Origin of the sequence: Pseudomonas sp. o96-267 (assembly GCF_003935465.1) — a bacterium.
In the GTDB taxonomy this organism is placed as follows: Bacteria; Pseudomonadota; Gammaproteobacteria; order Pseudomonadales; family Pseudomonadaceae; genus Aquipseudomonas; species Aquipseudomonas sediminis.
The window spans coordinates 1-96068 of sequence record NZ_RHQP01000013.1; the positions used below are offsets into that span (position 1 = coordinate 1).

The 96068-nt window shown below is 62.0% G+C and carries 78 protein-coding genes, 2 tRNA genes and 5 pseudogenes; 33 read left to right on the forward strand and 52 right to left on the reverse strand.

Going from position 1 to position 96068, the window contains the following annotated elements:
* Nucleotides 1-133 precede the first annotated feature (133 nt).
* From EGJ86_RS10835 to EGJ86_RS25095, 3 genes are read left to right on the forward strand one after another with little or no spacing between them, the layout of a single operon-like run.
* Nucleotides 134-985 carry a hypothetical protein gene (locus EGJ86_RS10835; RefSeq protein WP_125835114.1) on the forward strand — a complete coding sequence of 284 codons (852 nt, stop codon included), beginning with the start codon at nucleotides 134-136 and terminating at the stop codon, nucleotides 983-985.
* A gap of 10 nt (nucleotides 986-995) precedes the next feature.
* Nucleotides 996-1250, forward strand: coding sequence for a hypothetical protein (locus EGJ86_RS10840; protein ID WP_125835115.1), 255 nt, complete (start codon nucleotides 996-998; stop codon nucleotides 1248-1250).
* Nucleotides 1216-1635, forward strand: a complete 420-nt coding sequence (locus tag EGJ86_RS25095) for a hypothetical protein (protein ID WP_162531552.1) — start codon at nucleotides 1216-1218, stop codon at nucleotides 1633-1635. Before EGJ86_RS10840 ends, EGJ86_RS25095 begins: the two co-directional genes overlap by 35 nt.
* Before the next feature lie 64 nt (nucleotides 1636-1699).
* Here EGJ86_RS25095 and EGJ86_RS10845 read toward each other — a convergent pair.
* The 7 genes and pseudogenes from EGJ86_RS10845 to EGJ86_RS10875 all read right to left on the reverse strand — a co-directional run.
* A pseudogene (locus tag EGJ86_RS10845) lies at nucleotides 1700-2347 on the reverse strand (DDE-type integrase/transposase/recombinase); the annotation flags it as partial.
* 114 nt (nucleotides 2348-2461) lie between these two features.
* Nucleotides 2462-2869 carry a nuclear transport factor 2 family protein gene (locus tag EGJ86_RS10850; protein WP_125835116.1) on the reverse strand — a complete coding sequence of 136 codons (408 nt, stop codon included), beginning with the start codon at nucleotides 2867-2869 and terminating at the stop codon, nucleotides 2462-2464.
* Between the two features lie 61 nt (nucleotides 2870-2930).
* Nucleotides 2931-3815 (reverse strand): ChaN family lipoprotein, encoded by an 885-nt coding sequence (locus EGJ86_RS10855; RefSeq protein ID WP_125835117.1) that lies wholly within the window; start codon nucleotides 3813-3815, stop codon nucleotides 2931-2933.
* A 15-nt stretch (nucleotides 3816-3830) separates the two neighbouring features.
* A complete protein-coding gene (locus EGJ86_RS10860) occupies nucleotides 3831-4598 on the reverse strand; it encodes a heme ABC transporter ATP-binding protein (protein WP_125835118.1) in 768 nt (255 codons plus the stop codon).
* Entirely contained in the window at nucleotides 4598-5584 is a 987-nt protein-coding gene (locus EGJ86_RS10865; protein WP_177429705.1) for an iron ABC transporter permease, read from the reverse strand. The genes EGJ86_RS10860 and EGJ86_RS10865 overlap by 1 nt, the downstream gene beginning before the upstream one ends.
* A 50-nt stretch (nucleotides 5585-5634) precedes the next feature.
* Complete coding sequence (locus EGJ86_RS10870; protein ID WP_125835120.1) at nucleotides 5635-6531, reverse strand: hemin ABC transporter substrate-binding protein; 897 nt, start codon at nucleotides 6529-6531, stop codon at nucleotides 5635-5637.
* Nucleotides 6532-6586: 55 nt separating this feature from the next.
* A complete protein-coding gene (locus EGJ86_RS10875; RefSeq protein ID WP_125835121.1) occupies nucleotides 6587-7651 on the reverse strand; it encodes a hemin-degrading factor in 1065 nt (354 codons plus the stop codon).
* A 192-nt stretch (nucleotides 7652-7843) separates the two neighbouring features.
* Between EGJ86_RS10875 and EGJ86_RS10880 the strand changes: the two genes are divergently transcribed.
* Nucleotides 7844-10054 carry a TonB-dependent hemoglobin/transferrin/lactoferrin family receptor gene (locus EGJ86_RS10880; RefSeq protein ID WP_125835122.1) on the forward strand — a complete coding sequence of 737 codons (2211 nt, stop codon included), beginning with the start codon at nucleotides 7844-7846 and terminating at the stop codon, nucleotides 10052-10054.
* 137 nt (nucleotides 10055-10191) lie between these two features.
* Nucleotides 10192-10509 (forward strand): Rieske (2Fe-2S) protein, encoded by a 318-nt coding sequence (locus EGJ86_RS10885; protein WP_041980719.1) that lies wholly within the window; start codon nucleotides 10192-10194, stop codon nucleotides 10507-10509.
* Between the two features lie 24 nt (nucleotides 10510-10533).
* Here EGJ86_RS10885 and sfsA read toward each other — a convergent pair whose 3' ends face one another.
* Both sfsA and EGJ86_RS10895 read right to left on the reverse strand, forming a co-directional pair.
* Nucleotides 10534-11241 carry a DNA/RNA nuclease SfsA gene (gene sfsA, locus EGJ86_RS10890; RefSeq protein WP_125835123.1) on the reverse strand — a complete coding sequence of 236 codons (708 nt, stop codon included), beginning with the start codon at nucleotides 11239-11241 and terminating at the stop codon, nucleotides 10534-10536.
* Nucleotides 11231-12412 (reverse strand): pyridoxal phosphate-dependent aminotransferase, encoded by a 1182-nt coding sequence (locus tag EGJ86_RS10895; protein WP_125835124.1) that lies wholly within the window; start codon nucleotides 12410-12412, stop codon nucleotides 11231-11233. Before EGJ86_RS10895 ends, sfsA begins: the two co-directional genes overlap by 11 nt.
* A 258-nt stretch (nucleotides 12413-12670) precedes the next feature.
* Between EGJ86_RS10895 and dksA the strand changes: the two genes are divergently transcribed.
* The 16 genes from dksA to EGJ86_RS10975 all read left to right on the forward strand — a co-directional run bounded on the left by dksA (nucleotide 12671) and on the right by EGJ86_RS10975 (nucleotide 32834).
* A complete protein-coding gene (gene dksA / locus EGJ86_RS10900) occupies nucleotides 12671-13117 on the forward strand; it encodes an RNA polymerase-binding protein DksA (protein WP_099526079.1) in 447 nt (148 codons plus the stop codon).
* A gap of 50 nt (nucleotides 13118-13167) precedes the next feature.
* Nucleotides 13168-14052, forward strand: a complete 885-nt coding sequence (gluQRS, locus tag EGJ86_RS10905; protein WP_125835125.1) for a tRNA glutamyl-Q(34) synthetase GluQRS — start codon at nucleotides 13168-13170, stop codon at nucleotides 14050-14052.
* Nucleotides 14053-14194: 142 nt separating this feature from the next.
* Nucleotides 14195-14371, forward strand: coding sequence for a hypothetical protein (locus tag EGJ86_RS10910; protein ID WP_003244646.1), 177 nt, complete (start codon nucleotides 14195-14197; stop codon nucleotides 14369-14371).
* Entirely contained in the window at nucleotides 14355-17309 is a 2955-nt protein-coding gene (locus EGJ86_RS10915) for a sensor histidine kinase (RefSeq protein ID WP_125835126.1), read from the forward strand. Before EGJ86_RS10910 ends, EGJ86_RS10915 begins: the two co-directional genes overlap by 17 nt.
* A 53-nt stretch (nucleotides 17310-17362) precedes the next feature.
* Entirely contained in the window at nucleotides 17363-18796 is a 1434-nt protein-coding gene (locus EGJ86_RS10920) for a sigma-54 dependent transcriptional regulator (protein ID WP_125835127.1), read from the forward strand.
* A 769-nt stretch (nucleotides 18797-19565) separates the two neighbouring features.
* Nucleotides 19566-20960: a polynucleotide adenylyltransferase PcnB gene (locus tag EGJ86_RS10925; RefSeq protein WP_106735403.1), complete on the forward strand. Its 1395-nt coding sequence runs from the start codon at nucleotides 19566-19568 to the stop codon at nucleotides 20958-20960.
* Entirely contained in the window at nucleotides 20957-21445 is a 489-nt protein-coding gene (gene folK / locus EGJ86_RS10930; RefSeq protein WP_106735402.1) for a 2-amino-4-hydroxy-6-hydroxymethyldihydropteridine diphosphokinase, read from the forward strand. The genes EGJ86_RS10925 and folK overlap by 4 nt, the downstream gene beginning before the upstream one ends.
* A 264-nt stretch (nucleotides 21446-21709) precedes the next feature.
* Nucleotides 21710-22510: a 3-methyl-2-oxobutanoate hydroxymethyltransferase gene (gene panB / locus EGJ86_RS10935; protein ID WP_125835128.1), complete on the forward strand. Its 801-nt coding sequence runs from the start codon at nucleotides 21710-21712 to the stop codon at nucleotides 22508-22510.
* Nucleotides 22507-23364: a pantoate--beta-alanine ligase gene (panC, locus tag EGJ86_RS10940; RefSeq protein WP_099526086.1), complete on the forward strand. Its 858-nt coding sequence runs from the start codon at nucleotides 22507-22509 to the stop codon at nucleotides 23362-23364. The genes panB and panC overlap by 4 nt, the downstream gene beginning before the upstream one ends.
* An 80-nt stretch (nucleotides 23365-23444) precedes the next feature.
* Complete coding sequence (gene pgi, locus EGJ86_RS10945) at nucleotides 23445-25109, forward strand: glucose-6-phosphate isomerase (protein ID WP_125835129.1); 1665 nt, start codon at nucleotides 23445-23447, stop codon at nucleotides 25107-25109.
* A 149-nt stretch (nucleotides 25110-25258) separates the two neighbouring features.
* Nucleotides 25259-27196 carry an acetate--CoA ligase gene (gene acs / locus EGJ86_RS10950; protein ID WP_125835130.1) on the forward strand — a complete coding sequence of 646 codons (1938 nt, stop codon included), beginning with the start codon at nucleotides 25259-25261 and terminating at the stop codon, nucleotides 27194-27196.
* Nucleotides 27197-27266: 70 nt separating this feature from the next.
* Nucleotides 27267-28139, forward strand: coding sequence for an oxygenase MpaB family protein (locus tag EGJ86_RS10955; RefSeq protein ID WP_125835192.1), 873 nt, complete (start codon nucleotides 27267-27269; stop codon nucleotides 28137-28139).
* Between the two features lie 72 nt (nucleotides 28140-28211).
* On the forward strand, nucleotides 28212-29228 hold the full coding sequence (locus EGJ86_RS10960) for a class I SAM-dependent rRNA methyltransferase (protein ID WP_125835131.1): 1017 nt from the start codon (nucleotides 28212-28214) through the stop codon (nucleotides 29226-29228).
* Between the two features lie 102 nt (nucleotides 29229-29330).
* Entirely contained in the window at nucleotides 29331-32213 is a 2883-nt protein-coding gene (locus EGJ86_RS10965) for a DUF748 domain-containing protein (RefSeq protein ID WP_125835132.1), read from the forward strand.
* Nucleotides 32210-32518: a DUF2845 domain-containing protein gene (locus EGJ86_RS10970; RefSeq protein ID WP_074679487.1), complete on the forward strand. Its 309-nt coding sequence runs from the start codon at nucleotides 32210-32212 to the stop codon at nucleotides 32516-32518. The genes EGJ86_RS10965 and EGJ86_RS10970 overlap by 4 nt, the downstream gene beginning before the upstream one ends.
* 13 nt (nucleotides 32519-32531) lie before the next feature.
* Nucleotides 32532-32834: a DUF2845 domain-containing protein gene (locus tag EGJ86_RS10975; RefSeq protein WP_125835133.1), complete on the forward strand. Its 303-nt coding sequence runs from the start codon at nucleotides 32532-32534 to the stop codon at nucleotides 32832-32834.
* Between the two features lie 216 nt (nucleotides 32835-33050).
* Here EGJ86_RS10975 and EGJ86_RS10980 read toward each other — a convergent pair whose 3' ends face one another.
* The 17 genes from EGJ86_RS10980 to rlmE all read right to left on the reverse strand — a co-directional run bounded on the left by EGJ86_RS10980 (nucleotide 33051) and on the right by rlmE (nucleotide 50135).
* Nucleotides 33051-33248: a CsbD family protein gene (locus EGJ86_RS10980; protein WP_013716987.1), complete on the reverse strand. Its 198-nt coding sequence runs from the start codon at nucleotides 33246-33248 to the stop codon at nucleotides 33051-33053.
* A gap of 57 nt (nucleotides 33249-33305) precedes the next feature.
* Nucleotides 33306-33659, reverse strand: coding sequence for a BON domain-containing protein (locus EGJ86_RS10985; protein WP_106735392.1), 354 nt, complete (start codon nucleotides 33657-33659; stop codon nucleotides 33306-33308).
* A 1200-nt stretch (nucleotides 33660-34859) separates the two neighbouring features.
* Nucleotides 34860-36965 (reverse strand): polyribonucleotide nucleotidyltransferase, encoded by a 2106-nt coding sequence (pnp, locus tag EGJ86_RS10990; protein WP_125835134.1) that lies wholly within the window; start codon nucleotides 36963-36965, stop codon nucleotides 34860-34862.
* Between the two features lie 171 nt (nucleotides 36966-37136).
* Nucleotides 37137-37406, reverse strand: coding sequence for a 30S ribosomal protein S15 (gene rpsO, locus EGJ86_RS10995; RefSeq protein ID WP_004424394.1), 270 nt, complete (start codon nucleotides 37404-37406; stop codon nucleotides 37137-37139).
* 170 nt (nucleotides 37407-37576) lie between these two features.
* Entirely contained in the window at nucleotides 37577-38497 is a 921-nt protein-coding gene (gene truB, locus EGJ86_RS11000) for a tRNA pseudouridine(55) synthase TruB (RefSeq protein WP_125835135.1), read from the reverse strand.
* Nucleotides 38498-38500: 3 nt separating this feature from the next.
* The gene (rbfA, locus tag EGJ86_RS11005; protein WP_004424397.1) at nucleotides 38501-38893 is read right to left on the reverse strand and encodes a 30S ribosome-binding factor RbfA; all 393 of its coding nucleotides are present in this window, start codon (nucleotides 38891-38893) and stop codon (nucleotides 38501-38503) included.
* Between the two features lie 109 nt (nucleotides 38894-39002).
* Nucleotides 39003-41489: a translation initiation factor IF-2 gene (gene infB, locus EGJ86_RS11010; protein WP_125835136.1), complete on the reverse strand. Its 2487-nt coding sequence runs from the start codon at nucleotides 41487-41489 to the stop codon at nucleotides 39003-39005.
* Between the two features lie 27 nt (nucleotides 41490-41516).
* A complete protein-coding gene (gene nusA, locus EGJ86_RS11015) occupies nucleotides 41517-42998 on the reverse strand; it encodes a transcription termination factor NusA (RefSeq protein ID WP_099526097.1) in 1482 nt (493 codons plus the stop codon).
* 160 nt (nucleotides 42999-43158) lie between these two features.
* On the reverse strand, nucleotides 43159-43617 hold the full coding sequence (rimP, locus tag EGJ86_RS11020; protein WP_099526098.1) for a ribosome maturation factor RimP: 459 nt from the start codon (nucleotides 43615-43617) through the stop codon (nucleotides 43159-43161).
* 129 nt (nucleotides 43618-43746) lie between these two features.
* Nucleotides 43747-43823 (reverse strand) — tRNA-Met (locus EGJ86_RS11025).
* A 97-nt stretch (nucleotides 43824-43920) separates the two neighbouring features.
* A tRNA-Leu gene (locus tag EGJ86_RS11030) sits at nucleotides 43921-44006 on the reverse strand.
* A gap of 7 nt (nucleotides 44007-44013) precedes the next feature.
* On the reverse strand, nucleotides 44014-44391 hold the full coding sequence (gene secG, locus EGJ86_RS11035) for a preprotein translocase subunit SecG (RefSeq protein ID WP_125835137.1): 378 nt from the start codon (nucleotides 44389-44391) through the stop codon (nucleotides 44014-44016).
* A gap of 3 nt (nucleotides 44392-44394) precedes the next feature.
* A complete protein-coding gene (tpiA, locus tag EGJ86_RS11040) occupies nucleotides 44395-45150 on the reverse strand; it encodes a triose-phosphate isomerase (RefSeq protein ID WP_099526100.1) in 756 nt (251 codons plus the stop codon).
* Between the two features lie 65 nt (nucleotides 45151-45215).
* Complete coding sequence (gene glmM, locus EGJ86_RS11045) at nucleotides 45216-46553, reverse strand: phosphoglucosamine mutase (RefSeq protein ID WP_125835138.1); 1338 nt, start codon at nucleotides 46551-46553, stop codon at nucleotides 45216-45218.
* A gap of 13 nt (nucleotides 46554-46566) precedes the next feature.
* The gene (gene folP / locus EGJ86_RS11050) at nucleotides 46567-47418 is read right to left on the reverse strand and encodes a dihydropteroate synthase (protein ID WP_125835139.1); all 852 of its coding nucleotides are present in this window, start codon (nucleotides 47416-47418) and stop codon (nucleotides 46567-46569) included.
* Between the two features lie 8 nt (nucleotides 47419-47426).
* A complete protein-coding gene (gene ftsH, locus EGJ86_RS11055) occupies nucleotides 47427-49340 on the reverse strand; it encodes an ATP-dependent zinc metalloprotease FtsH (RefSeq protein WP_125835140.1) in 1914 nt (637 codons plus the stop codon).
* A gap of 171 nt (nucleotides 49341-49511) precedes the next feature.
* Nucleotides 49512-50135 carry a 23S rRNA (uridine(2552)-2'-O)-methyltransferase RlmE gene (rlmE, locus tag EGJ86_RS11060; RefSeq protein ID WP_099526104.1) on the reverse strand — a complete coding sequence of 208 codons (624 nt, stop codon included), beginning with the start codon at nucleotides 50133-50135 and terminating at the stop codon, nucleotides 49512-49514.
* A 90-nt stretch (nucleotides 50136-50225) separates the two neighbouring features.
* On the opposite strand from rlmE, the gene yhbY reads away from it, so the two are divergent.
* Nucleotides 50226-50537: a ribosome assembly RNA-binding protein YhbY gene (gene yhbY, locus EGJ86_RS11065; RefSeq protein ID WP_017675336.1), complete on the forward strand. Its 312-nt coding sequence runs from the start codon at nucleotides 50226-50228 to the stop codon at nucleotides 50535-50537.
* A gap of 72 nt (nucleotides 50538-50609) precedes the next feature.
* Here yhbY and EGJ86_RS11070 read toward each other — a convergent pair whose 3' ends face one another.
* From EGJ86_RS11070 to grpE, 8 genes are all read right to left on the reverse strand, one after another.
* Nucleotides 50610-51050 (reverse strand): DUF4149 domain-containing protein, encoded by a 441-nt coding sequence (locus EGJ86_RS11070; protein WP_099526105.1) that lies wholly within the window; start codon nucleotides 51048-51050, stop codon nucleotides 50610-50612.
* Nucleotides 51028-51504: a transcription elongation factor GreA gene (greA, locus tag EGJ86_RS11075; RefSeq protein WP_099526106.1), complete on the reverse strand. Its 477-nt coding sequence runs from the start codon at nucleotides 51502-51504 to the stop codon at nucleotides 51028-51030. The genes EGJ86_RS11070 and greA overlap by 23 nt, the downstream gene beginning before the upstream one ends.
* Nucleotides 51501-54722: a carbamoyl-phosphate synthase large subunit gene (gene carB / locus EGJ86_RS11080; RefSeq protein ID WP_125835141.1), complete on the reverse strand. Its 3222-nt coding sequence runs from the start codon at nucleotides 54720-54722 to the stop codon at nucleotides 51501-51503. The genes greA and carB overlap by 4 nt, the downstream gene beginning before the upstream one ends.
* Nucleotides 54723-54758: 36 nt before the next feature.
* Nucleotides 54759-55907: a glutamine-hydrolyzing carbamoyl-phosphate synthase small subunit gene (gene carA / locus EGJ86_RS11085; protein WP_125835142.1), complete on the reverse strand. Its 1149-nt coding sequence runs from the start codon at nucleotides 55905-55907 to the stop codon at nucleotides 54759-54761.
* A gap of 190 nt (nucleotides 55908-56097) precedes the next feature.
* The gene (dapB, locus tag EGJ86_RS11090; protein WP_125835143.1) at nucleotides 56098-56901 is read right to left on the reverse strand and encodes a 4-hydroxy-tetrahydrodipicolinate reductase; all 804 of its coding nucleotides are present in this window, start codon (nucleotides 56899-56901) and stop codon (nucleotides 56098-56100) included.
* A 48-nt stretch (nucleotides 56902-56949) separates the two neighbouring features.
* Nucleotides 56950-58077, reverse strand: a complete 1128-nt coding sequence (dnaJ, locus tag EGJ86_RS11095) for a molecular chaperone DnaJ (protein WP_092377437.1) — start codon at nucleotides 58075-58077, stop codon at nucleotides 56950-56952.
* Between the two features lie 135 nt (nucleotides 58078-58212).
* Nucleotides 58213-60129, reverse strand: coding sequence for a molecular chaperone DnaK (gene dnaK, locus EGJ86_RS11100; protein WP_099526110.1), 1917 nt, complete (start codon nucleotides 60127-60129; stop codon nucleotides 58213-58215).
* A 99-nt stretch (nucleotides 60130-60228) separates the two neighbouring features.
* The gene (gene grpE, locus EGJ86_RS11105) at nucleotides 60229-60918 is read right to left on the reverse strand and encodes a nucleotide exchange factor GrpE (RefSeq protein WP_305965126.1); all 690 of its coding nucleotides are present in this window, start codon (nucleotides 60916-60918) and stop codon (nucleotides 60229-60231) included.
* A 38-nt stretch (nucleotides 60919-60956) separates the two neighbouring features.
* Here grpE and recN point away from each other — a divergent pair, with 38 nt between their 5' ends.
* Nucleotides 60957-62633, forward strand: a complete 1677-nt coding sequence (recN, locus tag EGJ86_RS11110) for a DNA repair protein RecN (RefSeq protein WP_125835145.1) — start codon at nucleotides 60957-60959, stop codon at nucleotides 62631-62633.
* Nucleotides 62634-62738: 105 nt separating this feature from the next.
* Here recN and fur read toward each other — a convergent pair whose 3' ends face one another.
* The gene (gene fur, locus EGJ86_RS11115; RefSeq protein WP_003240531.1) at nucleotides 62739-63143 is read right to left on the reverse strand and encodes a ferric iron uptake transcriptional regulator; all 405 of its coding nucleotides are present in this window, start codon (nucleotides 63141-63143) and stop codon (nucleotides 62739-62741) included.
* 94 nt (nucleotides 63144-63237) lie between these two features.
* Between fur and EGJ86_RS11120 the strand changes: the two genes are divergently transcribed.
* Nucleotides 63238-63756 (forward strand): outer membrane protein assembly factor BamE, encoded by a 519-nt coding sequence (locus tag EGJ86_RS11120; protein WP_099526113.1) that lies wholly within the window; start codon nucleotides 63238-63240, stop codon nucleotides 63754-63756.
* A gap of 79 nt (nucleotides 63757-63835) precedes the next feature.
* On the opposite strand, the gene EGJ86_RS11125 is transcribed toward EGJ86_RS11120, so the two are convergent.
* Genes EGJ86_RS11125 through EGJ86_RS11135 form a run of 3 tightly spaced genes read right to left on the reverse strand, consistent with a single transcriptional unit; the run spans nucleotide 63836 to nucleotide 65987 of the window.
* Nucleotides 63836-64156 carry an RnfH family protein gene (locus EGJ86_RS11125; RefSeq protein WP_125835146.1) on the reverse strand — a complete coding sequence of 107 codons (321 nt, stop codon included), beginning with the start codon at nucleotides 64154-64156 and terminating at the stop codon, nucleotides 63836-63838.
* Nucleotides 64149-64583 (reverse strand): type II toxin-antitoxin system RatA family toxin, encoded by a 435-nt coding sequence (locus EGJ86_RS11130; protein WP_055987035.1) that lies wholly within the window; start codon nucleotides 64581-64583, stop codon nucleotides 64149-64151. Before EGJ86_RS11130 ends, EGJ86_RS11125 begins: the two co-directional genes overlap by 8 nt.
* Entirely contained in the window at nucleotides 64584-65987 is a 1404-nt protein-coding gene (locus EGJ86_RS11135; RefSeq protein ID WP_099526115.1) for a sodium-dependent transporter, read from the reverse strand.
* A 127-nt stretch (nucleotides 65988-66114) separates the two neighbouring features.
* Between EGJ86_RS11135 and smpB the strand changes: the two genes are divergently transcribed.
* The gene (gene smpB, locus EGJ86_RS11140; protein WP_125835147.1) at nucleotides 66115-66597 is read left to right on the forward strand and encodes an SsrA-binding protein SmpB; all 483 of its coding nucleotides are present in this window, start codon (nucleotides 66115-66117) and stop codon (nucleotides 66595-66597) included.
* A 56-nt stretch (nucleotides 66598-66653) separates the two neighbouring features.
* Here smpB and EGJ86_RS11145 read toward each other — a convergent pair whose 3' ends face one another.
* Nucleotides 66654-67421: an FCD domain-containing protein gene (locus EGJ86_RS11145; RefSeq protein WP_106735373.1), complete on the reverse strand. Its 768-nt coding sequence runs from the start codon at nucleotides 67419-67421 to the stop codon at nucleotides 66654-66656.
* Nucleotides 67422-67716: 295 nt separating this feature from the next.
* On the opposite strand from EGJ86_RS11145, the gene EGJ86_RS11150 reads away from it, so the two are divergent.
* The 3 genes from EGJ86_RS11150 to dld all read left to right on the forward strand — a co-directional run bounded on the left by EGJ86_RS11150 (nucleotide 67717) and on the right by dld (nucleotide 72357).
* The gene (locus EGJ86_RS11150) at nucleotides 67717-69411 is read left to right on the forward strand and encodes an L-lactate permease (protein ID WP_125835148.1); all 1695 of its coding nucleotides are present in this window, start codon (nucleotides 67717-67719) and stop codon (nucleotides 69409-69411) included.
* A gap of 83 nt (nucleotides 69412-69494) precedes the next feature.
* Nucleotides 69495-70634 (forward strand): FMN-dependent L-lactate dehydrogenase LldD, encoded by a 1140-nt coding sequence (lldD, locus tag EGJ86_RS11155; protein ID WP_099526119.1) that lies wholly within the window; start codon nucleotides 69495-69497, stop codon nucleotides 70632-70634.
* Nucleotides 70635-70638: 4 nt separating this feature from the next.
* Nucleotides 70639-72357 carry a D-lactate dehydrogenase gene (dld, locus tag EGJ86_RS11160; RefSeq protein ID WP_125835149.1) on the forward strand — a complete coding sequence of 573 codons (1719 nt, stop codon included), beginning with the start codon at nucleotides 70639-70641 and terminating at the stop codon, nucleotides 72355-72357.
* 301 nt (nucleotides 72358-72658) lie between these two features.
* Here dld and clpB read toward each other — a convergent pair whose 3' ends face one another.
* The 4 genes from clpB to EGJ86_RS11180 all read right to left on the reverse strand — a co-directional run bounded on the left by clpB (nucleotide 72659) and on the right by EGJ86_RS11180 (nucleotide 77381).
* A complete protein-coding gene (gene clpB, locus EGJ86_RS11165; protein ID WP_125835150.1) occupies nucleotides 72659-75223 on the reverse strand; it encodes an ATP-dependent chaperone ClpB in 2565 nt (854 codons plus the stop codon).
* 129 nt (nucleotides 75224-75352) lie between these two features.
* A complete protein-coding gene (locus EGJ86_RS11170; protein ID WP_125835151.1) occupies nucleotides 75353-76090 on the reverse strand; it encodes a nitroreductase family protein in 738 nt (245 codons plus the stop codon).
* A 134-nt stretch (nucleotides 76091-76224) separates the two neighbouring features.
* A complete protein-coding gene (locus tag EGJ86_RS11175) occupies nucleotides 76225-76710 on the reverse strand; it encodes a glutathione peroxidase (protein ID WP_125835152.1) in 486 nt (161 codons plus the stop codon).
* A gap of 185 nt (nucleotides 76711-76895) precedes the next feature.
* Complete coding sequence (locus EGJ86_RS11180) at nucleotides 76896-77381, reverse strand: peptidylprolyl isomerase (protein WP_125835153.1); 486 nt, start codon at nucleotides 77379-77381, stop codon at nucleotides 76896-76898.
* An 11-nt stretch (nucleotides 77382-77392) separates the two neighbouring features.
* Between EGJ86_RS11180 and EGJ86_RS11185 the strand changes: the two genes are divergently transcribed.
* The 4 genes from EGJ86_RS11185 to EGJ86_RS11200 all read left to right on the forward strand — a co-directional run bounded on the left by EGJ86_RS11185 (nucleotide 77393) and on the right by EGJ86_RS11200 (nucleotide 82097).
* Nucleotides 77393-77677 carry a DUF3565 domain-containing protein gene (locus EGJ86_RS11185; RefSeq protein ID WP_125835154.1) on the forward strand — a complete coding sequence of 95 codons (285 nt, stop codon included), beginning with the start codon at nucleotides 77393-77395 and terminating at the stop codon, nucleotides 77675-77677.
* The gene (locus tag EGJ86_RS11190; protein WP_125835155.1) at nucleotides 77678-78862 is read left to right on the forward strand and encodes an acetate kinase; all 1185 of its coding nucleotides are present in this window, start codon (nucleotides 77678-77680) and stop codon (nucleotides 78860-78862) included.
* A 9-nt stretch (nucleotides 78863-78871) separates the two neighbouring features.
* Nucleotides 78872-80965: a phosphate acetyltransferase gene (pta, locus tag EGJ86_RS11195; RefSeq protein WP_125835156.1), complete on the forward strand. Its 2094-nt coding sequence runs from the start codon at nucleotides 78872-78874 to the stop codon at nucleotides 80963-80965.
* A gap of 235 nt (nucleotides 80966-81200) precedes the next feature.
* The gene (locus tag EGJ86_RS11200) at nucleotides 81201-82097 is read left to right on the forward strand and encodes an acyltransferase (RefSeq protein WP_125835157.1); all 897 of its coding nucleotides are present in this window, start codon (nucleotides 81201-81203) and stop codon (nucleotides 82095-82097) included.
* A 70-nt stretch (nucleotides 82098-82167) separates the two neighbouring features.
* On the opposite strand, the gene EGJ86_RS11205 is transcribed toward EGJ86_RS11200, so the two are convergent.
* The 7 genes and pseudogenes from EGJ86_RS11205 to EGJ86_RS11235 form a co-directional block, all read right to left on the reverse strand.
* The gene (locus EGJ86_RS11205; RefSeq protein ID WP_125835193.1) at nucleotides 82168-84312 is read right to left on the reverse strand and encodes a bifunctional diguanylate cyclase/phosphodiesterase; all 2145 of its coding nucleotides are present in this window, start codon (nucleotides 84310-84312) and stop codon (nucleotides 82168-82170) included.
* 45 nt (nucleotides 84313-84357) lie between these two features.
* On the reverse strand, nucleotides 84358-88074 hold the full coding sequence (locus EGJ86_RS11210) for a response regulator (RefSeq protein ID WP_125835158.1): 3717 nt from the start codon (nucleotides 88072-88074) through the stop codon (nucleotides 84358-84360).
* 246 nt (nucleotides 88075-88320) lie between these two features.
* Nucleotides 88321-88977 carry an OmpA family protein gene (locus EGJ86_RS11215; protein ID WP_125835159.1) on the reverse strand — a complete coding sequence of 219 codons (657 nt, stop codon included), beginning with the start codon at nucleotides 88975-88977 and terminating at the stop codon, nucleotides 88321-88323.
* Between the two features lie 144 nt (nucleotides 88978-89121).
* On the reverse strand, nucleotides 89122-89790 hold the full coding sequence (locus EGJ86_RS11220; protein WP_106735362.1) for an OmpA family protein: 669 nt from the start codon (nucleotides 89788-89790) through the stop codon (nucleotides 89122-89124).
* A gap of 64 nt (nucleotides 89791-89854) precedes the next feature.
* On the reverse strand, nucleotides 89855-90502 hold the full coding sequence (locus EGJ86_RS11225; protein WP_004424486.1) for an MBL fold metallo-hydrolase: 648 nt from the start codon (nucleotides 90500-90502) through the stop codon (nucleotides 89855-89857).
* Nucleotides 90502-90738 (reverse strand): annotated as a pseudogene (locus tag EGJ86_RS11230) (helix-turn-helix transcriptional regulator); the annotation flags it as partial. The gene EGJ86_RS11225 and the pseudogene EGJ86_RS11230, both read right to left, overlap by 1 nt.
* 173 nt (nucleotides 90739-90911) lie before the next feature.
* Nucleotides 90912-91691, reverse strand: a pseudogene (locus EGJ86_RS11235) (AraC family transcriptional regulator); the annotation flags it as partial.
* A 213-nt stretch (nucleotides 91692-91904) separates the two neighbouring features.
* On the opposite strand from EGJ86_RS11235, the pseudogene EGJ86_RS11240 reads away from it, so the two are divergent.
* Nucleotides 91905-92673: pseudogene (locus EGJ86_RS11240) on the forward strand (metal-dependent hydrolase).
* Nucleotides 92674-92763: 90 nt separating this feature from the next.
* Here the strand turns inward: EGJ86_RS11240 and EGJ86_RS11245 are convergent.
* Nucleotides 92764-92938: pseudogene (locus tag EGJ86_RS11245) on the reverse strand (alpha/beta fold hydrolase); the annotation flags it as partial.
* Nucleotides 92939-93076: 138 nt separating this feature from the next.
* The gene (locus EGJ86_RS11250) at nucleotides 93077-95818 is read right to left on the reverse strand and encodes a LuxR C-terminal-related transcriptional regulator (RefSeq protein ID WP_125835160.1); all 2742 of its coding nucleotides are present in this window, start codon (nucleotides 95816-95818) and stop codon (nucleotides 93077-93079) included.
* Nucleotides 95819-96068: the final 250 nt, after the last annotated feature.

Genomic DNA, 96068 nt, shown 5'->3' on the forward strand with positions numbered 1-96068 from the left:
TTGAAATCCGTCATCGTTCCGTCCGTCCAATCTCCGCCAAGCATGCTCAAGCTTCACGATTTTTGCAACAGAGCCCAAGGAAGCATTTTCCATTTCTTATGACGACAAAGAGGGCGATCTGAGCCGTCATGTGATGGACGCCAAGACCCTCGGCCAGGCGATTCTCGCCGTGCATGACCTGCTGAACGCTGCGCACAGCCAACTCGGCAAGGGTTCGAAGATCGAGGTTTCGGTAGCTGCAGCGCCGAAGGAAGGCTCGCTGGTCGTTGAGTTCATCCTGATGGCTGCCAGCCTGGAGCCACTGACGCTCCTGAAAACGCTCGGCTTCGTTGCGGGTGGCGCTACAGCCGGTGGCGGCCTGATGGAAGTAGTGCGTCAGATGAGGTCGCGGAAGGTGACTCAGGTTGACATCGATGAGGCGACAGGAACCGCAAAGATCTCGGTACAGTCTGAGCAAGGGCAGCAAGTCGAAGTTATCGAGTGCTCCAAGGCTGTTGCTCGGCTGGCCACTGACAAGAAAACCCGGGATGCACTGCATGCCGTCATTCAGGTGCCGATCAGCGGTGCTGAGGGTGGGGTGTTCAAGGTTCTGAAGACTGACCCAGTGGACGAGACGAAGACCGAGGTTTTGGTTGCGGTCAAGGAAGAGGATGCTCATCAGTACAGCACTGTACCCGCTGCAAGCCTGAAGGAAGTGGAGAGCAAGACCGAGAAGGCGACTGTGTGTTTCACCCAGGTGAACTTCGATAGCCCCAAAGGGTGGCGTGCGGTCATTGGAGCTGGGGACGATGATTACGCTGTCGAGATGGCAGATGACACCTTTCTCAAGAAGGTACAGGGCAAGCAGCAGGCGTTTTTGAAAGGTGACCTGTTTGAGGTGACGCTGGAAGAGATCAAGAGTTCCAGTGCGAGCCGCTCTGATTACAAGCGTGTAATCAAGTCCGTTGATCGCCACTTTGCCGGCAAGGATCGCCGCCTGACTTGAGGTGATGGTTATGCTGCAGACGGAACAGATTCTGAACCTGCTGATCATCGGGTCATTCCTGTTTCTGCTGCCTGGCTTCTGGAAGCTGGGTAGCCTAATCGTGCGCTGGCTGATGGCCCGCTACGTCCGCACAGGAACGATTGTCATCCGAGTCAAGGGTGCTGATGGGCAGGTGCGTGAGACCACCGTCACGGCGACGGACTCACTCATTGAGAAGCTGATGGCGATTGATGATCGACGTGCTGCAGAGGGAAGTCATGGCTGAGAAAGGGAAGTCGGCTGCTCAGATCGGTACGATGGCGTTTTGGTATGGTGGTTTGGGCACCTTCAGTAATGCCTGCATCGCGAAGCTGGTGGACGGTGAGTGGCAGGGCATTTGGTTCTCAGCAAGCAGCGTGGTTGTGGCACTGGTTGCAAGTGGGATCGTATGGCTGTTCTCCCGGTATGGCCACTCGCTGGAGTACGTCAAGTATGACGCCATGCTTGGGCGGGAGATCGCGCACATCACTAAGGCGATGAGCCACAATGGCATCTCCGATGAGGCCAGAAAGCGCTGGCAGAACCAACTGGAGGTGGCCCTTGAAAAGCGTGCGAGCGCCGAGCGGGACATTGCGAATGGAACGGTGGATCTGAATAAGTTGGGCGGTTGACCCAGAAAAGCCCCGGCCATGAGCTGGGGCTTTTCTGGGAACAGGGCTGAGGTGGCGCAGTGGATTCCTGCTCCCGTTCGGGGTTGAATGCCACCGCCCCCGTGGGTGTCCAATTTCGTGTCGCACCTGACCAGCGCTCCGGCATTCGGTTACGGGCCTCTTGGTACAGCCCATAACGGCGAGCCAGCACAGCATGATTCTCGCCCCGGTGACGCTCTGCTGGTGTCACGAAGCCGATGCGGCTGTGCCGGTGCTCGTGGTTGTACCAGCGGATGAAGTCCCTGACCCTCGGACGGCTGTGCGAGGGTGTGACGCCCAGGTCGTACATCTTCTGCAGCATGGTCGCCGACTGCAGCGGCGCACCATTGTCCGAGTTCAGTACCGACGGCCTGAGCAGGCACTGCTCGCTGAGCACGCTGCGCAGCAGCTGGGCGCCCAGCTCGCCGCTTTCCTGTTCATGGACCTCCCTGCCCACGGCCTTGCGGCTGTAGATGCCCTCAATCAGGTACAGGTAGAAATACTGGCCGCGTACCGCCGTCGGCAGATAGATGACACCCCACGACCAGACCTGGTAGCGGTGCGAGCCAGTGGTGGGTGCCTTCACCGTGCGCGATGGCTGGCTGCGAGCACGGCGACGCTACTGATCGGTCGCATGCAGGGCACGATAGAACGTCGACTCCAAAGCCAAGTCACGCCCGGCCTCAGCCACCCTCGCATGCAAAAGCACTAGCAATAGTTCACCCTTCCTCAAGCGATAGTTCACCTATCCGGTTTTGCATGGACGAAAGTCCGTCCTGCTGTCTCCAGCCGATGCCCCTAGCCGGATTTAATCGTCGACCTGCGCCAGCCAGTCCGGCAGGTTGAAATGCAGACTGATGCGCGTGATCAGCCCATTGCCGATTTCGAAGAACGCGCCCACCCGTATCTCGTAACGCTGCCCGCAGGCCTCCGGCAGCCCATCGTCGGTCGCCAGGTACTCGCCAATGACGCGGTATTCGCAGGCAGCGTGCCGCCCCTGTGGTTCGGCCAGAATCACCAATGCATCGATCGTCTCGCGATAGCAATGCAGTTGCCGCTCGAGAAAAGCAGCGAAGGCGTCGCGCCCGTGCTCGGCGAACCCCTGATTGGGCTCCAGAATCAGCTCGTCACTGACCCGTGCCAGGCAGGCGCGAATATCCCGATCAGTGAGGGCGTTGAAATAACCTTGCAGCAGGTCGCGGACGTCAGTGGACATAGGGCAGGCTCCAGAGCGGCAAAGCGCCGAGGATACCTTGCGGCCTGCCAGAGAAAGGCGGCTAGGGTCGCAGTTTGGCGCAGTGATCCTGCGCAGGCTGCGCGGCGGTGAACCAGACGTAGTCAGCCATGGACGCGTCCACCGCACGACCGACCTCGGCCAGTATCAGCACCACATTGCCGGTCTGCGCATCGAGATCACCCAGGTGCAGCGGCACGCCGAGGTCCTTGCGCACGTGGAAGGCGCCAGCCAGTAGCAGGCTTGGCTGCGGTGCGGCCAACAGCGCCTCGGCCATGCGCCGGTCGCGCTGCTGCTGCACGGCGAGCATCGCCGGCAACTGGCTGTCCGGCAGCAAGCCGCAGTGCGATTCGCGGATGTCCGCCAGCAAACGCGCCTGCACCTCGCCTGCGCTGGAGCGCTCGCCCTGCAAGGTCGGGCGCTGGCGGTAGATCTGCATGATCTCGGCGCGGTCCAGATTGGCCGCGAGCAGGGGATAAGGTTGACGCAACTGATGCAGCACCAGCGGCCCGTACAGCGACCAGTCCCATCCCGACTGCCAGGCCAGCGCGTCGAACGGATCTGCAGGCACCTGCCCTGTGCGTGCAGCGGCCTGGGCCTGATCGACCCTGCTCTGCTGATCGGGATTGAGCATCTCCATCAACATACTGCCCTGCGGGCGTTGCCGGGATAGCTCACGCGACAGCCAGAGCTGCACGGCATGGTGATCGGGATTGTCATGCTGTTCGCCGACCAACACCCGCTGGGCCGGCGCCAGGCGACTCAGCAGCTGCTCAGGACTGATGGTTTGCCCACTGGCAAGATCGACGATACGACCCAGGTCGGCGTGCTCGCGGCCCAGTGGGGCGAGGGGCGCCGGGGGCGGTAGCACATATCGACTCTGGCAGGCGGCCAGCAGCATCAGACAACTCAGCAGAACCACTCGCATCGACCTCTCCAAAGCTCAGCGTGCGACGATCAGGGGATGGCCGCGCTCAGGGTGAATCTGCACCAGCACCTCCAGGCCGAAAACGGTCTGCAGTGGCTCGGCCCGCAATACCTCGGCAGGCGTGCCCAGCGCATGCGCCCTGCCCTGTTCCAGCAACAACAGCCGGTCACAGTAACGCGCAGCCAGATTGAGGTCATGGAGAATCACCAGCACGGCCGCACCGGATTCAGCCAAACGACGAACCGCTTGCAGGCAGGTGTGCTGATGCAGGGGGTCGAGCATCGAGGTTGGCTCGTCGAGCAGCAGAATCTGCCCCTCGCCGCCCGGCCACAGCTGCGCCAGCACTCGCGCCAGGTGCACGCGCTGACGCTCACCACCGGACAGGGCCAGGTAGCTGCGCCCGGCCAAGTGCGCCGCATCAGCTGCGTGCAGCGCCTCCTGGACGATCTGCGCATCGCGCACGCGACCGCTGTCGTGAGGCAGACGGCCCATGGCGACCACCTCCTCGACGCGGAAGGCGAAATTCAGGCTCGAACTCTGCGGTAGCACGGCAAGCCGCCGGGCACGCTCCGGCCCCGACCAGTCATCGAGTGCGCGCTGCTCCAGCGTCACCTGCCCGGCACTGGCCGGCAACTCGCCGGTCAGCGCTGCCAACAAGGTGCTCTTGCCCGCACCATTCGGCCCCAGCACACCCAGCACTTCGCCTGGACGCAGCTGCAGATCGATGCCACTGAGCACCACGCAGGGCCCGCGGCGGACTTCCAGCTGTTCGACCTGTAGCATCAGCTTCGCCCCCGCACCAACAGATAAAGAAAGAACGGTGCGCCGATCAGCGCCGTGACGATGCCGATCGGCAACTCGGCAGGTGCCAACGCCAGACGTGCAACCAGATCAGCCAGCAGCAGCAGGCTGGCACCGGCCAGTGCGGATGCCGGTAAAAGCAGGCGATGATCGGGGCCGACCAACAGACGCATCAGGTGCGGAACCACCAGCCCGATAAAGCCGATCAGGCCCGCGGCGGCTACTGCTGCGCCGACACCCAGCGCCGTGCAGAACACCAGCTCGCGCTTGAGGCGCTCCACATCGAAACCGAGGTGGCGCGCTTCCGACTCGCCCAGCAGCAGCGCGTTCAGCGCCCGTGCCCGTCGCGGCAACCACAGCGCCACGGCCAGCGTTGCCAGCAACAACGGCCAGAGCCGTGCGTAACTGGCGCCATTGAGACTGCCCAGGTTCCAGAACGTCAGGGTACGCAACGTCGCATCGTCCGCCAGGTAGGTGAACAGGCCGATGGCCGCGCCAGCGAGTGCGGTCAAGGCAATGCCGGCCAGCAACATGGTCGCCACGTGGGTCTGCCCGTCACGCCGGCCCAGGCGGTAGACCAGCGCTGTCACCAGCAAGCCACCGACGAAGGCACAGGCCGACAGTAGATAAGGCGCGAAGGCTTCGGGCAAACCGCCGAACGCGGCGCCGCCAACGATGGCCACCGCAGCGCCGAGCGCGGCACCGCTGGAGACGCCGACCAAACCGGGGTCCGCCAGAGGGTTGCGAAACAGCCCCTGCATCGCCACACCACAGAGCGCCAGCACCATGCCCACGGCGAGCCCGAGCAGCGTGCGCGGCATACGGATCTGCGCCAGGATCAGTTCCGCCTGCTGCACCGACGCATCTGCTGCAAGCGGCACGCCCAGCAGGCGCAGCGCGGCACGCAGCGTGTCGCCCAGCGGCAGGCTGACCGGGCCAAGCGCCAGCGAGAGCCACAGCGCGAGCATGAGCAGCAGACCCAGTGCGATGAACAATGGGCGCGTCGAGAGAGGTGAGATCATGGCGCGCGTTTGGCTTCAGCTGTCAGAGAGTGGCTGGCAGGATAAAAGCCTGCGCCGAGCATCGCCAGCCCATCCGGCACACGCGGTCCAAGACCGCCGACCAGCAGGGTCGGGTCGAGCGCCAGCAAACGCCCCTCGCGCGCCGCACGCGTACCGGCCAGGGCCGGGTTCTGCTGCAGCAGGGCCTGCCTCGCGGCATCGCCTTCAAGGGCGCGATCAGCAACCACCACGACCTGTGGGTCTAGCGCCAGCAGTGCTTCACTGGACAGCGCCTTGTAGCCATTGTGACCGGCCAGGTTGCGCCCACCGGCGCGACTGATCAGCCAGTCGGCTGCCGTATCGACGCCGCCCACCAACGGGCTGCCACCGGCGTGCCCGAGCAACAGCAACACACCGGGCGCTTCCTGGCTGCGCTGGGCCTGCTCGACCCACTGCTGCTGAGTCTGCAGACGCGCCTGGTAATCGGCGAAGGCGCGTTGCGCTGCCGCTTCATCCCCGAGCAACTGGCCCAGACGTTTCAGGTTGGCCTGCAGGCTGTCCAGCTCCGCGCGCGCCGTCAGACGCTCGATACGCACGCCGGCTGCAGCCAGTTGCTCGAGTACCGGCGGCGGGCCCACCTCCTCGCTACCCAGCAGCAGGTCCGGGCGCAGGGCGAGAATGCCCTCGGCAGCCAGTTGCCGTTGATAACCGACGCTGGGCAGCTTGGTCAGCGACGCCGGATGACGACTGGTGGTATCGACACCCACCAGTTTGCTCTCGCCGCCCAGCAACACCACCCACTCACTCAGGGCACCGCCGGAACTCACCCAGCGCTGCGGCAATGGCTCGGCAAACGCCATATTGGGAAACAGCAGGACAGCCGCCAGGCCGCCCAGAATATTCGCAAGACGCATGGTCTCGACTCCTCGAACGTGACATCGACCGGCCCCCGCTGGGAGCCGGCACGGATCAGGCCAGCACCGGCAGCGACTCGGCCAGCTCGCGCCAGTCATCACGCTCGGCCATGCCAGGCTTGCGCGCGCCGAACAACTGGACGACCAGCTCGCCGTCGGCATCGAAGGCTTCCAGACTGGTGATCACGCCATCGACGCTGGGCTTGCGTACGCGCCACAGCTCGGCCACACCACGGGTCTGCAGGTGCAGGTTGAAGTCGGGGTCGAGTACGTTGAACCAGCTGTCCATCCAGCGCAGGTTGTGCACCGGGCCGGTGTGAATCTGGATGCAGTGACGGTTACCGACGAACACCATGATCGGCACTTCACGGGCAGCGGCCTGCTCCATCAGCACTGTCAGCTCGGAGGTCGCCAGCGGCTGCGCCCATTGCTCACCCGCCAGGCGCAACGCCTGGGTACGCGCGACCTCATGCTTTTTCAGCAGGGCGAAAAAATGGTGGGTGTCCTGCAGTGTCGCCCAGCCCTCACGCAGCGCCTGGCTGTCGACCTCCGCATCGGCTTTACGCACCGGAGCGACTGGCGGTGGCAGCAATTGCAGCTCGACATTCTGCTCGCCGGCGAAACGTTCGACCAGCGGCTGCCAGGCTTCCAGTTCGCTGCGCTCGGTCAGGTAGACCTTGTGCACGGCGACGCCCTGCTGGTCGAACACCTGGATGCTGCGTTGGGTGCCCTTGGCGGTTTCCTCGGCGATGGCGAATACGCTGGCCCAACCACCGAGGAACAGGCGCAGGTCGATGTCGGCAGACACCACCAGGCCCATCTGCCCGGATGCGGCAACGCTCACTTCACGGTACAGCCCCTTGCGCTCATGGACGCAATGCTCGTTACGCGTCAGCACCATGACCCGACCGAGCTCGCCAAGCGCCGGCAGCAGCGCGGCCCAATCCGGGCGCAGGCGCTGTGCATCGATACCTAGACGGCTTGCGATCAACTCAGCCTCGCTGACACCTAGCTGCGCCGCTGCTTCCCGGGCGCGCAGGCGGGGTTGCTGATCACGCAGCGCTTGCCAGGCCTGGTAAAGACCGGCAGCCGGGGCTGCCAAGTTATTTGCGGTACTCATCGGGATTTCCTCTCTCACGGGCAGTTACCACCACCGTCGGCGACGCGAACGCGTACCGACACGGCAGCGCAATTTGAGAGAACGATAATCTACCTGAGAATTATTTGCATCAAATAAGTAATCTGGTTAACGTCTTGCGCCGTCGCCAACCAGGCAGTCGCAGAGCTGCCACGCATGCACCGGAGTATCACCATGCACGTTCGCCCGCCCTTCGCTAGCCGCTCCTGGCTCGCGCTGCTGTTGCTGTGCCCTTCGCTGGCTCTGGCTGAAACGCCAGCCGAGCTACCCGCTGTCGAGGTCACTGGAGTGGCGGCCAAGCAACCGCTGCCGACCACGACCCAGACCGACGCCCAGACGCTGGAACGCCGACAGATTCGCAGCTTCGATGACCTGTCGCGCCGCGCCGAGCCGGGACTGAACTACAACCGCAGCAACAACAGCATCAACATCCGTGGTCTGGACCGCGACCGTGTGCTCACCACCATCGACGGTATTCGTATGCCCTGGCTGAACGACGCCGTGCGTGAGGTGAACGGCGGTCTGGACAGCATCGACTTCCAAAGCCTGTCGTCAATCGATGTGGTGCGCGGCGCCAACTCCAGCCAGGTTGGCTCAGGCGCCCTTGGCGGAGCGCTGCAATTGCGCACGCTGAACCCGGACGACCTGCTGGGCGACAAGGACGAGTTCGCCGGCATGATCAAGAACGACTACGACAGCGCCGACCGCAGCTGGGGGCTCAATACCGCGCTGGCCGGTCGTTTCAACGACACCTCCTGGTTGCTCCAGGCTGGCGGCCGCAAGGGGCACGAGCTCGATAACCAGGGAAACCGTGATGTTCTGGGCAGCCAGCGCACCGAGGCCAACCCCAGTGACACCGATCAGCACAGCCTGCTGCTCAAGGTTCAGCAGAGACTTGCCGGCGGTCACCGCGTCGGTGTGACCGCCGAACTGTTCGAGCGCACCGAGGACATGGACAGCCGCATCAACCAGGGCACCGCCAACTATCCACGGCACTATGAAACCCGCGAGAGCAACGAGCGCAAGCGCCTGTCCTTCGACCACCAGTACCGTGCCGAGAGCAGCGACAGCCTGCTGGATTGGGCCGACACCATCCTCTACTGGCAGAAGCTGCGTCGCGAAGACGAGGTGGACGCCACTCGCGCCGGGACCCTCGCCGGCCCGTTCGGCCGTAACAACGAGATAGAGAAAACCCAATACGGCATCAACGGCAGCCTGGGCAAGCAACTGGGGCAGCACAACCTGACCCTGGGTGCGGAGTGGAGCCGCATCGAGGCCGAGCAGTACAGCGGCGGCTACGATGCCTGCCCCAGCGTACTGGTACCGCCCTTCCCGCCGCGCCCGGACAGCACGCCCGCCGGCATCTACTTTTCCTGCATCAACCTGCACACCAATCAGGCCGAAATGCCGAAGACGCCGGGCAACCTTTACGGCCTCTACCTGAAAGACGACATCGCCCTCAGCGACACACTGACCCTGACGCCGGGCGTGCGCTATGACCGCTACGAGTACAAACCCAAGAGCGGCACCAGCGGTTACGTGCTAGCCGGCGACAGTGTGATGCTCACCGAAAACAAGGATTCCAAGTGGTCCGGCAGCCTGCTGCTGACCTGGCAGGCGCACGAGCTGGCGACCCTCTACGCGCAGTGGGCGCAGGGCTTCAAGGCACCGGACGTCAACGAGCTGTACAGCACCTTCACCAACTCCGGCATGGGCTACGCGCGCGTCGGCAATCCCAACCTCAAGCCCGAAGAAAGCACCGGCTACGAAGTCGGCGCGCGCCTGGGCGACAAGCATCTGGGCGGCTCCGTCAGCCTGTTCGACAACCGTTACAAGAACTTCATCGACAGCATCACCGCCAACGAAGAGGACTACGGCTTCCAGGCTGGAGAATTCCCGACCTTCTTCGAGGTGATGGAGAACCGCGACAAGGTGCGTATCTACGGCGCCGAAGGCACCGCGCACTGGCAGTTCGCACCCTCCTGGCAAGCCTGGAGCTCGGTCGCCTGGGCCGTGGGCAAGGACCGCGAAACCAAACAGCACCTGAACTCGGTCGCCCCGCTGACTGGCACCCTCGGTCTCAGCTACACCCAGCAGCACTATGGTGCGGACCTGATGCTGACCGCCGCCCGGCGTCGCGACAAGGTCGAGAACGACAGCGACTTCAAGGCCCCCGGCTATGGCGTGGTCGACCTCACCGGTTACTGGCAACCGGCAGCGCTGGATGGCGTCCGGCTGCAGGCCGGTCTGTTCAACCTGTTCGACAAGAAGTACTGGAACGCCCTCAATGTGCCCAGCATTGGCGGCCGCACCACACCTCAACCGGTCGACTACTACAGCGAGCCGGGTCGCACCTTCCGCGTGTCGGCCTCCTGGCAGTTCTGAGTTCCACTTGGCGCAAGGATGCGCCCTCCTTCTTCTTGCGGGATAATCCGCCCGTCTTGCGGCGCTATGCGCCACCTTCTTCCTGCCGGAGGAAGGTCATCCGAGGTCGTCGACCTTCACGCTAACGGGAAACCGCGATGATTCGCTTGTGCGCCCCACAGGAACTGGCCGAGGGTCAGAGCCGGGGCTTCGTGCTCGACCAGTTGAACCTGCTTGCGGTACGCAGGGACGGTCAGGTGCACGCCTATATCAACCGCTGCCCACATCGCGGCATTGCCCTGGAGTGGCGGCCAGACGACTTTCTCGATGACAGCGGCAGCCTGATCCGCTGCGCGACTCACGGCGCGCTGTTTCTGATCGAGAGCGGTGAATGCGTGGCCGGCCCGTGCGAGGGCCAGGCGCTGCAGAGGCTGGCGTGCAAGGAAGACGCGAACGGAATCTGGATTGCGCCGTAGGATGCGCTGTGCGCACGGCGCACCCTACGCAAGGACTTCCAGCCGGCGAACCAGGGTAATCCCTTCGGGGCTGAGCTCGGCGCCATAGGCCAGCACTTCCACCCCCGCAGCCTTGGCATCACGCAATCCCGCCGCGTAGGCAGGATCGATCTCCTCCGCCGCCCTTACGGCGCGGATGTCGGAGAGGTTCACGCAATACAGCTGCACCGTGCGCACACCGGCACGCGCCAGCGCGGCCAGCTCGCGCAGGTGCTTGGCACCGCGCTGCGTCACTGCATCAGGAAAGGCCGCCACATCGCTGCCATCGAAGCCCAGCGTCACGCTCTTGACCTCCACATAGGCCGGCCCGTCCGGGTAATCCAGACGAAAATCGGCGCGGCTGTTCTCCACCCCGTAAGCCACCTCGCGCTTGAGCGCGGTAAAGCCAGCCAGTTCGCGGATTACGCCGGCACGCAGCGCTTCTTCCACCAGCGCGTTGGCCCGTGCGGTGTTGATGCAGGCCAGGCGCCCCTGCGGCGTTTCGCTGATTTCCCAACTGCCCGGCAACTTGCGCTTGGGATCGTTACTGCGGCTGAACCACACCCGACAGCCTTCGCTCATGCAGTTGAGCATCGAGCCGGTGTTGGCGCAGTGGATGGTCATCTGCTCGCCGCTGGCCGTCTCGATATCGGCGAGAAAACGCTTGTAGCGGCGCAACAGCCGCCCTTCCTCCAGCGGCGGATCAAAGCGCATCGGGCTTCCAGCTCTTCAGGCCGCGCGCGATACGCTCGACCGCCTGCTGCAGGCGCTCGACGTTCTGCGTATAGGCGAAGCGCACGTGGTGCCCAGCCTGGTAACGGCCGAAATCCAGACCCGGAGTGAAGGCCACATGCTCGGTTTCGATGAAGTGACGGCAGAAAGCGAAGGCGTCGCCGCCAAAGGCGCTGATGTCGGCATATAGATAGAAGGCGCCTTCAGGCGTGGCGGCGATACCGAAACCCAACTCACGCAATGCCGGCAGCAGGTAGTCACGGCGACGCTGAAATTCATGGCGCCGCTCTTCGAAGATCGCCAGCGTGGCCGGTTCAAAGCAGGCCAGCGCGGCATGCTGGGCCATGCTCGGCGCACTGATATAGAGATTCTGCGCCAGCTTCTCCAACTCAGGCACCGCCGCCTCAGGCGCCACCAACCAACCCAGGCGCCAGCCGGTCATACCGAAATATTTGGAGAAACTATTGAGGACGAAGGCATCGTCGTCCACTTCCAGCACGCTCGGTGCATCGCAACCGTAGGTCAGGCCGTGGTAGATCTCGTCCACCACCAGGTGGCCGCCACGCTGTTTGAGGCAGGTCGACAGGGCCGCCAGCTCATCCTTGTGCAGCAAGGTGCCGGTCGGGTTGGCCGGCGACGCGACCAGGGCGCCGACGCTGCCAGCGTCCCAGTGCCGCTCAACCAGTTGCGGGGTGAGCTGGTAACGCACCTCCGGGCCGACGGGCACCAGCTGCGCGGCGCCTTCGACCAAACGCAGAAAATGGCGATTGCAAGGGTAGCCCGGGTCGGCCAGCAACCAGTGCTTGCCCGGGTCGACCAACAGGCTGGCGGCGAGCAGCAGTGCACCGGAGCCGCCCGGTGTCACCAGAATACGCTGCGGATCGATGCTCAGCCGGTAGCGCTCGGCGTAGAAGCCGGCAATGGCTTCGCGCAGCTGCGGCAGGCCGCGGGCCGCAGTGTAGCGCGTGTGCCCGGCGGCCAATGCGGCCTGGCCGGCACGGATGATCGGCTCGGCAGTGGTGAAGTCCGGCTCGCCGATCTCCAGATGAATCACGTCGTGGCCAGCAGCCTGCAGCTCGTTGGCACGCGCCAGCAAGGCCATCACGTGGAAGGGTTCGATGGCGCGACTGCGCGCGCTATAGAGCTGAGCCATGGGTCTGTCTTCAGGGTTGCGAGGCGCGGATTCTAGCAGGGCAGCTCAAGGCCACGGCAAGGGCGCCAAAGCGCCGCTACGCTTGCAGAGCAGTCCCTTGCGGATTTCGCTCACACCCCGGACAAGGCATAGACAACCGGGAGTAGCGCGCCCCGATTTGATCTGGTAAGTTCGCCGGCTTGCAGTCGCAGGGCCGGACAAACGCCTGGCAATGGAATAACCTGCGCGATGGATTTGAAAGAGTGAGAGGCGTCATCCATGCCCACAAAAGAAAAAGCCAAAAGCACCAGCCAGCTGATTCGTGGTTTCGAGCCTTATCCAGAGAAGAAGGGCGAGGAATACATGAGCGAGCCGATGCGCGCTCACTTCACCGGCATCCTCAATAAGTGGAAGCTGGAGCTGATGCAGGAAGTCGACCGTACCGTGCACCACATGCAGGACGAAGCGGCCAACTTCCCGGATCCGGCCGACCGCGCCAGCCAGGAAGAAGAATTCAGCCTGGAACTGCGTGCCCGTGACCGCGAGCGCAAGCTGATCAAGAAGATCGACGAAACCCTGCAGCTGATCGAAGACAACGATTACGGCTGGTGCGACTCCTGCGGCGTAGAGATCGGCATTCGCCGCCTCGAAGCCCGCCCGACCGCCACGCTGTGCATCGACTGCAAGACGCTGGCGGAAATCAAGGAAAAGCAGGTCGGTTCCTGATCTGACAACGGGGCGCTTAGGCGCCCCGCTCTGTTTCTGGCCCTAGCTCCATGAACACAGCCTATATCGGGCGCTTCGCCCCCACGCCCAGCGGCTATCTGCACTTCGGCTCGCTGGTCGCCGCTCTCGCCTCCTACCTCGATGCCCGCGCCGTTGGCGGTCGCTGGCTGCTACGCATGGAGGACCTCGACCCGCCACGGGAAGTGCCTGGCGCCCAAGATGCGATTCTGCGCACGCTGGAAACCTACGGTTTCGAGTGGGACGGCGAGTTGGTACGCCAGAGCGAGCGCCACGCCGAGTACACAGCGGTGATCGCCCGGCTATTCAGCCAGGGCCTGGCCTACGCTTGCATCTGCTCGCGCAAGCAGCTCGAAGGCCACGCCGGCATTTACCCGGGGTTCTGCCGTAATGCCTGCCACCCTGACCACGACGCGGCCATCCGCCTGCGCGTGCCAGAGCTGGACTATCACTTCATCGACCGGGTGCAGGGCGAATTTCGCCAGCAGTTGGGCCGTGAAGTCGGCGACTTCGTGATTCGCCGGCGCGACGGCTTGTTCGCCTATCAGCTCGCCGTGGTGCTGGACGATGCCTGGCAAGGTGTTACCGATGTGGTGCGCGGCGCCGACCTGCTCGACTCCACCCCGCGCCAACTCTATCTGCAGGAACTGCTGGGGCTGTCGCAACCGCGTTACCTGCACGTGCCGCTGATCATTCAGCCGGACGGGCACAAGCTGGGCAAGAGCTACCGCTCGCCACCACTACCCGCCGATCAGGCCGGGCCTCTGCTACTACGCGCCCTGCGCGCGCTGGGGCAACAACCACCCGCCGAATTGCAAGGCGCGGCATCTGCCGAGCTGCTGGCCTGGGGCATCGCCAATTGGGACGCCACACGCATTCCGCGCAGCCGCACCCTGGCCGAAACGCAATTGAGGTAGGGTGCGCCGCGCGCACCGTTGACCACCAAGTGAACCCTGTACGCTCTCGGTGCGCACAGCGCACCCTACGGCAGGCCTCAAGTTTGTGGCTTGAAGCGCGCAGCTTCCTTTACCATCGCGGCATCTTTCGACGAGATGTCACATGTATATCTACCGACTGGTTCTGATCCTGGTAGTGGGGATCTACCTGTTCTCACCGGCCATCATGGACTGGTGGATCGACCCCAATGGAGCCTGGTATCGGCCTTATCTACTGTGGCTGATCCTGATCGTCGTTACCTTCATCCTTCAGAGCCAACGCGATGCTGACGAGCTTTAGCCTGAGCGAACTGATCCTGATCAGCGCCGGCTATCTGCTGGTGCTGTTCGGCGTCGCCTGGGTCAGTGAACACGGTCTTATCCCCCGCTGGATCATCCGCCATCCACTGACCTACACCCTGTCACTTGGCGTCTACGCCAGCGCCTGGGCCTTCTATGGCACGGTGGGTCTGGCCTACCAGTACGGTTACGGTTTCCTGGCCAGTTACCTCGGCGTCTCCGGAGCCTTCCTGCTGGCGCCAGTGCTGCTCTACCCGATCTTGCGCATCACCCGCACCTACCAGTTATCATCACTGGCCGACCTGTTCGCCTTCCGCTTTCGCAGCACCTGGGCCGGCGCGCTGACCACCTTGTTCATGCTGATTGGCGTACTGCCGCTACTGGCCCTGCAGATCCAGGCGGTGGCCGACTCCATCGGCATCCTCAGCCGCGAGCCGCTGCAGGAAAAGGTCGCGCTGAGCTACTGCGGCCTGATCATCCTGTTCACCATTTTGTTCGGCGCCCGCCATATCGCCACCCGCGAGAAGCACGAGGGCCTGGTGTTCGCCATCGCCTTCGAGTCGCTGGTCAAGCTGGTGGCGCTGGGCGTCATTGGCTGGTACGCGCTGTATCAGGTATTCGGCGGTCCACGTGAGCTGGAGCTGTGGCTGGTGCAGAACCAGGCCGCGCTGTCGACTCTGCACACACCGCTGCAGGAAGGCCCGTGGCGCACCCTGCTGCTGGTGTTCTTCGCCTCGGCCATCGTCATGCCGCACATGTACCACATGACCTTCACCGAGAACCTCAACCCACGCGCCATGGTCAGCGCCAGCTGGGGCCTGCCGCTGTTCCTGTTGCTGATGAGCCTGGCGGTACCACTGATTCTCTGGGCTGGCCTGAAACTTGGCGCCACCACCAACCCCGAATACTTCACCCTGGGCCTGGGGATCGCGGTCAACAGTGAAACCCTGGCGTTATTGGCTTATGTCGGTGGGCTGTCGGCCTCCAGCGGCCTGATCATCGTCTCGACCCTGGCGCTGTCCGGCATGGCGCTGAATCACCTGGTGCTGCCGCTGTACCAGCCCCCAGCCGAAGGCAACATCTACCGCTGGCTGAAGTGGACGCGCCGCGCGCTGATCGCCTTCATCATCATGGCCGGCTACGGCTTCTACCTGCTGCTCGGTGCGCAGCAGGATCTGGCCAACCTGGGTATCGTCGCCTTCGTCGCCACCCTGCAGTTTCTGCCCGGCGTGCTCTCGGTGCTGTATTGGCAGACGGCCAATCGCCGCGGCTTCCTCGCCGGCCTGCTGGCCGGCATCAGCGTCTGGGCGCTGACCATGCTATTGCCGCTGCTGGGCAATCTGGAAGGCTTCTACCTGCCGCTGTTCAACGTCATCTATGTGCTCGACGATGCCAGCTGGCACCTGGCGGCCATCGCTTCGCTCGCCGCCAACGTGCTGGTGTTCACCCTGGTATCGCTGTTCACCGAAGCCAGCCCCGAGGAGAAGAGCGCCGCCGAAGCCTGCGCAGTCGACAACGTACGTCGCCCGCAACGGCGTGAGCTGGTCGCCGACTCGCCGCAGGACTTCGCCGCGCAACTGGCCAAGCCGCTTGGCGCCAAGACCGCACAGCGCGAGGTGGAACAGGCTCTGCGCGACCTGCACCTGCCCTTCGACGAAAGCCGTCCCTATGCCCTGCGCCGCCTGCGCGACCGCATCGAGGCCAACCTCTCCGGTCTGATGGGCCCGAGCGTGGCGCAGGACATCGTGGAAACCTTCCTGCCCTACAAGTCCGGCACAGAGGGCTATGTCACCGAGGACATCCACTTCATCGAAAGCCGCCTGGAAGATTACCAGTCGCGCCTCACCGGCCTGGCCGCTGAACTCGATGCATTGCGCCGTTACCACCGCCAGACCCTGCAGGAGCTGCCGATGGGGGTGTGCTCGCTGGCCAAGGATCAGGAGATCCTGATGTGGAACCGGGCCATGGAAGAACTCACCGACATCCCTGCACAGCGCATCGTCGGCTCGCGTCTGAGCACTCTGAGCGAACCCTGGCAGAGCCTGCTGCAGGACTTCATCGAACGCCCCGACCAGCACCTGCATAAACAGCACCTGGCGCTCGATGGCCAGATCCGCTGGCTCAACCTGCACAAAGCGGCCATCAACGAGCCACTGGCACCCGGTAACAGCGGCCTGGTGCTGCTGGTCGAGGACCAGACCGAAACGCAGATGCTCGAAGACAAACTGGTGCACTCCGAGCGCCTGGCCAGCATCGGCCGTCTCGCTGCGGGCGTCGCCCACGAGATCGGCAACCCGATCACCGGTATCGCCTGCCTGGCGCAGAACCTGCGTGAGGAACGTGAGACCGACGCCGAGCTGACCGAAATCAGCGGGCAGATTCTCGAACAGACCAAGCGCGTGTCACGCATCGTCCAGTCGCTGATGAGCTTCGCCCACTCCGGCAGCCACCAGCGCAGCGACGAGCCGGTGTGCCTGGCCGATGTGGCGCAGGACGCCATCGGTCTGCTGTCGCTGAACAAGCGCAACTTCGATATCCAGTTCTACAACCTGTGCGATCCGCAGCACTGGGCCTGCGGCGATCCGCAGCGCCTGGCCCAGGTGCTGATCAACCTGCTGTCCAACGCCCGTGACGCCTCGCCTCCCGGCGGCGCCATCCGCGTACGCAGCGAAGCCAGCGAGCACACCGTAGACCTGATCGTCGAGGACGAGGGCAGCGGTATTCCCAAGGCGATCATCGACCGCCTGTTCGAGCCCTTCTTCACCACCAAGGACCCTGGCGAAGGGACCGGCCTGGGCCTCGCGCTGGTCTATTCGATCGTGGAAGAGCATTATGGACAGATAACAATCGACAGCCCGGCTGACCCCGAGCGCCAATTGGGCACTCGAATTCGGGTCACCCTACCGAAGCATGTCGAGGCGACGTCCGTAGCGATGTAAACAGCGAGAGAGGCTGCCCATGGCACCTCCGTGACCGTCGAGAGACCGAATTGATGCCACATATTCTTATCGTCGAAGACGAAACCATTATCCGCTCTGCCTTGCGCCGCCTGCTCGAACGCAATCAGTACCAGGTCAGCGAAGCTGGCTCGGTACAGGAAGCCCAGGAGCGCTACAGCATTCCCACCTTCGACCTGATCGTCAGTGACCTGCGCCTGCCTGGCGCACCGGGCACCGAACTGATCAAGCTGGCCGAAGGCACGCCGGTGCTGATCATGACCAGCTACGCCAGCCTGCGCTCGGCGGTGGACTCGATGAAGATGGGCGCAGTCGATTACATCGCCAAGCCCTTCGACCACGACGAGATGCTGCAAGCAGTCGCTCGCATCCTGCGCGACCGCCAGGAAGCCAAGAGCGCACCCGCGCCAGCTGCCACCAGCAACGCACGCAGTGGCAATACCGAGAAAATCGTCGACAACGCCAATGGCGAGATCGGCATCATCGGCTCCTGCGCCGCCATGCAGGAGCTCTACAGCAAGATTCGCAAGGTCGCCCCCACCGACTCCAATGTGCTGGTGCAGGGTGAGTCCGGCACCGGCAAAGAGCTGGTCGCGCGCGCCCTGCACAACCTGTCCAAGCGCGCCAAGGCACCGCTGATTTCGGTGAACTGCGCCGCCATTCCGGAAACACTGATCGAGTCAGAGCTGTTCGGCCACGAAAAAGGCGCCTTCACCGGCGCCAGCGCCGGGCGCGCAGGTCTGGTGGAAGCGGCCGACGGAGGCACGCTGTTCCTCGACGAGATTGGCGAACTGCCACTGGAAGCCCAGGCGCGCCTGCTGCGCGTGCTGCAGGAAGGCGAGATTCGCCGGGTCGGCTCGGTGCAATCACAGAAAGTGGACGTGCGCCTGATTGCCGCCACTCACCGCGACCTGAAGACCCTGGCCAAGACCGGCCAATTCCGTGAAGACCTCTATTACCGCCTGCACGTCATCGCCCTCAAGCTGCCAGCGCTGCGCGAGCGCGGTAGCGACGTGATCGAGATCGCCCAGGCCTTCCTGGTGCGCCAGTACACCCGCATGGGCCGCGAGCCGTTGCGTTTCGCCCATGATGCCGAGCAAGCGATCCGCCACTACCCATGGCCGGGTAACGTGCGCGAACTGGAAAACGCCATCGAGCGCGCAGTGATTCTCTGCGAGGGTGCGGAAATTTCTGCCGACCTGCTGGGCATAGACATTGAGCTGGACGATCTGGATGACGAGGACTTCGGCCTGCCGGCTGTGGCCGGGCAAAGCAATGGCAACAGCCACGAGCCGACCGAGGACCTGTCACTGGAAGATTACTTCCAGCACTTCGTCCTCGAGCACCAGGATCACATGACCGAGACCGAGCTGGCGCGCAAGCTGGGCATCAGTCGCAAATGTCTGTGGGAACGTCGCCAGCGCCTGGGCATTCCGCGACGCAAATCCGGTGTGACCAGCGGCCCTTGACGGCACGGCGACGGTGACAACCTGCCCGCACAGGGGTTCCACAGGTTGTTACCGTTTCAATATCTCGTAACAAAGGCCGGGTCTATCGGTAACGAAAACCCGGCCTTTTTATCCCCCACCGAACACCCACAAATGCCGCAAGCCCTTGATTTACAAGGAATCACAAAAACTGGCACGGCATCTGCTTTATCTCTGGCACAACAACAATAACAAGCAATGCCCTACACAATAAGAACAAGACGTAACGACTCCAGAACAACAAAAACAACAAGGTACGGAGGCGCAGCTAACTGATTCTTTTGGAGAGGAGTTGCCGTGAGGGGTTCGCCCCAGCGACCAGGCTGAGAACAATAAAACTGCTTCAAGGCAGCGCCAGAACTGGTTGATTAAGGCAGCATCAGCGTCCAAAGAAATCCGTTTGCTATTGGCTCCCCTCTCTGGGGAGCACCCGGTAAGCCACGGCAAGCCGGGAAGGGCCAAACAACAAAAACAACAGGCCCTCAATAACAATAAAAACAGAGCACGCACCAACTTGGGGGGGAGCTTCGGCTTCCCCAGTAGCTTCCGGTCCTCAGATCCCCGCCTGCCGCCCCTCTACACACCTTCTCCCTACACGATGCTAGAATCCGCAGCAATCATGCGGTCATCGTTTCGCATGCAGTTGAAAAACCTTGCCAAAGCAAACTGCTTTTAACGCCGTGATGCCCACGCAATTCGATTTTCAAGCGCATGCGCAGCAGGCCGACCACTACTCCAAACAGTGCATCCCATGCTGAAAAAGCTGTTCAAATCTTTCCACTCACCTCTGCGCCGTGCCCCACGCCCACGCAGCACTCCCGAAGTGCTGAGCAGCAGCCAACATCCGCTCAAGCGCAACGAGATCAGCCGTCACGCCATCAGCGTGGTCGAGCGCCTGCAGAAGGCCGGCTACCAGGCCTATCTGGTCGGTGGTTGCGTTCGCGACCTGCTGCTGGATATCGACCCCAAGGATTTCGACGTCGCAACCAGCGCCACGCCCGAGCAGGTGCGTGCCGAATTCCGTAACGCCCGGGTGATCGGCCGCCGCTTCAAGCTGGTTCACGTGCATTTCGGCCGCGAGATCATCGAAGTCGCTACCTTCCGCGCCAACCACCCACAAGGCGAGGAAGAGGAAAACAGCAACCAGGCGGCACGCAACGAAAGCGGCCGCATCCTGCGCGACAACGTCTACGGCACTCTGGAAGACGATGCACAGCGCCGCGACTTCACCATCAACGCGCTGTACTACGATCCAACCCAGGAGCACATCCTCGACTACGCCCGCGGCATGCACGATGTGCGCAACCATCAGGTACGCCTGATTGGCGACCCTGAGCAGCGTTACCTGGAAGACCCGGTGCGCATGCTGCGTGCGGTACGTTTCGCCGCCAAGCTGGATTTCGATATCGAGAAGCACAGCGCCGCGCCGATTCGCCGTCTGGCGCCGATGCTGCGCGACATTCCCTCGGCACGCCTGTTCGACGAAGTGCTCAAGCTGTTCCTCGCCGGTTACGCCGAATACACCTTTGACCTGCTGCTCGAGCACGACCTGTTCGCTCAACTTTTCCCGGCCAGCGGCGCAGCGCTCAAGCAGAACCCGCAGTACACCGAGAAACTGATTCGCCAGGCGCTGATCAACACCGACGACCGCATCCACGATGGCAAGTCGGTTACGCCTGCCTTCCTCTTCGCCGCACTGTTGTGGCCTGCCCTGCCCGCCCGTGTACTGCAGTTGCAAAGCAAAGGCATGCCGCCGATTCCGGCCATGCAGGAAGCCGCCCACGAACTGATCGCCGAGCAATGCCAGCGCATTGCCGTGCCCAAGCGCTTCACCATCCCGATTCGCGAAATCTGGGACATGCAGGAGCGCCTGCCGCGACGCAGCGGCAAGCGTGCCGATCTGCTGCTGGAGAACCCTCGCTTCCGCGCCGGCTATGACTTCCTCCTGCTGCGCGAACTGGCTGGGGAAGACACCGGTGGCCTGGGCGAATGGTGGACGGACTATCAAGACGCCAACGACAGTGAGCGCCGGCAGATGATTCGCGACCTCGCTGGCAAAGGCGAAAGCACCGGCGCCGCGCCACGCAAACGTCGCCGCAGCAACAACAATCGGCGTAAGCGCAGCGACGAAAGCGGCGGCGAATGATGGAGCGGGTTTACATCGGCCTCGGCAGCAACCTGGCCGAGCCGCTGCAACAGCTACGCGCGGCCTTGCATGCTATCGCCCAGTTGCCGCACAGCCGCTTGCAGGCGCATTCGTCGTTCTACATCAGCGACCCCCTGGGCCCGGCGGATCAACCGCGTTACGTCAACGCCGTGGCAGCGCTGGATACCGCGCTGGAACCCTGGCAGTTGCTCGACGCGCTGCAACGCATCGAGCAGGAGCAAGGTCGCGTGCGCAAGGCCGAACGCTGGGGACCACGCACACTGGACCTGGATATCCTGCTGTTCGGTGAGCGCCTGATCGACGACGAGCGCCTGACCGTGCCGCACTACCACATGCACGCGCGGCCCTTCGTGCTCTACCCGCTGGCCGAGCTGGCCGCAGAGCTGCAGTTGCCAGACGGCCGCAGCCTCAATGCATTGCTCGAAGCCTGCCCCTTCACCGGCCTGGAGCGCCTGCCGGAGTGACGCCCGAGCAAGCGCCAGCCACCTTCACCTTGTTCTGCGCCTGCTACCCGCCGCAAGCCCGCGCCAGCTCTAGCTCGGCCGTTCGCCACGGGCATTGGCGGTAACGCCAGTAACAGAGCGGTAACACCTGCAATTGACTTCACGCCCCCCCATCAGGACTATAGGCGTCCCGTCGCCCAGCGCCGGGCGCACCTTTGATGCCAATCCAGGCCGGATTGCAGCCAGATAGAAGCGGTATACCGAGCCTGAGCGAGGACCTTTGAAATGCCTGACGTTACCCTGACCACCCTGCAGAGCCTCAAGCAGAACGGTGAAAAGATCGCCATGCTGACCTGCTATGACGCCACCTACGCCCATGCGGCCTGCCAGGCGGGTGTCGACGTGTTGCTGGTCGGCGACTCCCTGGGCATGGTCCTGCAGGGCCACGACAGCACCCTGCCGGTCAGCGTCGAGGAAATGGCCTACCACACCGCCTGCGTCAAACGCGGCAACCAGGGCGCACTGATCGTCACCGATCTGCCATTCATGGCCTATGCCACCACCGAGCAGGCTCTGCACAACAGCGCCAAGCTGATGCAGGCCGGCGCGCACATGGTCAAACTGGAAGGTGCTGGCTGGCTGGCCGAGCCAATCCGTCTGCTGGCCGAGCGCGGCGTACCGGTGTGCGCGCATCTGGGCCTGACCCCACAAGCAGTGAACATTCTCGGCGGCTACAAGGTTCAGGGCCGCCAGGAAGCGCAGGCACGGCAGATGCGTGCCGACGCCATGGCATTGGAGCAGGCCGGTGCGGCCATGCTGCTGCTCGAATGCGTACCGAGCGAACTGGCTGCGGAAATCACCCAGGCGGTGAAGGTTCCGGTGATCGGCATTGGCGCAGGCAGCGCCACCGATGGCCAGGTGCTGGTCAAGCACGACATGCTCGGGCTGTCGCTGTCCGGTCGTTCGCCGAAGTTCGTGCGTAACTTCATGGAGGGCCAGAGCAGCATTCAGGGCGCCTTCAGCGCTTACGTACAGGCCGTCAAAGACGGCAGCTTCCCGGCTGCCGAACATGGGTTTTCCGCATGACCACGGTGAAGACCCTGCGCGAGCTGCGCGCAGCCATCGCTCAGGCACGGGCCGAGGGCAAGCAAATCGGTTTCGTGCCGACCATGGGCAATCTGCACGCGGGCCACGTTTCGCTGGTACAGATCGCCGCCCAACGTGCCGACTTCGTGGTTGCCAGCATCTTCGTCAACCCACTGCAGTTCGGCGCCGGTGAAGATCTGGACACCTATCCGCGCACCCTCGCCGCCGACCAGGAGAAACTGCTGGCGGCCGGCTGCCACCTGCTGTTTCACCCCGATGTCGCGGAAATCTACCCGCACGGCATGGGTGACCAGGCCCGCGTCATCGTTCCCGGTGTTTCCGAAGGCCTCTGCGGCGCCAGTCGTCCGGGGCATTTCGAGGGCGTCGCGACGGTGGTGACCAAGCTGTTCAACATGGTCCAGCCTGATCTGGCCGTGTTCGGCGAGAAGGACTATCAGCAACTGGCAGTGATCCGCGCACTGGTGCAGGACCTGAACATGCCGATCCAGATTATCGGAGCGCCAACTCAACGCGCCGAGGATGGCCTTGCCCTGTCCTCACGCAACGGCTACCTCAGCGAGGAGCAACGCGCCGCCGCTCCAGCACTGTATCGAGGCCTGCAAGCGATCGCCGAAGAACTGCAGCGTGGCGCTCGCGATTACGCACGGCTTATCGACAGTACCCAGGCGCAGCAACGTGCTGCCGGCTTCATCCCCGATTACCTGGAGATCCGTAACGCGGTGAACCTGCGCCCAGCCCAGCTCGACGATCATCACCTGGTGGTGCTGACTGCTGCACAGCTGGGTAGCACCCGTCTGATCGACAATCTGGTGGTTGAACTACCACGCCAGTAGCTGCCTGCAAAGGCAGCCGGTTACACTCTCAAAGGCCCGGATCGATCCGGGCCTTTTGCTTTTGTGGACCAGGAGCTCCGATGGCCTATTACCAGCAGCCTCAAGACGTCACCACCCTGCCCGCCTGGCAGGCCCTGCAGCAGCATCGCGCCGAGATGGCCGGTTTCAGCATGCGCGAAGCCTTCGCTGCAGACGCACGGCGCTACCAGCGCTTTTCCCTCGACAGCTGCGGGCTGCTGCTGGATTACTCGAAGAACCTGATCGATGAGCGCGGCCTCGATCTGCTGATTCAACTGGCCGAGCAGGCCGGTCTGCAGGAGTCCATCGCCAGCCTGTACCACGGCGAACAGGTCAACGCTTCGGAAGGCCGTGCCGCGCTGCATACCGCCCTGCGCAGCCCGATTGGCCGCCGCCTGCTGGTCGACGGCCATGACATCATTCCCGAGGTTCACCGCGTCCTGAACCAGGTCACCGAGCTGGTCAGTCGCATTCACAGTGGCCTGTGGCGCGGCTACAGCGAAAAACCGATCAAGGAAGTGGTCAACATCGGCATTGGCGGCTCCTTCCTCGGCCCGCAACTGGTTTCCGAGGCCCTGCGCCCATTCACCCAGCGTGGCGTGCGCTGCCACTACCTGGCCAATATCGACGGCAGCGAATTCCGCGAACTGACCGCCCGCCTCAACCCGGAAACTACCCTGTTCATCGTTTCCAGCAAGTCCTTCGGCACCCTGGAAACCCTGAAGAATACCCTGGCCGCGCGCGACTGGTACCTGGCCATGGGCGGCCCGGAAGAAGAGCTGCACCGTCACTTCATCGCCGTAACCAGCAACCGCAAGGCTGCCATCGAGTTCGGCATCGGCGAAGAGAACATCTTCCCCATGTGGGACTGGGTCGGCGGCCGCTACTCGTTGTGGTCGGCCATTGGCCTGCCCATCGCCCTGGCCATCGGCGTGTCCAACTTCAAGGAACTGCTGGCCGGTGCCTACGCCATGGACCAGCACTTCACCCAGGCGCCATTGGCCGAGAACATGCCGGTGCTGATGGCCCTGCTGGGCATCTGGTACACCAATTTCTGGGACGCGCAGAGCCACGCCATCCTGCCCTACGACCATTACCTGCGTAACTTCACCAAACACCTGCAGCAGTTGGACATGGAGTCCAACGGCAAGAGCGTGCGCCAGGATGGCAGCGCGCTGGACATCGCCACGGGGCCGATCATCTGGGGCGGTGTCGGCTGCAACGGCCAGCATGCTTACCACCAGTTGCTGCACCAGGGCCGCCTGCTGGTACCGGCGGACTTCATCGTTCCGGTCAACAGCTACAACCCATTGTCCGACCATCACCAGTGGTTGTTCGCCAACTGCCTGTCGCAGGCCCAGGCGCTGATGCAGGGCAAGACGCGTGAGGAGGCCGAGGCCGAACTGCGCGCCAAAGGCATGGCCGAGGCCGACGTGCAGCGCCTGGCGCCGCACAAGGTGATCCCCGGCAATCGCCCGAGCAACATCCTGGTGATGAACCGCATCGCACCATTCGAGCTGGGCGCGCTGGTTGCCCTTTACGAGCACAAGGTCTTCGTGCAGAGCGCCATCTGGGGCATCAATGCCTTCGACCAGTGGGGCGTGGAGCTGGGCAAGGAGATGGGCAAGGAGGTTTATCAGCGCCTGACCGGCCAGCTCGATGGCAGTGCATCGGATGCATCGACCCAGGGCCTGATCGCTCATTTCCGCGAACATCATCGCGGCTGATGCACGCGTCTGACGCTGCCCGGGGCCAAGCGCCGGGCAGTGTTCACGGCGCGCAGCCGCTCTTGCGTCGAATATCGCCCCTTGAACCAAGCGCCTGCTTGGGTGCACCCTTGTGATTGTTGCGGACAAACAATTACAAGGAGCCCGCCATGTTCGAGATCACCCGCCACCCCGTGGCCGACGCGGTACGTCAGCGCGCACACCTGGATAACGATGCTTATCTGCGCCTGTATCAACAGTCCGTCGAGCAACCCGAGACCTTCTGGGGCGAGCAGGCCAAGACCTTTCTGGACTGGTTCAAACCGTGGGACAAGGTGCATACCAGCGACCTGAAACAAGGCCACGCCGAATGGTTCAAGGGCGGCCAACTCAACGTTGCCTACAACTGCATCGACCGCCACCTGGAAAAGCGCGGCGAACAGATCGCCATCATCTGGGAAGGTGACAACCCGGCCGAGTCGGCACACATCACCTACAACAAGCTGCACCACAACGTCAGCCGACTGGCCAACGTGCTCAAGGGCCGTGGCGTGAAGAAAGGCGACCGGGTGTGCATCTACATGCCGATGATTCCCGAAGCAGCCTACGCCATGCTCGCCTGCGCGCGTATCGGTGCGGTGCATTCGGTGGTGTTCGGCGGTTTCTCTCCGGATGCCCTGCGCGACCGCATCCTCGATGCCGACTGCCGTGCAGTGATCACCGCCGACGAAGGCGTGCGCGGCGGCAAGTACATTCCCTTGAAAGCCAACGTCGACAAGGCCCTGCAAAGCTGCCCGGACGTCTCCACCGTGGTGGTAGTCGAACGCACTCAGGGCGATATCGCCTGGGTGGAAGGTCGTGATCTCTGGTACCACCAGGCGCTGAAGGAAGTCGATGCCGACTGCCCGGCCGAGCCGATGGACGCCGAGGATCCGCTGTTCATCCTCTACACCTCGGGCTCCACCGGGAAACCCAAGGGCGTGCTGCACACCACTGGCGGCTACCTGCTCGGCGCAGCGATGACCCACAAGTACGTGTTCGACTACCACGAGGGCGACATCTACTGGTGCACCGCCGATGTCGGCTGGGTTACCGGGCACAGCTACATCGTCTACGGCCCACTGGCCAACGCTGCCACCACTCTGATGTTCGAAGGCGTGCCCAACTACCCGGACGCTTCGCGCTTCTGGCAGGTGATCGACAAGCACCAGGTCAACACCTTCTACACCGCACCGACCGCCCTGCGTGCACTGATGCGCGAGGGTCAAAGCCCGGTCAAGAGCACGTCGCGCAGCAGCCTGCGCCTGCTCGGCACGGTGGGCGAACCGATCAACCCGGAAGCCTGGGAGTGGTACTTTCATGTGGTGGGCGATAGCCGCTGCCCCATCGTCGATACCTGGTGGCAGACCGAAACGGGCTCCATCCTGATCACTCCGCTGCCTGGTGCTACCGACCTCAAGCCCGGCTCGGCCACCCGTCCGTTCTTCGGCGTACAACCGGTGCTGCTCGACGAACAGGGCAAGGAGATCGATGGCCCCGGCAGCGGCGTACTGGCCATCAAGGCGAGTTGGCCGAGCCAGATCCGCAGCGTCTACGGCGATCATCAACGCATGATCGATACCTACTTCAAGCCTTACCCCGGCTACTACTTCACCGGTGACGGCGCACGCCGCGACGAGGAAGGCTACTACTGGATCACCGGCCGTGTGGATGACGTGATCAACGTCTCCGGCCACCGCATCGGTACCGCCGAAGTGGAGAGCGCGCTGGTGCTGCACGATGCAGTGGCCGAAGCGGCAGTGGTCGGCTACCCGCACGATGTGAAGGGCCAGGGCATCTATGCCTACGTCACCCTGATGAATGGCCAGGAGCCTTCCGACGAGCTGAAGAAGGATCTGCTGACCCTGGTCGGCAAGGAGATCGGCAGTTTCGCCAAGCCGGAACTGGTCCAGTGGGCACCGGGCCTGCCCAAGACCCGCTCAGGCAAGATCATGCGCCGCATCCTGCGCAAGATCGCCTGCAACGAGCTGGAGAACATGGGCGACACCTCGACCCTGGCCGACCCCAGCGTGGTCGACAGCCTGATCGATCAGCGTCTCAACCGCTGACCCTCCGCCCCGCCCCCAAGGGGCGGGGCTCAGCTTGTCTTGCGCCAGCCAAGCGCCGAAACTGCGCGCCATGGAAACCCTACGCAGACAAATCGAAAAACAGGTGCACAGCCTCACCGGCGCATCGCTGGGCGTGCTCGACCTCGATCAGCCGCACGGTGATGCCGGCCTGTTCGGCCCCGAGTCGATGGTCTGGAAAGTCCACGCCGACTTCACCGCGATGATGGTCGGCGGCATCTCCGCCCTGCTCCTGCAGATGCTCCACCCGCTGGCCTTGGCCGGGGTGTGGGATCACTCTACCTTTCGCCAGGACATGCTCGGCCGCCTGCGCCGTACCAGCCTGTTCATCGCCGGCACCACCTATGGTGGCCTGCACGATGCCGAGCAATTGATCGACAAGGTGCGCCGCATCCACCTTCAGGTGGTCGGCAGCGCGCCGGACGGTCGCCCCTATGCCGCCAGCGACCCCGAGCTGCTGACCTGGGTGCATGTCTCCGAGGTCAGCCAGTTTCTCGCCGGCTACCTGCGCTACGTCGACCCGCAACTGCCGGTGGCCGAACAGGATCGTTACTACCGCGAAGTGGCATTGATCGCCGAACGCCTCGGCGCGCAGGACGTGCCTAAATCGCGCCAGGCCATCAGCGACTACCTCCAGCGCATGCGCCCGCAATTGCTGTGTGACGCGCGAACCCGCGAAGTGGTGCGGCTGCTGTATGCCGCACCGATGCCCAATATTCTCGCCAAACCCTTCGGCAATCTGATGATGCAGGCCGGTGTAGACCTGCTGCCGGACTGGGCCAGCGACCTGCTCGGCGAGCACCAGGCCCCCTGGCGCCGTCCGCTGATTCGCAGCAGCGTGCAACGCACCGCCACGCTGCTGCGCTGGGCGATTCGTAACAGTGCAGCGCAGCGCGCCCAGCGTCGTTTAGCGCCGCGCCTGTAGGCCACCGTCCAACGTCCATCCCCCGCGGCTTTTCTTGATAAACTTGCGCCTCCTTTCTCCGAGACGCCGCGCATGCCTTCTCTTGACCAGGCGCTGCGCGCCGCCCTCGCCGCTCGCGAAAACCTCCTCGCAGACCTGCACGCCCAAGGCACCGACTGCTACCGACTGTTCCACGGTAGCCAGGAAGGCGCGCCTGGCCTGACCGTGGACCGCTACGGCCCGCAGTTGCTGGTACAGAGTTTTCATCAACCGCTTGAGGCCGGCGAGCTACACAGCATCGTCGGCAACGTCGAAACTCATCTGGGTCAGCCGCTGCTCCTGGTCTACAACGACCGCTCCAAGGGCAATTCGCGGATCGATCGCGACCCAACCCTGTTCCAGGCCGACGAGGCAGCGCTGGAGGATATGGTCGGCCACGAATGGGGGCTGAATTACCGCGTACGCGGCCGGCATGCCGGACAGGACCCGTTGCTGTTTCTCGACCTGCGCAACGCTCGCGGCTGGATCAAGGCCAACAGTGCCGACAAGTCCGTGCTCAACCTGTTCGGCTACACCTGCGGCGTCGGTCTGTGCGCCGCGGCGGGTGGCGCACGCGAGGTGACCAACCTCGACTTCGCCCAGGGTAACCTCGCCGTGGGCCGCGAAAACAGTGCGCTCAACCCCGAGTTGCCCGCCATGCAGTTCATCCAGTCCGATTACTTCCCGGCGATTCGTCAGTTGGCCGATCTACCGATCAGCAGCCGACGCGGGCAAAAACTGCCGAGTTACCCGCGCCTGCAACCGCGTCAGTTCGATCTTGTGTTCCTCGACCCGCCAGCCTGGGCCAAGAGCGCCTTCGGTACGGTCGATTTGCTGCGTGATTACCAGAGCCTCCTCAAGCCAGCTCTGCTGGCCACTGCCGAAGGCGGCACCCTGGTGTGCTGCAACAACCTGGCAAAAGTGGAGATGAGCGACTGGCGCGCCCAAGTGCTGCGCTGCGCCGAGAAACTCGGCCGCTCAGTGCAGGATTGCCAGGTCATCGTCCCTGCATCCGACTTCCCTTCGCATGATGCCAAACCGCCGCTGAAAACCCTGATCCTGCAGCTTTGAAACACGGCCGGCACGCAATCTGAGTGCAGCGATAACGACCGGAACCGAACCGCCGTGCCATACTCCAAGTCGTCTCCTCGTCTGGATAGATGACGCCAAGCCATGCCCAAAGGACTGAAGCGCGCGCTGAGCGCACTGTTGATCACCGTTTTCCTCTACAGCCTGATCGACTTTCTGATTCTGCCGGGCATCGCCCTGCGTGTCGCCAATCAGCAGTTGGCGCAGTACGCCACGGTGCCCGCCTCGCTGCAGCGCGTGCAGCTCAACCCCTTCACACTCGAGCTGAGCCTCTGGGGCCTGAGTATCGGCGAGAGTGGCCAGGAGCAACTGAGCTTCCAACGCCTCTACGCCAACCTGCAGAGCGACAGCCTGTGGAGCGGTGCCCTGCACCTGAGCGACGTCGAGCTCGACGGCGCGCGCACCGAAATACTGTTCGGCAAAGACGGCACGCTCAATCTCACCCAACTGTTCCGTCTACCGCAAAGCCAGGCAGAACCCAAGGCCGAGAGCAGCGAGCCCTTCCCACTGCGCATCGACAGCATTCGTCTGCGTGAGAAGTCACTGCGCTTCCAGGACCTGCGCCCGAGTGAGGCCGTGGAATTCGCCTATGACGCGCTCGATCTGGAACTGCACAACCTCAGCACGCTGGCCGGTGACAACGCCGAAATGACCATGACCGCCAGCGGACCACACGGTGCGCAGATCGACTGGCGCGGTCAGGTCAGCCTGACGCCCATTACCTCGAGCGGCAGCCTGAGCGTCAGCGATGGCCGCCTGAGCACCTTCTGGCCTTATGTGCGCGACGCACTGCCACTGGTACTCAAGGAAGGCCAGGTCGATCTCAGCAGCGACTATCGCCTCGACCTGTCCAGCGGTACCGAGCTGCAACTGAGCAAGATCAAGGTGCAGTTGGCCCCCTTTGCCATCGACGACCCGCAAGGTAAACCGCTGGTACGCCTGCAACGCCTGGATATCGACAACACCAGCCTCGACCTAGCCAAGCAGCAGGTGGTGGTCGGCCAGGTGCGCAGCCAGGGCCTGGAGGCCTGGGCGGCGCGCGAAGCCGACGGCCAACTGGACTGGCAGAAGCTGTTCGCCAAACCCGAAAGCGCCAAGCCCGAGGCTGCCGAACCCACGGAGCAGGCCGGCGAGAGCAAGCCCTGGCAAGTGCTGCTGCAAGATGTGCAGCTGCGCGACTACAAGGCTCACCTGGCCGACCGTGTACCGCAGCAGGAAGTGGCCGTGGATGTCGGCCCGCTGAACCTCGACCTGAAGAACTTCGACAGCCTCGGCGACAAACCTTTCGACCTCAGGCTCGACACCGGCCTGGGCAAGCAGGGCAAGCTGCAGGCGGCCGGCAACGTACAACTGAGCCCAACCAGCGCTCAACTCAAGGTCGCCACGCAGGACATCGACCTGCGCCTGGCGCAGGCCTATCTGAGCCCCTTCATTCGCCTGGAACTGCGCAGCGGCCTGCTCGGCAGTGATCTCGACGTGCAGCTCAGGAGCACCGAGCCGCTGGCGCTCAGCGTCACCGGCAGCGCCAGGGTCGATCAGCTGCACACCCTGGACACCTTGCGCGAACGCGATTTCGTGCGCTGGAAGCAGGTACGGGTGGGCGGCATCGACTATCGCCATGGTCAAAGTCTGGCCATCGAGCGCGTCGAACTGGATCAGCCCTACGCACGCTTCGTGATCAACGAGAACCTGACCACCAACGTCAGCGAGCTGATCGTGCCGCAGCCGGCGTCGCCGAACGAGAGCAAGGCCGATGCAGGTAAGCCTCTGGCGATCCGCATCGGTGGCGTAGCCATCAATGACGGCTCGGCCAACTTCGCCGACTTCAGCCTGACCCCCAGCTTCGCCACCGCCGTTCAGCAGATGAACGGGCGCATCGGCGTACTCGACAATCAGAAGCCGCAAGCCGCCAGCGTCGATATCCAGGGTAAGGTCGACCGCTACGCGCCGATGAGCATCAAGGGCAAGCTGACGCCTTTCGATCCGCTCAACAGTCTGGATATCGCCACCAGCTTCAAGAATGTCGAGCTGACCACCATCACGCCCTACTCCGGCAAATTCGCCGGTTATCGCATCCGCAAGGGCCGCCTCAACCTCGACCTGCACTACCGCATCGAGAAAGGCCAGCTCAACGCCGAGAACAAGGTACTGGTGGAGAACCTGCAACTGGGCGAGCGAGTCGACAGCCCGGACGCCGTGGACCTGCCGATTCGCCTGGCAGTCGCCCTGCTCAAAGACACTCAGGGCCGCATCGCCATCGAGCTGCCGGTCAAGGGCGACCTCAACAATCCCGAGTTCAGTGTCATGCCCATCGTCTGGCAGACCCTGCGCAACCTGGTGCTGCGCACAGCCCAGGCGCCGTTCAAGTTCATCGCCGGGCTGGTCGGCGGCGGTAACGTCGACCTCAGCACCGTGCCGTTCGCCGCCGGTTCTGCAGAGCTTGAGGGTGACGCGCGCCAGGCACTGGACACGCTGGCCAAAGCGCTCGGGGAACGCCCCAACCTGCGCCTGGAGGTGGAAGGCCAGGCCGCACAGAGTGCCGATGGCCCGCTATTGGCCGAACAGCGTCTGCAGCGCGAATTTCGCGAAACCTGGTACAAGGTGCTGCAACGCCGTGGTGACAGGGTGCCGGCCAGTCCCGATGAGCTGACGGTCGCCGAAGACGAACAAGCCGCTCTGCTCGAAGGCATCTATCGCACCCGCCTCAAGCAGCAGCCGCCGGCCGAATGGGCCGAACTGGACAAGGAGCAACGCCAGCAGAACATGCGCACGGCGGTGCTGGACTCCTGGGCTCAAAGCAAGCTGTTGTTGCGCCAACTGGCTCAGCAACGCGCTGCAACGATCAAGGATTATCTGGTTGAACAAGGCGGGTTGTACGATGAACGCGTCTACCTGATCGATGCCAACCTAGGTGAACCCGAAGCCGACGGCCGCGTGCTCACCACCCTGCACCTGGACAGCCAATGATCATGCGCAGCTTATCCATCATCACGCTTGTCACCCTGACTGCCGGCCTGCTCAGCGCTACCGCGCAGGCCGACACGCTACGCTGCGGCAGCGCCCTGGTCAGCCTTGGCGACCGTCCGTTCGAGGTGGAACGCAAATGTGGCGCGCCGGTGCACCGCGATCCGGTCGGCTACACCCTGGGCTCCTATGACCGCCGCGAGTACATGATCGAGGAGTGGGTATACGGCCCGAGCAACGGCATGCTCAGCATCCTGCGCTTCGAGGGTAACCGCCTGACGGCCATCGAACGTCGGCGCGAACGCTGAACAGGAGGCTCTCATGCGCAAATTCAGCTGTCTGCTCACCCTGCTCTGCCTGCCTCTGATGGCCGAGGCGTCTTCCACCTACCGCTGCGGTAGCGCCCTGGTCAGCAAGACAGCGCCCACCGCAGAGGTGCTGAACAAATGTGGAGAGCCGTCCAGTCGCGACTTTGTCGGTTACAAGGAAGTGGTCGACAGCTACGGTTTTCGTAATGAGGTGAGTGTCGAGGAGTGGATCTACGGCCCGAAAAGCGGCATGTACCACTTCCTGCGTTTCGAAGGCGGGCGCCTGACCGAGGTCCGCAGCAAGCGCGGCAGTTGATGCTGCGCTGCATGCAGCACACTCGCAGTGACGATCGCATCGTGCGCCCTGCATAAAAATCAAGGCCCCGCCGGTCACACCGGCGGGGCCTTCGCGCCTCCATGCTTGTCGCTATCCGTGCTGATCAGGCGTCCTGCCTGTAGCCATCCGTGCTGAAGAGATATCCGTTTCTGAAGCTATCCGTACGTATGGGCATCCTTGCCAGGCAATCCGTGCTCAGAGCTTGTCGCTGAAATCGCGCAGCTCTTGCTGGGCCTTTTCCTTGGTCCAGCCGTAACGTTCTTGCAGCTTGCCGGCCAGGTATTCGCTGTGGCCCTCGGCGACGTCCAGGTCGTCATCGGTCAGGTTGCCCCAACGCTCCTTGATGCGACCGTTGAGCTGCTTCCATTTGCCTTTGATGATGTCGCTATTCATGGTCATTCTCCCAGTGACAGAAAGTGAGGCCGGGCTTTAGCCCGGCCGGCTCGGCTATCAGTCAGCGGCTTTCAGGGCATCGGCGGACACGTCACGCACACCCTCGATTTCCTTGGTCTTGGCGATAGCCAGATCACGCTCGGCATCGGTGGCAACAGTGCCGGACAGAGACACCACGCCCTGGTTGGTCTCGACCTTGATGTCCAGCGCGCTGAGGTTCGAGTCTGCAACGAAGGTGGACTTCACTTTGCTGGTGATCCAGGTGTCGGATACCGCCTGCTCGGCTTTATCCACAGTGTCATTGGCTGCCAGCATGGTCGGCTGTGCAGCGAAGGCCGCCGAGGCCAGAGACATGCTCAGTACGGCAGCGGTCAGGGTGGTAGCGGCAAAACGGTTGATTGGCTGTTTCATGATTCGACTCCTGTACATTCCAGACAATCTGCAAACCATCTCCTGGCTGCAGGTTCACCAGTACTGTTGCAGGGGCTGTGCCAGGTTTTAAAAATAAAATATTCCCTTTAAAAACAAATAATTAACAAAATATCAAACCATGCTTTTGATTGCATTTCGCCGAGTTGGATGAAAAGCCTCGGGCAATTTGCATGATCTTGAAGTACTGACGTACTCGATCAGGCCCATAAGGGCATCAAAGGCACGCATGAACCGATATCGGCTCGCTGCCGCTGCCGGAAACTGCCTGCTGCAGGCCCTTGATGGCATGAACAGTGACCGGCGCACAAATCGCGATGCGCGCCCAGGAAGTCTCCGGTGCAAGCGGCAGAACCTGCCGATCAAACACAAAAAGGCTTTTCGCATAGCTTGGAGCAAGTGCGAGTTGACACCGGACTGGCAATTACGTGTTAGCTGTCGATGACTTGACACTCTCCATTAGCACGCCGCCTGGCCTGATGGGTTTCGCCCCTTACGGGCGAGTCACTTTCTCTTGCTTGCCCAAGAGAAAGTAACCAAAGAGAAGGGCGCCCCACCATCCGGTCCCGGCTGCGCCGGGGTTCCCTCGTTCCATCACCGCTCCAGGGGCCCGCCGTGAAGGGCCATCCCTGGCCCATCACGGCTCTCGCGGCATCCATGCCGCTCAACCCCTTCCACGGCGACTCCACTCGGCCTCCTGAAGGGGATTTGGACGTCGTCTGTACCATCGCAGTTGAAGAGCAAAGGCCAGACGCCGCCAATTCCAATTCCGTAAAGATTACGCAAGCTCGCGACCTGGTCCCCTTCAGGAGGCCGAGTGGAGGTGTTGCGTAGGGGAGCGAGCCGCATGGATGCGGCGAGAGGCTTAATGGGCCAGGGATGGCCCATGTAAGCCGGCCCCCGGAGCAGCGCCGGAGCGAGGGAAGTTTCGCGTAGCGAAACCCGGATGTCGGGGTGCCCTTCTTTGGCACACCTTTCTTGGGCAAGCAAGAAAGGTGTGGCGCCCGTAAGGGGCGCAACCCAAACGCTCAGCGCACGCAGTAACGGATAGTGCTAAGTCAGTAAGCGATACGCACACAAACTTGCCAGTCCGGTGTCAAACGTATCCTCCCCGCGAGAATGCGAAGAACCAAAAAAAGGGCTCCCGCAGGAGCCCTTCTCGTTCGAACAGACCAGCCGTGCTTAGACGCCAGAGGCCTCGGCAGCAGCTACGTCCTTGATCGACAGTTTGATACGGCCGCGGTTGTCCACGTCCAGTACCAGCACCTTCACTTCCTGGCCTTCCTGCAGCACGTCGGTGACCTTCTCCACGCGCTGATCGCTCAGCATGGAGATGTGCACCAGACCGTCCTTGCCCGGCAGGATGTTGACGAAGGCACCGAAGTCGACGATGCGCTCGACCTTGCCGACGTAGATCTTGCCGATCTCGGCTTCTGCGGTAATGGCCAGTACACGCTGCTTGGCAGCCTCGGCGGCTTCCTTGGTTTCGCCGAAGATCTTGATCGAGCCATCGTCCTCGATGTCGATCGAAGCCTTGGTCTCTTCGCAGATACCACGGATGGTCGCGCCGCCTTTACCGATGACGTCGCGGATCTTGTCCTGGTCGATCTTCATCGCAATCATGGTCGGCGCGTTGGCCGACAGCTCGCTGCGCGATTGGGCGATGACCTGGTTCATCTGGCCGAGGATGTTCAGGCGAGCTTCCAGCGCCTGCTCCAGCGCCTGCTCCATGATCTCTTCGGTGATGCCCTGGATCTTGATGTCCATCTGCAGTGCAGTAACGCCATTGGCGGTACCGGCAACCTTGAAGTCCATGTCGCCCAGGTGATCTTCGTCGCCGAGGATGTCGGTCAGAACGGCAAACTTGTCGCCTTCCTTGACCAGACCCATAGCGATACCGGCAACCGGCGCCTTCATCGGTACACCAGCGTCCATCAAGGCCAGGGAAGCGCCGCAGACGGAAGCCATCGAGGAAGAACCGTTGGACTCGGTGATTTCCGAAACCACGCGAATGGTGTACGGGAACACGTCAGCAGCCGGCAGCATGGCCTGAACCGAACGACGTGCCAGACGGCCGTGACCGATTTCGCGGCGGCCAGTGGCGCCCATACGACCACACTCACCGACCGAGTACGGTGGGAAGTTGTAGTGCAGCATGAAGGGGTCTTTGCGCTCGCCTTCAAGGGTATCGAGCAGTTGCGCGTCGCGAGCGGTACCGAGGGTGGCAACGACCAGTGCCTGGGTTTCGCCACGGGTGAACAGCGCCGAGCCGTGGGTCTTGTCCAGAACGCCGACTTCGATGTTCAGGCCACGCACGGTGCGGGTGTCACGGCCATCGATACGCGGTTTGCCGTTGACGATGTTCTCGCGCACGGTGCGGTATTCGATTTCGCCGAAGGCTTCTTTGACTTCACCGGCGGAAGGCTGACCTTCTTCACCGGAGAACTTGGCAACGACCTGATCTTTCAGCTCGCCCAGACGCGCATAGCGGTCTTGCTTGATGGTGATGGTGTAAGCCTGGGAAATTGCCTCACCAAACTCGCTACGGATAGCGCTCAGCAGAGCAGTATTCTCGGCTTTCGGCTGCCAGTCCCAGGTCGGCTTGGCGGCTTCGGCGGCCAGCTCAGTAACAGCCTGGATGACCGATTGGAATTCCTCGTGGGCAAACAGCACGGCGCCCAGCATCTGGTCTTCGGTCAGCTCTTTGGCTTCCGATTCGACCATCAGCACGGCGTCCTTGGTGCCGGCCACGACCATGTCCAGGCTGGAGGCCTTGAGTTGCTCGTAATTCGGGTTCAGCAGGTAGCCAGTTTCCGGATGGAAGGCGACGCGCGCGGCACCGATCGGGCCGTTGAACGGGATACCGGAGATAGCCAGAGCGGCCGAGGTACCGATCATCGCAGCGATGTCCGGATCGGTCTTCTTGCTGGTGGAAACCACGGTGCAGATGACCTGCACTTCGTTCTGGAAACCTTCCGGGAACAGCGGGCGGATCGGACGGTCGATCAGACGCGAGGTCAGGGTTTCTTTCTCGGAAGGACGCGCTTCACGCTTGAAGAAACCACCCGGGATCTTGCCGGCAGCGTAGGTCTTTTCCTGGTAGTGCACGGACAGCGGGAAGAAGCCCTTGCTTGGGTCGGCAGTCTTGGCGCCGGTTACGGCGACCAGCACGCTGACGTCGTCGTCAACGGTGACCAGCACTGCGCCGGAGGCTTGACGGGCGATACGGCCAGTCTCGAGGGTAACGGTCGACTGACCGAACTGGAATTTCTTGATTACCGGGTTCACGGTGTTTTCCTTCTCTTTGTTGCCTTGGGGGAAATTGGAAAGAAGCGCGGGAGTCGGACCCGGTGCATCCCTCGAAAAGCCAAAAGCTGGAAGCCCAGCGCCACGAGGTGAGGATCACTCCCCACTCGCGACGCCGAACTCCCAGCTTCCAACTTGTGCAGCTCGCGCCTATTAACGACGCAGGCCCAGGCGACCGATCAGGGCGCTGTAACGACTGGTGTCTTTACCCTTCAGGTAGTCCAGCAGCTTACGACGCTGGTTAACCATACGGATCAGACCACGACGGCTGTGGTGATCCTTACCGTTGGCCTTGAAGTGACCTTGCAGCTTGTTGATGTTGGCGGTCAGCAGGGCAACCTGCACTTCCGGGCTACCGGTATCGCCTTCAGCTTGCTTGTAGTCGTTAACGATCTGGGCTTTTTCTTCAACGCTGAGTGCCATGTTGGCTTCCTCTCATCTGGAAACTGCCGAAGCAGTCTCAATAGGCCGGGAATCGCTTCCCGTGTTTTAAAAAGAGGTATGACCGTGCCTACTAACAGCCACCCTCGCAGCACCTGATGACGACGTCGTCAGCATCAGGCTTTCAGCCATCTCGGCCGAACCGTTCGGTGCTACGCACCGGTATAAATCAATCGACGCGGGGCGATACGCCCATCGTCACTCACTTCACCGATGCCGATGAAGCGACCATTGTGATCCTGCACCCGCACCATGCCGAACTTCGGTGCTTCCGGCGCTCGCACTGGCTGCCCTTGCAACCAGTAGAACGCACTGTGCTCGGAGAACTGCAGCAGCGGCCAGTCCTGCAGACCGCTATCGGCCGGTAGCAGGAAGCGATCCAGCGCCTCGTTACCACCTTCGGCGTGTGCGGCCTCCAGTTCTTCCAGCGTCACGGTACGCGTCAGATCGAACGGGCCGGCCTTGGTACGGCGCAACTCGGCGACATGTGCACCGCAGCCGAGCAACTGGCCGAGATCCTCGACCAGCGTACGAATATAGGTGCCTTTGCTGCAATCAACCGCCAGACGGGCCTGCTCGCCTTCGCAGGCCAGCAGTTCCAGGCGCGCAATAGTAACAGAACGCGCTTCGCGCTCCACTACTTCACCCGCACGAGCCAGCTTGTAGAGTGGCTGACCGCCCTTCTTCAAGGCCGAGTACATTGGCGGTATCTGTTTGATTTCACCGCGAAAACGCGGCAACAGCGCCTCAATCTCGGCGCGACCGACGGTCACCGGGCGCCGTTCGATAACATCGCCTTCGGCATCACCAGTGGTGGTGGTGACACCCAACTGAGCGACGGTCTCGTAGCCCTTGTCAGCGTCGAGCAGATACTGGGAGAACTTGGTCGCCTCACCGAAACACAGCGGCAGCACACCAGTGGCCAACGGGTCGAGGCTACCGGTGTGACCGGCCTTCTCGGCATTGAGCAGCCAACGCACCTTCTGCAGCGCGGCGTTGGAGGTGAAACCGTGCGGCTTGTCGAGCAGGATGATGCCGTCGACCTTGCGGCGAATACGTTTGACCTGCGCCACGCCTTACTCCTTGGAACCCGCGGTGTCGTCGTGCAGACGATCTTCCGCCACGGCACGCTCGATCAGTGCCGACAGGTGAGCACCGCGCTGGACGCTCTCGTCGTAGTGGAAGTGCAGCTGTGGCACGCTGCGCAGCTTCATCGCCTTGCCCAGCTGCATGCGCAGGAAACCGGCTGCGTCGTTGAGTACCTTGAGGCTCTCTTTGATCGCCTCGGCATCATCCTGCCCCATGACGGTGATGAAGACCTTGGCGTGACCGATATCACGACTGACGTCGACTGCGGTGATAGTCACCAGCCCCAGACGCGGATCCTTGACCTCACGCCGAATAAGCTGGGCCAGTTCGCGTTGCATCTGGTCGCCGATACGCTGGGTACGGCTGTAATCTTTGGCCATTTTCTACTTACCTTTACTTCGTCCGCTGTCTGTTCGCCAGCGGACTCAAAAGCGGCAAACGCCCGGCCGCGCGAATGCGGGGCCGGGCGTTGCGTGTTGCGACTCGCGATTACAGGCTGCGAGCCACCTGGACTTTCTCGAACACTTCGATCTTGTCGCCGACCTTGACGTCGTTGTAGCTCTTCACCGCGATACCGCACTCCATGCCGTTACGCACTTCGGCGACGTCGTCCTTGAAGCGACGCAGCGATTCCAGCTCACCTTCGAAGATCACCACGTCTTCACGCAGCACGCGGATCGGACGGTTGCGGTAGACGGTACCTTCGATGACCATGCAACCGGCAACCGCGCCAAACTTCGGCGAACGGAATACGTCACGCACTTCGGCGGTGCCCAGAATGTTCTCGCGAACATCGCTGCCGAGCATACCGGTGAGCGCCTTCTTGACGTCTTCGATGATGTCGTAAATGACGTTGTAGTAGCGCATGTCCAGGCCTTCAGCCTCGACGATCTTACGCGCACCAGCGTCAGCACGGACGTTGAAGCCGAACAGTACGGCGTTCGAAGCCAGCGCCAGGTTGGCATCGGACTCGGTGATACCACCGACGCCGCCACCGACCACGCGCACTTGCACTTCGTCGTTGCCCAGGGTGCTGAGCGAGCCTTGCAGGGCTTCCAGAGAACCACGCACATCGGACTTGAGCACGATGTTGAGGGTTTTCTTCTCTTCCTGGCCCATGTTCTCGAAGATGTTTTCCAGCTTGCCGGCGTGAGCACGGGCCAGCTTGACCTCGCGGAACTTGCCTTGACGGAACAGGGCAACTTCGCGGGCCTTCTTCTCGTCGGCGACCACGGTCATGTCGTCACCGGCATCCGGCGTACCATCGAGGCCGAGAATCTCGACCGGAATGGACGGACCTGCTTCCTTGATCGGCTTGCCGTTCTCGTCGAGCATGGCGCGCACGCGGCCATAGTTGACGCCGACCAGCACCATGTCGCCCTGACGCAGGGTACCGTCCTGAACCAGCACGGTGGCTACCGGGCCACGGCCCTTGTCCAGACGCGATTCGACCACCACACCACGACCCGGGGCCGACGGAGTGGCTTTCAGCTCGAGGACTTCAGCCTGCAGCAGCACAGCCTCGAGCAACTCGTCGATACCGGTACCGGCCTTGGCGGAAACCGGTACGAATGGCGCGTCGCCACCCCACTCTTCCGGAATCACATCCAGTGCGGCTAGGCCGTTCTTGATGTTGTCCGGATTGGCTTCCGGCTTGTCCATCTTGTTCACTGCAACCACGATCGGCACACCAGCCGCTTTCGCATGCTGTACGGCTTCCTGAGTTTGCGGCATCACGCCGTCGTCAGCTGCGACGACCAGGATGACGATGTCGGTCGCCTTGGCACCGCGTGCACGCATGGCGGTAAACGCGGCGTGACCGGGGGTGTCGAGGAAGGTGACCATGCCACGCTCGGTTTCCACGTGGTAAGCACCGATATGCTGGGTGATGCCACCCGCCTCACCGGAAGCCACCTTGGCGCGACGAATGTAGTCGAGCAGCGAGGTCTTACCGTGGTCAACATGGCCCATTACGGTCACGACTGGAGCACGGGATACGGCCTCACCTTCGAACTTCAGCGACTCGGCCAGGGAATCTTCCAGGGCGGTATCGCTGACCAGCTTGACCTTGTGGCCCAACTCTTCGGCGATCAGTTGGGCAGTTTCCTGATCCAGCACCTGGTTGATGGTGGCCGGGGTGCCCATCTTGAACATGAACTTGATGACTTCGGCGGCCTTGACCGACATCTGCTGAGCCAGATCGCCCACCGTGATGGTTTCGCCAATGGCCACTTCACGCACCACCGGACCGGCCGGAGCCTGGAAGCCATGCTGGTTGCGCTTCTTCATCTTCGACTTGCCGCGGCCACCACGACGGAAACCGTCGCTTTCTTCATCGACGCTACGCGGAGCGACGCGCGGAGCCGGCGCCTTCTCCTTGGTCGCGGGGCGATGCTGGGTGTGCTTGCGATCGCGACGCTCGTCTTCATCAGAGCGTGCCTTCTCGGGGCGACGCACTTCTTCTTTCTTGCGCTCGACTTCGACGACCGGAGCGACAACCAGCGGCTCGCTGACAGGCGTCGGCGCGGCAGCAGGTGCGGCAGTATCGTCAGGGGCACTGGCAGCCTGGCGCTTGGCTTCTTCTTCGGCCTTGCGCTTGGCTTCTTCCTCGACCTTCAGGCGCTCGGCCTCGGCAACTGCCTGCTGAGCTTCCAGCTCACGCTGCTTCTCGGCTTCGAGCTCTTCCGGGCTGCGCTTGACGAAGGTTTTCTTCTTGCGCACTTCAACACTGATGGTCTTGCTACCAGCAACGCGCAGCGTGCTGGTGGTCTTGCGTTGCAAGGTGATCTTGCGCGGCTCTTCGACCTTATCGCCGTGACTGCTCTTGAGATGGGCCAGCAGGGCCTGTTTCTCACTATCGGTCACTACTTGTTCGGCACTGTCGTGGGACAGGCCAGCTTCACGCATCTGCTGCAGCAGGCGCTCAACCGGGGTGTCGACCACTGTGGCCAGTTCTTTCACCGTGACTTGCGTCATGCATCTTTCTCCTCAGGCCGCAACCGCTTATTCGAACCAATGGGCTCGGGCGGCCATGATCAGCTTGCCGGCACGCTCTTCGTCGATGCCGTCGATGTCGAGCAGGTCGTCAATCGACTGCTCGGCCAGGTCTTCACGGGTAATCACGCCGCGCAGCGCAAGCTCCAGAGCCAGCGCCTTGTCCATGCCTTCCAGTTCCAGCAAATCATCTGCCGGATGGGCATCGGCCAACTTCTCCTCGTTGGCGATCGCCTTGGTCAGCAGACGATCCTTGGCCCGTGCACGCAGCTCATTGACGATCTCCTCGTCGAAGCCGTCGATACTGAGCATTTCTTCCATGGGTACGTAGGCAATCTCTTCGAGACTGGTGAAACCCTCTTCAACCAGGACTTGTGCCAGCTCTTCGTCGACTTCCAGCTCGTCGATGAAGGACTGCATGATGTCGCCGGTTTCTGCCTGTTGCTTGGCCTGAATGTCCGCTTCGGTCATCACGTTCAGGGTCCAGCCGGTCAATTGACTGGCAAGACGCACGTTCTGACCGCCACGACCAATGGCCTGGGCCAGGTTGTCTTCGCCAACGGCGATGTCCATGGCATGGGCATCTTCATCGACGATGATCGCAGCCACTTCAGCCGGCGACATGGCATTGATGACGAACTGCGCGGGGTTGTCGTCCCACAGCACGATATCGACGCGCTCACCGCCCAGCTCGCCGGAAACGGCCTGGACGCGCGAACCACGCATACCGATGCAGGCACCCTGCGGGTCGATACGCTTGTCCTTGGAGCGCACGGCGATCTTGGCGCGCGAACCCGGATCACGGGAGGCGGCCTTGACGTCGATCAGCCCTTCGGCGATTTCCGGTACTTCGATGCGGAACAGCTCGATCAGCATTTCCGGAGCGGTACGCGACAGGATCAGCTGCGGGCCGCGGTTCTCGGTACGAATTTCCTTGAGCAGGGCACGCAGACGCACACCGACGCGGAAAGTCTCGCGTGGGATGATGTCTTCACGAGCCAGCAGCGCCTCGGCGTTGTTACCCAGGTCAACGATGACGTTGTCGCGGGTGACCTTCTTCACGGTGCCGGAGATGATCTCACCCAGGCGCTCGCGGTAGGCGTCTACCACCTGGGCACGCTCGGCCTCGCGCACTTTCTGCACGATGACCTGCTTGGCGGTTTGCGCGGCGATGCGGCCGAACTCGATGGAATCGACCTTCTCTTCGAGCACGGTACCGATCTTGGCGTTGGCCTCAACGGCCTGCGGCATATCCTCGGTCACCTGGTAGGCAGGGTCCTCGAACTCGGACTCGTCGACCACGGTCCAGCGCCGGAAAGTTTCGTAGCTACCGTTCTGACGGTTGATCGACACTCGCAGGTCGACCTCGTCCTCGAAACGTTTCTTGGTGGCGGTCGCCAGAGCCAGCTCCAGCGCCTCGAAAATCACGCCGGCCGGTACACCCTTTTCGTTGGATACCGACTCAACAACCAGCAGTACTTCTTTGCTCATCGTACGCCTCGCCTTTCGCAATCCATTGGTTCTGCGCAGTCCGCGTCACGTTCACGCCATTGGCGCTATCGTCGTGAGCTGCCGCGCTACCTTCGCGCCATCTGTGTCGCTCGCGCTGCGCCGAAAATCGGCAGTTCAGCAGCGCCACAAAATCCGCATATCAATCAAATCGGGGGATGATATTGGCCTTGTCGATCAGGTCGATCGGCAACAGATACTCGTGGTCATCCACCTGAACTACCACGTCCTGCTCCTCCACACCGCGAAGGAGGCCTTGGAAGTTACGACGCCCGTCGAAAGGCGAACGCAGCTTGATCTTCACCTGTTCACCGGCATGCGTCGCAAACTGTTCGATGGTGAACAACGGACGATCCATGCCAGGAGAAGAAACTTCCAGTGTGTACTCCGAGGTAATCGGATCCTCGACATCGAGTACACCACTGAGCTGACGGCTGACGATTTCACAATCATCGATGAGGATGCCATCGGCTTTATCGATATAGACACGCAGCAGCGAATGACGCCCCTGCGACAGGAACTCGATGCCCCAACATTGGTAACCGAGCGCCTCGATTACTGGGGCCAACAAGGCCTGCAACTGTTCTAGCTTGCTCGACACTTAACGGCCCTCGTGCATGCTGTGCAAATAAAAAATGGGCGAAACGCCCATCCCTTCAATCCGCCGTGAATACCAACGGACACTGTCTTTCAGCTAACAAAAAGCCCCTGAAAAGGGGCCTGCTGAAACTGGTTGCGGGGGCAGGATTTGAACCTACGACCTTCGGGTTATGAGCCCGACGAGCTACCAGACTGCTCCACCCCGCGTCAAAGCTGGGCCGGAATTATACGGCCACCCCCTGGCGAGGGTCAACCAAACACTCCAGCAACAAGAAAGCCCGCGAACTGCGGGCTTTCTTGAGTATGGTACCGAGGAGGGGACTCGAACCCCTACAGCCTATGGCCACTACCACCTCAAGGTAGCGTGTCTACCAATTCCACCACCTCGGCAAAACTGTTACTGCTCTGGAGCCTCCGGCACGTCCGAAGCATCAGACGCTGGAGCTTGCTCTTCGAGCACCGGCACGTCTTCGACAGCCGGTTTTTGTTGAACTTCCAGAACCGCTGGATCTGGCAGACCAACCTGAGTCAGTGCATCAGCTTTTTCTTTAGCAAAGTACGCTAAACCCAAGCTGGTAATGAAAAAAGCCGCGGCGAGTATACCAGTAAACTTACTCAGAAAGGTAGAGGAACCTTGGCTTCCGAATACAGTTGCCGAAGCACCCGAACCGAACGACGCACCTGCGTCAGCGCCCTTACCCTGCTGCAACAGTACCAGCGCTACAATCCCGATCGCACCCATCAGGTGCAAAACAACAATGACTGTTTCCAGCATTCTTCAGTTTCCTGCAGCGCGACAGATCGCACCGAATTCATCCGCATTCAGAGAGGCACCACCTACGAGCCCCCCATCGATATCCCGCATGCCGAACAACTCGACAGCACTGGCGGCCTTTACACTGCCGCCATAAAGAATTCTCAACTCACTCGCGACACCAGCATCGAGCTGCGCAACTTGCGCGCGGATCGCCGCATGCACTTCCTGAGCTTGCTCAGGCGTAGCGGTCAACCCGGTGCCAATGGCCCACACAGGCTCATAGGCCACTACGGCGTTTTTCAGCGCATCGACACCTAGCGCATCGATCACTGCAGCCAACTGGCCACCCACCACACCCAGCGTTGCATTCGCTTCACGTTGCTCGCGGGTTTCACCAACACAGAGCACGGGAGTCAAACCTGCAGCCTGTACCGCTGCAAACTTGTGTGCGACCACTTCATCGCTTTCACCCAGAATCAGGCGACGCTCCGAGTGACCAACCAGCACCAGCTCACAACCACCATCGACCAACTGACTGACTGCCAGCTCACCGGTCAAGGCGCCCTGCTCAACTTGCGCCGCGCAATCCTGTGCCCCAATCTTCACCGCCTTACCATTCAGGCCTTCGACGACCTGAGCGATATGCAGACTGGAAGGAAACACTGCAACCTCTACATCCGCAGGCAGTACCTGCTGACGCAACCCTTCGATCAGCTCTGCGACGCTTGCGCGGGTACCGTGCATTTTCCAGTTACCGGCGACTAAGGTGCGACGCATGTTTTGCCTCGTCGATCAAAGAGGGCGCAGATGTTACCCAAGAGCACCCTCGGTAGCAAGCTCAATCAAGCACAGACTTCGGCAACAATCTTAGCCAATTCATCGGCATAGCCGCGAACCGAGCTTTCCTCGTCACCCTCGACCATTACCCGCACCAATGGCTCGGTGCCGGATTTGCGTAGCAGTACGCGACCGCGCCCTGCCATGCTCTCGGTCACACGCGCGCAAGCCTCTTTAACGGACGGATGCTCGAGCGGGTCGAGCGCACCGGAAAACCGCACATTGACCAATACCTGCGGGCATTTTCTCAGATCGCTGCGCGCCTCGACCAGACTCTGACCACGACGCTTGAGTGCCATCAGCACCTGCAGAGCTGCAATGATCGCATCGCCGGTGGTGGTGTGCTGGAAGCACACCAGGTGCCCAGAGTTCTCGCCCCCAAGTTGCCAATTGCGCGCCAGCAATTCAGCGATCACATAGCGATCGCCCACATTGGCGCGAACGAATGGGATGTTCAGATCTGCCAGCGCCAGCTCCAGCCCCAGGTTGCTCATCAACGTGCCGACCACACCGCCGCGCAGACGATCACGCTCCTGCAGGTCTCGCGCAATGATGAACAACAGCTCGTCACCGTCGACCACCGCACCGTACTGATCGACCATCAGCACACGATCAGCATCGCCATCGAAGGCAATACCCAGGTCCGCCTGCTGTGCGACCACTTCAGCCTGCAACGCCGCGATGTGCGTAGAGCCACAAGCATCATTGATATTGAGCCCATCGGGCTGAGCCGAAATAACCCGAACCTCTGCACCCAGCTCGCGGAATACACTCGGCGCCACCTTGTAGGCAGCACCATGAGCGCAATCGAGGACGATCTTCAGCCCCTTGAAGCTGGTGCCACTGGGCACGCTGCCCTTGCAGAACTCGATATAGCGCCCCGAAGCGTCGTTGATTCGCGAAGCCTTACCGATCCCGGCAGACTCAACCACGGTCATCGGCTGGTCGAGCAACTCTTCGATCATCAGCTCGACATCATCCGGAAGCTTGGTGCCTTCGCCGGAAAAGAATTTGATGCCGTTATCGTCATGCGGATTGTGCGAAGCACTGATGACGATACCGGCATCAGCCTGGAAAGTACGTGTCAGGTAGGCGATGGCCGGCGTCGGCATCGGCCCGAGCAGTTGCACGTCAGCCCCTGCAGCAGCGAGCCCCGCCTCCAGGGCAGACTCGAACATGTAGCCAGAGATACGTGTGTCTTTGCCGATCAGAATGCGGCACTTACCCTGCTTGCGAAACGCCATGCCAGCGGCCCAGCCGAGCTTGAGCATGAAATCCGGGGTGATCGGGAATTGACCGACACGCCCACGAATACCGTCGGTACCGAAGTACTTTCTAGCCATAACGCTTTCCTTGTTATTGCGCCGCTTCAACCGCAGCGATCATGCGCACCACATCCACCGTTTCGGCGACATCGTGCACACGCAAAATATGTGCGCCCTTGGTCAATGCCAGGGCCGCCAATGCCAAGCTACCGTACAGGCGATCGCCAACCTCGTGACCGAGCACCTTACCAATCATGCTCTTGCGCGAAACACCAACCAGCAAGGGCCGCCCCAACGCAGAGAGTTCGCCCATGCGCTTGAACAGGGCGAGATTGTGCTCCAGGGTCTTGGCAAAACCAAAGCCCGGATCGAGCAGGATCCGCTCGGCGGGAATACCGGCCGTCGCGCAGGCGGCCATGCGCTCGACGAGAAAATCATGCACCTCTGAGACGATGTCCGAATACTGCGGATCATCCTGCATGTTGCCGGGCTCGCCGCGCATATGCATCAGACAAACCGGCAGACCGGTATCTGCCGCCGCATCAAGAGCACCATCACGCTGCAGCGAGCGCACATCATTGATCAGCCCCGCGCCCAGCCTTGCCGTCTCACGCATGACTGCAGGCGTCGAGGTATCCACGGAAATGATCACGTCGAGCTCACGAGCGATGGCTTCGACAACTGGCGCAACCCGCTCCAGCTCCTCGGTAGGCGAAACGCTTCGCGCCCCAGGACGGGTGGACTCACCACCGATATCGATCAGCGTCGCACCTGCTGCGACCATCTGCTCGGCATGACGCAGTGCGGCGTCGCGCGCCGTAAAACGCCCACCGTCGGAAAAAGAATCAGGAGTGACATTGAGAATGCCCATCACCTGCGGACGGGACAAATCAAGAAGCCGGCTACCACAGGGTAGCCGGCTCGGGTGTTGCGCTTGAGACATATGAAACCTTAGTGCTCGGCCGCCGGCCCACCAATGGGCTTTTCAGAGCGGTCTGGCTCGTCGACTTTGGCCTGCGGAGCACCAGAGTCGTCACCACCACCCCAGCCGCGCGGCTCACGGGGCTCGCGACCATTCATGATGTCATCGATCTGCTCAGCGTCGATGGTTTCATATTTCATCAACGCTTCGGCCATGGCATCGAGCTTGTCACGGTTCTCTACCAGCAGCTTCTTGGCCGTGGCGTAGCATTCATCGATGATACGGCGCACTTCCTCGTCGATCTGCTTGGCAGTCTCACCGGACACATTGCTGGCCTGGCTACCCATGCTACGACCCAGGAAGACTTCACCTTCTTCCTCCGCATACATCAGCGGGCCCAGTTTCTCGGACAGGCCCCACTTGGTGACCATGTTCTTGGCCAGCTGGGTGGCGCGCATGATGTCGTTCGAAGCGCCCGTGGTGACACCATCGAAGCCCAAGGTCATCTCTTCGGCGATACGGCCACCGAACAGCGAGCAGATCTGGCTGATCAAGGCGCGCTTGCTGAGGCTGTAACGATCTTCTTCCGGCAGGAACATGGTCACACCCAAGGCACGACCGCGCGGAATGATGGAAACCTTGTAGACAGGATCATGCTCGGGAACCAGGCGACCGACGATGGCGTGCCCCGCCTCGTGGAACGCAGTATTGAGCTTCTCCTTGTCGGACATGACCATGGTCTTGCGCTCTGCGCCCATCATGATCTTGTCCTTGGCCAGCTCGAACTCCTTCATTTCTACCAGGCGCTTACCGGCACGAGCAGCGAACAGAGAAGCTTCGTTGACCAGGTTGGCCAGATCAGCACCGGAGAAGCCCGGAGTACCGCGCGCGATGACCGCCGGATTGACGTCGTCGCCCATCGGCACTTTGCGCATGTGCACTTTCAGAATCTGCTCGCGACCGCGGATATCAGGCAGGCCCACGACCACCTGACGGTCGAAGCGACCAGGACGCAGAAGCGCAGGGTCGAGAACGTCCGGACGGTTGGTGGCAGCAATGACGATAATGCCGTCGTTCATTTCGAAGCCGTCCATCTCCACCAGCAATTGGTTGAGAGTCTGCTCACGCTCGTCATGACCGCCGCCCATACCGGCGCCACGGTGGCGACCAACAGCGTCGATCTCGTCGATGAAGATGATGCAAGGGGCGTGCTTCTTGGCCTGATCGAACATATCGCGAACGCGGGAAGCACCCACACCCACGAACATCTCGACGAAGTCGGAACCGGAAATGGTGAAAAACGGCACTTTCGCTTCGCCGGCCACGGCCTTGGCCAGCAAGGTCTTGCCGGTACCTGGCGAGCCGACCATCAGCACGCCACGCGGGATACGACCGCCCAGACGCTGGAACTTGCCTGGATCGCGGAGGAATTCCACCAACTCGCTGACTTCTTCCTTGGCCTCGTCGCAACCAGCAACGTCAGCAAAGGTGGTCTTGACCTGATCCTCGGAGAGCAGGCGCGCCTTGGACTTACCAAAGCTCATCGGACCACCCTTGCCGCCGGCCCCGCCTTGCATCTGACGCATGAAGAACATGAATACGGCGATGATCACCAGGATCGGGAAGCTTGCTACCAGCAGTTGAGTCCAGATGCTCTGCTGCTCCGGCTGCTTGCCTTCGATGACCACGTTGTTGTCGATCAGGTCGCCAATCAGGCCGCCGTCCTGGATCGCCGGACGAATGGTCTTGAAGCCTTCGCCATCGGTACGCTTACCAGTGATCACATAGCCGTCGACAGTGACGCGCTCGACGCGCCCTTCCTTCACCTGCTCGATGAATTGCGAGTAGCTCAGGGTCTGCGGCTCGCTCGGACTGGAGAAGTTGTTCATCACGGTAACCAGCACCGCCGCGATGATCAGCCACAGGATCAGATTCTTTGCCATGTCGTTCAATTAGCTACCCTCTGAAGCAGGCCTCGTGGCGAAGCGGGCTTCCCATGACGACCAATGATATACCGACTAACTTACACCAAACGCCCGCATCCCGCAGGCGCCGTCTGTAACCCTTTATGAGGTTTCTGCCACTGAGACCGACATGGTCGATACCAGTTTCAATCACACCCCGCGAAAGCCACGCGCCAGCAGATATTGTTCACGGGAGCGATCACGCGAGGACAGCGGCTTGCGCATCTGCACCTTGTCGAACGTCTCACGCACCTGCTTGTGATAAGCGTCGAAACCTTCGCCCTGGAAGATCTTGATCAGAAAATCACCGCCCGGACGCAATACACGCCCGGCCAGATCCAGCGCCAGCTCGCACAGATACATGGCGCGCGCCTGATCGGCGGTTCTTACCCCACTCATATTGGGGGCCATATCGGAAATAACAAGGTCCACCGGATTTTCACCGATGGCCTCGAGAATCTGCGCGAAGACCGCGTCATCGGTGAAGTCACCCTGAATGAAGGTGACATCAGGGATGCTGTCCATCTCCAGGATGTCGGAAGCGATCAACCGCCCTTTGTCACCGATCACCCGACTGGTGACCTGCGACCAACCGCCCGGTGCCGCGCCGAGATCGACTACGGTCATGCCTGGGCGCAGGATGCGATCCTTCTCCTGGATTTCCAGCAACTTGTAGCTGGCGCGCGAACGATAGCCGTCCTTCTGCGCCATCTTCACGTAGGGATCGTCGAAATGTTCTTTCAGCCAACGCTGGCTGGTCTTGGAACGTGCCACTGAAACCTCTGACTCAACGGGTCATGAATAACTGCGCGGGCTCGGGTAAGATAGGCGCCGTTTTCCAGACCGAATTAGGTACTAACGATTATGCCGCTCACTCAAGAGCAGAAGAAACAATTCAAATCTATCGGCCACCACCTGAAACCTGTATTGATCGTGGCTGACAATGGTTTGACCGAGGGCGTGCTGGCCGAGTTGGACCGCGCCCTGAACGATCACGAGCTGATCAAGGTACAACTGCGCCTCACCGAACGCGAGGATCGCCAGGCCGCCATTGTAGCCCTGTGCGAGAGCGGACGCGCTGAACTGGTCCAGTCGATTGGCAAGGTCGCCCTGCTCTATCGCAAGAACCCCAAGCCGAATCGCAACCTGTCCAACGTCATTCGTTACCAGGGTTGAGGCACTTCCATCGCGATCACGGGCAAGCACGGCGTGCCCTGATCGCGAATGAATTCGCGCCTGAACGCGTCGTTAGCGCCTGACCGGCGCCCCAGGCACGGGCTGCAGCACCAGCAACAGCCCACAAAATGCCATCACCAGATAGCTGAAGCGCAACCAGTACTCGACCTCAGGCCAGTACTGCAACACAGCGAAGTAGCTCAGGGCCATGGCCGCAACGGTCAGCAGCAGTTGCCCACGCATATCCCGCAACAAACTCGACAGACCCTCACTTCGCAGCAAGGCAAAAGCCTGCAGCGCAACGCATACCGCTGTCAGACCGACCAGTAGCGGCACCAGCCGCGTGGCTATCTCCTGCACCAGCAGCGGCGCCAGCCCAACCTGACCGATAGCTGGCAGGATGACGAATTGCAGCAACCACAAACCGCCAACCCAGAGGGTCTGGGCCAGCTGCCAACTGACGGCAGCCGCCCGCGACGGTTGTTGCGGTTTAGATATGACGGACTTCGACAATCTCGTACTCGATCAGGCCGCTGGGGGTCTGCACCGCCACCACATCCCCCTCGCTCTTGCCGATCAGGGCACGAGCGATAGGTGAGCCGACGGAGATCTTGCGCTGCTTGATGTCAGCTTCGTCTTCGCCAACGATCTGGTAGGTCACGCTTTCGTCGGTCTCGACGTTGGCGATTTCCACCGTGGTGCCGAAGATCACCTTGCCGGTGTGCTCGATGCTGGTGACGTCGATGATCACTGCGTTCTGCAGACGGCCTTCGATATCACGCACACGCGCCTCGACCATGCCCTGCTGCTCGCGCGCGGCATGGTATTCGGCGTTTTCCTTGAGATCGCCCAGCTCGCGGGCTTCACCGATGTCCTGGCTGAGTTTCGGACGCACCACCTTGGTCAGGTGCGCCAGCTCTTCTTCCAGGGCGCGAGCGCCCTGGACGGTCATGGGGTACTTGTTCATGCCTTGATTCCTGCATGCAGATCCTGCAGCCGGCGCACGGTCTTCTCGGGACCGAACTTGAGCGCTTCACAGACCGCCTGACCAGCCGCGATGGTGGTGGTGCAGTAGATCTTGTGCTGCAGGGCGTTACGACGGATCGAGTAGGAGTCAGCAATCGACTGACGCCCCTCGGTGGTATTGATGATCAGAGTAACTTCATCGTTCTTGATCATGTCGACCACGTGCGGACGGCCTTCGGTCACCTTGTTCACGCGGCGTACCGGCAGGCCGGCAGCCTCGATCACCTTGGCGGTACCGGCAGTGGCAACCACCTCGAAGCCCAGTGCGACCAGATCACGTGCGACCTGAACGGCTTCCGGCTTGTCATCTTCACGCACGCTGATGAACGCGCAACCGGAGTTCGGCAGGATTTCGCTGGCGCCCAACTGAGCCTTGGCGAAGGCTTCGCCGAAGGTGTCACCGACACCCATGACCTCACCGGTGGACTTCATCTCTGGGCCGAGGATCGGGTCGACACCCGGGAACTTGGCGAAGGGGAACACCGCTTCCTTGACGCTGAAGAACGGCGGGATGATTTCCTCGCTGTAACCGGCCTCGGCCAGGCTCTTGCCGGCCATGACGCGAGCAGCCACCTTGGCCAGGGACTCGCCCACGCACTTGGAGACGAACGGCACGGTACGCGAGGCGCGCGGGTTCACCTCGATGACGTATATGTCCTCGCCCTGCACAGCCATCTGTACGTTCATCAGGCCGACCACGCCGAGCTCCAGGGCCATTTTCTTGACCTGCTCGCGAATCTCGTCCTGGATGTGCATCGGCAGCGAGTACGGCGGCAACGAGCAAGCGGAGTCACCGGAGTGCACGCCAGCCTGTTCGATGTGCTGCATGATCGCACCGATCACCACGGTCTCGCCGTCGCACACCGCATCCACGTCCACCTCGATGGCGCAGTTGAGGAAGCGATCGAGCAGCACCGGGCTGTCGTTGGAGACCTTCACCGCTTCGCGCATGTAGCGTTTGAGTTCTTCTTCCTGGTAGACGATTTCCATCGCCCGGCCGCCCAGTACGTAGGACGGACGCACCACCATCGGGTAACCGATGTTCTTCGACAGAGCCAGTGCTTCATCTTCGCTGCGTGCAGTGGCGTTGGCCGGCTGACGCAGGTTCAGGCGCTGCACCATCTGCTGGAAGCGCTCGCGGTCTTCGGCGCGGTCGATGGCCTCAGGGCTGGTGCCGATGATCGGTACGCCCGCTTCTTCCAGGGCGCGGCAGATCTTCAGCGGGGTCTGGCCGCCGTACTGGACGATGACGCCTTTCGGCTGCTCGACACGGACGATTTCCAGCACGTCTTCCAGGGTCACCGGCTCGAAGTACAGGCGATCGGAGGTGTCGTAGTCGGTGGAGACGGTTTCCGGGTTGCAGTTGACCATGATGGTCTCGTAACCGTCTTCACGCATGGCCAGCGCAGCGTGCACGCAGCAGTAGTCGAACTCGATGCCTTGGCCGATACGGTTGGGGCCGCCACCGAGAATCATGATTTTCTCGCGGCTCGACGGATTGGCTTCGCACTCTTCCTCGTAGGTCGAGTACATGTAGGCGGTGTCGGTGGCAAATTCGGCGGCGCAGGTGTCCACACGCTTGTACACCGGCAGCACTTTCAGCTTGTGGCGATGAGCACGTAGGCTCTTCTCGGAAACACCCAGCAGCTTGGCCAGGCGCGCATCGGAGAAGCCCTTGCGCTTGAGCTTGAACATCAGGTCGCGGTCGATGGCCGACAGACCCAGGGTCTCGACGGTAGCCTCGTCCTTGATCAGATCTTCGATCTGCACCAGGAACCACTCGTCGATACGGGTCAGCTCGAACACTTCGGCGACGGTCTTGCCGGCGCGGAAGGCATCAGCCACATACCAGATACGATCGGCGCTGGGCACGGTCAGCTCGCGACGCAGAGTGCTTTCAGCCTCCGGGTCGTTCAGGTCGAGCTTCGGATCGAAGCCGGCAACGCCGACCTCCAGGCCCCGCAAGGCTTTCTGCATGGATTCCTGGAAGGTACGGCCGATGGCCATGACTTCACCGACGGACTTCATCTGAGTGGTCAGGCGGGCGTCGGCTTTCGGGAATTTCTCGAAGGCGAAGCGCGGAACCTTGGTTACCACATAGTCGATGGCCGGCTCGACCGACGCCGGGGTACGACCGCCAGTGATGTCGTTGCTCAGTTCGTCGAGGGTGTAACCGACAGCCAGCTTGGCGGCGATTTTGGCGATCGGGAAGCCGGTGGCCTTGGAGGCCAGCGCCGAGCTGCGCGATACACGCGGGTTCATTTCGATGACGACCATACGACCGGTGTTCGGGCAGATGCCGAACTGCACGTTGGAGCCACCGGTTTCCACGCCGATCTCACGCAGTACCGCCAGCGAGGCGTTACGCAGGATCTGGTATTCCTTGTCGGTCAGCGTCTGAGCAGGGGCAACGGTGATCGAGTCACCGGTGTGCACGCCCATCGGATCGAAGTTCTCGATGGAGCAGACGATGATGCAGTTGTCCTTCTTGTCACGGACCACCTCCATCTCGTATTCCTTCCAGCCGATCAGCGACTCGTCGATCAGCAGCTCGCTGGTCGGCGACAGGTCGAGACCACGGGCGCAGATTTCCTCGAACTCTTCCCGGTTGTAGGCGATACCACCACCGGTGCCACCCATGGTGAAGGACGGACGGATGATGCACGGGAAGCCGACTTTTTCAAGGACGCCGTAAGCGTCTTCCATGCTGTGGGCAATGCCGGATACCGGGCAAGCCAGGCCGATGTCTTTCATCGCCTTGTCGAAGCGCGAACGGTCTTCAGCCTTGTCGATGGTGTCGGCGTTGGCACCGATCATCTCGACGCCGAACTTTTCCAGCACGCCGTGACGCTCCAGGTCCAGCGCGCAGTTCAGTGCGGTCTGGCCACCCATGGTCGGCAGCAGGGCGTCGGGGCGCTCCTTCTCGATGATCTTGGCCACGGTGGCCCACTTGATCGGCTCGATATAGGTGGCGTCGGCCATCGACGGGTCAGTCATGATGGTGGCCGGGTTGGAGTTCACCAGGATGACGCGGAACCCTTCTTCCTTCAGCGCCTTGCAGGCCTGGGCGCCGGAGTAGTCGAACTCACAGGCCTGGCCGATGACGATGGGGCCAGCACCGAGGATCAGGATGCTTTTGATGTCTGTACGTTTTGGCATAGCGGTTACTCGAATCCTTGGGTCAGTCGGCGGGGCTTAACGGCGCTTGGCCATGGCTTCGATGAAGCGGTCGAACAGCGGCGCCACGTCGTGCGGGCCGGGGCTCGCCTCGGGGTGACCCTGGAAGCTGAAGGCGTCCTTGTCGGTACGCTCGATGCCCTGCAGGGTGCCGTCGAACAGCGACTTGTGAATCGCGCGCACATTGCTCGGCAGGCTGCTTTCGTCCACGGCGAAACCGTGGTTCTGGCTGGTGATCATCACCACGCCGCTGTCGAGATCCTGTACCGGGTGGTTGGCACCGTGGTGGCCATGGCCCATTTTCAGGGTCTTGGCGCCAGAGGCCAGGGCCAGCAGCTGGTGGCCGAGGCAGATGCCGAATACCGGGATATCGGTTTCCAGCACGTCCTTGATCGCCTGGATCGCGTAGTCGCAAGGCTCGGGATCGCCAGGGCCGTTAGACAGGAACACGCCATCAGGATTGAGCGCCAGCACGTCGCTGGCCGGAGTTTGCGCCGGCACCACGGTCAGACGGCAGCCACGCTCGACCAGCATGCGCAGGATGTTCAGCTTCACGCCGTAGTCGTAGGCGACCACATGATAAGGCAGTTCGCTGGCCGGGATTTCCGGGTGCCTATCGTCCTTCAGATTCCAGGTGCTTTCGCGCCACTCGTAGCGCTCGGTGCAGCTGACGACCTTGGCCAGGTCCATGCCCTTGAGGCCCGGGAAGCTGCGCGCCAGTTCCAGTGCTTTCTCTTCGGTGGCGTCGTCACCGACCAGGATGCAGCCGTTCTGCGAACCTTTTTCGCGCAGGATGCGAGTCAGGCGGCGAGTATCGATACCAGCGATGGCGACGGTGCCGTTGGCTTTCAGGTACTCGTCCAGCGGCTGCTTGTCGCGCCAGTTGCTGGAGATCAGCGGCAGGTCACGAATGATCAGGCCAGCGGCCCATACGCGGTTGGACTCGGCATCTTCCGGCGTGGTGCCGGTGTTGCCGATGTGCGGGTAAGTCAGGGTAACGATCTGCTGGGCATAGGATGGATCGGTAAGGATTTCCTGATAGCCGGTCATGGCGGTGTTGAACACCACCTCTCCAATCGTCTGGCCATCGGCCCCGATGGAATCGCCGCGAAAAATGCTGCCGTCAGCAAGGGCCAAAATGGCAGGTTTGGGGGCTGGCTTAGTCAAGAAGACCTCCGTCTCGATCAAGGCTTGAAGCAAACGCAGGTTGTAAAAAAGCGGGATGACGTGTGAAGGTCATCCCGCTTTTTTATTTGAGCCATTCTGCGTAACTTTTAGTGGACACACTAAAACAGGAAGCTTACAGGAAAACCCTTTTTCGGTCCACCCGATAAGACGCCTCAGTCACACATTCGCATCAACGCAGGCCCAACACGTCCTGCATGTCGTAAAGCGCCGGCGAACGCTGCTGCAGCCACAGCGCAGAACGCACTGCGCCCTTGGCGAAAGTCATGCGGCTGGAGGCCTTGTGCGTGATCTCGACACGCTCGCCATCGGCGGCGAACAGCACGGTGTGGTCACCCACCACGTCACCGGCACGCACGGTGGCGAAGCCAATGGTTTCACGCTCACGCGCACCGGCCTGACCTTCACGGCCGTAGACGGCGACCTTCTGCAGATCACGCCCCAGTGCATTGGCAACCACTTCGCCCATGCGCAGTGCGGTACCGGACGGTGCATCGACCTTGTGCCGATGGTGGGCTTCGATGATCTCGATATCCACGTCATCACCCAATACGCGAGCTGCAGTATCGAGCAACTTCAGGCACAGGTTGACTCCGACGCTGAAGTTGGCGGCGAAAACGATAGGGATCTGCCTGGCAGCTTCGCTGAGCTGCTGTTTCTCTTCTGGCGTGAAGCCCGTGGTGCCGATGACCATGGCCTTGCCCGCCTGACGGCAGACTTCCAGATTCTTCAGCGTCACCGACGGGTGAGTGAAGTCGATCAGCACGTCGAAATCATCGATCACGGCGCTCAGGTCGCCCGCCAGGGTTACCCCGATCTTGCCCAGACCGACCAGTTCACCAGCATCTGCACCGATCAGGCTGCTGTCAGCACGGTCGATGGCGGCACTGAGCTTGGCACCCTCGGCCTGACTGACGGCCTCGATCAGGGTCTTGCCCATACGCCCGGCGGCGCCCATCACTGCAATACGTTGCATACATCAGCTCCAAGCTGTCGCCCCGGCATCCACCGGGGCGCGTTGCGATTAAACGTCGCCGAAGAAGCGCTTCACGCCTTCGAACCAGCCACTGGCCTTGGGCGAGTGGGAATCGTCACCCTGCAGCGACTTGCGGAACTCCTCGAGCAGCTCGCGCTGACGCTTGTTCAGGTTGACCGGCGTTTCCACCGCCACCCGGCACATCAGATCACCAGCCGCACCACCACGAACAGGTGCCACGCCCTTGCCGCGCAAGCGGAACAGTTTGCCAGTCTGGGTACCTTCGGGGATCTTCAGCTTGACCCGACCATCGAGGGTCGGCACTTCCAGCTCGCCACCCAGTGCCGCATCGGCAAAGCTGATCGGTACTTCGCAGTACAGATGCTTGCCATCACGCTGGAAGATCGCATGTTCACGGACGTTGACCACCACATACAGGTCACCGGCCGGGCCGCCATGCGTGCCGGCCTCACCCTCGCCAGACAGGCGAATGCGGTCACCGGTATCGACACCTGGCGGCACCTTGACCGACAGGGTCTTGCTCTCTTCCACGCGCCCCTGGCCATGGCAGCTGCCGCACGGGTCGGTGATCATCTTGCCGCTGCCATGACAGCGCGGGCAGGTCTGCTGCACGGAGAAGAAACCCTGCTGCATGCGCACCTGACCGATACCACCGCACGTAGTACAGGTCACCGGGCTGGTGCCCTTCTTGGCACCCGAGCCATCGCAGGTCTTGCAACCGACCAGGGTCGGTACACGGATGGTCACGGTGGTGCCGCGCACCGCTTCTTCCAGATCCAGCTCAAGGGTGTAGCGCAGATCCGAGCCGCGCTGGGCACCGCCACGCGAGCCGCCGCGAGCACCGCCGAAGAAGTCGCTGAACACGTCACCGAAGATATCGGAGAAGTTGGCGCCGCCGAAACCAGCGCCACCGCCGCCACCCATCTGCGGGTCGACCCCGGCGTGGCCGTATTGGTCGTAGGCCGAACGCTTGGCCGCATCAGAAAGTACTTCGTAGGCCTCGTTGGCCTCCTTGAATTTCTCTTCGGCGTCTTTGTCGTCCGGGTTGCGGTCCGGGTGATATTTCATCGCCAGGCGCCGATAGGCCTTCTTCAGCTCGGCTTCACTAGCGCCGCGCTCGACCCCCAGGATCTCGTAATAGTCACGTTTTGCCATAGTTGTGCTGCACTCTCAGATTCGTGAGCTCCAGATACGCCGACGCGGGAGAAGGCTCCCGCGCGGCGAATCCTGCCCGTCGCGAGCGACGGTGGAGCGTAAAGAAGAGGCGGCCTGCCGAGCAGGCCGCATCCCTTACTTGTTCTCCTTGACCTCTTCGAACTCAGCGTCGACCACGTCGTCACCGGCATCCTTGGCGTCGCCAGCGTCAGCCTGGGCAGCACCACCCTGCGGCTGCTCGGCATACATCTTCTGCGCCAGCGGCGTGGTGGCCTCGGACAGCGCGTTCATCTTGGCTTCGATGGCCTCCTTGTCGTCGCCTTTCACAGCCACTTCCAGTTCGCCAATGGCTTTCTCGATGGCCGCCTTCTCGTCGGCAGTGGCCTTGTCGCCCGCCTCGGTGAGCATCTTGCGAGTGGCATGCACCAGTTGATCGCCCTGGTTACGCGCGGTGGCCAGCTCTTCGAACTTGCGGTCTTCCTCGGCGTTGGCCTCGGCGTCACGCACCATACGCTCGATTTCGTCATCGGACAGACCAGAGTTGGCCTTGATCACGATGGACTGCTGCTTGCCAGTGGCCTTGTCCTTGGCGGACACGTGCAGGATGCCGTTGGCATCGATATCGAAGGTCACTTCGATTTGCGGCACGCCACGCGGAGCCGGCGGAATCTCGGCAAGGTCGAACTTGCCCAGCGACTTGTTCTGCGCGGCCTGCTTGCGCTCACCTTGCAGCACGTGAATGGTCACGGCGCTCTGGTTGTCATCGGCAGTGGAGAACACCTGCGACTTCTTGGTCGGGATGGTGGTGTTCTTCTCGATCAGCGCAGTCATCACGCCGCCCATGGTTTCGATACCCAGGGTCAGCGGGGACACGTCGAGCAGCAGTACGTCCTTGACGTCACCAGCCAGAACGGCGCCCTGAATGGCTGCGCCCATGGCAACGGCTTCGTCCGGGTTGACGTCCTTGCGCGGTTCCTTGCCGAAGAACTCGGTCACCAGCTTCTGCACCAGCGGCATGCGGGTCTGACCACCGACCAGAATCACATCGTTGATAGAACCGACGTCGACACCAGCATCTTTCAGCGCGATACGGCAAGGCTCGATGGTGCGCTGCACCAGATCCTCGACCAGCGACTCCAGCTTGGAGCGGGAGATCTTCACGTTCAGGTGCTTCGGACCGGTGGCATCTGCAGTGATATACGGCAGGTTGACGTCGGTCTGCTGGCTCGAGGACAGCTCGATCTTGGCCTTCTCTGCGGCTTCCTTCAGGCGCTGCATGGCCAGCGGGTCACCCTTGAGGTTCATGCCGGTTTCTTTCTTGAATTCGTCGACGAGGTAATCGATCAGACGAATGTCGAAGTCCTCACCACCGAGGAAGGTGTCGCCGTTGGTAGCCAACACTTCGAACTGGTGCTCGCCATCGACTTCAGCGATCTCGATCACCGACACGTCGAAGGTACCGCCACCCAGGTCATAGACGATCACGGTGTGGTCGCCCTTGGCCTTGTCCATCCCGTAGGCCAGCGCAGCCGCAGTCGGCTCGTTGATGATGCGCTTGACGTCCAGACCGGCGATACGACCAGCATCCTTGGTAGCCTGACGCTGGCTGTCATTGAAGTATGCCGGGACGGTGATCACCGCCTCGGTGACTGCTTCGCCGAGATAGTCTTCGGCGGTCTTCTTCATCTTCTTGAGAATTTCAGCCGAGATTTGCGGCGGTGCCATCTTCTGGCCGTTCACTTCGACCCAGGCATCACCGTTGTCCGCCTTGGCGATCTTGTACGGCACCATCTGAATGTCTTTCTGCACGACTTCTTCGTCGAAACGACGACCGATCAGACGCTTCACCGCATACAGGGTGTTGTGCGGATTGGTCACCGCCTGACGCTTGGCCGACTGACCGACGAGAATTTCACCGTCATTGGCATAAGCGATGATGGACGGCGTGGTACGAGCGCCTTCGGCGTTCTCGATTACCTTGACGTTGCCGTTTTCCAGAATGGAGACGCAGGAGTTGGTGGTCCCCAGGTCGATACCGATAATTTTGCCCATGAATGTTCTCCCGAAACTTTGATTTTTCCGTCGCCTCGTTTCTCAGGCGCCGGCAGCACTAAAACGCTTGACTTAAAAGTGGGGTCGTTACAGCTGATTTCAAGCCTGCTCGTCGATACTCGGCGGCGGCGTGGTTGGTGCCTTGCTGACCACGACCATGGCCGGGCGCAGCAGACGACCGTTGAGCAGATAGCCCTTCTGGAACACCTTGAGCACCGAATTCGGCTCGGTATGAATGCTCTCTTCCATGGCCATGGCCTGGTGGTGCTCCGGGTTGAACGGCGCGCCGTGCGGGTCGATGGCTTCCAGGTTGTAGCGAGCCAGAGTGTCGTGGAACAGCTTGAGGGTCAGCTGCATACCTTCACGTACGGCCTTGATCGATACATCGTCAGGGCTGGACAGCTCCAGGCCACGCTCCAGGCTGTCGATTACCGGCAGCAGGTCGCCGGCGAATTTTTCCAGCGCAAACTTGTGCGCCTTTTCCACATCCTGCTCTGCGCGGCGACGCACGTTCTGCAGGTCGGCAGCCATGCGCAGCGACTGATCCTGCGCAGTGGCCAGTTGCTCTTCCAGCGTTTGCACGCGAGCAGCCAGGTCGTCACTCGGCGCCACAGCTTCCGCTGCCTGCGCTTCGGGATTCTGCGTATCCAGGGTCTGTTCGTCAGCCATGCCTTTCTCCTCTCGAAAAAACTGGCGCGATACCGACTCGCGCTCCTGCCGCCTATATGGAGTCAATTCCACAGCTTTCAAGGGGCGATAGACGAGGATTGCCAGGAAAAGAAAAAACACTGTATAAATAACCAGACATCAATTCGGGAGCGTTCGCCATGCTGGTGCACCTGTCCATTCACAACTACGCCATCGTCGACCACCTGGATCTCGAGCTGGATGCCGGCATGAGCGCCATCAGCGGCGAGACCGGTGCCGGCAAGTCGATCATGCTCGACGCCCTCGGCCTGTGCCTGGGCGATCGTGCTGACAGCGGCGTGGTGCGCCCAGGCAGTGACAAGGCGGACATTCTCGCCAGCTTCGATCTGGCGGACATTCCCGAAGCCCGCACCTGGCTTGCCGAGCGCGACCTGGACAGCGACGGCCCGTGCATCCTGCGCCGGGTGATTACCGCCGAGGGCCGCTCGCGCGGCTATATCAATGGCAGCCCCTGCCCGCAGGCCGATCTCAAGGCCCTTGGCGAACTGATCATCGATATCCACAGCCAGCACGAACATCAGTCGCTGCTCAAGACCGACACCCATCGCCGCCTGCTCGACGAATACGCCGGCAGCCAGGACCTCGCGCGCCAGGTGCAACTCGCGGCGCAACGCTGGAAGCAAACACGCAACGAACTTGAACGCATCTCCAGCCAGAGCGACGAGCAACGCGCTCGCCACCAGTTGCTCAGCTACCAACTGGAAGAACTGGAAAATTTGGCGCTGGGCGACAACGAACTGGAGCAACTGGAACAGGAACACAAAGCGCTGAGCAATGCTGAAGCGCTGCTCGCGGCCTGTCGCCAAGTGCTCGATTTGTGTAGCGAAAGCGATGCCGGCAACGTGCTGTCGGCGCTGACCGCCAGCCTCAACCGCCTAGGCGCCTTTGGCGGTCAGGGCGGCACCTTGAACGAAGCCAGCAACTTGCTGGCCAGTGCGCAGATCCAGGTAGAGGAAGCAGTCGGTGAGCTAAACCGCTTCCTCGATCACTTCGACGCCGACCCAGAGCGTCAGCAGTTTCTCGAAGAGCGCCTGGACACCATCTACACCCTGGCCCGCAAGCACCGTATTCAACCAGCCGAACTGGCCGCCCTGCAGCAGCAATTGTTCGATGAGATCGAAGGCCTGAATGCCGACGATCAGGCCAGCGAACGCCTGGCCGAGGAACTGGCCGCCTATGAGCGCCACTACCAGGAGAAAGCAGCCGAGCTCAGCATTCTGCGCAGCAATGCTGCCGAGCGCCTGGCCGCAGCCGTAGAGCAGGAAATGCAGGCTCTGGGCATGCCCGGCGGTCGCTTCAATATTCAACTCCAAGCCATGAGCAGCGAAGAACCACACGCAAGCGGCCTGGAGACAGTGGAATTTCTGGTCAGCGCCAACCCTGGTCAGCCGCTACGCGGCCTGGCCAAGGTGGCATCTGGCGGTGAACTGTCACGCATCAGCCTGGCGATTCAGGTGATCACCGCACAGACCTCGCGCGTACCGACCCTGGTATTCGACGAAGTGGACGTCGGTATCGGCGGCCCAACCGCAGAAGTGGTCGGCCAGCTGTTACGCCGTCTCGGCGAACGTGGCCAGGTGCTTTGCGTCACTCACCTGCCGCAAGTCGCCGCACAGGGCCACCAGCATCTGTTCGTGCACAAACGCCGCGGCGAAGACGCCACCTCTACCGCAGTGAGCAAGCTGGACGAAAGCGGCCGTGTCGAGGAGATCGCCCGCATGCTCGGTGGCGTCGACCTGACCGAGGAATCCCTGGCTCACGCGCGCAAGATGGTCACCAGCGCCCAGGCGGCGTAAGACACGCCTAGCGCGGATGCAATCCGGCAGCCCCCCGATTACAACCGAACAATGACAAAGCAAAAAGGCGACCCGAGGGTCGCCTTTTTGCTTGCCGCAGAAGAATCAGCTCTTCTTGCGCACGTACAGCACCAGGTTGTGGTCAACCAGCTCGAAACCGTGCTCCTTGACGATTTCCTTCTGGCGCTTCTCGATCTCGGCGTCGAAGAATTCGATCACTTCGCCGGAGTCGACGCAGACCATATGGTCGTGATGGCCGCTGTCAGCCAGTTCGAATACGGCATGGCCGCCATCGAAGTTGTGACGCACCACCAGGCCAGCGGCCTCGAACTGAGTCAGGACGCGGTATACGGTGGCCAGGCCAACGTCTTCACCGGCCTCCATCAGCGCTTTGTAGACATCCTCCGCGCTCATGTGGCGGTGCTCGGCGTTATCCAGCATTTGCAGGATTTTGACTCGTGGCAGAGTCACCTTCAGTCCAGCTTTGCGCAGTTCGTTATTTTCAACCATGGTCTGCTTTCTCATGGATGCTGCTTCGCAGCACCCTTCAATACGGGTATGATCCGGGGTTCAAGTTGCCCAAGATAGTGGAAGTCACCCTCCGATGCAAAAAACCAAGCTCTTGCTGACCAGCCTGTCGCTGACCGGGCTCTTCGCACTCGCCGGTTGTTCATTCCCCGGGGTTTACAAGATCGACATTCAACAGGGCAATGTCGTGACACAGGACATGATAGACCAGCTGCGCCCGGGAATGACCCGACGCCAAGTGCGGTTTATCATGGGTAACCCGCTGATCACCGACACCTTCCATGCCGATCGCTGGGATTATCTGTACAGCATCCAGCCTGGCGGCCGTCAGCGCCTGCAGGAACGCGTCAGCCTGGTGTTCGACGGCAGCGACCAGCTGGTTGGCCTGGCCGGCGACTTCATGCCCGGCGTAAGCCGTGACCAGGCGATCATGGGCGAAGGCGGCGACACCAGCAGTGCCCAGCCGCAAGCCAAACCACAGGATGAAACGCCGCCAGCGCCCGGCTCGTTGCTGGAGCAGATCCAGCGCGAGGTGGATCAGGTCGAAACCGTCCCGGTACCGACACCTGAGCCGCTGGACACCAATCCGCAGTAATACGCGGACACTAAAAAGCCCGGATCGAATCCGGGCTTTTTCGCATCTGGCGCCTGGCTAGTCTACCGACGCGCCATCATCACGCCGGTTCTTCGCCCTCTTCCCTGGCCTTGGCTTTGGCCGCACGCTGCTTGCGTACTTCCTTCGGGTCGGCGATCAGCGGCCGATAGATCTCGACGCGCTCGCCTTCCTCCAGCACTCGCTCTTCCGGTTTGCCTACCGCCTTGCCAAAAATGCCCAGCGGCGCCTGGCTCAGATCCAGTTCCGGAAATAACTGCTGCATACCAGAACGCAGTGCAGCCTCGCGCACCGTGGTGCCGGCCGGTACGGACAAGCGCAGCAGCTTCTGCCGCTCGGCAAGGGCGTAGACCACCTCAATGGCAATTCTGGGCTTATCCATACAACTGCTTGGCTCGCTGGCAGAAGGCATCGACCATGGTATTGGCCGCCTGATTGAACAGCGGCCCAAGCGTGGCACGCACCAGCGGCCCGGCGTAGTCGAAGGTCAGGTCCAGGCTGATCTTGCAGGCCTTGTCACCCAGCGCCTTGAACTCCCAAACGCCATGGAGACTGGTGAAAGGTCCTTCCTGCAGATTCATCTCGATGCGCTGTCCAGGCTGCAGCACATTGCGCGTGACGAAGCGCTGACCGATGCTGCCTTTGGCCACTTCGAGGCTGGCCAGCATATGCGTCTCGCTGACCTCCAATACCTCACTGGCGCGGCACCAGGGCAGAAACTGCGGGTAACCGGCAACATCGTTGACGAGATCAAACAGTGCCTGCGCCGGATAAGGCAGTAACGCCGAGCGCTGGATTCGAGTAGCCATTTACTTGCTCAGCTCCGCGATGAAAACGATCAGGACGCCGATTGGCGCCACGACGCGAATCAGCCAGAGGGCCAGATTGAACAGCAGCGGGCTTCTGATGGACAGCTCGTCACGCACAGCGTCACGGCTCAACACCCAACCGGCGAACATGGCGAAAGCCAGACCGCCCAGCGGCAGCAGAATACGGCTGGTGAGGTAATCGATGCTGTCGAAGAAGGTCTTGCCGCCTTCGGCGCCCCACTGCAGCAGATGGAAACCATCCTCGGCGAAAACGAAGAACTTGGCCTCGGCCCAGAGGTTGAACGACAGTACCGTACCCATCCCCACCAGCCAGCACAGCAGCGCCAGCGCGGCGGTTACCTGCGCGCGGCTGCGCCCGGTTTTCTCGACGAAGTAGGCCACGGCCGGCTCCAGCATGGAGATTGAGGAGCTCCATGCGGCAACGGCCACCAGTACGAAGAAGATCAACCCCATCACCTGACCGAAGGCGATATTGCCGAAGGCAATCGGCAGCGTGACGAACATCAGCCCCGGGCCACCACCCGGCTCCAGACCGGCGGCAAAGACGATGGGGAACAGCGCCAGCCCCGCCGTCAACGCCACCAGGGTATCGAGCACGCCAACGGTCAGTACCGTGGCGCCGATCGAAGCCTTCTTCGGCATGTAGGCGCCGTAGACCATGATCGAGCCGACACCCACGCTCAGGGTAAAGAACGCATGGCCCATGGCAGCGAGGATGCCGTCCTGCACCTTGCTCGGATCGAAATGAAAGAGGAAATCGAAACCTTCGCGGAAATGTCCGGTGGTGAAGCTGTAACCCAGCAGCACCAGCAGCAGCACGAACAGCAGCGGCATCATGATACGCAAGCTGCGCTCCAGGCCTGCCACCACTCCCTTGGCGATGACGAACGCAGTGATCAGCATGAACAGGCTGTGCCACAGGGTCAGGCGCCACGGGTCGGAGGTCAGACCGCCGAACGCCGCACCTGCGCCATCGGCGCTGATACCGGTGAAGTCGCCACGGCCCATACCGATGATGTAATCCAGCGACCAACCTGCCACCACACTGTAGAAGGACAGAATCAGTAGCGCGGCGACCATGCCCATCAGCGCAGCCAGCGACCAGTGCTTGGAGGCTCCGGCTTCGATCGCCAGGCTCTTCATCGCATTGACCGGGCTCTGCCGGCCGCGGCGGCCGATCATGGTTTCTGCCAGCATGATCGGCACACCCACCAGGGCAATGCAGAACAGGTACATGACGACGAACGCACCGCCGCCATAGACCCCTGTCATATAGGGGAACTTCCAGATATTGCCGAGACCGACCGCCGAGCCGGTCGCCGCCAGGATGAATACCCAGCGACTGGCCCAGGCACCGTGAATCGAAACTTTGTCGCTCGCCATTACGGCCAAGACCCCATACTGCGGGAAAAAAGATCGCACATTGTCGGAGATTAGCGGCATGGGCTCAAGTTTGGCTCGGTAACGCCCCATGGCGCAGGCGCGGACGACTCCCTATAATGCGCGCCCTATGGCTAAGCAAAAGAAACATCCTCAAGGCACCATCGCGCTGAACAAAAAGGCGCTGCATGACTATTTCATCGAACACAAGTTCGATGCCGGCCTGGTGCTGTCCGGCTGGGAAGTGAAGAGCCTGCGTGCCGGCAAGGCACAGCTGGTCGACAGCTACGTGCTGCTCAAGGACGATGAAGCCTGGTTGATGGGCTGCCACATCACGCCCTTGAAAACCGCCAGCACTCACGTCATCGCCGACCCGACCCGCACGCGCAAGCTGCTGCTGAACAAGCGCGAGCTGGAAAAGCTGTTCGGCTCGGTACAGCAGAAGGGCTACACCGCCGTGGCACTGTCGCTGTACTGGAAGCAGCATCTGGTCAAATGCGAAATTGCCCTGGCCAAGGGCAAGAAAGACTTCGACAAGCGCCACACCGAGAAGGAACGCGACGCCGACCGCGAAGTTCAGCGCGCGATGCGCAGCAAGGGCAAGGAAGACTGAACATCCTCCCCACTTCGTAGCCCGGGTGATGATTGATCGCCTGGGCTCGTTGTTTCTTACAAGCCTAGCCGGCGCTGCGCACGCGCCACACGCTGGGCTTCCAGCTGCACTTCCGAGAGCACTTCCTGCACATAGTCGATGTGCTGGTTGGAAAGCTCGCGAGCATCCTCCGCACGACCTTCGATGATCGCCTGGTACAACGCGCGGTGCTGCCCGATCAGCATGTCGCGGGTCTCCTCACGCTGGGCATACATGCCGCCGATGTTGGTCACCACGTTGCGCTTGAGCAAGTCGAACAGACCACGGATGGTGTGCAGCAGCACCGCGTTATGACTGGCCTCGGCAATCGCCAGGTGAAAGCGCGCATCGGCCGCCCCCTCCTCGGCACGAGTCACCTTGCCGACTCGCGCGTAGCAATCCTGTAAGGCTTCGAACGCTTCGGTGAGGCGCTGCCGGTCGATATCGGTGGCGCGCCTGGCCGCGTAGTAGGCGCAGGAGCCTTCCAGCGTATGGCGGAATTCCAGCAGGTCACGCTGGGCATCTTCCTTGTGCTCCAGCAGTTGCAGTAGCGGGTCGCTGAAAGTCGAGCCGAGCGATTCAGCTACATAGTTACCGCCACCCTGGCGACTGATCAGCAGCCCCTTGGCTACCAACTTCTGGATCGCTTCACGCAGGGACGGGCGAGACACGCCGAACTGCTCGGCCAACGCACGTTCTGCGGGCAGCCTCTCACCGGCACGCAAGGTGCCTTCGAGAATCATGGTTTCCAGTTGCGCGACGATGTCATCGGAGAGACGACGCTGCCGCACCTGACCTACTTCCATCACCGACATCTCCATTGGTTTGACCAGGCCGAAAGCCTCAAGAGGCAAGCCTATAGCGCGCCCTTTCGCTGAACAAGCAGGCACTCTACGACCAAAGTCTTAGCCACTCGATTTGACAGTCAATTGAGCAACTTTTAACCTGACCTCGCTTAATTGTAAATTGGTATTACCAATTTAACCAACAAGAACAACAAACCATCGAGGTCACGCCATGACAGCCCTATGCGCTGCAAGCCTGTTCGATCACGCCTCATCCCTGCCGCGCCCGCTGCGCGCTCGTGTGGAGTAAGACCCAATGTCCAACGGAATTCTCGCCCTGCTGGCGTTCTCGCCGATTCTGCTTGCCGCCGTTCTGCTGATCGGCCTGCGCTGGCCGGCCAAACACGCCATGCCTCTGGTCTACCTGGTGACTGCCGCCGTCGGTCTGTTCGCCTGGGATATGACCCTCAATCGCGTCCTGGCCTCCACCCTGCAAGGCTTGTTGATCACTCTCGGCCTGCTGTGGATCATTTTCGGCGCCATCCTGCTGCTCAATACCCTCAAGCACTCTGGTGGTATCACCGCCATACGTGCCGGCTTCACCACCATCAGTCCTGACCGCCGCATCCAGGCCATCATCATCGCCTGGTTGTTCGGCTGCTTCATCGAGGGCGCCTCGGGCTTTGGTACACCGGCCGCCATCGCTGCCCCGCTGCTGGTTGCCATCGGTTTTCCGGCCATGGCCGCCGTGTTGATGGGCATGCTGGTACAAAGCACGCCGGTCTCCTTCGGCGCCGTCGGTACGCCGATCATCGTCGGCCTCAATACCGGTCTGGACACTGCCACCATCGGTGCGCAGCTGGTCGAGCAGGGTTCGTCCTGGGCGCAGTTCCTGCAGTTGATCACCAGTGAAGTGGCAATCATCCATGCCACCGTCGGCGTGGTCATGCCGGTCATCATGGCAATGATGCTGACCCGTTTCTTCGGTCAGGAGAAAAGCTGGAAAGCCGGTCTGGAAGTACTGCCGTTCGCGATTTTCGCCGGACTGGCCTTCGTCGTGCCGTACGTCTTCACCGGCGTCTTCCTCGGCCCGGAATTCCCATCGCTGCTGGGCGGCCTGATCGGCCTGGCCATCGTCACCAGCGCCGCCCGCTTCGGCTTCCTGGTGCCGAAAAAGACCTGGGACTTCGCCCCGGCGGACAAGTGGCCGAGCGAATGGCTGGGCACCGTCGAGATGAAGCTGGACGAACTGACCGCCAAACCGATGAGCGCACTGCGCGCCTGGCTGCCCTATGTGCTGGTCGGCGCACTGCTGGTGATCAGCCGTGTTTTCCCGGAAGTAGGCAACGCGCTGAAGGCCGTGGTGGTGAACTTCCCGGACCTGCTCGGCGAAGCCGGCGTCAGCGCCAACTTCCAACCACTGTACCTGCCGGGCGGCATTCTGGTCGCCGTGGTGCTGGCCACCTTCTTCCTACACGGCATGAAGGTGCGTGACTTGGGCAAGGCGGTGAAGGAATCCTCCAGCGTGCTGCTCAGCGCCGGCTTCGTGCTGCTGTTCACCGTGCCGATGGTGCGCATCCTGATCAACTCCGGCGTCAACGGTGCCGAACTGGCCAGCATGCCGATTCTCATGGCGCGCTGGGTGGCCGACAGCGTTGGCGGCATCTATCCGATGCTGGCTCCAAGCATCGGTGCCCTGGGGGCCTTCATCGCTGGTTCCAACACCGTCAGCAACATGATGTTCAGCCAATTTCAGTTCGGCGTGGCCAGCAGCTTGGGTATCTCCAGCGCGCTGATCGTCGCGGTCCAGGCCGTGGGTGCCGCCGCCGGCAACATGGTGGCAATCCATAACGTGGTTGCAGCCTCGGCTACCGTTGGCCTGCTCGGCCGCGAAGGCAGTACCCTGCGCAAGACCATCTGGCCGACGCTGTACTACCTGCTGTTCACCGGCATCATCGCGATGGTCGCGATCTACGTACTGGGCGTCAGCGATCCGCTGATGACTCACTGATCGACTGGTAGTGAACGCCCCGACATCGTCGGGGCATTTGCCATCAGGCTACGCTTTCCCTTTTCCAGCAACAGGATGAGCCCATGATCATTTCTGCCTCGACCGACTACCGCGCTGCCGCTCAACGCAAGCTGCCGCCCTTCCTGTTCCACTACGCCGATGGCGGCGCTTACGCCGAGCACACGCTGCGCCGCAACGTAGCTGATCTGTCGGACATCGAACTGCGCCAGCGCGTGCTGAAGAACATGTCCGAGCTGGACCTGTCCACCGAGCTGTTCGGCGAGAAGATGTCGATGCCGGTAGGCCTGGCACCGGTTGGCCTGACCGGCATGTTCGCTCGCCGTGGCGAAGTTCAGGCGGCCAAGGCAGCAGCGGCCAAGGGTATTCCCTTCACCCTGTCCACCGTGTCGGTGTGCCCGATCGAGGAAGTGGCACCGGCCATCGACCGACCGATGTGGTTCCAGCTCTACGTGCTGAAAGATCGCGGCTTCATGAAAAATGCCCTGGAGCGCGCCAAAGCCGCCGGCTGCTCGACGCTGGTGTTCACCGTAGACATGCCGGTGCCCGGCGCCCGCTACCGTGACGCCCACTCCGGCATGAGCGGCCCGAACGCCGCACTGCGCCGCATGCTGCAAGCGATGACTCACCCGCAGTGGGCCTGGGACGTCGGCCTGATGGGCAAGCCGCATGACCTGGGCAATATCTCCGCCTACCGCGGCAACCCGACCGGCCTGGCCGACTACATCGGCTGGCTGGGCGCCAACTTCGACCCGTCGATCTCCTGGAAGGACCTGGAATGGATCCGCGACTTCTGGGACGGCCCAATGGTAATCAAAGGCATCCTCGATCCGGAAGACGCCCGCGATGCGGTCACTTTCGGCGCCGACGGCATCATCGTTTCCAACCATGGCGGTCGTCAGCTCGACGGGGTGCTGTCCAGCGCCCGCGCCTTGCCGGCCATCGCCGATGCGGTCAAGGGTGACCTGAAAATCCTCGCTGACTCCGGTATCCGCACCGGCCTCGACGTAGTGCGGATGATCGCCCAGGGCGCCGACACCGTGCTGCTCGGTCGTGCCTTCCTCTATGCCCTGGCCGCTGCCGGTGGTGCGGGCGTGAGCAACCTGCTCGACCTGATCGAGAAGGAAATGCGCGTGGCCATGGTGCTGACTGGCGCCAAATCCATCGCCGAAATCACCTCGGACCTGCTGGTAAAGGAGCGCTGAGCCAATGACTGCCGCCGTCACGCCCGCCATTAACCGCGACGCTCTGCTGACGCAGATGCGCCAGATCGTCGGCAGCAGTCATGTGCTGACCGACGAACAAAGCACGCGGCGCTTCCGCAAGGGCCACCGCACCGGTGAGGGCAACGTCCTGGCCGTGGTACGCCCCGCTTCGCTGCTGGAGCAGTGGCGCATCCTGCAGGCGGCAGTGGCGGCCGACCGCATCGTCATCATGCAGGCAGCCAATACCGGCCTGACCGGAGGCTCGACCCCGGATGGCGCCGACTACGACCGCGAGATCGTGCTGATCAGCACCCTGCGGATCACCGGCGTACAACTGATCAACGATGGGCAGCAGGTGGTGTGCCTGCCGGGCGCGACCCTGGATCGCCTGGAACAGGCCTTGGCGCCACTGAATCGCGAACCGCATTCGGTGATCGGCTCGTCCTGCATCGGCGCCTCGGTACTCGGCGGTATCTGCAACAACTCCGGCGGCGCCCTGGTGCGTCGCGGCCCGGCCTACACCGAGCTGGCGCTGTATGCGCAGGTGAAAGATGACGGCTCGCTGGAGCTGGTCAACCATCTGGGCATCGAGCTGGGCAACGATCCGGAGGAAATTCTCACCCGCCTGCAGAACGGCGACTACACACCGCAGCAGGTACGCAACGAGGACACCGCCAAGGCCTCCGATGCGCGCTACGGCGAACATGTGCGCGACATCGACGCCGACACCCCCGCGCGCTTCAATGCCGACCCGTCGCGCCTGTTCGAAGCCTCCGGTTCGGCTGGCAAGCTGTGCCTGTTCGCCGTGCGCCTGGACACCTTCCCGAAAGAGCCGAGCACGGTGTTCTACATCGGCAGCAACGACCCGCACGATCTCACCGAAGTGCGCCGCCACCTGCTGGCCAAGCTGCCACGCCTGCCGATTGCCGGGGAATACATCCATCGCACGGCATTCGACATCGGCGAGAAGTACGGCAAGGACACCTTCCTGGTGATCGACAAATTCGGCACGTCCAAGGTGCCGGCCGCCTTCGCCATGAAGAGCCGCGTGGACGGTTTCTTCGAGCGCTTCGGCCTGCGTGGCGTGACCGACAAGATGATCCAGGCCCTGATGAACCTGCTGCCCAGCCACCTACCGCAACGCATGCGCGAGTACCGTGACCGTTTCGAGCATCACCTGCTGGTGCGCGTTTCCAACGACACGCTGGAACAGACCCGCAGCTTCCTGACCGAGTATTTCACTGGCAGTGACAGCGGTGCCTATTTCGAGTGCGATGCCGATGAGGGGCGCAAAGCCTTCCTGCATCGCTTCGCCGTGGCCGGCGCGGCGATCCGCTACCGCGAGTCGCACCGCAGCAGCGTCGAGGACATCCTCGCCCTGGACATCGCCCTGCGCCGCAACGACCGCGACTGGGTCGAGACGCTGCCTGCCGAGATGGAAGAGCAGATCATCCACAAGCTCTACTACGGGCACTTCTTCTGCCACGTGTTCCATCAGGACTATATCGTCAAGAAGGGCATCGACCCGATCGTGATGGAACACCGCATGTGGAAGCTGCTGGACGCTCGCCAAGCCGAGTACCCGGCCGAGCACAACGTTGGCCACCTGTACGTGGCCAAGCCGGCGCTGGCCGGTTTCTACCGCGAACTCGACCCGACCAACACCTTCAACCCTGGCATCGGCCATACCTCGAAGAAGAAGCATTGGGGTGGTTGTTGCTAGGACGCTGAACCTTTATGCAGGAGCGGCTTCAGACTCGAACGAGGAAAATCGCGGCTGAAGCCGCTCCTACGGATTAGCGTAGGGCGGCCTCACGCGCGCAGCGAGCAGCCCGCCGGGCCATGCCAGGGCCTGGCAGCACAACGACCGGCGTACTGCTTCGCGACGACTGCATGGATGCAGGAGGTAGAGCGACGCAGGAAGCCAAAGCCGAGTACGCCCTACGGGTTCTCCCCTTTTCCCTACGGCTACGAAAGCAAAGGCCCGCCGATTTGGCGGGCCTATGTTTTAACGCGACACTCGATCAGGCGAATACGATCTCTTCGCCATCGACCTTGGCATGCACTACCGCCCCCGGGGCGAAATCGCCAGAGAGTATCTGCTGCGCCAGCGGGTTCTCGATCCAGCGCTGGATCGCACGCTTGAGCGGACGTGCGCCATACACCGGGTCGTAACCAACGGCGATCAGCTTGTCGAGCGCCTCTGGCGTCAGCTCCAGGCTCAGCTCACGCTCGGCCAGACGGCCACGCAGACGCTGCAACTGGATCTCGGCGATGCCGGCGATCTGCTCACGGCCCAGCGGCTCGAATACCACCACTTCGTCGATACGGTTGATGAACTCGGGGCGGAAGTGGCTGCTCACCGCATCCATCACCGCCGCGCGCTGCGCTTCCTTGTCGCCGACCAACTCCTGAATCTGCGCCGAGCCGAGGTTGGAGGTCATCACGATCACGGTGTTCTTGAAGTCCACGGTGCGGCCATGGCTGTCGGTCAGGCGACCGTCTTCAAGTACCTGCAGCAGCACGTTGAACACATCCGGGTGCGCCTTCTCCACCTCGTCCATCAGCACCACCGAATAGGGCTTGCGGCGCACGGCCTCGGTCAGATAACCACCCTCTTCATAGCCGACATAACCGGGCGGTGCACCAATCAGGCGGGCAACGCTGTGCTTCTCCATGAACTCGGACATATCGATGCGTACCAGCGCCTCTTCGGTGTCGAAGAGGAACTCGGCCAGCGCCTTGCACAGCTCGGTCTTGCCCACCCCGGTCGGACCGAGGAAGAGGAACGAACCACTCGGACGGTTGGGGTCGGCCAGCCCAGCGCGCGAACGGCGCACGGCGTTGGAAACAGCGACCACCGCCTCGTTCTGGCCAATCACCCGCTGGTGCAGCAGGCCTTCCATCTTCAGCAGTTTCTCGCGCTCGCCTTCAAGCATCTTGCTCACCGGGATGCCCGTCCACTTGGACACCACCTCGGCGATTTCCTCGTCAGTAACCTTGTTGCGCAGCAGCTGGTTCTCGCTCTTGCCATGCGCATCGACCATCTGCAGGCTGCGCTCCAGATCCGGAATGATGCCGTACTGCAGTTCGGCCATGCGGTTGAGATCGCCCTTGCGCCGTGCGGCTTCCAGCTCGGTCTTGGCCTGCTCGATGCGTTGCTGGATCTGCGCTGAGCCTTGCACTTCGGCTTTCTCCGACTTCCAGATTTCCTCCAGGTCGGCGTATTCCTTCTCCAGCTTGACGATATCCTCTTCCAGCTTGACCAGTCGTTTCTTGGTCGCCTCGTCGTCTTCCTTCTTCAGCGCCTCGCGCTCGATCTTCAGCTGGATCAGACGACGATCCAGGCGATCGAGCTCCTCCGGCTTGGAATCGATCTCCATGCGGATGCGACTGGCCGCCTCGTCGATCAGGTCGATGGCCTTGTCCGGCAACTGGCGGTCGGTGATGTAGCGATGGCTGAGCTTGGCCGCGGCGATGATCGCGCCGTCGGTGATGGTCACACCGTGGTGCACCTCGTAGCGCTCTTTCAGGCCACGCAGGATGGCGATGGTGTCTTCCTCGCTCGGCTCGTCCACCAGTACTTTCTGGAAGCGGCGCTCCAGCGCGGCGTCCTTCTCGATGAACTGGCGGTACTCATCCAGGGTGGTGGCGCCCACACAGTGCAGCTCCCCACGAGCCAGGGCCGGCTTGAGCATGTTGCCAGCGTCCATGGCGCCCTCGGCCTTACCGGCGCCGACCATGGTGTGCAGCTCGTCGATGAACAGGATGATGCGCCCTTCCTGCTTACCCAGTTCGTTGAGCACCGCCTTGAGGCGCTCTTCGAACTCGCCGCGGAACTTGGCACCGGCGATCAGTGAGCCCATGTCCAGCGACAGCAGGCGCTTGTCCTTCAGGCCATCCGGCACTTCGCCGTTGATGATGCGCTGGGCCAGGCCTTCGGCGATGGCGGTCTTGCCGACGCCAGGCTCGCCGATCAGCACCGGGTTGTTCTTGGTACGGCGCTGCAGCACCTGGATGGTCCGGCGAATCTCGTCGTCACGGCCGATCACCGGGTCGAGCTTGCCTTCTTCAGCGCGCTTGGTCAGGTCGACGGTGTACTTGTCCAGCGCCTGCCGCGACTCCTCGACATTAGGGTCGTTGACGGCCTGGCCGCCGCGCAGGTTGGCGATGGCATTCTCCAGGGCTTTCTTCGATACACCCTGACCGAGCAGCAGCTTGCCTAGCTTGCTGCTCTCGTCCATGGCGGCGAGCAACACCAGCTCGCTGGAAATGAACTGGTCGCCCTTCTGCTGTGCCAGGCGGTCGGCCTGGTTGAGCAGACGTGCCAGGTCCTGCGACAGGTTGATGTCGCCCGTGGGGTTCTGCAGCTTGCCAAGTTGATCCAGTTCACGGGTCAGGCCCTGACGCAGGCTGTTGATGTCGAAGCCGACCTGCATCAGCAGCGGCTTGATCGAACCGCCCTGTTGCTCGAGCAGCGCCTGCATCAAGTGCAGCGGCTCGATGGCAGCATGATCCATGCCCACCGCCAGGGATTGGGCATCGGAGAGTGCAAGTTGCAGCTTGCTGGTCAAACGATCGATACGCATAAATGTCCTTCCTCCAGGATGGCGAGCCGGGACAACTTCCCCGAAAAAAGAAACTCGCTCAGATGCAGACTAGATAAGGACGATTACGCCGTATTCAAGACAAGGCGATTTGATCCAAGTCAAACCTGGTTACCGCCAGGTGACGTGCTGTTCCAGCGGAAAGCGCAGGCGCGGGTTGTACACACCCTTCTCGCCCTGACGCCCAACGGCCAGCAGCATGATGGGGATGGCCTGGCGCGGGATATCCAGCACACGACGCAAACGCGGCTCGTCGAAGCCCTCCATCGGACAGGTGGCATAGCCGTGACTCTGGAAAGCGAGCATCAGATTTTCTGCCGCCAGCGCCGTCGACTTCACCGCCCACAGGCGCATATCGGCCTTGCTGTTGGGCTTGCGCATCAGCGGCTTGCGTAACCCCATCAGCCGCACCAGTTGGCGCTTGAACAGGCCGAGTAGGCCCAGCGGCCCCTGGTTGTACTGAAACGGCGCGGTCTTGCTGTAGAAGCGACGGATGCGCGCCGGCACCTCGGCCTCCGGCCAGTAATCGATGACGTTGCGGCAGGCCTGACGCCAGGTGTCCGGGCGCGCCAGCACGGCAATAATCAAGGGCGCACGCGCTGCGTTCTGGCTCATGCAGACCGGGTGCAGCTGCGCCAGCAGCGCCGGGTCGCGAATCACCTGGAAGCTCCAGGGCTGCAGGTTGCAGGAGCTAGGCGCCAGCACGGCCAGTTCCAGGCAATCGCGGATCACCGCGTCCGGCACCAGCTCAGGGGTGAAACGGCGCACTGAACGGCGACTTTCGATCAGTGCACGCAGCTCGCCTGGTGAGGCCATGGCAGGCGGTTGCTCGTGGGGAAAACTGGTCATGGGCGTACTCCTCGGCAGGTCGGCCGATTAAGCAAGCGGATGACGATGAGAACAAGGGGGCAAGGGGAAATGGCCGGGAATTTGGCCGATTAGCCTCACCTGCGCCCAGAATAGCGAGCGCAGGTATTGCTACTTCACAGGCCCAGGGCTTTTTCGATGGCCTGGATCAAGGCCGGATCGTCCGGCGTGGTACGCGGTGAGAAACGCGCCAGCACACGACCGTCCTGGCCGACCAGAAATTTCTCGAAGTTCCAGGTGATATCACCGGGAAACTCGGCTCCCTCACCGGCCAGCAGGCGATAGAGCGGGTGACGAGCAGGGCCGTTGACCTCCAGTTTGCTACCCAGCGGGAAGGTCACGCCATAGTTGAGGCTACAGAACGAACGGATCTCGTCCTCGCTGCCCGGCTCCTGTCCGGCGAACTGGTTGCATGGCACTCCCAGTACCGTGAAGCCGTTGCCCTTGTATTGCTGGTAGAGCTTTTCCAGCCCCGCGTACTGAGGCGTCAAACCGCACTTGGAAGCGACATTGACCACCAGCACCACTTGGCCCTTGTAAGGCGCCAGCGGCAGTTCCTGGCCATCCAGCGCACGTAGATTGAGATCGTGAAAGGCACTCATGACGAACTTCCTCAGCGAATTCAGTGCAACGGGCGTAATGCCCGGTAATCCTCAAGGCAGCTGCGATTGGGCAAGCCACCATGCATGAAAAAGGCGCCCTGAGGCGCCTTCATCGCAAGCTTGAGCTTAGCAGCGGTTGAACCGGTGGGTACGACCGCAAGTCGCCTGATCGGCAACTCAGCCTGTTAGTGGTGGTGACCACCTTCGCCGTGGATGTGACCGTGAGCCACTTCCTCTTCGCTGGCGTCACGCACGCTTACCACCTTGACCTTGAAGTTCAGGCGCTGGCCGGCCAGCGGGTGGTTGCCGTCGACAGTCACGTCGTCGCCGTCGATATCGCGGATGGTAACGATCTGCATGCTGCCGTCCGGGCCCGAAGCGTGGAACTGCATACCCACTTCCAGGGTGTCGACGCCTTCGAACATGGCGCGGCTCAGGGTCGCGACCAGCTCGGCGCTGTATTCACCGTAGGCTTCTTCCGGCTCGACGGAAACGTCCAGCTCATCGCCAACCTGCTTGCCAACCAGGGCCTTCTCGAGACCGGCGATGATATTGCCGGCACCATGCAGATAGACCAGCGGCGCGCCGCCAGTGGAGCTGTCGATCACCTCACCGGCATCGTTGGTCAGGGTATAGTCGATGGAGACGGCCTTGTTGGCGGCGATCAGCATGGGGAGACCTTTTGCGAAAGATAAATGAACGGGCAAGTTTAACCAACGCCAGCCTGGATTGCGACCCGAGCCCGGACAAACGGGCCGTACGGATCGTTGATTTTCGTCAGGACGAGCACGGTGACTGGGTGGCAGTCTTATCCTGTGGCCATACTCAGCATGTACGCCACCGACCACCCTGGCAGAATCGGCCCTGGGTACTCGATCCCGAGCAGCGCCAAGTCAGGCAGGGAAGCCTCTTCCCCTGTGGCTGGTGCGCCATGGATCGGTCGCACGATGAATCCAAGGAAGCTTAAATGTCTGCACGCAACATTCTGGTGATCAACTGCGGCAGCTCGTCGATCAAGTTCGCCTTGGTCAACGAAGCGCAGGAAACCTTCATGCTCAGCGGCCTGGCCGAGCGTCTTGGCAGCCCCGAAGCGGTGCTGCACTGGCAACAAGGCGAACAAAAGGACAGCCTGGTTCTGCCGGGCGCCGACCACCGCCTGGCCCTGTCTCATCTTCTACCCGTGGTACAGCAGGCCGCAGCCGGTGAGCTGCACGGTATCGGCCACCGTGTGGTACACGGCGGCGAGCACTTCTCCGGCGCCTCTCGCCTGGACGCTGCCAGCCTGCAGGCCATCCGCCAGGTCGCGCCGCTGGCTCCACTGCACAATCCGGCCAACCTGCAAGGCATCGAAGCGGCGATGAAGCTGTTTCCCAACCTGGTGCAGGTGGCGGTGTTCGACACCGCCTTCCACCAGAGCCTGCCCGAGCACGCCTATCGCTATGCCGTACCGCACGCGCTCTACGCTGAGCATGGCGTACGCCGCTATGGCTTCCACGGCACCAGCCACCGTTACGTCAGCCGCAAGGCGGCGCAGATGAGCGGCCTGGCATTCGACGTCAGCAGTTGGCTGGTGGCCCATCTGGGCAATGGCAGCTCCACCTGCGCCGTGGAGAATGGCCACAGCCGCGACACCAGCATGGGCCTGACGCCGCTGGAAGGCCTGGTGATGGGCACACGTAGCGGCGATGTCGACCCCAACCTGCACGGGCACCTGGCACGTACCCTGGGCTGGAGCCTGGAGCGGATCGACAGCATGCTCAACAAGGACAGCGGCCTGCTCGGTCTATCCGGCCTGTCCAACGACATGCGCACGCTGGAGCAGGCCCGCGAACAGGGGCACGTCGGCGCGACCCTGGCCATCGAGGTGTTCTGCTACCGCCTGGCCAAATCACTGGCGGCGATGAGCTGCGCGCTGCGCCGTCTCGACGGCCTGATCTTCACCGGCGGTATCGGCGAGAACTCCGCGCTGATCCGCAGCAAGACCCTGGACCATCTCGGCCTGCTCGGGCTGCGGCTGGACGCCCAGGCCAACGCCCGCTGCGTGCGCGGCGTCGCCGGCGCCATTCACGCGGATGGTCATCCGCGCGTGCTGGTTGTACCGACCAACGAAGAGCGGCAGATCGCCCTCGACACTCTTGCCCTGCTCGACTGAGGCTATTTCATGCATACCTTCTTCATCGCCCCCACCGGTTTCGGTGTCGGCCTTACCTCCATCAGCCTCGGCCTGGTCGGTGCGCTAGAGCGCAGCGGCCTCAAGGTTGGCTTCTTCAAGCCCATCGCCCAACCGCATGTTGGCGACCTCGGCCCTGAGCGCTCCAGTGAGCTGATCGCCCGCACCCATGGCCTGAATTCGCCCAAACCACTGCCGCTCAGCCATGTCGAACGCATGCTCGGCGACGGCCAGCTGGACGAACTACTGGAAGAGATCATCAGCCTCTACCAGCAGGCGGCAGTCGACAAGGACGTGGTCATCGTCGAAGGCATGGTGCCGACGCGCCACGCCAGCTACGCCGCTCGGGTCAACCTGCACCTGGCCAAGAGCCTGGATGCCGACGTGATTCTGGTCAGCGCCCCGGAAGACGAGAACCTCACCGAGCTGTCCGATCGCATCGAGATCCAGGCCCAGCAGTTCGGCGGGCCGAAGGACCCCAAGGTGCTCGGTGTGATCCTCAACAAGGTGCGCAGCGACAACGGCATCGCAGCCTTCACCGAACGTCTGCAGGAGCTTTCTCCCCTGCTCAAGACCGAGAGTTTCCGCCTGCTCGGCTGTATTCCCTGGCAGGACGAACTGAACGCGCCGCGCACCAAGGACATCGCTGAGTTGCTCGGCGCACGCATCCTCAACGCTGGCGACTATGAGCAGCGACGCATGCTGAAGATCGTGCTCTGCGCGCGCGCAGTCGCCAACAGCGTGCAGTTGCTCAAGCCCGGCACCCTGGTGGTGACGCCGGGTGATCGCGACGACATCATCCTCTCCGCCAGCTTGGCTGCGATGAATGGCGTACCGCTGGCGGGCCTGTTGCTGTGCAGTGATTTCGCCCCCGACCCACGCATCATGGAGCTGTGCCAGGGCGCCCTGGCCAGCGGCCTGCCGGTGATGACGGTGAGCACCGGTTCCTACGACACCGCCACCAATCTCAACCGCCTGAACAAGGAAATCCCCCTGGATGACCGCGAGCGCGCGGAGAAGGTCTCCAACTTCATCGCAGGGCATATCGACCACGACTGGTTGAGCGCCCGCTGCGGCACACCACGCGAGCTGCGCCTGTCGCCCCCGGCCTTCCGCTACCAACTGGTGCAACGCGCCAAGGCCGCTGCCAAGCGCATCGTCCTGCCCGAGGGCAGCGAGCCACGCACCGTTCAGGCCGCCGCCATCTGTCAGGCGCGCGGCATTGCCCGCTGCGTGCTGCTGGCCAAGCCGGAAGAGGTGCAGGCTGTCGCCCGAGCACAAGGTATCGAGCTGCCGGAAGGCCTGGAAATTCTCGACCCGGACCTGATACGCGGTCGCTACATCGAACCGATGGTCGAGCTGCGCAAGGGCAAGGGCCTCAATGCGCCCATGGCAGAAGCGCAGCTGGAAGATACCGTGGTACTCGGCACCATGATGCTGGCCCTGGACGAGGTCGACGGTCTGGTCTCCGGCGCCATCCACACCACCGCCAACACCATTCGCCCGGCCCTGCAGCTGATCAAGACCGCACCAGGCTACAACCTGGTGTCCTCGGTGTTCTTCATGCTGCTGCCGGACCAGGTGCTGGTCTATGGCGACTGCGCGGTGAACCCGGACCCGAACGCCGAGCAACTGGCGGAGATCGCCCTGCAGAGCGCCAACTCGGCGCAGGCTTTTGGCATCCCGCCGCGCGTGGCCATGCTCAGCTACTCCACCGGTGATTCCGGCAGCGGCGAAGAAGTTGAGAAAGTGCGCGTCGCCACCCGCCTGGCCCGCGAAAAGCGCCCGGACCTGCTGCTCGACGGCCCGTTGCAGTACGACGCAGCGGCCATCGAGAGCGTCGGCCGGCAGAAAGCGCCGAACAGCCCGGTGGCCGGCCGCGCCACGGTGTTCGTGTTCCCCGACCTGAACACCGGCAATACCACCTACAAGGCCGTGCAGCGCAGCGCCGACTGCATCAGCGTCGGCCCGATGCTGCAGGGCCTGCGCAAGCCGGTGAACGACCTGTCGCGTGGTGCACTGGTCGACGACATCGTCTACACCATCGCGCTGACGGCCATTCAGGCGGCGGATCTACCAAGCTAGAGAGGCAACAGGATGCGCCGTGCGCACCGGCCGGAGCAGCCGGTGCGCACCAAGCGACCAAAACCTGATGGTCATCACTGGCACTTGCAGGTCAGTGCACAACCGTTACCCTTGGCGCCGAACCAGCTCGCTGCACGGAACGCCGCAGCTCTTTCGACTGATACGGGGCGCAGAGAAAGCCCCTTTCTCAGGCTGCCCGCAGGGCGTGCAGCCTGCTTACGGAGGCGTTTGCCCGATGCTGCACTTTCTTCCCGCGCCGCTGCGTGGCCTGATCGCGAGCCTGCTGTTGGCTCTCAACACCCTGTTCTGGTGCTGGCCGCTGTTCTTCGTCGCTCTGCTCAAACTGCTGCTGCCATTCGCGCCGATCCAACGCGCACTGCGCTTCGTCATGCACGGGATCGCCGAAAGCTGGATCGGCGTCAACAAATTCTGGATGCGCCTGGTTGGCCATATCGAATGGAATGTCCAGGGCCTGGAGCGCTTCGATACTCGTCACTCCTACCTGGTCACCAGCAACCACCAGAGCTGGGCGGATATCCTGGTGCTGCAGTACCTGCTCAACCGACGTATGCCGCTGCTGAAGTTCTTCCTCAAACAGGAGCTGATCTGGGTGCCGGTGATCGGCCTATGCTGGTGGGCGCTGGAGTTTCCCTTCATGAAGCGCTTCAGTAAGGAATACCTGGCCAAGCATCCGGAGAAGCGCGGCCAGGACCTGGCCACCACCCGCAAGGCCTGCGCGCGTTACAAGACCAACCCCGTTGCGGTGTTCAACTTCCTCGAGGGCACCCGCCTGACCCCGGCCAAGCATGCGCAGCAGCAGTCGCCTTTCAAGCACCTGCTCAAACCCAAGGCTGGCGGCATCGCCTTCGTGCTTGATGCCATGGGTGAACAGCTGCACGCCATCGTCAACGTCACCATCCACTATCCGCATGGCGTCCCAGGCTTCTGGGACTTGCTCTGTGGGCGCCTGGATGCCGTGCAGGTGACTTTCAGACAGGTCGATATTCCGCGCGAGTTCATCGGCCGTAACTACGATCAGGATGACGACTACCGCCGGGCCTTCCAGCAATGGGTCAATCGTCTATGGGAAGAGAAGGACGCGGAGCTCGCCAACCTGCACCGTTCGGCGTAATCCAGACCTTCGGGGGCACCGTGCGTACCGCCCCGATTCCGCACCCCACGGGTATGCGTCGCTGTACCGATCAGGGGGACGACAGGGGCAACTTGCTCCAATCCAGCAGCGCCGGCACCTGCATCGCGCTGCTGGGCGGCACGCCTGGCGCCACCAGGAAACCCTGCATGATGCTGCAGTGGTGTTGCGTCAACCACTCACGCTGCGCCTGGGTTTCGACGCCTTCGGCGATGACCTCCAGGCCTAGGTGATGGCCGAGATCGATGATGGTACTGACCACCGCCGCATCACGGGGTGAGTCGAGCATATTGGAAATGAAGAGACGGTCGATCTTCAGTGTATCGAGCTCGAAGTGGCGCAGATACGCCAGTGACGAATAGCCGGTGCCAAAATCATCAATGGCAATCTTCACCCCCAGCTCGCGCAGATGACGTAACTGCGCCTGCGTCAGCTCCAGATCCTGCATCAGCGCGCTCTCGGTAACTTCCACCTCCAGTTGGCTGGGCTTCAGACCGTGAGCGTCGAGTACACGCTGTAGATCGGTCACCAGTTGCGACATGCCGAACTGCACCGGGCTGACGTTGAGGCTGAGCACCATGTCCTCACCGAACTGTTGCTTGAACACGGCCAATTGCCTGGCGCCCTCACGGAAGATCCATTCGCCGAGACGGTTGGTCAGGCGGGTTTCCTCAAGCAGCGGAATGAACACGTTCGGCGCCACGGTACCGGCGACGCGATGCTGCCAGCGTAGCAAGGCTTCAAAGCCGCGCAGGCGTCCGCTATCCAGATGGAACTGCGGCTGATAGACCAGTACGAAGTCATCGTTCTCGATGGCGTGACGCAGGCTTTCTTCGAGCATCAGCCGCGAACGAGCGCGTCCGTTCATCTCCGGTGAGAAGAAGCGGTATTGCTGGCGACCGGCGCGTTTGGCTTCATACATCGCCATGTCGGCGGAACGCAGCAGGCCCTCCACGCTCTGCCCGCATTCAGGAAAGCAGGCGATGCCAACGCTGGCGCCGAGGGTGAAGTCCACACCATCGAGGGTGTGGCGCACCGAGACCAGTTCGATCAACTTCTCCGCGACCTTGGCGGCGTCCTCGGGGTGGCCGAGGTTGTCCAGCAGCGCGGTGAATTCGTCACCACCGATGCGCGCCAGGCTGTCATAGGGACGCAAGCAGGCCTTGAGCTGCTCACCGACACGGCGCAGCAACTGATCGCCGACATCATGGCCGAGCGAGTCATTGATGCGTTTGAAACCGTCCAGGTCCAGGTACAGCACCGCGACGCGCTGACCGCTGCGCTCGATACGCGCCAACACCGACTCCAGTGCCTGATGAAAGCCGCGACGATTGAGTAGGCCGGTCAGCGCGTCAGTGACCGCCTGTGACTCCAGTTGCGCGTGCAGATTACGCACCACCGACATATCCAGCGCGATCAGCACCATCGCACGTTGCGGCCGCGGCAGTGGTGAGCAGGACAGCGCCACAGGCAGGCAACCACCCTTGAGCGTGCGCAACATCGCTTCGTGCACGCGATAGGTCGCCTCGCGCTTGAAGTGCAGATAGAACTCGGACTGCTGCCAGCCGCCTTCGCTGGCTGGATTCTTGAGAAACGACAGCAGATCGACGCCCTCAAGATCACCTACCTCGCCATCGAGCATCTGCGCCATCGCGGGGTTGGCGAACTGAATGCGACCATCCTCGCCGCCCACCAGAATACCCTCGGCGGCATTGGCCAGCACCGAGGCGTTGAATGCCCTGGCGCGCTCAAGCTGCTGGGAAAGAGTCTGCAATTCACAGCGATTATGCTCGTGCTCCAGCAGGCTCTGAATCTTGTGGCGCAACACACTGGGGTCGAAGGGCTTGAGCATGAAGTCCACGGCACCGGTGCTATAACCACGCAATACGGCATCGTGGGTCTGCGCGATGGCGGATACGAAGATGATTGGCGTCAATCGCGTACGCGGGTTGCCACGCATCAGGCGGGCGACTTCGAAGCCGTCCATACCCGGCATCTGCACGTCGAGCAGCACCAGCCCGACATCTTCTTCGAGCAGACAGCGCAGGGCCTCTTCACCAGAGCTGGCGCAACGCAGCAGCCACTCGCCATCCTCGAGCAGCGCCTGCATGGCCTCGAGGTTCTCCATACGGTCATCCACCACCAGCAGAACCTGCTTGGCGGGTACAGCGGCGTTCTTACTCTGCGCCCGGGCCATCATCACTCCCCTGTCCATCTGCCCTTGCACCACTTACTCCTGCCATCAGGTTAGCCCATCGCCAGGCGAAGGTATGGTCGGCATACCCAGCCAGCGCTCCAGCAATGCCAGCAGCTCATCGCGTTTGATCGGCTTGGCCATGTAGTCATCCGCGCCTGCGGTGATGCACTTCTCTCGGTCACCCTTCATGGCATGAGCGGTAAGCGCGATGATCGGGATGACGCATCCATGCTCCTGCTTGAGCAGGCGCGTGGCGGTATAGCCGTCCATGTTGGGCATGGCCATATCCATGAGGATCAAGTCGAACGGCTCACGCTGGTAAGTGGCAATGGCCTCGATGCCGTCCTTGGCGGAACTGACGCGCAGCCCCACTTCATCCAGCAACGCCGTCAGCGCATAGACGTTACGCACATCGTCATCCACCAGCAGGATAAGTTTTCCCTGCAACGGATTGAGCCGTGCCTGGGCCGGTTGCGGCGCACGCACGTCACCGAGGAAGCCCTGTACCGCCTGGCATAGCGCATCGGTGTCATCACCATGCTTGCGCACCACCACAGCGCTGTAGCGGCGCAGGCGCTGCAGGGTCTGTTGCGTGACGTCCACACCGGTATTGATCACCACGCGCGTGCCCTGCAACGGGCGCACCTGGTTGAGGCTGTCGAGCAGAGCGAAACCATCCTGATCCGGCAGGTCGAGATCGATCACCAGCGCGCAGAACTGCCCCTGCGCATAAGCCTCGCGCGCCTGCTCGCCATCGGCGCAGGCGACGACCTGGAAGCCCAGCTCCGTCAGTTGCTCGCGGTAGTGCTCGCGCTCTACCTCGACATCCTCCACCAACAGCAATGCCTGCTCGTGTTGTTCACCGTGCTGCAACTCGATGAACACCTGCTCAAGTTCATCACGGCCGATGGGTTTGACCAGATAGCGAGTGCCATCATCGTTCCAACCCACCGGTTGCGGTACACAGGAGATGATGTGCACCGGCGTATGCCGATGGTTCGGCTGGGCGCGCAGACGACGGAACAACTGCCAGCCACTGAGATCAGGCAGCAGGATGTCGAGTATCACCGCATTGAACGACTCCTGCTGCAACAGCGCCAATGCCTGCAGACCAGTACGGCAATGCACGCTGGAAAACCCATGGGCGTGAGCCTCCTCGGCAATCACCGCAGCAAAATTGGCATCGTCCTCGACGATCAGCAGCGGCGGGCCGTCACCTGCGCGCTGCGGCCCCTCCACCGGGGCCTCGACGCTAAGCGGTCCAGCCTGCACCGGCAACCTGACGGTGAAGGTAGACCCCTGCCCCGGCGCACTTTGCAGGCTGATATCGCCATCCAGAGCCAGCACCAGCTGACGGGTGATGGCCAGCCCCAGCCCAGTGCCGCCGAAACGCCGACTGGTGGAGCCGTCGATCTGTTGAAAGGCTTGGAACACCTGTTCATGTTGCGCAGGGTCGATACCGATACCGGTGTCACGCACGCTGAAACTCAGCAACTCGCGCTCATCATCTTGGCGCCCCTGGCTACCGACAGTCAGGGTGACCTCGCCCTGGTCGGTGAACTTCAGCGCGTTGGACAGCAGATTGCGCAGTATCTGATGCAGGCGCACGCGGTCGGTGTGAATGACGCGTGGTACCCCGGCCTCCAGCTGGGTGTGCAGACGCAAGCCCTTGAGCTCGGCCATCGGCCGCAGGCTGGCATCGAGTTCCACCAGCACGTCCTGCATGTTGATCGGCTCGAGCTTTAGCTGCATGCGCCCCGACTCAACCTTGGCCAGGTCGAGTACATCGTTGATCAGTTGCAGCAGATCACTGCCAGCGCGGTGCACGATATCAGCATGTTTGCTCTGCTTCTCGGTCAGATTTCCCGCCAGGTTCTGCCGCAGCTGGTCACTGAGAATGAGGATACTGTTGAGCGGCGTGCGCAGCTCATGGGACATGTTGGCGAGAAACTCGGACTTGTAGCGGTTGGCCAACAGCAGTTGTTCGGCCTGCTCACGCAGTTTCTGCTCGGCAGCCTTGCGCTCGCTGATGTCGATGATCACCGCCTGCACCAGGTTCTCGTCGCCACTGCGAATGGGTGACAAACCAACCTCCAGAGGAATCATGCGACCCTCACGATGCTGACCGAACAGTTCACGATTGCTGCCCATGCGGCGCTGCTCGGGCATCGCCTGATAGCCCCGCCGCATTGCTACATGGCTGCCACGCTGCGCGTCGGGCAGCAACATTTCCACCGGTTCGCCGAGCAGCACCTGACGCTCGTAGCCGAACAGCAGCTCGGTCTGCCGATTGACCATGGCAATGCGTCCCAGGCCATCGACCAGCACGATGGCATTGGGCGAGGCCTCGACCACCAACCGGAAGCGCTCCTCGGCCACCTTGCGCGCACGCAGGTCCACCAGGTTGATCAGGTAGCTACTGCCTTCGTGCAGCGGATTGAGGCTGATGCTGACCGGAAGCGACTCGCCGCGCAGCGTCCGCACCATGCGCTCGTCACTCTCGGCCAACTGTGCCTGCAAGTCTTTCGGTGACTCGATATTGGGCAGGACGCGCAACACGGTCTCACCCGGTAAGGCATTGAGCGGGCAATCGAACAGCTCGGCGGCGCTGCGATTGGCCATTTCGATGCGCCCCCTGTCATCACAGAGCAGAGTCGCCACCGGCAGCCGTTCGACCAACAGACGAAAGCGCTCTTCGCGCTCGCGCAGGGCCACTGCAGCCCGCTCACTGATCTGCAGTTTGCGCTCGCGCTGATGGAGAAAACCGCCGACCAGAATTGACAGAAGCAGTGTCGCCGCCAAACCAGCCCAGAGTCCGAGCGTACCGGTACGATCGACCAGACCGCGCTCGTACTCGGGTGTGCCGATGACCTCCAAGTCCCAGGTACGGCCGTACAGCGGCAACTCCATGTGCTTCTGAAAACGCGGCTTCCAGCCGTTAGCATGGTGTTCGCCGCCCAGCAACTGAGCATCCGATGCCTGCAGATCCCTCAGCAGAATGTCGAAACGCCGTGCCTGACCACCCAGGATGCCCTCGATCAAATCGTGGCTACGAAACGCGCCATGCACTGTTCCCAGCAGCGCAGCGCGACGTTGCTCCACCGTATTGAGTGGCACGCCAGGACGAAAGACCGGAAGAAACAGCAGCACACCCTGCTGCACGTTGACATCGATTTCCTGGCGTAACACCACCGGCCCACTCAGGCTGGCATCACCGCTCTCAAGGCTGCGCTCGATGGCCTGAAGGCGGATCGCCTCGCTGAGCATGTCGAAACCAAGTACGCGCCGGTTACGCCAATCCAGAGGACTGACGTAATCGATGGGCAAGTAGTACTCGCGCTCCCCCTCGGGAAACACCTGATAGTCGAGGCGCTCATCCGCTTTCAGCTCGGCTCGAAAGTCGTCCAACTGCGCGTGGCTAAGGTAGCGCGACCAGGCGACGGCCTGTATTCCCGGATAACGATCCTGCAATTGCAGCTGATCCAGTGCCCGCTCCCACTCAATGGGAGAAACCCGGTCACTCCCGTTCATCAGCCCCGAAACGCCACGCAGGACCATTTCATAAGCCTGCATGCGCGCCATCACTCGCTGACCAATATCCTGCGCCTCAAGCGCAAAGCGATGCTGACTATCTTCCCGCTCACGTTCCTGCAGGGTATTCCACTGCCAATAAATCAACCCACCCAGCCCGATAAACAGGCCAAGTGCAGCCAGCAGCGGTGTCCAGGGCCTTGGCGGCCGCTCGACAGCTCTGTCGTCCATTCGCGCTCCTTCGGTCATCCAGAACCAACGCGCACGGGCCATCCGCACGCGGACATCACAGAACCACAGCAAGCATTCTAGTCAGGTTTTGGATGAGTGGCCTTTGGCCAGAGGGGACACGACGGGCGGTCACGAACATTGTCGGAAACGCCCTCTGGCACCTAGCCGAAAGACGTCAGCAGCGGTGCTTGTCAAGCGGTACAAAAAAGCCTCCCAGAGGGAGGCTTCGTTCAACCCAATGCGGCCTTAGAGCGGACGCAGGTTGATCTCGACGCGACGGTTCTGCGCACGACCAGCATCGGTGGTGTTGCTGGCAATCGGCTGGCTCGGACCTGCACCGTAGGCAGAGATGCGCTGACCCGGTACGCCGTTGGCGGTCAGGTAGTTGGCCACGCTCTGCGCGCGACGCTGCGACAGGCTCTGGTTCAGCTCTTGCGAACCGGTGCTGTCGGTATGACCGACGATGTTCACACCGTTCTTGTCGAACTCCTTGAACACCAGCACCAGCGAGTTGAGGGTCGGGTAGAAACTGCTGGAAATATCCGCCGAGTTGCTACCGAAAGTGATATTGCCCGGCATGATCAGTTTCAGATCATCGCCATTGCGTTGTACCTGTACGCCAGTGCCCTGCAAGGTCTGACGCAGCTTGGCTTCCTGGGTGTCGACGTAATAGCCATAACCACCGCCGGCAGCGCCACCGACAGCCGCACCGATCAGTGCACCCTTGGCGCGGTCTTTCTTGCTCGACGTCGCAGCGCCGATCACGGCGCCGGTAGCCGCGCCGATGCCACCGTAAACGCCGGCTTTGCCAGCCTGACTTTCGCCGGTGTAAGGGTTGGTGGTGCAGCCAGCCAGCATGGCCATGAGCGCAGTTGCTGCGATCAGATTACGTCTGGTCTTCATAGGGATTCCTTAGGATTTCTTCTGGTATCGGGCAGACATGCCACAATCTTCGAACCGCCAAGGCGCGGCGAAGTTCCGCCCTAGCTTATCAGCCCGGGCGGACAGGGACTGCGATCCAGAGCAGTTCTGCCCGACGCACGCGGGTTACTGCACGCCCGGCAACGGTCGCAATGTCACCTCGACACGACGGTTCTGCGCACGACCATCTGCCGTAGCGTTGCTCGCCACCGGCTGGTCCGGCCCCATGCCGCGGGTGCTCAGACGGCTGGGGTCGACACCTTGCGCCAGCAGGTAGTCGGCCACGCTTTGCGCGCGGCGCTGCGACAACGCCATGTTGTGACTTTGCGAGCCAGTGCTGTCGGTATGACCGACGACCTCAATGCTGTTCTGGTTGTACTGACGGAAGGAGTTGGCCAGGTTGTTCAGCGGCTGATAGAAGCTGCTAGCGATCTGCGCCGAGTCGGTAGCGAAGGTGATGTTGCCAGGCATGATCAACTGAATCACATCGCCTTGGCGCTGCACCTCGACGCCGGTGCCCTGCATGCTGCGGCGCAGTTCCTCTTCCTGCTTGTCGGCGTAGTAGCCATAACCTGCCGCTGCGGCACCGGCCACGGCCGCGCCGATCAGCGCGCCCTTGCCGCGGTTGTCATGGTTGATCAGCGCACCGGCAGCCGCGCCGGCCAGCGCACCGATACCACCGTAGGTGGCGGTGCGGTTGGAGCTCGGTGCGCTCTGATCGTAGGGGTTCTGCGAGGCGCAACCGCCAAGCAGCAGCGCAGAGGTGCAAAGGGCAATAACAGGCAGGCGAAACATGAAGGCGTCTCCATGAACGGTGGGTGATGGCTCTTTGAGTCATCACGCCGCCATTAGTGCCCTCTCACGCGCGAATAAAGGGGTTCTCGCGCATCTCATCGCCCAGGCGAGTGTCCGGGCCATGGCCGGTAACCACGGTGGCATCCTCGTCGAGGCTGTACAGGCGCTGCTTGATCGAACGCTCGATGGTCGCGTAATCACCGCCCCACAGATCGGTACGGCCGATACCGCGACGGAACAGAGTGTCACCGGCGATCAGCAGCTTGGCACCCTCGAACCAGAAGCTCATCGAACCCGGCGTGTGCCCTGGCGTATGCAAGGCCACGCCGCAGCCACAGGCCAGTTCCTCGTCATCGGCCAGCCATTTGTCCGGCGCCGGCACGGGCGTGTAAGGCACGCCGAACATGCTGCACTGCATCTCCAGATTGTCCCAGAGGAACTGATCCTCCTTGTGCAGGTGCAGCGTGGCACCGGTCTTCTCCTTCATCTGCCCCGAGGCAAGGAAGTGATCGAGGTGCGCATGGGTGTGGATGATGCTCACCACCTTGAGGCCATGAGCCTCCAGCCGCGCCATGATCAGATTGGGATTGCCACCCGGATCGACCACGATGGCCTTCTTGGTAATCGGGTCGCCGATGATGGTGCAGTTGCACTGCAAGGGGCCGACAGGGAAGGTTTCGCGGATCAGGGCGGGGCGTTCGACAGAGCTCATCAGGGAACCTCATTTCGGTAATCGCCGGGAAGTTTACCGGTCCATTTGCGGAATGCACGGCGGAAGTTGGACGGATCGCTGAAACCCAGCAACTGGGAGATTTCATGCAGCGGCAAATGCGTGGCGGTCAGGTACTGCAGGGCCAGCCGTTTGCGCCCGTCGTCGAGCACCTGCTGATGGCTGGTACCCATCTGCCTCACGTGCCGGCGCAGGCTGCGGCCGCTGGTGTGCAGGGCGCTGGCTAATGCTGATCAGATAAGTTCGTCACCACCCCTTCCTACTTGCAGTAGAGGGGGCGCTTTTCGTAGGAGCCAGCTTGCTGGCGATGCTTTTTATGGCGGATCGCCGGCAAGCCGGCTCCTACAAAATCGAGTGCAACGGCTTAACTGACTGACATTAGGGCGCTGGCGGCGCTTTCCAGGTCGGGGAAGTCGCCGGGGCGCGTCAACAACAGGCGTCGCACCCGTGTGAGTAGGCCGTCCTGCACATCTAGTCTGGCCAGCAGCGCTTCGCACTGTTGCTCGCACATTTGCACCGTGGCCGGGTTGGCCAGCGCCATCGACCGTTGCAGGTAATGCTGGGGCAAGCGCAGCCAATGAAAGGGCTGTTCGAACTGTGCGGCCACCCCGAACACCTCGACATAGCGCTCGGCGTAGTCCGGCGCAGGATGAGCGAAGCCGACGGCCAAGCCCTGCAACTCTTCCCCCAGGAGAAAGCGCGCAATGGTATGGATGCTGGTCAGCAGGCCTTCGGCGGTAAAGCGCGATTGCGGCCCCATGGGGAAGGACTCGACGGCGCGTAATTCCATGTCCTCGCCCTGCTCCACCAGCTCCAGTTCGAAGGACAGACCGAGCACGCGATAGTACTTCAGGGCGAACTGCAGCGCCTTGCCCAGATTGGCGCTGGACAGCACCGCGCAACCGAGTATGCCGTGGGTGGAGACGTTCAGGCGCTGGCCCAGTACCAGACCAAGCGCCGGTTCGCCGCACCGCTCCAGCGCAGCCTGAATCAGGTGGTGAAAGTCGATAAAGGACAGTCGGGCATTGGGACTGCCAAGCACTTCTGGGCGTACCCGCGCGGCGGCAAACAGCTCGGCACGCGCCAGGCCGAGCTCTTCGGCCAGGGCCAGCAATGCCTCGGCGTAGGCAACAGGAACCAGTTCGGCGGTGAAGTTGAGGGTTTGTTTCATGAGTTCGTTGTTCTGGCGACTGGCCGCAAATGACCTTCCCGATTGCGAACCTTAGCTCAGCGGATCCATGCTCGCTGCCCTGCTGCTGCCCCAACTTTCTGCTGGAAAAACGCACTGGCCGGATATGGCTGTCACCTTGGCTGTTACGAACCTGTGCCCAGCGGTGCATGACGCCCATAGTGGGAACCAGTCAAATAGCGCAATGGAGTTCTCATGGCCAGCACTACACCGGAAGGATTGCAGATTCGTCCCAGGCATATGGATTTCGATCTGCCCAACCCGCTGCCGCGCCACTGGAACGGTGGCGACGCCTTCAAGACCCATTTGTTCGATGCCATGTCGGTGTTGTTTCCCGACGGTGAGCGATTCTTCATCGATTCGGTGCGCCAGTTCCGCGACCGCATCGACGACCCGGTGCTCAATGAACAGATTCGCGGCTTCATCGGCCAGGAAGGCCATCACAGCCGTGAGCATCTCGAGTACAGCCAGCGCCTGTGCGACCTGGGCTACGACGTAGAGCGCATCGAGAAACCCGCCCGGACGTGCATCCGCTACACCCAGAGGAAGTTCTCGCCATAACGCCAACTGGCCGCGACTGCGGCGCTGGAACACATCACCGCGATCATGGCCGATGGCCTGCTGAGAAATGGCGGCTACATAGCCGACGCCCTCCCGACGCTGGCCCGCCTGTGGCGTTGGCATGCACTCGAGGAGACCGAGCACAAGGCGGTGGCCTTCGATGTCTACAACCAGGTGTGTGGCAGCCGCAAGTTGCTGCGCCGAGCGATGATCAATGGCACCTTCTTCTTCGTGCTAGACCGCTGGATGTGGGGCAAGGAAGGCGTGTTCCGCCCGCTGATCAGCACTTATCTGGACTTTTTCAAGGACGGCTTCCCCCTGGCAACACAGCAACCTGGAACTGCTGCACGCCGCACGGGACGAGTTCGATGGTGCCCCGTTGATTCAGGCCGGAGCCGACTGAAGCGCAGCTTCGCCACGCAATACAAACAAGCCCGGAATCTGTCCGGGCGTGTTCATGACCCGAGTTTTCGCTGGGCCTTTCTGGCTCCACTCAGCTCAGTAGAAATTTCATTGCATCGGCTGCGCTCTGCTGGGGAATTTCCTCCATGGGAATGTGCCCCACGCCCGGGTAGACCTTGACCTGCCCCAGGTAAATCACGTTGCCACAGCGGCACCTGTTTGGGCGAAATCCAGCGATTACGCTCACCCCACATCAAGCAGCGTGGCAGCGATCATCCACAGCACCTTGCACCTCGGATATCCGGCCAGTTCTATCGGCACCAGCTTGCCGCCCCGCTGCTGCTGCGTCAGGACAAAGGTCCAGCCTGCTAGATGCGTTCCAGACTTTTCCTGTGAGGCACACATCAGCGCAGCAGGCCGAGCCCCTTGGCCCGCGCCACCGCCTGAGTACGCCGCTCGACGCCAAGTTTGCTGTTGATGTGACGGGCGTGGGTCTTGACCGTGTGCAAGGAGATGAACAGACGCTCGCTGATCTCCTGATTGGAACAGCCACGCGCGATCAACTGCAGCACGGCCAACTCGCGGCCACTGAGTTTTTCCGTCAGGCCGCCCGCCTCTACGACCACCTCCTCGTCCGAATCCCCGCTGCCTGGCAACTGCGCGAGCAGCGCGTCGCGCAGCGGACACGGCGGACGCAACTGCAGACGCTCGCGCAGCCAGCGCGGCTGATGCTGCAACAGCTCGATGAAAGGCAGCAGCGCACCGCCCTGAGCGAGATCCAGGCAACTGTCGAGCTGCTGCTGCGCCTCCCGCTCTCGCCCGGTCTGCTTCAGTAACTGGGCGAGCTGCGCCTGCGCCGCCAGACCGACCAAATGACCACCCAGCCCCTGTGCACGCTGCTGCAACGCACGCAGACGGCGCTCCGCATGCTCCAGCTCGCCCTGTAAGCGCTCCAGAGCCGCCTGCTGCAGATCGATATGCAACGCCAGCTGCGGGTGAAACTCCGGCGCCAGTGCTCCCCCCTGATCACCATAGGTTTCCGCCAACTGAGGCAGCCAGGCGGCAGCCAACTCCACCTGCCCTTGCCGCAGCCACAGCTCACACTTGATCAGCGTGATCATCGCCAGGTAATAGATCGCCGGCACATCCCAGACATGCATCAAGCGTTCGGCCTCACCCAGCAGAGCAAACGCCTCGGCTGGCCGTCCATCACGCCCTTCCAGGCTGGCCAGCACACAATAGCCAATCAACGCACCGACGTCGCGGCAAGCCCTGGCTTCGGCAATCCCCACTCGTAAGCGCTCCACGGCCTGAGGCTGCAGACGCAAACTGAGCAGATAGCCCTCATAAATCGTCAATCGCGCCCGCACCGAGTAACTACGCTGTGCCGGCAAACGCTGCACCAGCAACAATCCCTGATGCACCTCCTCTTGCGCGCGCAGCACCTCACCACGGGCCTGCAGCACGCGGGCACGCTCGTAGTGGGCAAGCGCCTCGAGCAGAGGGTTGTCGATACGCTGCGCCAGCTCCAGAGCGTCGCGGTTCAGCCCACGCGCACGCCACAGATCGCCACGCACCATGGCCAGGTTGGACAACGCCGACAGGCACATGAAGTGCGGGCCATAACGCTCCGCCGGTAAACCGGCCAAGGCCTCGCTGCATTGCAGCTCGGCACGCGCACCATCGCCGCGGCCACGGGCGATGACCCCATCGAGCGCCTGCCACTGCGCCAGCAGGCTGCGCTGGGCGGCAGGCTCGGCAGCCGGCAGGAAGCGCGCCAACTGATCAAGCAGCTCTTGTGCGGCATCCAGCTGACAGGCCAATGCCAGCGCCCAACCATAGAGCATGATCAGCCGCGGTGTGCTGGCCAGCAAATCGTCCGGCAGATTGGTTTTCCAGCGCAGCAGCATGGCGATGTTCTGTTCCGCCAGCATCTGCTCCTCGGACAGGTTCTGCACCAGGCTGGCGGCCACGTCGGCCTGCCCCGCCAGCAGCGCCTGCTCGATGGCGGCATCCAGCATGCCTTGCGCAGCGAACCAGCGACAGGCACGCAGGTGGGCGCTACCGTGCGAGCGGCTCACCCCATCGGCAGGGCGCGCATTGAGCAAGTCGGAAAACAGGTGGTGATAGCGAAACCAGCGGCCCTGTTCGTCAAGCGGCACCAGAAATACCTGATTGGCCTGCAACTGGCGGATGATCGCGGCGCTGTCATGGCTGTCACGAACCGCATCGCACAGCTCAGCGCAGAAGCGCTCCATACAGGCGGTGTCATAAAGGAACTGTTGCACCTCGGCGGGCTGCCGCTCGATGACTTCCTCGAGCAGGTATTCACGGATCAGCCCTTCACCGCCGTGCAGTTGAAGCAACTCGCCAGCTTCCGCCAGTTCCTCGACAGCCAACAGCCAAAGACGTAAACCAGCGATCCATCCCTCGCTGCGTTGCAGAATTCCGGTGACCTGCTGCTGCTCGAGGCGCGCGCCCTGACTTGCCAACAGCGCGTCGAGCTCGGCAGCCGTCAGACGCAGATCCTGCTCGTTGAGCTCCAGCAACTGTCGCGACAGACGCAGGCGCGCCAGGTGCCAGTCAGGCCGCTGACGGCTGGTGACCAACAGCAGCACACCAGGAGGTAAATGGTTGAGGAAGAATTGCAGACAACGATCCAGCACCGGCCCCTGCGCCAGATGGTAGTCGTCCAGCACCAGCAACAGCGGTTGACCATCATCGAGTTGCTGGGTCAGCTCATCGAGTAAACCGTCAAGCCACTGCTCGAATGCGAAGGGTTGGTGGCGTTGGCGCATCTTCAGCAGACCGAGCGCTTCCTCGCCGAGGCCAGGGTAGAGCTGCTGCAGCCCGTTCAGGAGACGCTCGAGAAAGCGCCCCGGATCATGATCGCGCTCGCTCAGCCCGAGCCAGAGGCTGTGCCAGTGATCGGGTAGTCGTTCGCAGAACTCGATGGCCAGCGAGCTTTTGCCAAAGCCTGCTGGCGCACTGACCAGCAGCAATCGCCCTTGCAGACCCTTCTCAAGACGCTCGCACAGTCTGGGCCGCGGCATATGTCCTGCCGGCAGCGGCGGACGATAAAAACGCGCTTCCACCGGCGTGGCCGGCGTGCAGGGAAAACCTGGCGAGCGGGAGAGATCTGTCATCGGCCTATTCTTGGAAGTCTTCTATGTGCATCGGCGGGCTCGATCTGGACCCAGCCTAGCGACTTGCAATGGCCATTTGAAGCGTCCGCTACAGTCCGTAACGAAAAAGCCGGCACAAGGCCTAATGCTGATCAGATAAGTTCGTCACCACCCCCTCCTACTTGCAGTAGAGGGGGCGCTTTTCGTAGGAGCCAGCTTGCTGGCGATGCTTTTTATGGCGGATCGCCGGCAAGCCGGCTCCTACAAAGGA

What these genes read in the sequence shown, in the direction of transcription:
- EGJ86_RS10835 (WP_125835114.1), top strand. Translation starts at nt 134, where the DNA reads ATGGACGCCAAGACCCTCGGCCAGGCGATTCTCGCCGTGCATGACCTG.
- EGJ86_RS10840 (WP_125835115.1), top strand. Translation starts at nt 996, where the DNA reads ATGCTGCAGACGGAACAGATTCTGAACCTGCTGATCATCGGGTCATTC.
- EGJ86_RS25095 (WP_162531552.1), top strand. Translation starts at nt 1,216, where the DNA reads ATGATCGACGTGCTGCAGAGGGAAGTCATGGCTGAGAAAGGGAAGTCG.
- EGJ86_RS10850 (WP_125835116.1), bottom strand. Translation starts at nt 2,869, where the DNA reads ATGTCCACTGACGTCCGCGACCTGCTGCAAGGTTATTTCAACGCCCTC.
- EGJ86_RS10855 (WP_125835117.1), bottom strand. Translation starts at nt 3,815, where the DNA reads ATGCGAGTGGTTCTGCTGAGTTGTCTGATGCTGCTGGCCGCCTGCCAG.
- EGJ86_RS10860 (WP_125835118.1), bottom strand. Translation starts at nt 4,598, where the DNA reads ATGCTACAGGTCGAACAGCTGGAAGTCCGCCGCGGGCCCTGCGTGGTG.
- EGJ86_RS10865 (WP_177429705.1), bottom strand. Translation starts at nt 5,584, where the DNA reads ATGCTCGCGCTGTGGCTCTCGCTGGCGCTTGGCCCGGTCAGCCTGCCG.
- EGJ86_RS10870 (WP_125835120.1), bottom strand. Translation starts at nt 6,531, where the DNA reads ATGCGTCTTGCGAATATTCTGGGCGGCCTGGCGGCTGTCCTGCTGTTT.
- EGJ86_RS10875 (WP_125835121.1), bottom strand. Translation starts at nt 7,651, where the DNA reads ATGAGTACCGCAAATAACTTGGCAGCCCCGGCTGCCGGTCTTTACCAG.
- EGJ86_RS10880 (WP_125835122.1), top strand. Translation starts at nt 7,844, where the DNA reads ATGCACGTTCGCCCGCCCTTCGCTAGCCGCTCCTGGCTCGCGCTGCTG.
- EGJ86_RS10885 (WP_041980719.1), top strand. Translation starts at nt 10,192, where the DNA reads ATGATTCGCTTGTGCGCCCCACAGGAACTGGCCGAGGGTCAGAGCCGG.
- sfsA (WP_125835123.1), bottom strand. Translation starts at nt 11,241, where the DNA reads ATGCGCTTTGATCCGCCGCTGGAGGAAGGGCGGCTGTTGCGCCGCTAC.
- EGJ86_RS10895 (WP_125835124.1), bottom strand. Translation starts at nt 12,412, where the DNA reads ATGGCTCAGCTCTATAGCGCGCGCAGTCGCGCCATCGAACCCTTCCAC.
- dksA (WP_099526079.1), top strand. Translation starts at nt 12,671, where the DNA reads ATGCCCACAAAAGAAAAAGCCAAAAGCACCAGCCAGCTGATTCGTGGT.
- gluQRS (WP_125835125.1), top strand. Translation starts at nt 13,168, where the DNA reads ATGAACACAGCCTATATCGGGCGCTTCGCCCCCACGCCCAGCGGCTAT.
- EGJ86_RS10910 (WP_003244646.1), top strand. Translation starts at nt 14,195, where the DNA reads ATGTATATCTACCGACTGGTTCTGATCCTGGTAGTGGGGATCTACCTG.
- EGJ86_RS10915 (WP_125835126.1), top strand. Translation starts at nt 14,355, where the DNA reads ATGCTGACGAGCTTTAGCCTGAGCGAACTGATCCTGATCAGCGCCGGC.
- EGJ86_RS10920 (WP_125835127.1), top strand. Translation starts at nt 17,363, where the DNA reads ATGCCACATATTCTTATCGTCGAAGACGAAACCATTATCCGCTCTGCC.
- EGJ86_RS10925 (WP_106735403.1), top strand. Translation starts at nt 19,566, where the DNA reads ATGCTGAAAAAGCTGTTCAAATCTTTCCACTCACCTCTGCGCCGTGCC.
- folK (WP_106735402.1), top strand. Translation starts at nt 20,957, where the DNA reads ATGATGGAGCGGGTTTACATCGGCCTCGGCAGCAACCTGGCCGAGCCG.
- panB (WP_125835128.1), top strand. Translation starts at nt 21,710, where the DNA reads ATGCCTGACGTTACCCTGACCACCCTGCAGAGCCTCAAGCAGAACGGT.
- panC (WP_099526086.1), top strand. Translation starts at nt 22,507, where the DNA reads ATGACCACGGTGAAGACCCTGCGCGAGCTGCGCGCAGCCATCGCTCAG.
- pgi (WP_125835129.1), top strand. Translation starts at nt 23,445, where the DNA reads ATGGCCTATTACCAGCAGCCTCAAGACGTCACCACCCTGCCCGCCTGG.
- acs (WP_125835130.1), top strand. Translation starts at nt 25,259, where the DNA reads ATGTTCGAGATCACCCGCCACCCCGTGGCCGACGCGGTACGTCAGCGC.
- EGJ86_RS10955 (WP_125835192.1), top strand. Translation starts at nt 27,267, where the DNA reads ATGGAAACCCTACGCAGACAAATCGAAAAACAGGTGCACAGCCTCACC.
- EGJ86_RS10960 (WP_125835131.1), top strand. Translation starts at nt 28,212, where the DNA reads ATGCCTTCTCTTGACCAGGCGCTGCGCGCCGCCCTCGCCGCTCGCGAA.
- EGJ86_RS10965 (WP_125835132.1), top strand. Translation starts at nt 29,331, where the DNA reads ATGCCCAAAGGACTGAAGCGCGCGCTGAGCGCACTGTTGATCACCGTT.
- EGJ86_RS10970 (WP_074679487.1), top strand. Translation starts at nt 32,210, where the DNA reads ATGATCATGCGCAGCTTATCCATCATCACGCTTGTCACCCTGACTGCC.
- EGJ86_RS10975 (WP_125835133.1), top strand. Translation starts at nt 32,532, where the DNA reads ATGCGCAAATTCAGCTGTCTGCTCACCCTGCTCTGCCTGCCTCTGATG.
- EGJ86_RS10980 (WP_013716987.1), bottom strand. Translation starts at nt 33,248, where the DNA reads ATGAATAGCGACATCATCAAAGGCAAATGGAAGCAGCTCAACGGTCGC.
- EGJ86_RS10985 (WP_106735392.1), bottom strand. Translation starts at nt 33,659, where the DNA reads ATGAAACAGCCAATCAACCGTTTTGCCGCTACCACCCTGACCGCTGCC.
- rpsO (WP_004424394.1), bottom strand. Translation starts at nt 37,406, where the DNA reads ATGGCACTCAGCGTTGAAGAAAAAGCCCAGATCGTTAACGACTACAAG.
- rbfA (WP_004424397.1), bottom strand. Translation starts at nt 38,893, where the DNA reads ATGGCCAAAGATTACAGCCGTACCCAGCGTATCGGCGACCAGATGCAA.
- infB (WP_125835136.1), bottom strand. Translation starts at nt 41,489, where the DNA reads ATGACGCAAGTCACGGTGAAAGAACTGGCCACAGTGGTCGACACCCCG.
- nusA (WP_099526097.1), bottom strand. Translation starts at nt 42,998, where the DNA reads ATGAGCAAAGAAGTACTGCTGGTTGTTGAGTCGGTATCCAACGAAAAG.
- secG (WP_125835137.1), bottom strand. Translation starts at nt 44,391, where the DNA reads ATGCTGGAAACAGTCATTGTTGTTTTGCACCTGATGGGTGCGATCGGG.
- tpiA (WP_099526100.1), bottom strand. Translation starts at nt 45,150, where the DNA reads ATGCGTCGCACCTTAGTCGCCGGTAACTGGAAAATGCACGGTACCCGC.
- glmM (WP_125835138.1), bottom strand. Translation starts at nt 46,553, where the DNA reads ATGGCTAGAAAGTACTTCGGTACCGACGGTATTCGTGGGCGTGTCGGT.
- folP (WP_125835139.1), bottom strand. Translation starts at nt 47,418, where the DNA reads ATGTCTCAAGCGCAACACCCGAGCCGGCTACCCTGTGGTAGCCGGCTT.
- ftsH (WP_125835140.1), bottom strand. Translation starts at nt 49,340, where the DNA reads ATGGCAAAGAATCTGATCCTGTGGCTGATCATCGCGGCGGTGCTGGTT.
- yhbY (WP_017675336.1), top strand. Translation starts at nt 50,226, where the DNA reads ATGCCGCTCACTCAAGAGCAGAAGAAACAATTCAAATCTATCGGCCAC.
- greA (WP_099526106.1), bottom strand. Translation starts at nt 51,504, where the DNA reads ATGAACAAGTACCCCATGACCGTCCAGGGCGCTCGCGCCCTGGAAGAA.
- carB (WP_125835141.1), bottom strand. Translation starts at nt 54,722, where the DNA reads ATGCCAAAACGTACAGACATCAAAAGCATCCTGATCCTCGGTGCTGGC.
- dapB (WP_125835143.1), bottom strand. Translation starts at nt 56,901, where the DNA reads ATGCAACGTATTGCAGTGATGGGCGCCGCCGGGCGTATGGGCAAGACC.
- dnaJ (WP_092377437.1), bottom strand. Translation starts at nt 58,077, where the DNA reads ATGGCAAAACGTGACTATTACGAGATCCTGGGGGTCGAGCGCGGCGCT.
- dnaK (WP_099526110.1), bottom strand. Translation starts at nt 60,129, where the DNA reads ATGGGCAAAATTATCGGTATCGACCTGGGGACCACCAACTCCTGCGTC.
- recN (WP_125835145.1), top strand. Translation starts at nt 60,957, where the DNA reads ATGCTGGTGCACCTGTCCATTCACAACTACGCCATCGTCGACCACCTG.
- fur (WP_003240531.1), bottom strand. Translation starts at nt 63,143, where the DNA reads ATGGTTGAAAATAACGAACTGCGCAAAGCTGGACTGAAGGTGACTCTG.
- EGJ86_RS11120 (WP_099526113.1), top strand. Translation starts at nt 63,238, where the DNA reads ATGCAAAAAACCAAGCTCTTGCTGACCAGCCTGTCGCTGACCGGGCTC.
- EGJ86_RS11125 (WP_125835146.1), bottom strand. Translation starts at nt 64,156, where the DNA reads ATGGATAAGCCCAGAATTGCCATTGAGGTGGTCTACGCCCTTGCCGAG.
- EGJ86_RS11130 (WP_055987035.1), bottom strand. Translation starts at nt 64,583, where the DNA reads ATGGCTACTCGAATCCAGCGCTCGGCGTTACTGCCTTATCCGGCGCAG.
- EGJ86_RS11135 (WP_099526115.1), bottom strand. Translation starts at nt 65,987, where the DNA reads ATGGCGAGCGACAAAGTTTCGATTCACGGTGCCTGGGCCAGTCGCTGG.
- smpB (WP_125835147.1), top strand. Translation starts at nt 66,115, where the DNA reads ATGGCTAAGCAAAAGAAACATCCTCAAGGCACCATCGCGCTGAACAAA.
- EGJ86_RS11145 (WP_106735373.1), bottom strand. Translation starts at nt 67,421, where the DNA reads ATGGAAGTAGGTCAGGTGCGGCAGCGTCGTCTCTCCGATGACATCGTC.
- EGJ86_RS11150 (WP_125835148.1), top strand. Translation starts at nt 67,717, where the DNA reads ATGTCCAACGGAATTCTCGCCCTGCTGGCGTTCTCGCCGATTCTGCTT.
- lldD (WP_099526119.1), top strand. Translation starts at nt 69,495, where the DNA reads ATGATCATTTCTGCCTCGACCGACTACCGCGCTGCCGCTCAACGCAAG.
- dld (WP_125835149.1), top strand. Translation starts at nt 70,639, where the DNA reads ATGACTGCCGCCGTCACGCCCGCCATTAACCGCGACGCTCTGCTGACG.
- clpB (WP_125835150.1), bottom strand. Translation starts at nt 75,223, where the DNA reads ATGCGTATCGATCGTTTGACCAGCAAGCTGCAACTTGCACTCTCCGAT.
- EGJ86_RS11170 (WP_125835151.1), bottom strand. Translation starts at nt 76,090, where the DNA reads ATGACCAGTTTTCCCCACGAGCAACCGCCTGCCATGGCCTCACCAGGC.
- EGJ86_RS11175 (WP_125835152.1), bottom strand. Translation starts at nt 76,710, where the DNA reads ATGAGTGCCTTTCACGATCTCAATCTACGTGCGCTGGATGGCCAGGAA.
- EGJ86_RS11180 (WP_125835153.1), bottom strand. Translation starts at nt 77,381, where the DNA reads ATGCTGATCGCCGCCAACAAGGCCGTCTCCATCGACTATACCCTGACC.
- EGJ86_RS11190 (WP_125835155.1), top strand. Translation starts at nt 77,678, where the DNA reads ATGTCTGCACGCAACATTCTGGTGATCAACTGCGGCAGCTCGTCGATC.
- pta (WP_125835156.1), top strand. Translation starts at nt 78,872, where the DNA reads ATGCATACCTTCTTCATCGCCCCCACCGGTTTCGGTGTCGGCCTTACC.
- EGJ86_RS11200 (WP_125835157.1), top strand. Translation starts at nt 81,201, where the DNA reads ATGCTGCACTTTCTTCCCGCGCCGCTGCGTGGCCTGATCGCGAGCCTG.
- EGJ86_RS11205 (WP_125835193.1), bottom strand. Translation starts at nt 84,312, where the DNA reads ATGGCCCGGGCGCAGAGTAAGAACGCCGCTGTACCCGCCAAGCAGGTT.
- EGJ86_RS11210 (WP_125835158.1), bottom strand. Translation starts at nt 88,074, where the DNA reads ATGGACGACAGAGCTGTCGAGCGGCCGCCAAGGCCCTGGACACCGCTG.
- EGJ86_RS11215 (WP_125835159.1), bottom strand. Translation starts at nt 88,977, where the DNA reads ATGAAGACCAGACGTAATCTGATCGCAGCAACTGCGCTCATGGCCATG.
- EGJ86_RS11220 (WP_106735362.1), bottom strand. Translation starts at nt 89,790, where the DNA reads ATGTTTCGCCTGCCTGTTATTGCCCTTTGCACCTCTGCGCTGCTGCTT.
- EGJ86_RS11225 (WP_004424486.1), bottom strand. Translation starts at nt 90,502, where the DNA reads ATGAGCTCTGTCGAACGCCCCGCCCTGATCCGCGAAACCTTCCCTGTC.
- EGJ86_RS11250 (WP_125835160.1), bottom strand. Translation starts at nt 95,818, where the DNA reads ATGACAGATCTCTCCCGCTCGCCAGGTTTTCCCTGCACGCCGGCCACG.